95 protein-coding genes, 1 tRNA gene and 3 pseudogenes are annotated in these 115,343 nt (G+C 61.8%); 46 read left to right on the top strand and 53 right to left on the bottom strand.

Annotated elements, in window-relative coordinates; all coding sequences use genetic code 11:
* Positions 1-27 precede the first annotated feature (27 nt).
* The 3 genes from RHEC894_RS18440 to gltB all read right to left on the bottom strand — a co-directional run bounded on the left by RHEC894_RS18440 (position 28) and on the right by gltB (position 7,320).
* Positions 28-654, bottom strand: a complete 627-nt coding sequence (locus RHEC894_RS18440; RefSeq protein ID WP_085738355.1) for a hypothetical protein — start codon at positions 652-654, stop codon at positions 28-30.
* Between the two features lie 265 nt (positions 655-919).
* The gene (locus RHEC894_RS18445) at positions 920-2,374 is read right to left on the bottom strand and encodes a glutamate synthase subunit beta (RefSeq protein WP_085738356.1); all 1,455 of its coding nucleotides are present in this window, start codon (positions 2,372-2,374) and stop codon (positions 920-922) included.
* 224 nt (positions 2,375-2,598) lie between these two features.
* Entirely contained in the window at positions 2,599-7,320 is a 4,722-nt protein-coding gene (gene gltB / locus RHEC894_RS18450) for a glutamate synthase large subunit (RefSeq protein WP_085738357.1), read from the bottom strand.
* Between the two features lie 539 nt (positions 7,321-7,859).
* Here gltB and RHEC894_RS18455 point away from each other — a divergent pair.
* Entirely contained in the window at positions 7,860-8,912 is a 1,053-nt protein-coding gene (locus RHEC894_RS18455; RefSeq protein ID WP_085739046.1) for a low specificity L-threonine aldolase, read from the top strand.
* A 52-nt stretch (positions 8,913-8,964) separates the two neighbouring features.
* Here RHEC894_RS18455 and RHEC894_RS18460 read toward each other — a convergent pair whose 3' ends face one another.
* A complete protein-coding gene (locus RHEC894_RS18460; protein ID WP_010068478.1) occupies positions 8,965-9,819 on the bottom strand; it encodes a LysR family transcriptional regulator in 855 nt (284 codons plus the stop codon).
* Between the two features lie 48 nt (positions 9,820-9,867).
* On the opposite strand from RHEC894_RS18460, the pseudogene RHEC894_RS18465 reads away from it, so the two are divergent.
* Positions 9,868-10,916 (top strand): annotated as a pseudogene (locus RHEC894_RS18465) (bile acid:sodium symporter family protein).
* 58 nt (positions 10,917-10,974) lie between these two features.
* On the opposite strand, the gene RHEC894_RS18470 reads toward RHEC894_RS18465, so the two are convergent.
* The gene (locus tag RHEC894_RS18470) at positions 10,975-11,445 is read right to left on the bottom strand and encodes an Hsp20 family protein (RefSeq protein WP_054185129.1); all 471 of its coding nucleotides are present in this window, start codon (positions 11,443-11,445) and stop codon (positions 10,975-10,977) included.
* Positions 11,446-11,870: 425 nt separating this feature from the next.
* Here RHEC894_RS18470 and RHEC894_RS18475 point away from each other — a divergent pair, with 425 nt between their 5' ends.
* A complete protein-coding gene (locus RHEC894_RS18475) occupies positions 11,871-12,845 on the top strand; it encodes an alpha/beta hydrolase (protein ID WP_085738358.1) in 975 nt (324 codons plus the stop codon).
* Between the two features lie 46 nt (positions 12,846-12,891).
* On the opposite strand, the gene hisN is transcribed toward RHEC894_RS18475, so the two are convergent.
* Together hisN and RHEC894_RS18485 are read right to left on the bottom strand one after the other, a co-directional pair.
* Positions 12,892-13,665, bottom strand: a complete 774-nt coding sequence (gene hisN / locus RHEC894_RS18480; RefSeq protein WP_010067207.1) for a histidinol-phosphatase — start codon at positions 13,663-13,665, stop codon at positions 12,892-12,894.
* A gap of 274 nt (positions 13,666-13,939) precedes the next feature.
* The gene (locus tag RHEC894_RS18485) at positions 13,940-14,821 is read right to left on the bottom strand and encodes an N-formylglutamate amidohydrolase (RefSeq protein ID WP_085738359.1); all 882 of its coding nucleotides are present in this window, start codon (positions 14,819-14,821) and stop codon (positions 13,940-13,942) included.
* 188 nt (positions 14,822-15,009) lie between these two features.
* Here RHEC894_RS18485 and cpdR1 point away from each other — a divergent pair, with 188 nt between their 5' ends.
* The 4 genes from cpdR1 (at position 15,010) to RHEC894_RS18505 (ending at position 17,986) form a co-directional block, all read left to right on the top strand.
* Entirely contained in the window at positions 15,010-15,372 is a 363-nt protein-coding gene (gene cpdR1 / locus RHEC894_RS18490; protein WP_003542883.1) for a response regulator CpdR1, read from the top strand.
* A gap of 84 nt (positions 15,373-15,456) precedes the next feature.
* Positions 15,457-15,531: transfer RNA gene (locus RHEC894_RS18495), tRNA-Val, on the top strand.
* Positions 15,532-16,094: 563 nt separating this feature from the next.
* Entirely contained in the window at positions 16,095-17,138 is a 1,044-nt protein-coding gene (locus RHEC894_RS18500) for a porin (protein ID WP_010067155.1), read from the top strand.
* A 356-nt stretch (positions 17,139-17,494) separates the two neighbouring features.
* Positions 17,495-17,986, top strand: a complete 492-nt coding sequence (locus tag RHEC894_RS18505) for a hypothetical protein (protein WP_245339481.1) — start codon at positions 17,495-17,497, stop codon at positions 17,984-17,986.
* Between the two features lie 10 nt (positions 17,987-17,996).
* Here RHEC894_RS18505 and RHEC894_RS18510 read toward each other — a convergent pair whose 3' ends face one another.
* Entirely contained in the window at positions 17,997-18,716 is a 720-nt protein-coding gene (locus tag RHEC894_RS18510) for a hypothetical protein (protein ID WP_085739047.1), read from the bottom strand.
* Positions 18,717-18,808: 92 nt separating this feature from the next.
* Here RHEC894_RS18510 and RHEC894_RS33060 point away from each other — a divergent pair, with 92 nt between their 5' ends.
* Positions 18,809-19,075, top strand: a complete 267-nt coding sequence (locus RHEC894_RS33060) for a hypothetical protein (protein WP_164517657.1) — start codon at positions 18,809-18,811, stop codon at positions 19,073-19,075.
* A gap of 15 nt (positions 19,076-19,090) precedes the next feature.
* Here the strand turns inward: RHEC894_RS33060 and RHEC894_RS18515 are convergent, their stop codons facing one another.
* Positions 19,091-19,309 carry a hypothetical protein gene (locus RHEC894_RS18515; protein ID WP_010067732.1) on the bottom strand — a complete coding sequence of 73 codons (219 nt, stop codon included), beginning with the start codon at positions 19,307-19,309 and terminating at the stop codon, positions 19,091-19,093.
* Between the two features lie 352 nt (positions 19,310-19,661).
* On the opposite strand from RHEC894_RS18515, the gene RHEC894_RS18520 reads away from it, so the two are divergent.
* Positions 19,662-20,753 (top strand): DUF475 domain-containing protein, encoded by a 1,092-nt coding sequence (locus RHEC894_RS18520; protein ID WP_085738362.1) that lies wholly within the window; start codon positions 19,662-19,664, stop codon positions 20,751-20,753.
* Positions 20,754-20,905: 152 nt separating this feature from the next.
* Here RHEC894_RS18520 and RHEC894_RS33065 read toward each other — a convergent pair whose 3' ends face one another.
* The 4 genes from RHEC894_RS33065 to RHEC894_RS18535 all read right to left on the bottom strand — a co-directional run bounded on the left by RHEC894_RS33065 (position 20,906) and on the right by RHEC894_RS18535 (position 24,321).
* Positions 20,906-21,076, bottom strand: a complete 171-nt coding sequence (locus RHEC894_RS33065) for a hypothetical protein (RefSeq protein ID WP_010066613.1) — start codon at positions 21,074-21,076, stop codon at positions 20,906-20,908.
* Between the two features lie 205 nt (positions 21,077-21,281).
* Positions 21,282-22,799: a tripartite tricarboxylate transporter permease gene (locus RHEC894_RS18525; RefSeq protein WP_085738363.1), complete on the bottom strand. Its 1,518-nt coding sequence runs from the start codon at positions 22,797-22,799 to the stop codon at positions 21,282-21,284.
* Between the two features lie 89 nt (positions 22,800-22,888).
* On the bottom strand, positions 22,889-23,380 hold the full coding sequence (locus RHEC894_RS18530) for a tripartite tricarboxylate transporter TctB family protein (RefSeq protein WP_085738364.1): 492 nt from the start codon (positions 23,378-23,380) through the stop codon (positions 22,889-22,891).
* Positions 23,377-24,321: a tripartite tricarboxylate transporter substrate binding protein gene (locus RHEC894_RS18535; RefSeq protein WP_085738365.1), complete on the bottom strand. Its 945-nt coding sequence runs from the start codon at positions 24,319-24,321 to the stop codon at positions 23,377-23,379. Before RHEC894_RS18535 ends, RHEC894_RS18530 begins: the two co-directional genes overlap by 4 nt.
* Before the next feature lie 437 nt (positions 24,322-24,758).
* On the opposite strand from RHEC894_RS18535, the gene RHEC894_RS18540 reads away from it, so the two are divergent.
* Entirely contained in the window at positions 24,759-26,372 is a 1,614-nt protein-coding gene (locus RHEC894_RS18540; protein ID WP_085738366.1) for a right-handed parallel beta-helix repeat-containing protein, read from the top strand.
* A gap of 6 nt (positions 26,373-26,378) precedes the next feature.
* Here the strand turns inward: RHEC894_RS18540 and RHEC894_RS18545 are convergent, their stop codons facing one another.
* The 4 genes and pseudogenes from RHEC894_RS18545 to RHEC894_RS18555 all read right to left on the bottom strand — a co-directional run bounded on the left by RHEC894_RS18545 (position 26,379) and on the right by RHEC894_RS18555 (position 29,432).
* Entirely contained in the window at positions 26,379-27,425 is a 1,047-nt protein-coding gene (locus RHEC894_RS18545; RefSeq protein ID WP_085738367.1) for an ABC transporter substrate-binding protein, read from the bottom strand.
* Positions 27,426-27,491: 66 nt separating this feature from the next.
* Positions 27,492-27,659, bottom strand: a pseudogene (locus tag RHEC894_RS32535) (ornithine carbamoyltransferase); the annotation flags it as partial.
* Positions 27,660-27,871: 212 nt separating this feature from the next.
* Positions 27,872-28,156 carry a hypothetical protein gene (locus RHEC894_RS33430; protein ID WP_245339482.1) on the bottom strand — a complete coding sequence of 95 codons (285 nt, stop codon included), beginning with the start codon at positions 28,154-28,156 and terminating at the stop codon, positions 27,872-27,874.
* Positions 28,157-28,562: 406 nt separating this feature from the next.
* Positions 28,563-29,432, bottom strand: coding sequence for an ornithine carbamoyltransferase (locus RHEC894_RS18555; RefSeq protein ID WP_085738369.1), 870 nt, complete (start codon positions 29,430-29,432; stop codon positions 28,563-28,565).
* A gap of 387 nt (positions 29,433-29,819) precedes the next feature.
* On the opposite strand from RHEC894_RS18555, the gene RHEC894_RS18560 reads away from it, so the two are divergent.
* The 14 genes from RHEC894_RS18560 to RHEC894_RS18625 all read left to right on the top strand — a co-directional run bounded on the left by RHEC894_RS18560 (position 29,820) and on the right by RHEC894_RS18625 (position 53,800).
* Positions 29,820-31,688 carry an adenylate/guanylate cyclase domain-containing protein gene (locus RHEC894_RS18560; RefSeq protein WP_085738370.1) on the top strand — a complete coding sequence of 623 codons (1,869 nt, stop codon included), beginning with the start codon at positions 29,820-29,822 and terminating at the stop codon, positions 31,686-31,688.
* Positions 31,689-31,764: 76 nt separating this feature from the next.
* Complete coding sequence (locus RHEC894_RS18565) at positions 31,765-32,442, top strand: response regulator transcription factor (RefSeq protein ID WP_085738371.1); 678 nt, start codon at positions 31,765-31,767, stop codon at positions 32,440-32,442.
* On the top strand, positions 32,439-33,821 hold the full coding sequence (locus RHEC894_RS18570; protein WP_085738372.1) for a sensor histidine kinase: 1,383 nt from the start codon (positions 32,439-32,441) through the stop codon (positions 33,819-33,821). Before RHEC894_RS18565 ends, RHEC894_RS18570 begins: the two co-directional genes overlap by 4 nt.
* 98 nt (positions 33,822-33,919) lie before the next feature.
* Positions 33,920-37,246 carry a transglutaminase family protein gene (locus RHEC894_RS18575; RefSeq protein ID WP_085738373.1) on the top strand — a complete coding sequence of 1,109 codons (3,327 nt, stop codon included), beginning with the start codon at positions 33,920-33,922 and terminating at the stop codon, positions 37,244-37,246.
* A gap of 38 nt (positions 37,247-37,284) precedes the next feature.
* On the top strand, positions 37,285-39,702 hold the full coding sequence (locus RHEC894_RS18580; protein WP_085738374.1) for a circularly permuted type 2 ATP-grasp protein: 2,418 nt from the start codon (positions 37,285-37,287) through the stop codon (positions 39,700-39,702).
* Positions 39,703-39,707: 5 nt separating this feature from the next.
* A complete protein-coding gene (locus tag RHEC894_RS18585; RefSeq protein WP_085739048.1) occupies positions 39,708-40,586 on the top strand; it encodes a transglutaminase family protein in 879 nt (292 codons plus the stop codon).
* Between the two features lie 114 nt (positions 40,587-40,700).
* Positions 40,701-41,921: a TadE/TadG family type IV pilus assembly protein gene (locus RHEC894_RS18590; protein ID WP_085738375.1), complete on the top strand. Its 1,221-nt coding sequence runs from the start codon at positions 40,701-40,703 to the stop codon at positions 41,919-41,921.
* Positions 41,922-42,197: 276 nt separating this feature from the next.
* The gene (locus tag RHEC894_RS18595) at positions 42,198-44,660 is read left to right on the top strand and encodes a glycogen/starch/alpha-glucan phosphorylase (protein ID WP_085738376.1); all 2,463 of its coding nucleotides are present in this window, start codon (positions 42,198-42,200) and stop codon (positions 44,658-44,660) included.
* Positions 44,657-46,864 carry a 1,4-alpha-glucan branching protein GlgB gene (gene glgB, locus RHEC894_RS18600; RefSeq protein ID WP_085738377.1) on the top strand — a complete coding sequence of 736 codons (2,208 nt, stop codon included), beginning with the start codon at positions 44,657-44,659 and terminating at the stop codon, positions 46,862-46,864. Before RHEC894_RS18595 ends, glgB begins: the two co-directional genes overlap by 4 nt.
* A gap of 19 nt (positions 46,865-46,883) precedes the next feature.
* Positions 46,884-48,146: a glucose-1-phosphate adenylyltransferase gene (gene glgC / locus RHEC894_RS18605; protein ID WP_085738378.1), complete on the top strand. Its 1,263-nt coding sequence runs from the start codon at positions 46,884-46,886 to the stop codon at positions 48,144-48,146.
* Positions 48,147-48,149: 3 nt separating this feature from the next.
* On the top strand, positions 48,150-49,592 hold the full coding sequence (glgA, locus tag RHEC894_RS18610) for a glycogen synthase GlgA (protein ID WP_085738379.1): 1,443 nt from the start codon (positions 48,150-48,152) through the stop codon (positions 49,590-49,592).
* Between the two features lie 6 nt (positions 49,593-49,598).
* Entirely contained in the window at positions 49,599-51,230 is a 1,632-nt protein-coding gene (locus RHEC894_RS18615; protein WP_085738380.1) for an alpha-D-glucose phosphate-specific phosphoglucomutase, read from the top strand.
* A 12-nt stretch (positions 51,231-51,242) separates the two neighbouring features.
* Positions 51,243-53,222 (top strand): glycogen debranching protein GlgX, encoded by a 1,980-nt coding sequence (gene glgX / locus RHEC894_RS18620; protein WP_085738381.1) that lies wholly within the window; start codon positions 51,243-51,245, stop codon positions 53,220-53,222.
* Between the two features lie 89 nt (positions 53,223-53,311).
* Positions 53,312-53,800, top strand: a complete 489-nt coding sequence (locus tag RHEC894_RS18625; RefSeq protein WP_085739049.1) for a MaoC family dehydratase — start codon at positions 53,312-53,314, stop codon at positions 53,798-53,800.
* A 15-nt stretch (positions 53,801-53,815) separates the two neighbouring features.
* Here RHEC894_RS18625 and RHEC894_RS18630 read toward each other — a convergent pair whose 3' ends face one another.
* The 5 genes from RHEC894_RS18630 to RHEC894_RS18650 all read right to left on the bottom strand — a co-directional run bounded on the left by RHEC894_RS18630 (position 53,816) and on the right by RHEC894_RS18650 (position 59,501).
* Positions 53,816-54,214, bottom strand: coding sequence for a VOC family protein (locus RHEC894_RS18630; RefSeq protein ID WP_085738382.1), 399 nt, complete (start codon positions 54,212-54,214; stop codon positions 53,816-53,818).
* Between the two features lie 54 nt (positions 54,215-54,268).
* On the bottom strand, positions 54,269-54,817 hold the full coding sequence (locus RHEC894_RS18635) for a sarcosine oxidase subunit gamma (RefSeq protein ID WP_085738383.1): 549 nt from the start codon (positions 54,815-54,817) through the stop codon (positions 54,269-54,271).
* Positions 54,810-57,803, bottom strand: coding sequence for a sarcosine oxidase subunit alpha (locus RHEC894_RS18640; RefSeq protein ID WP_085738384.1), 2,994 nt, complete (start codon positions 57,801-57,803; stop codon positions 54,810-54,812). Before RHEC894_RS18640 ends, RHEC894_RS18635 begins: the two co-directional genes overlap by 8 nt.
* A complete protein-coding gene (locus RHEC894_RS18645) occupies positions 57,800-58,141 on the bottom strand; it encodes a sarcosine oxidase subunit delta (RefSeq protein WP_085738385.1) in 342 nt (113 codons plus the stop codon). Before RHEC894_RS18645 ends, RHEC894_RS18640 begins: the two co-directional genes overlap by 4 nt.
* Before the next feature lie 106 nt (positions 58,142-58,247).
* A complete protein-coding gene (locus tag RHEC894_RS18650; protein ID WP_085738386.1) occupies positions 58,248-59,501 on the bottom strand; it encodes a sarcosine oxidase subunit beta family protein in 1,254 nt (417 codons plus the stop codon).
* A 279-nt stretch (positions 59,502-59,780) separates the two neighbouring features.
* On the opposite strand from RHEC894_RS18650, the gene RHEC894_RS18655 reads away from it, so the two are divergent.
* Positions 59,781-60,797, top strand: a complete 1,017-nt coding sequence (locus tag RHEC894_RS18655; protein WP_085738387.1) for a FecR domain-containing protein — start codon at positions 59,781-59,783, stop codon at positions 60,795-60,797.
* A gap of 6 nt (positions 60,798-60,803) precedes the next feature.
* On the opposite strand, the gene RHEC894_RS18660 is transcribed toward RHEC894_RS18655, so the two are convergent.
* Positions 60,804-62,975, bottom strand: a complete 2,172-nt coding sequence (locus RHEC894_RS18660; protein WP_085739050.1) for an adenylate/guanylate cyclase domain-containing protein — start codon at positions 62,973-62,975, stop codon at positions 60,804-60,806.
* A 315-nt stretch (positions 62,976-63,290) separates the two neighbouring features.
* Here RHEC894_RS18660 and RHEC894_RS18665 point away from each other — a divergent pair, with 315 nt between their 5' ends.
* From RHEC894_RS18665 to RHEC894_RS18685, 5 genes are all read left to right on the top strand, one after another.
* A complete protein-coding gene (locus RHEC894_RS18665) occupies positions 63,291-64,820 on the top strand; it encodes an adenylate/guanylate cyclase domain-containing protein (RefSeq protein WP_245339525.1) in 1,530 nt (509 codons plus the stop codon).
* A 174-nt stretch (positions 64,821-64,994) separates the two neighbouring features.
* The gene (gene rpsU, locus RHEC894_RS18670) at positions 64,995-65,210 is read left to right on the top strand and encodes a 30S ribosomal protein S21 (RefSeq protein ID WP_003542939.1); all 216 of its coding nucleotides are present in this window, start codon (positions 64,995-64,997) and stop codon (positions 65,208-65,210) included.
* A 133-nt stretch (positions 65,211-65,343) separates the two neighbouring features.
* Complete coding sequence (locus RHEC894_RS18675; protein WP_085738389.1) at positions 65,344-66,213, top strand: tetratricopeptide repeat protein; 870 nt, start codon at positions 65,344-65,346, stop codon at positions 66,211-66,213.
* Positions 66,214-66,441: 228 nt separating this feature from the next.
* Positions 66,442-68,094 carry a sensor histidine kinase gene (locus tag RHEC894_RS18680; protein ID WP_085738390.1) on the top strand — a complete coding sequence of 551 codons (1,653 nt, stop codon included), beginning with the start codon at positions 66,442-66,444 and terminating at the stop codon, positions 68,092-68,094.
* 60 nt (positions 68,095-68,154) lie between these two features.
* Positions 68,155-68,637, top strand: a complete 483-nt coding sequence (locus RHEC894_RS18685) for a DUF992 domain-containing protein (RefSeq protein WP_010068451.1) — start codon at positions 68,155-68,157, stop codon at positions 68,635-68,637.
* 63 nt (positions 68,638-68,700) lie between these two features.
* Here the strand turns inward: RHEC894_RS18685 and RHEC894_RS18690 are convergent, their stop codons facing one another.
* The 6 genes from RHEC894_RS18690 to RHEC894_RS18715 all read right to left on the bottom strand — a co-directional run bounded on the left by RHEC894_RS18690 (position 68,701) and on the right by RHEC894_RS18715 (position 75,516).
* Positions 68,701-70,095 (bottom strand): NAD(P)(+) transhydrogenase (Re/Si-specific) subunit beta, encoded by a 1,395-nt coding sequence (locus RHEC894_RS18690; protein ID WP_085738391.1) that lies wholly within the window; start codon positions 70,093-70,095, stop codon positions 68,701-68,703.
* A 7-nt stretch (positions 70,096-70,102) separates the two neighbouring features.
* Positions 70,103-70,501: a proton-translocating transhydrogenase family protein gene (locus RHEC894_RS18695; protein ID WP_085738392.1), complete on the bottom strand. Its 399-nt coding sequence runs from the start codon at positions 70,499-70,501 to the stop codon at positions 70,103-70,105.
* Complete coding sequence (locus RHEC894_RS18700) at positions 70,501-71,649, bottom strand: Re/Si-specific NAD(P)(+) transhydrogenase subunit alpha (protein ID WP_085738393.1); 1,149 nt, start codon at positions 71,647-71,649, stop codon at positions 70,501-70,503. Before RHEC894_RS18700 ends, RHEC894_RS18695 begins: the two co-directional genes overlap by 1 nt.
* A 204-nt stretch (positions 71,650-71,853) precedes the next feature.
* On the bottom strand, positions 71,854-72,078 hold the full coding sequence (locus RHEC894_RS18705; RefSeq protein ID WP_010069318.1) for an aa3-type cytochrome c oxidase subunit IV: 225 nt from the start codon (positions 72,076-72,078) through the stop codon (positions 71,854-71,856).
* Positions 72,079-72,314: 236 nt separating this feature from the next.
* Complete coding sequence (locus tag RHEC894_RS18710) at positions 72,315-73,067, bottom strand: hypothetical protein (protein WP_010069317.1); 753 nt, start codon at positions 73,065-73,067, stop codon at positions 72,315-72,317.
* A 145-nt stretch (positions 73,068-73,212) separates the two neighbouring features.
* A complete protein-coding gene (locus RHEC894_RS18715; RefSeq protein WP_085738394.1) occupies positions 73,213-75,516 on the bottom strand; it encodes an EAL domain-containing protein in 2,304 nt (767 codons plus the stop codon).
* A 329-nt stretch (positions 75,517-75,845) separates the two neighbouring features.
* Here RHEC894_RS18715 and RHEC894_RS18720 point away from each other — a divergent pair, with 329 nt between their 5' ends.
* Together RHEC894_RS18720 and RHEC894_RS18725 are read left to right on the top strand one after the other, a co-directional pair.
* Entirely contained in the window at positions 75,846-76,385 is a 540-nt protein-coding gene (locus RHEC894_RS18720; protein ID WP_085738395.1) for a TRAP transporter small permease subunit, read from the top strand.
* Between the two features lie 20 nt (positions 76,386-76,405).
* A complete protein-coding gene (locus RHEC894_RS18725) occupies positions 76,406-77,893 on the top strand; it encodes a TRAP transporter large permease subunit (protein WP_085738396.1) in 1,488 nt (495 codons plus the stop codon).
* Positions 77,894-77,966: 73 nt separating this feature from the next.
* Here RHEC894_RS18725 and RHEC894_RS18730 read toward each other — a convergent pair whose 3' ends face one another.
* Complete coding sequence (locus RHEC894_RS18730) at positions 77,967-79,073, bottom strand: TRAP transporter substrate-binding protein (protein ID WP_085738397.1); 1,107 nt, start codon at positions 79,071-79,073, stop codon at positions 77,967-77,969.
* Positions 79,074-79,366: 293 nt separating this feature from the next.
* On the opposite strand from RHEC894_RS18730, the gene RHEC894_RS18735 reads away from it, so the two are divergent.
* Positions 79,367-80,146, top strand: coding sequence for a gamma-glutamyl-gamma-aminobutyrate hydrolase family protein (locus RHEC894_RS18735; RefSeq protein ID WP_085738398.1), 780 nt, complete (start codon positions 79,367-79,369; stop codon positions 80,144-80,146).
* Between the two features lie 49 nt (positions 80,147-80,195).
* On the opposite strand, the gene RHEC894_RS18740 is transcribed toward RHEC894_RS18735, so the two are convergent.
* The 8 genes from RHEC894_RS18740 to RHEC894_RS18775 all read right to left on the bottom strand — a co-directional run bounded on the left by RHEC894_RS18740 (position 80,196) and on the right by RHEC894_RS18775 (position 86,802).
* Entirely contained in the window at positions 80,196-80,978 is a 783-nt protein-coding gene (locus tag RHEC894_RS18740) for a VWA domain-containing protein (protein ID WP_245339483.1), read from the bottom strand.
* Entirely contained in the window at positions 80,975-81,958 is a 984-nt protein-coding gene (locus RHEC894_RS18745) for a hypothetical protein (RefSeq protein ID WP_245339526.1), read from the bottom strand. The genes RHEC894_RS18740 and RHEC894_RS18745 overlap by 4 nt, the downstream gene beginning before the upstream one ends.
* A gap of 70 nt (positions 81,959-82,028) precedes the next feature.
* Positions 82,029-82,736 (bottom strand): TerD family protein, encoded by a 708-nt coding sequence (locus RHEC894_RS18750; RefSeq protein WP_085738400.1) that lies wholly within the window; start codon positions 82,734-82,736, stop codon positions 82,029-82,031.
* Between the two features lie 22 nt (positions 82,737-82,758).
* Positions 82,759-83,934, bottom strand: a complete 1,176-nt coding sequence (locus RHEC894_RS18755) for a Toxic anion resistance protein (TelA) (RefSeq protein WP_085738401.1) — start codon at positions 83,932-83,934, stop codon at positions 82,759-82,761.
* A 27-nt stretch (positions 83,935-83,961) separates the two neighbouring features.
* Positions 83,962-84,147, bottom strand: a complete 186-nt coding sequence (locus tag RHEC894_RS18760; protein ID WP_010066633.1) for a hypothetical protein — start codon at positions 84,145-84,147, stop codon at positions 83,962-83,964.
* A 9-nt stretch (positions 84,148-84,156) separates the two neighbouring features.
* Complete coding sequence (locus RHEC894_RS18765) at positions 84,157-85,113, bottom strand: 2-hydroxyacid dehydrogenase (RefSeq protein WP_085738402.1); 957 nt, start codon at positions 85,111-85,113, stop codon at positions 84,157-84,159.
* Positions 85,114-85,147: 34 nt separating this feature from the next.
* A complete protein-coding gene (locus RHEC894_RS18770) occupies positions 85,148-86,170 on the bottom strand; it encodes a LacI family DNA-binding transcriptional regulator (RefSeq protein ID WP_085738403.1) in 1,023 nt (340 codons plus the stop codon).
* A 119-nt stretch (positions 86,171-86,289) separates the two neighbouring features.
* Complete coding sequence (locus RHEC894_RS18775; protein WP_085739052.1) at positions 86,290-86,802, bottom strand: MarR family transcriptional regulator; 513 nt, start codon at positions 86,800-86,802, stop codon at positions 86,290-86,292.
* An 85-nt stretch (positions 86,803-86,887) separates the two neighbouring features.
* On the opposite strand from RHEC894_RS18775, the gene RHEC894_RS18780 reads away from it, so the two are divergent.
* The 5 genes from RHEC894_RS18780 to cysE all read left to right on the top strand — a co-directional run bounded on the left by RHEC894_RS18780 (position 86,888) and on the right by cysE (position 91,356).
* Positions 86,888-87,676 carry a creatininase family protein gene (locus tag RHEC894_RS18780; protein ID WP_085738404.1) on the top strand — a complete coding sequence of 263 codons (789 nt, stop codon included), beginning with the start codon at positions 86,888-86,890 and terminating at the stop codon, positions 87,674-87,676.
* Positions 87,677-87,822: 146 nt separating this feature from the next.
* A complete protein-coding gene (locus tag RHEC894_RS18785; RefSeq protein ID WP_085738405.1) occupies positions 87,823-88,926 on the top strand; it encodes a GTP-binding protein in 1,104 nt (367 codons plus the stop codon).
* Positions 88,926-89,915: a WD40 repeat domain-containing protein gene (locus RHEC894_RS18790; protein WP_085738406.1), complete on the top strand. Its 990-nt coding sequence runs from the start codon at positions 88,926-88,928 to the stop codon at positions 89,913-89,915. Before RHEC894_RS18785 ends, RHEC894_RS18790 begins: the two co-directional genes overlap by 1 nt.
* 15 nt (positions 89,916-89,930) lie before the next feature.
* Positions 89,931-90,425, top strand: coding sequence for a GNAT family N-acetyltransferase (locus RHEC894_RS18795; protein WP_085738407.1), 495 nt, complete (start codon positions 89,931-89,933; stop codon positions 90,423-90,425).
* A 112-nt stretch (positions 90,426-90,537) separates the two neighbouring features.
* Positions 90,538-91,356: a serine O-acetyltransferase gene (gene cysE, locus RHEC894_RS18800; RefSeq protein ID WP_085738408.1), complete on the top strand. Its 819-nt coding sequence runs from the start codon at positions 90,538-90,540 to the stop codon at positions 91,354-91,356.
* Between the two features lie 200 nt (positions 91,357-91,556).
* On the opposite strand, the gene RHEC894_RS18805 is transcribed toward cysE, so the two are convergent.
* The 7 genes from RHEC894_RS18805 to odc2 form a co-directional block, all read right to left on the bottom strand.
* Entirely contained in the window at positions 91,557-92,006 is a 450-nt protein-coding gene (locus RHEC894_RS18805; RefSeq protein WP_085738409.1) for a hypothetical protein, read from the bottom strand.
* A gap of 321 nt (positions 92,007-92,327) precedes the next feature.
* Positions 92,328-92,666 (bottom strand): hypothetical protein, encoded by a 339-nt coding sequence (locus RHEC894_RS18810; protein ID WP_010065231.1) that lies wholly within the window; start codon positions 92,664-92,666, stop codon positions 92,328-92,330.
* Complete coding sequence (locus tag RHEC894_RS18815; RefSeq protein ID WP_125460981.1) at positions 92,666-93,256, bottom strand: hypothetical protein; 591 nt, start codon at positions 93,254-93,256, stop codon at positions 92,666-92,668. Before RHEC894_RS18815 ends, RHEC894_RS18810 begins: the two co-directional genes overlap by 1 nt.
* An 84-nt stretch (positions 93,257-93,340) precedes the next feature.
* Positions 93,341-94,786: an HlyD family type I secretion periplasmic adaptor subunit gene (locus RHEC894_RS18820; RefSeq protein WP_085738411.1), complete on the bottom strand. Its 1,446-nt coding sequence runs from the start codon at positions 94,784-94,786 to the stop codon at positions 93,341-93,343.
* Positions 94,783-96,954 (bottom strand): type I secretion system permease/ATPase, encoded by a 2,172-nt coding sequence (locus RHEC894_RS18825; RefSeq protein ID WP_085738412.1) that lies wholly within the window; start codon positions 96,952-96,954, stop codon positions 94,783-94,785. Before RHEC894_RS18825 ends, RHEC894_RS18820 begins: the two co-directional genes overlap by 4 nt.
* Positions 96,955-97,759: 805 nt before the next feature.
* Entirely contained in the window at positions 97,760-98,350 is a 591-nt protein-coding gene (locus tag RHEC894_RS18830) for an N-acetyltransferase (protein WP_085738413.1), read from the bottom strand.
* A 93-nt stretch (positions 98,351-98,443) separates the two neighbouring features.
* Positions 98,444-99,577 (bottom strand): ornithine/lysine decarboxylase, encoded by a 1,134-nt coding sequence (gene odc2 / locus RHEC894_RS18835; RefSeq protein ID WP_016737287.1) that lies wholly within the window; start codon positions 99,575-99,577, stop codon positions 98,444-98,446.
* 529 nt (positions 99,578-100,106) lie between these two features.
* On the opposite strand from odc2, the gene RHEC894_RS18840 reads away from it, so the two are divergent.
* The 3 genes from RHEC894_RS18840 to RHEC894_RS18850 all read left to right on the top strand — a co-directional run bounded on the left by RHEC894_RS18840 (position 100,107) and on the right by RHEC894_RS18850 (position 102,831).
* On the top strand, positions 100,107-101,000 hold the full coding sequence (locus RHEC894_RS18840) for a LysR family transcriptional regulator (RefSeq protein WP_085738414.1): 894 nt from the start codon (positions 100,107-100,109) through the stop codon (positions 100,998-101,000).
* A 119-nt stretch (positions 101,001-101,119) separates the two neighbouring features.
* Complete coding sequence (locus RHEC894_RS18845; protein ID WP_085738415.1) at positions 101,120-101,761, top strand: DUF1007 family protein; 642 nt, start codon at positions 101,120-101,122, stop codon at positions 101,759-101,761.
* Complete coding sequence (locus RHEC894_RS18850; RefSeq protein ID WP_085738416.1) at positions 101,755-102,831, top strand: nickel/cobalt transporter; 1,077 nt, start codon at positions 101,755-101,757, stop codon at positions 102,829-102,831. The genes RHEC894_RS18845 and RHEC894_RS18850 overlap by 7 nt, the downstream gene beginning before the upstream one ends.
* 1 nt (position 102,832) lies before the next feature.
* Here RHEC894_RS18850 and RHEC894_RS18855 read toward each other — a convergent pair whose 3' ends face one another.
* The 4 genes from RHEC894_RS18855 to RHEC894_RS18870 all read right to left on the bottom strand — a co-directional run bounded on the left by RHEC894_RS18855 (position 102,833) and on the right by RHEC894_RS18870 (position 105,259).
* Positions 102,833-103,039: a hypothetical protein gene (locus tag RHEC894_RS18855; protein WP_010069628.1), complete on the bottom strand. Its 207-nt coding sequence runs from the start codon at positions 103,037-103,039 to the stop codon at positions 102,833-102,835.
* Complete coding sequence (locus tag RHEC894_RS18860) at positions 103,036-103,731, bottom strand: GNAT family protein (RefSeq protein ID WP_085738417.1); 696 nt, start codon at positions 103,729-103,731, stop codon at positions 103,036-103,038. Before RHEC894_RS18860 ends, RHEC894_RS18855 begins: the two co-directional genes overlap by 4 nt.
* A 68-nt stretch (positions 103,732-103,799) precedes the next feature.
* Positions 103,800-104,519, bottom strand: a complete 720-nt coding sequence (locus tag RHEC894_RS18865; RefSeq protein WP_010069626.1) for a tellurite resistance TerB family protein — start codon at positions 104,517-104,519, stop codon at positions 103,800-103,802.
* A 101-nt stretch (positions 104,520-104,620) separates the two neighbouring features.
* Positions 104,621-105,259, bottom strand: a complete 639-nt coding sequence (locus RHEC894_RS18870) for a 2-dehydro-3-deoxy-phosphogluconate aldolase (protein WP_010069625.1) — start codon at positions 105,257-105,259, stop codon at positions 104,621-104,623.
* A 154-nt stretch (positions 105,260-105,413) separates the two neighbouring features.
* Here RHEC894_RS18870 and RHEC894_RS18875 point away from each other — a divergent pair, with 154 nt between their 5' ends.
* The 4 genes and pseudogenes from RHEC894_RS18875 to RHEC894_RS18890 all read left to right on the top strand — a co-directional run bounded on the left by RHEC894_RS18875 (position 105,414) and on the right by RHEC894_RS18890 (position 108,411).
* Complete coding sequence (locus tag RHEC894_RS18875; protein ID WP_010069624.1) at positions 105,414-105,902, top strand: CYTH domain-containing protein; 489 nt, start codon at positions 105,414-105,416, stop codon at positions 105,900-105,902.
* Positions 105,880-106,788, top strand: a complete 909-nt coding sequence (locus RHEC894_RS18880) for a CHAD domain-containing protein (RefSeq protein ID WP_085738418.1) — start codon at positions 105,880-105,882, stop codon at positions 106,786-106,788. Before RHEC894_RS18875 ends, RHEC894_RS18880 begins: the two co-directional genes overlap by 23 nt.
* A 151-nt stretch (positions 106,789-106,939) precedes the next feature.
* A pseudogene (locus tag RHEC894_RS18885) lies at positions 106,940-107,410 on the top strand (VOC family protein); the annotation flags it as partial.
* Between the two features lie 71 nt (positions 107,411-107,481).
* The gene (locus RHEC894_RS18890) at positions 107,482-108,411 is read left to right on the top strand and encodes a rhodanese-related sulfurtransferase (RefSeq protein ID WP_085738419.1); all 930 of its coding nucleotides are present in this window, start codon (positions 107,482-107,484) and stop codon (positions 108,409-108,411) included.
* A 47-nt stretch (positions 108,412-108,458) separates the two neighbouring features.
* Here RHEC894_RS18890 and RHEC894_RS18895 read toward each other — a convergent pair whose 3' ends face one another.
* Complete coding sequence (locus RHEC894_RS18895; protein ID WP_085738420.1) at positions 108,459-110,666, bottom strand: EAL domain-containing protein; 2,208 nt, start codon at positions 110,664-110,666, stop codon at positions 108,459-108,461.
* A gap of 93 nt (positions 110,667-110,759) precedes the next feature.
* The gene (locus RHEC894_RS18900; protein ID WP_085738421.1) at positions 110,760-112,133 is read right to left on the bottom strand and encodes a GH1 family beta-glucosidase; all 1,374 of its coding nucleotides are present in this window, start codon (positions 112,131-112,133) and stop codon (positions 110,760-110,762) included.
* A 264-nt stretch (positions 112,134-112,397) separates the two neighbouring features.
* On the opposite strand from RHEC894_RS18900, the gene RHEC894_RS18905 reads away from it, so the two are divergent.
* Positions 112,398-112,799, top strand: a complete 402-nt coding sequence (locus tag RHEC894_RS18905) for a DoxX family protein (protein ID WP_085738422.1) — start codon at positions 112,398-112,400, stop codon at positions 112,797-112,799.
* 74 nt (positions 112,800-112,873) lie between these two features.
* Here RHEC894_RS18905 and RHEC894_RS18910 read toward each other — a convergent pair whose 3' ends face one another.
* Both RHEC894_RS18910 and RHEC894_RS18915 read right to left on the bottom strand, forming a co-directional pair.
* On the bottom strand, positions 112,874-114,061 hold the full coding sequence (locus RHEC894_RS18910) for a Gfo/Idh/MocA family oxidoreductase (RefSeq protein WP_085738423.1): 1,188 nt from the start codon (positions 114,059-114,061) through the stop codon (positions 112,874-112,876).
* A 201-nt stretch (positions 114,062-114,262) separates the two neighbouring features.
* Entirely contained in the window at positions 114,263-115,315 is a 1,053-nt protein-coding gene (locus tag RHEC894_RS18915) for a sugar phosphate isomerase/epimerase (RefSeq protein ID WP_085738424.1), read from the bottom strand.
* Positions 115,316-115,343: the final 28 nt, after the last annotated feature.

Raw genomic sequence — 115,343 nt, forward strand, 5'->3', positions numbered from 1 at the left:
GGCTGCGCGAGACGGCCTTCCCGTCGCTTACGTCGCCTGTGGCCAGCTCAGATAATAGTAATCCGAGCCGATCAAGCCGAAGAAGGCGTTGCTGTCGTTCGTCTGGTCGACATAGCTGCCATTTTCCTTGACGAAGGTGCCGTCGGAGCCGCGCTCCAGATGCGCATCGAGAAAATCGCTCCAACCGCTGACATCGATATCCGTGCCGGTCTTGCTCTCGGTGTCAGCCTCATCGGGATCGTCGACATCCCAGGCGGCAACCGATACGCCCTGCGTCGGATCGGAGATGGTCAGCGTTCCCGCTTCGAGGGCGGCCAGCATGTCGTGGGCCTTGCCGCTCTCGCCTTCGGCCTCAGCCGCATCCTGCAACTGCTGCTTCAGCATCGACATGAAGGAAGCGCTGGTGACGGCGGCGCCGTTGCCGGTCGCTTGTGTCTCATCGGACGTATCGCTTTGCGAGGAAAGCGTGTCGAGCAGCCCGGATAGGGCGTTGTTGGAAAGCAGCGAAGCCGAACTCGAATCGAGCCCGTAGCTGCTCAAGATACTGGCCGCCGACGAATTCTGCGTATCCTGCGAACTGTCGTCGGAGCTGCGAAGGTTTTTCAGGGCATATTGGGCCGAAATCAGCCGGGTGCTGTCAAGTGCGGAAACCATTTGAAAAATCCTGGTGAAATGCCGTGCGGCCGAAACGGCGGGGCACGTCCGCTCCGGTCGCCGCCGGCTCTTCCTGAGCCCGCGTCCGGTGAAAAATCTCGCTTCCCGGCATTGCTCGAGGCTTGCGCCCCATGTCGGCGCGGCAAGCGGTCGCACCAGCCTATGATCTCAAAATTGGCATCGACTTTCGAATGCGCGGCACTGCATAAAAAACTCCGCCCGGAAAGGCGGAGTCTCTATCTTCAAGTCTCCAGACGAGCTGCAATCAGTTCGGCAGAACGCTCGAGCCCATCAACGCCTCATCGATGGCGCGCGCCGCCTGGCGGCCTTCGCGGATCGCCCAGACCACCAGCGACTGGCCGCGGCGCACGTCGCCCGCCGTCCAGAACTTGTCGACCGAGGTCTTGTAGTCGCGGTCGTTGGCAACGACGTTGGTCGAGCCGCGCTTGTCGGTATTGAGCGTCAGCTTACCCTCGAGTTCCTTCAGCACGCTTGTCGTGAACGGGCCGCGGAAACCGATGGCGATGAAGGCGAGATCGGCGCGGATGACAAATTCCGTGCCCGCAACCGGCCGCCGGCGCTCGTCGACTTCACAGCACTTGACGCCGGTCAGCACGCCGTCTTCACCGACGAATTCGAGCGTCGCCACCTGGAACTCGCGTACCGCACCCTCGGCCTGCGAGGAGGAGGTGCGCATCTTCGTCGCCCAGAAGGGCCAGACGGCGAGCTTGTCTTCCTTCTCCGGCGGCTGCGGGCGGATGTCGAGCTGGGTGACCTTGACGGCCCCTTGGCGGAATGCCGTGCCGACACAGTCCGAAGCCGTGTCGCCCCCGCCGACGACGACGATATGTTTGGCGCCCGCCAGGATCGGGTCCGACGGCCAGCCGACGCTGTCGATGTTCTCGCGCCCGACGCGGCGGTTCTGCTGCACCAGGTAGGGCATCGCGTCATGCACGCCGGCAAGGTCCGTGCCCGGAATGCCCGCCTCGCGCGGCGTCTCCGAGCCGCCGCAATAGAGGACGGCGTCGTGATCGGCGAGCAGTTGCTCGACCTTGACGTCGACGCCGACATTGACGCCGCAATGGAAGGTGACGCCCTCACCCTTCATCTGCTCGACGCGGCGGTCGATGAAGTTCTTCTCCATCTTGAAATCGGGGATGCCGTAGCGCAACAGTCCGCCCGGCTTCGTCTCGCGCTCGTAGACATGCACGTCATGACCGGCGCGGCCGAGCTGCTGGGCGGCAGCCATGCCGGCAGGACCGGAGCCGATGACGGCGACCTTCTTGCCGGTGTGGACGGTGGCCGGCTGCGGCCTGATGAACCCGAGCTCGTAGGCCTTGTCGGCGATCGCCTGCTCGACCGTCTTGATCGCAACCGGCGCATCCTCGAGATTCAGCGTGCAGGCTTCTTCGCAAGGCGCGGGGCAAACGCGGCCGGTGAACTCAGGGAAGTTGTTGGTCGAATGCAGGTTCTGGATCGCCACTTCCCAATTGTTGTTGTAGACGAGGTCGTTCCAGTCCGGAATCTGGTTGTGCACCGGGCAGCCGGTCGGTCCGTGACAATAGGGAATGCCACAGTCCATGCAGCGCGCGGCCTGTTTCTGCACTTCCGGGTCCGACATCGGGATCGTGAACTCGCGGAAATGCCGGATGCGATCCGACGCCGGCTGGTACTTCGCCACCTGCCGGTCGATTTCCAGAAATCCTGTAACCTTACCCATTTCTTCGTCCCTTACCCTCATGACCGCCTCACCGCGGCCAGTTGTCTGTCGTCAGTCCCCGGAGTTCCGGGCGGGTTGCTTATCTTGACCGTCATTGGAACAGATCTCCTGTAGGACACCGTACGATCCGGACGGCCCATCGCCGTCGTCATGTTCGTGAGGAGTCATCGAGATGTTTCCGTCATCCGCCATCTGCGATGCGATGGCGGATGCTCCGGTTCAAATCATTCCGCGGCGATGCCCATCCGGCTGCGTTCCATTTCCTCGAGCGCACGTCGGTATTCCACAGGCATGACCTTGCGGAATTTCGGACGGTAGTCGGCCCAGTGATCGAGGATCTGCTTGGCGCGGGCCGAGCCCGTATAGTGCAGATGGTTGGAGATCAGCTGGTAAAGGCGCTCCTCGTCATGGCGCGTCATGTCACCGGAGACGTCGACGCGTCCCTTGTGCATGAGATCGCCGCCGTGATGATGCAGCTTCTCCAGCATGTCGTCCTCTTCCGGCACCGGCTCGAGTTCGACCATCGCCATATTGCAGCGGCTGGCGAAATCGCCGGTTTCGTCGAGCACGTAAGCGACACCGCCGGACATGCCGGCCGCGAAATTGCGGCCCGTGGTGCCGAGCACGACGACGACACCGCCGGTCATATATTCGCAACCGTGGTCGCCGACACCTTCGACAATGGCGATCGCCCCCGAATTACGCACGGCGAACCGTTCGCCCGCCACGCCGCGGAAATAGCACTCGCCCTCGGTCGCGCCGTAAAGCACGGTGTTGCCGACGATGATCGAGTTTTCGGCGACAATCCGCGAATTCTCCGGCGGCCGGATGATGATCTTGCCGCCCGAAAGCCCTTTGCCGACATAGTCGTTGCCGTCACCGATCAGGTTGAAGGTGACGCCGCGCGCCAGGAAGGCGCCGAAGCTCTGGCCCGCCGTGCCGCGAAGCGTCACATTGATCGTGTCTTCCTTCAGCCCGCGATGGCGATAACGCTTGGCGACCTCGCCGGACAGCATCGCGCCGGCCGAACGGTCGACGTTCTTGATGTCGACCTCGAAAGCGACGGGCGTCTTGTCGGTCAGCGCCTGTTGTGCCTGCTCGATCAGCGCGCGGTCGAGAATATCGTCGATCGGATGCTGCTGCCTGCTCGTCCAGAAGGTCGCCTCCTTGGGAGCGTCGACCTTGTGGAAGATGCGGCTGAAGTCGAGACCCTTGGCCTTCCAGTGCGCCAGCATCTCGTCCTTCTCCAGCAGCTCCGAAGCGCCGATGATCTCGTCGAGCCGGGTGAAGCCGAGCGAAGCGAGAATTTCGCGCACTTCATTGGCAACGAAGAAGAAGTAGTTGATGACGTGCTCCGGCGTGCCCTTGAAGCGCTTACGCAGCACCGGATCCTGCGTCGCCACACCGACCGGACAGGTGTTGAGATGGCACTTGCGCATCATGATGCAGCCGGCCGCGATCAGCGGCGCGGTGGCAAAACCGAATTCGTCGGCGCCGAGCAGCGCTCCGATGATGACGTCGCGGCCGGTCTTCAGGCCGCCGTCCACCTGCAGCGCGACGCGCGAACGCAAACCGTTCAGCACCAGCGTCTGCTGGGTTTCGGCAAGGCCGATCTCCCAGGGGCTGCCGGCATGCTTGAGCGAGGTCAGCGGCGAGGCACCCGTGCCGCCGTCGAAGCCGGCGACCGTGATGTGGTCGGCGCGCGCCTTGGCGACGCCGGCAGCAACCGTGCCGACACCGACTTCGGAGACCAGCTTGACCGAGACATCGGACGTCGGGTTGACGTTCTTCAGGTCGTAGATCAGCTGCGCCAGATCTTCGATCGAATAGATGTCGTGGTGCGGCGGCGGCGAGATCAGGCCGACACCCGGCGTCGAGTGACGGGTCTTGGCGACCGTCGCATCGACCTTGTGGCCGGGCAGCTGGCCGCCTTCGCCGGGCTTGGCGCCCTGCGCCACCTTGATCTGCAGCACATCGGCATTGACGAGATATTCGGTGGTGACGCCGAAGCGGCCCGAGGCGATCTGCTTGATCGCCGAGCGTTCCGGGTTCATCGAACCATCGGAGAGCGGCATGTAGCGGTCGGATTCCTCGCCGCCCTCGCCGGTGTTCGACTTGCCGCCGATCCGGTTCATGGCGATCGCCAGCGTCGTGTGCGCCTCTCTGGAAATCGAACCGAAGGACATTGCCCCCGTCGAGAACCGCTTGACGATATCGGCCGCCGGCTCGACCTCGTCGACGGACACCGGCTTGCGGCCGAGCGCCTCGGCGCTCTTGACGTTGAACAATCCGCGGATCGTGTTCATGCGCAGCGCCGAATTGTTCACCATCTCGGCGAATTCGCGGTAGCGGTCCTCGGCATTGCCGCGCACGGCATGCTGAAGGGCTGCGACTGCGTCCGGCGTCCAGGCATGGCTTTCGCCGCGCATGCGGTAGGCATATTCGCCGCCGATATCGAGTGTCGTGGCCAGCAGCGGATCCGTGCCGAAGGCCGCGTTATGGCGGGAAACGGTCTCTTCGGCGATCGCTTCGAGACCGATGCCTTCGATCATCGTCGCGGTTCCGAAGAAATACTTGTCGACCAGTTCGGACGACAGGCCGATCGCATCGAAAATCTGCGCGCCGCAATAGGACTGATAGGTCGAAATGCCCATCTTCGACATGACCTTGAGGATGCCTTTGCCGACCGCCTTGATGTAGCGGTAGACGACTTCCGAGGCATCCACTTCCTTCGGGAATTCGCCCTTGGCATGCATGTCGAGCAGCGTGTCGAAAGCGAGATAGGGGTTGATCGCCTCGGCACCGTAGCCGGCGAGCAGGCAGAAATGATGCACTTCGCGCGGTTCGCCGGTTTCGACGACGAGACCGACCGAGGTGCGAAGTCCCTTGCGAATCAGGTGATGGTGCACGGCGGCCGTCGCCAGCAGCGCCGGAATGGCGATCCTGTCAGGCCCGATCTGGCGGTCGGAAAGCACGATGATGTTGTAGCCGCCCTTGACGGCCGCCTCCGCGCGCTCGCAGAGCCGGTCGAGCATTTCGGGCATGCCTGCGGCGCCGCGCTCGATATCATAGGTGAAATCGAGCGTCTTGGTGTCGAAACGGTCTTCCGTATGACCGATCGAACGGATCTTTTCGAGATCGCCATTGGTAAGGATCGGCTGACGCACCTCGAGCCGCTTGGCGTTCGCGGCACCTTCGTGGTCGAGAATGTTCGGCCGCGGGCCGATGAAGGAAACGAGGCTCATCACCAGTTCCTCGCGGATCGGGTCGATCGGCGGGTTCGTCACCTGCGCGAAGTTCTGCTTGAAATAGGTATAGAGCAGCTTCGGCTTTTCCGACATTGCCGAGATCGGCGTGTCGGTGCCCATCGAGCCGATCGCTTCCTGGCCGGTCGTCGCCATCGGCGACATCAGGATGCGCGTATCTTCGAGCGTGTAGCCGAAGGCCTGCTGACGGTCGAGCAGCGACACGTCGCGGCGCAGCGCCCGCGGCTCCACCGGCTTCAGCTCTTCGAGGATCAGTTGGGTCCGGTCGAGCCAGCTGCGATAGGGATGCGCCGTCGCAAGCTGCGACTTCACCTCGTCATCGGAGATGATGCGGCCTTCCTCCATGTCGATCAGCAGCATCTTGCCCGGCTGCAGACGCCACTTCTGGATGATCCTCTCCTCCGGAACCGGCAGCACGCCGGCTTCGGACGCCATGATGACGCGGTCGTCGTCGGTGACGAGGTAACGTGCCGGCCTGAGGCCGTTGCGGTCGAGCGTCGCGCCGATCTGCTTGCCGTCGGTGAAGGCGACGGCAGCCGGCCCGTCCCACGGCTCCATCAGTGCCGCATGATATTCGTAGAAGGCCTTGCGTTCGGCCGCCATCGACTGGTTGCCGGCCCAGGCTTCCGGGATCAGCATCATCACCGCATGCGCCAGCGAATAACCGCCGCGCACCAGGAATTCGAGTGCGTTGTCGAAGCAGGCCGTATCCGACTGGCCCTCGTAGGAGATCGGCCAGAGCTTGGAGATGTCCTCGCCGAACAGCGGCGAGGAGACCGATGCCTGACGCGCCGCCATCCAGTTGACGTTGCCGCGCAGCGTGTTGATTTCGCCGTTATGGGCGACCATGCGGTAGGGGTGCGCGAGTTTCCACGACGGGAAGGTGTTGGTCGAGAAGCGCTGGTGCACGAGGGCGACCGCGCTTTCGAAACGCGGATCCGCCAGGTCCTTATAATAGGCCCCGACCTGGTAGGCCAGGAACATGCCCTTGTAGACCACCGTCGCCGACGACAGCGACACCGGATAGAAATTGCTCTCCTCGCCGTCGAACTCGTCATAGATACGGTTGGAGATCACCTTGCGCAGCGTGAACAGCCGGCGCTCGAACTCGTCGTTGTTTTCGGCATCCTCGCCGGCGCCGATAAAGACCTGCACATGATGCGGCTCGGTGGCAGCGATGTCGGGCGCCTTGGAGAGCGAAGAATTATCGACCGGCACGTCGCGGAAGCCGATGAAGACCTGGCCCTCTTCGGTGATGACGTCGCTGATCACCTTCTTGAAGTGCTCGATCTGCTTTTCATCGCGCGGCAGGAAGATATGGCCGACGCCATATTCGCCGGCCGGCGGCAGGGTGATGCCCTGGGCGGCCATCTCCTCGCGGAAGAAGCGGTCGGGGATCTGCACCAGGATGCCGGCGCCATCACCCATCAGAGGGTCGGCGCCGACTGCGCCGCGATGTGTCAGGTTCTCGAGAATGAACAGGCCGTCCTTGACGATCTGATGCGACTTCTGGCCCTTCATATGCGCGACGAAGCCGACGCCGCAGGCGTCATGTTCGTTGCGGGGATCGTAGAGGCCCTGCTTCTTCGGCAGGCCGGAGGCGGATTTGGACATATTGGCCGTAGCGCGCACCTCTGCAGCAGCAAACCGGTCAAATTCCATGGATGGCGTCTTCGTCATCGTCTTTCCTCCTGTCGAAACCCGCGGGGCCGCGGGCGGCTTTTCGTCCCGCGCCGCAACCAGAATAGGTTCGGCGCATGACAGCGCTGTTGCATTGTGAAGATCGGCCGCAGACATCTGCTTCTAAAGGAAAGCAAACCGTCGCGTTCCGCGCCTGCCATCTGCCCCCGCGCCGCCCGTCCACGGGGCTTGACGCTCGGAAGAACTATAGCGTGAAAGCCCGTCTGTTCCAGGGTTTTCGGCAGCTCTTCGGCCGCAAGGCCAAGATAGGACAGCAACACTGTCCTAATTCATCTGTTCTATGCCAGAAAGCATTCGGCTCCGCAAGAGCGCGCCGCTAAAAAACGTCGATTTGCGACGGAAGATTACCGAATCGGTCGCGATAGAGAAATAAAATTACGTCATGAGCCATCATTTTGTTTATTGATTGCGTAGTTCAATTTATGTGATGCGTCGGGGGCAACCGCCTTGATCCCGTGAAGCTTTGGCGTAATCTCCGCTTCGGCCCTGCCAAATCCTTCCTTTCCTGCGGTCCCCTCATGTTCTTTGCTTCCGATAACTGGGCCGGCGCCCATAGATCCATTGCCGAACGTCTGCTGGCGGAATCGGCCGGTTTTGCTCCTGCCTATGGCGCCAGCGATCTCGACAAGAAGGTCGAGGCCCGCTTCTGCGAAATCTTCGAGCGTGAGGTTTCGGTTTTCTTCGTCGCCACCGGCACAGCCGCCAACTCCCTGGCGCTGGCGAGCGTCCAGCGCCCCGGCGGCATTACCTTCTGCCATTCGGAAGCCCATGTGATCGAAGATGAATGCGGCGCGCCGGAATTCTTCTCCGGCTCCGCCCGCCTCATGGCCGTCGACGGCGAAGCCGGCAAGATCGATCCAGCCAGGCTTTCGGCAAAGATCGCAAACTTCCCCGAGGACGCCCTTCGTCATGGCCGTGCCAGCGCGGTGACCATCACCCAGACGACGGAGATCGGCACGGTCTATTCGCTGCCGGAGATCGGTGAGATTGCCGCCATATCAAAAAAGCGCAACCTGCCGCTTCATATGGATGGCGCTCGCTTCGTCAACGCGCTGGTCGCGCTCGATGTCACCCCAGCCGAGATGACCTGGAAGCGCGGTGTCGACATGCTGTCCTTCGGCGGCACCAAGAACGGCTGCTGGTGCGCGGAAGCGATCGTCTTCTTCAACCCGGATCAGGCAAGCGAAATGCCCTTCATCCGCAAGCGCGCCGCCCAACTCTTCTCCAAGTCGCGTTTCATCGCCGCCCAGTTCGATGCCTATTTCGAAAACGATCTCTGGCTCGATCTCGCCCGCCATTCGAACGGTATGGCCGACCGGCTGCGGGCCGGCATCGGCGCCAGCAACGCCGCCCGCCTCGCCTGGCCGACCGCTTCCAACGAAGTCTTTGCCGTCGTCAGCAGGCGCGCTGCAAAAACCGCGGAAGAAAAGGGTGCGAAATTTTACGAATGGCCGGTACCGGCGGCAGCGCCCGAACTCGTCTCCAAAAACGAAACGCTGATCCGCCTGGTCACCAGCTTCGCCACGACGGAAGCGGACGTGGATGGCTTCCTCAGGTGCCTGGCGGCCTGATCGCCCACCGACCGGCCTGTCGGTCCGACGGGCCTTTCGTGATGGCAACGGCTTACGCCGACTTCAGCCCCCTCACCTTTTGCAAAATATCGTCCGACAGTGCGGCGACCAGTGCCTGATCCGCCCCTTTGCGCGGTACCAGCACGAATTCCACATCTTCCAGAACCGGAAGCTTTCCCGCCGCGATCTCTTTCAGCCCTGATGGCGCCATGCTGCGCGGCTGCACCAGCACGCCCATCCCGGCCCGCGCCGCTGCCGTCAATCCACTGAGGCTCCCGCAGGTGCAGACGATCCGCCACGCCACGCCGTTTCGTGCCAGCGCTTCCAGCGCGATCACCCGCGTCACGCTCGGCGGTGGAAAGGCGATCAGCGGCAAAGGGCCGGAGGTAAGAACACGCTCGGGATCGCGTGCCAGCCAGACGAGCGGCTCACGATAGACCAGTTTTCCGCGGGCATCGCCGAGCCGGCGCTTGGCGAGCACCAGATCGATCTCGCCATTGTCCTGCATTTCGTAGAGGACGCCGGAGAGTGCCACCGTCAGTTCGAGGTCGACGGAGGGATGCGACCGCACGAAATCCTCCAGCACCGCCGGCAACTGGCTGGTGACGAAATCCTCCGACACTCCGAGCCGCAGACTGCCGCGCAGGCTGTTGCTTCGAAACAGCGACTGTACTTGGCCTTCGATCAAAAGCATGCTGCGTGCATGCGACAGCAGCGCCTCGCCATCGCCGGTCAGGATGACCTTATGCGTATCGCGCGCCAGGAGCTTGCGCCCGAGTGTGGTCTCCAGCCGCTGAATGTGCTGGCTCACCGTCGACTGGCCAAGGCCGAGCCTTTCTGCGGCGAGCGTAAAACTGCCCATCTGCTCGACGGCGACAAAACTGCGCAATTGCGAAAGATCCAGCATGGCAATCCAGTTTCTCGATAACTGTTATTCCTTGCATCCTGGATCGCAATGGACGACAAAACAAGGACTGTTTTATCACGCCGCGAGACCACTATGCGTCGCTTTCTGCCCGATACCTTCACCGTACTGCTCGTCTGCACGGTCATCCTCGCCTCGCTGCTGCCGGCAAGGGGCGCCTTCGCGGGTTATTTCGGCATCGCCACCGATCTTGCCATCGCGCTGTTATTCTTCCTGCATGGCGCCCGCCTCTCGCGCGATGTCGTGATTGCGGGCCTGCTGCACTGGCGCCTGCATCTCGTCATCCTGTTGACCACCTTCGGCATTTTTCCGCTGCTCGGCCTCGGGCTCGGCTTCATTCCCGACACCATCCTGCCGCAGCCGCTTTATCTCGGCATCCTCTTCCTCTGTGTGCTGCCCTCGACGGTCCAGTCGTCGATCGCCTTTACCTCGATGGCGGGCGGCAACGTGCCTGCCGCCATCTGCTCGGCCTCGGCCTCCAACATTTTCGGCATGTTCCTGACGCCGCTGCTCGTCGGCCTGCTGTTTTCCGTCGGCGGCCATGGCGGCTTCTCCTTCGACGCGCTGGAGCAGATCCTGCTGCAGCTGCTGGCCCCTTCATCATCGGCCAGATCCTGCAGCCCTGGATCGGCGACTGGATTCGCGCCAAGAAGAAGATCCTGATGCCCGTCGACCGCGGCTCGATCCTGATGGTCGTCTATCTCGCCTTCTCGACGGCTGTCGTCGAGGGCCTGTGGCATACCTTCTCGATCGCCGATATCGCCGCCGTCGTCGTCGCCGACGTCGTCCTGCTGGCGATCGTCCTTGTCTTGACGATGGTCGGCAGCCGCTGGCTGGGCTTCGACAAGGCCGACGAAATCACCATCACCTTCTGCGGCTCGAAGAAGAGCCTGGCAAGCGGCGTGCCGATGGCCAACGTCATCTTCGCCGGCCAGTCGATCGGTGCGATCGTTCTGCCGCTGATGCTCTTCCACCAGATCCAGCTGATGGTCTGCGCCGTCATCGCCCAGAAATACGCCGCCGCCGCGGCCCGCCGCGCAATGGAAAAAGAGATAGAGGAAGCCGCCAGCCCGGCCTGACTCGCAACAAAAACGGCGCCCCGATGGAGCGCCGTTCGTTTACCCCATAGGGGATAAATCAGCCGTTGATGATCTGCGCCTCGATGGCCTTCGGAGCCTCGACCGGTTCTGCCGCAATCGCAATCTTGCGGGGCTTCATGGCCTCGGGAATGTTGCGCAGAAGGTCGATGTGCAGCAGGCCGTTCTTCAGCGAAGCGGCGGTCACCTCTACATGGTCGGCAAGCTGGAAGCGGCGCTCGAAGGCGCGCTTGGCAATGCCGCGGTAGAGGAATTCGCCGCCTTCGGCAGGTTCCTCGGCCTTTTCACCCTTGACGGACAGGACATGGGCATGGGCTTCGATCGAAAGTTCGGTCTCGTCGAAACCGGCGACCGCCATGGTGATCCGATAGGTGTTTTCGCCGGTGCGCTCGATATTATAGGGCGGATAGGTCTGGGCCTGCTCCGGCTGGGCAAGGCTGTCGAGCATGGTGAAGAGCCGGTCGAAACCGACGGTCGAACGATAAAGGGGAGAGAAGTCTACGTGACGCATGATGTCCTCCTGTGGAAGCGACGTGTTGCGATAAAATGCCCCTGAAACCCCATCTTTGGCGGCCTCGGGACGCTTGCGCAGGCCCTCTTCGGCACCCGCAGGAAGGAGATGGTGATGGGATTTGACGAGTTCAAGACCTTTTTGAAATCGCCTCGGTCGGCCCGTGAACCGCGCATGAACGGCCGGTTCGGAGCGCATTCACACGCATCCGCCTAGAAATCGCAGCGTCGGGTGAATCTGGTCCCGATGGCTGAAGTGCATCGTCCCTTCTTCTTCAGCCTCAAACTCGGCCGGCTGCGAGCACCCTCATGCTCCTGCCGGCCCTTTTCGTTGCTTTACAGCCTCGCAGGGTCGCCGCTTTCCAAGCCGGATGCCATGCGCTATCCCTGATGCGAAGCAGTCAGCAGCGGCGCATTGGCAAAGTCATGGATCAGGTTCTCTATTCGACGCCCGACAATCCCGCCCCGGAAAACCGCACGGAAGGATTCTTCGAAACCCATGACGGCCACCGGCTGCGCTACGCCGTCTTCCGCGCAGGCGCCCAGGTCGCCAAGGGCACGGTGGTCATCCTGCATGGCCGTAACGAATATATCGAGAAATATTTCGAGACGATCCGCGACCTGACGGCCAAAGGCCTCTGGGTCGCCACCTTCGATATGCGCGGCCAAGGCGGCTCGGGGCGGCTCCTGAAGCGCCGTAACCACGGCCACATCCGCCGCTTCGCCGATTACGAACGTGATCTCGACACCTTCCTCGAAAAGGTGGTGCTGCCGGATACCCGCCTGCCCTTCTACCTGCTCGCCCACTCCACGGGCGGGCTGATCGCGCTCTCGGCCGCGCCTTATCTCACCACCCGTATCGATCGCATGGTGCTGTCGGCGCCCTTCATCGGCCTGACCGGCCAGGCCGCCTCGCCCCGCGTTATCCGCACCCTTGCCGGCACGCTGACGGCTCTCGGCCTCGGCTTCCTGCCGCTGACCTCGAAACTGAAGGAGCCGGATTTCCGCGACAATCCGCTGACCTCGGACGAAACCCGCTTCGAGCGCAATGTCGCGATGATGAAGGCCCATCCGGAGCTGACGCTCGGGCCGCCGACGGCCCGCTGGCTCACCGAGGCATTCCGCACGATGGACCGGGTCACCTCGCCCTACCATCTCTTCTCCATCACCATCCCGACCATCGTCATCGCCCCGACGCGTGACGGTGTCGTGCCCTACACGGCGCAGGAGCGGCTTTCGCGTTATTTCCGCGCCGGTCAGCTTGTGCCGATCAACGGCGCTCGCCACGAGATCTTCCAGGAACGGGATACCTATCGCGCCGCCGCTCTTGCCGCCTTCCACGCCTTCATTCCGGGCAGCGATGCCGAGGAAAACCAGGAGGTCGCCGCCCTCGGCACGTGAGCCGGATCAGCAGAGCTGACCGGGGGATTGGCAAGCCAACCCCGGATTAGCGCTGCAGGATGGCGATCGCCTGTTCGTAGACCGCCCGGCTGCCGGCGGCGATGATCGAGCCGCCGTTTTCAGGCCGTCCGCCGTCCCAGGTGCTGATGATGCCGCCCGCCCCTTCGATGACGGGAATGATGCCGCCGACATCATAGGGCTTCAGGCTGTTTTCGATGACGAGATCGATATGGCCGGCGGCAAGCAGCGCATAGGCGTAGCAGTCGCAGCCGTAGCGGAAGAGCCGGACATGGCTCTCGATCTCGCGGTATTTCTCCATCTCCTCGCCGGCGAAGAGATGCGGTGAGGTGGTAAACAGGATGGCGTTCGAAAGAGCGTCGCATTGGCGCGTCGCCAGCCGCCGCTCGCCCTCCGGGCCGCTATAGATCGAGCCGTTCTGGTCGGCAAAATAACGCTCGCCGGTAAAGGGCTGTTCGATCATGCCCATGATCGCCCGCCCTTCTTTCTGCAGGCCGATCAGCGTTCCCCACACCGGCAGGCCGGAGATGAAAGCGCGCGTGCCGTCGATCGGATCGATCACCCAGACATAGTCGCGGTCGAGCCCGACATTGCCGTGCTCCTCGCCGAGAATGCCATGGTTCGGAAAATTCTCCTCGATCAGCGCCCGGATGGCCAGTTCGGCCGCCCGGTCGCCTTCGGTCACCGGATCGAACCCGGAGGAAAGCTTGTTGGTGATATCGAGACCGGAGCGGAAGCGCGGAAGCGTCTCGGCCTTGGCGGCCTCCGCCAGACGATTGAAGAACGAGCGGTCAGGAAGCATGGTCAATCCGTTTGGCTGGCGGGAGTGATGCTTTCATAACGAAAAGCAGCGGGAATGCAAACGCAGCAGGCAATTCCCGCGACGCTGCCCAAAGATTTCGCAGCGCAATATATTGCTTGACATTTGTGCAGCGCAATAGTAGCGTCCTTCGTACAGTCTTCTGACTGTAAATACCCTCCTTGGGTGTTTCCTCCCTAGACTTAGGCCGCCTCACGGCGGTCTTTTTTTGGCCGGGAAGACGACGCCCAGGCGTCAGCGAAATCGAAAAAGAGATTTATTCGGCAGCCAGCGCCCGATCGCCGGCGAATTTCTCGACGTAATCCGCCATCTGCTGCATGAAGGCGGTGACGGCATCGGCCACCGCGGCAAAATCCCCGCGTTTCTCCAGCGTCACTTCATCGACATAGATCGCCCGGTTCACTTCGATCTGCAGCGCATGCAGGCCACGCGAAGGCCGGCCGTAATGTTCGGTGATGAAGCCGCCGGCATAGGGCTTGTTGCGGATCGCCGCGAAGCCCATTTCCTCGAGGATCGCGATGGCCGCCCGCGAGAGTTCGGCCGATGCGCTGGTGCCGTAGCGATCGCCGATGATGAAATCGGGCCGCGCGGTACTGCCGGCAACGCGCACATTGCCGGGCATCGAGTGGCAGTCGATCAGCACACCGAAGCCGAACTGCACATGCGTTCGCGCGATCAGCCGGCGCAGCGCCGCATGATAGGGTTTGTAGACCGCCTCGACCCGATCGAGCCCTTCCTGCACCGGCAGGCGCCGCGCATAGATCTCCATGTTCTCGGCCACGATGCGCGGAATGGTGCCGAGCCCGCCGGCCACCCTCAGCGAATTGACATTGGCATAGGGCGGCAGCAGCCCGTCGAACATGCGCGGATCGAGTTCGTAGGGCTCGCGATTGACGTCGAGATAGGCGCGCGGAAAGTTGGCCGCCAGCAACGGCGCGCCGAGTGCGACCGCCGAGCTGAAGAGTTCATCGACGTAATGATCCTCCGACCGGCGGATGGCGATGCCCTCGAGCCTGGACTGGGCGATAAATTCCGGTGGATAAATGCGGCCGCTATGGGGGGAGTTATAGACGAAAGGAATGGTCTGCGACACGGGCTCATGAACCTCAAAAAGCTCGTATTCGCGTATTTCCGGCACTTTCGGCCCTCTTTACCATGTCATGAACTGACTGCTTTGCCCATGTTGCCAGTTGCCCGGCCTCAAGTCCATACTATGTAGCAGGGATGGCGGTCGCGCACGGGCAATTCACCGGTTGTTTACCGGGCAAAGACTAGTGTAAACGGCGGGCAACCCACCAAAAACCTATTGATCAGCGGTCTGGATTGATGACTCAGAAGATACTTCTCGCCGAAGACGACAACGACATGCGCCGCTTCCTGGTGAAAGCGCTCGAAAAGGCCGGTTACAAGGTCCTTTCCTATGATAACGGCGCAAGCGCCTACGACCGGCTGCGCGAGGAACCGTTTTCTCTGCTCTTGACCGATATCGTCATGCCCGAAATGGACGGCATCGAGCTGGCGCGCCGCGCCACCGAACTCGACCCCGATCTGAAGGTGATGTTCATCACCGGTTTTGCCGCCGTGGCGCTGAACCCTGATTCGAAGGCGCCGAAGGATGCCAAGGTCCTTTCCAAGCCTTTCCACCTGCGCGACCTCGTCGACGAGGTCAACAAAATGCTTGCCGCGTAAGGCTTGCCGGGCGGCATGTCACAAAACTGAAAAAAGCCTATTGACGGCTCCAAAGGTTTTGTGATCTATGCGCCGCCATCGGATGGGCGTGTAGCTCAGCGGGAGAGCACTACGTTGACATCGTAGGGGTCACAGGTTCAATCCCTGTCACGCCCACCATCCGATCCCCCTGACATCGTTGATAGATCCCCGCCCCGGGGATTTTCATTTCCTGAAACGGGCATGCGCCGGCTCGACCAGACCGAGTCGGATTTCAATCGGCTGTGGGATGACCACGTCGCGTCAAACCTGATTCGCATGACCTGCTCAGGTCTCTGTTTTCCGCATGCCGTTGTCCCACTCGTTCAGATCCGTTGCCTTGCTCCAATTCGTGCAAATGGCAGTTATGGCGCGCCCGCATATGAGGACGCGCTCATTCGAGCATCAATTGCATATCGCCGCCGAGCGCTCAGCCCCTCGTTGCTCGCCTGTCCGGAAGCTGCGATTTTGTGACGGATCGATGACGAATTTGTGACAAAACGCGTGTTATTTCAGCAACATAGCTAGGCATGACTGCTGTCATGATCGTTATCGTTATTGCGGCGCACCATGCCCTGTGTAACTTCCGCGGCGAGGCAGGCACCGACCAAAAGGTGCCGCTTCGCTCACACGGGGTGAAGATCCGTAGGGACTGCCGATGGCAACGGTCTTCATCCTCTTGCATCTGAACTGGAGGTTATTCCATGAACATCAAGGGCCTTCTTCTCGGCTCCGCTGCTGCACTTGCAGCAGTATCCGGCGCCCAGGCTGCTGACGCTATCGTTGCTGCCGAGCCGGAACCGGTTGAATATGTTCGCGTCTGCGACGCCTACGGCACCGGCTACTTCTACATCCCGGGCACCGAAACCTGCCTCAAGGTCAACGGTTACATCCGTTTCCAGGTTGACGTTGCTCCGAACGCCAGCTCGATCGGCGCTAGCGGCGGCGGTTCTGTCGCCAACGACTCGGATTGGGACGCACGTACGCGCGGCCAGGTTCAGTTCACCGCCAAGAGCGACACCGAGTACGGCCCGCTGACCGGCGTCATCGTCATGCAGTTCAATGCTGACAACGCTTCTTCCCAGAAGGCTCAGCTGGACTCCGCTTACATCGACATCGCCGGCTTCCGCGCTGGTCTGTTCTATAGCTGGTGGGACGACGGCCTCTCCGGCGAAACCGACGACATCGGCTCGCCGGTCACGCTGCATAACTCTATCCGCTATCAGTACGAAACCGACGCCTTCTACGCCGGCATCAGCGTTGACGAGCTGGAAGACAGCCCGTTCTACGATGGTGAAACCGCCAATAACGTCGGCGTTGCCGTCGGTCTCGGCGGCAAGGCTGGCGCCTTCAGCTACCAGATCACGGCCGGTTACGACACCGACAACGAAGAAGGCGCTGTCCGCGCCATGGGTACGGTTGCTGTCGGTCCGGGCACGCTCGGCCTCGCAGTTGTCTACGCGAGCAACCCGAACGCCTACTACAACAAGGCTGAATGGGCGATCGCTGCTGAGTACGCCATCAAGGCGACTGACAAGCTCAAGATCACCCCTGGTGTTCAGTACTACGACAACTACGGCGTCACATCAGGCGAGTTCAACGACGACGTCAACGCCTGGAAGGCCGGTGTAACGATCGACTACCAGATCGTCGACAACCTCGCGGCAAAGGTTTCGGTTCAGTACCTCGATCCGGACAATGCTAAGGACGTAACCTCGGGCTACTTCCGCCTGCAGCGCGCATTCTGATGAAAGGCTGCCGGCTGCAGCATGCAAGCCGGCAGCTTCAGCTTCCTGATCCGACTGACCTCCGATCGGGAAAGAATGGGTCCGGACTTCCCTGCCTGGGCCCATTCCCCTTGGCCAGAAGTGCATCCAAGACGGCAGGCGCTTGAAAAGCGCCTTGCCACCTGCCGTGCCGTATCGGCTCGCTGTCGATGTGCGGCAGCCCATGTCGATCTGCCGCGATCGCCGAGCCAGCCCAGACCGGTGGGATCTTTATGCTGCAGGAAGAGCGAAGCCAAATTCCGACACAGAACCATGCCAAGGCGAACCGAGGATGAGGGAGTGATTCGCCTCGCCAAGACATGGGGTTTGAAATCGAAATGAAATTATCAGCGCTTGCCGCCGCAATTTTTTCCACCGCGTTCGCCTTGCCGGCCTCGGCAGCCCCGGCTGCTCCTGCGGAGACATTTCCCGGCGCGCCGGGCGTCATTACACTTTCCGGCAAATGCGCCAAGCTCGTCGTCGCCAAGTTCGACGCCACCAAGGGCTGCAAGAACGAGCTTGCCAGCGTCACGCTGGCCAACGGCACGGTGACCTTCATCTTCACCTCGGACGGCAAGGCGCTCGGCTTCCAGGGGGACGGCAGCGGCATCAAGCCCGCTTCCAACGGCAATGCCCGCCTGCCGCTCAGCCTCGTGACGACGGGCGTCGGCAACAAGATGACCGGGGAGGTCAAGGTCGCCGGCTTCTGCACCTTCGGCAACCCCTATTCCGGCAAGCCGATTGCCATCGAATGCACGGCCGAAAGCAAGGATTCCTCGTTTACCGGCAGCTTCCGCACCGGCGGCACGCTGGTGAAGAAAGGCAAGTAGCCCGGTCTCGTCAGGCGGCGCACCAGGCGCCGCCGGCACCACCCGGCTTACGGGCCAGTCCTTCATTGATCAGCTGCGTGCCGAAGGAACGCCCGTCGCGTGAAACGACGCGCGGCGCGCCCGAGGGATCGGCTTTGCCCGCCGCATCCATCGTGAAGGGGCCGGCGTTGAGGAGCGCCAGCAGGCGCGCCTTGCCGGCGAACGCGACCCTGCGCTCGTCATCGCAGCGCGCCCGGTCGACGATCGGGCTCGCCATGTCGGCGATCACAATCTTTTCGCCCTTGTACCAGAAGACGCCGCCGTCGCCGACGCAGTTGATATGGGCGCCCTGCCCGCAATAGCCGAAGGCCGCCGTCCCGGTCTCCGCAGTCGCCGGTGAAGAGGGAGACGGTGTCACCTTGACCGGCTGAACGGCCGGTGTGGGAATGGCTGCCGGCGGCAGCGGACCCGGCAGCGTCGGCGCAGCTTTCGGCACCGGCGCGGCAAGCGCCACCTGCTTCGGCGGCGCGTCCTTCCTGACGGCCGGCTTCTCCTGCGCCATTTCCCGCATGACTTCAGCCGGCTGGCGGCCCAGCATCGGCTTGACGCTTTTCCAGTTGTCATAAGCGGCGATGCCGGCGATCGCGGCAAGGCCGATCACCGTCCAGGGCAGCAGCCCGCCGCCGCTGCGCGCTCTGCTTTTTCCTCTCGCCGGCGCCTTGCGGCGGCTTCGTGTCGCTGTCTTGGCCATCTGTGCGAATCCCGTGAGGCCGGGATTATCGCCGCCCAATCCTTTCCGAAAGGTTGGCGTGGCCTATCATCTTTGACGAGATTTCGGTCGGCATGGAACTCGATGAAAGCAAAGCGCCCGGCCGTCACGCCGAGCGCCCATATCCAGTGACCGCCTTTGGCTCATTCGGAGCGTGCGGCCGGAGCCTCGTTTTTCCCGACGGAAGCCGGACGGCCGATAGACGAAACAAGCGGCTTCGCGTGATTGCCGATATCGATACGCTCACCCGCCTCACGGAGGGCCTTCCATTCATTCTCGTGCTGGATAAAGAGATCGCGGGGCACAAAATTCACAGTCATATGTTCCTCACCCTGTTTTAAATCGAGAGACAACCGCTATTTCTTGCCCTTGATGTCGGGACCGCCCTTGGAAAGATCCGCGCCGGTAACGTGGGCGGGCACATGAATGTCGTGGATGACGCCGGGCGTCAGCGTCAGGTCGACATGATGCGGCGGCAGCACCTGCGCCTTCTGCATGCGGTTCGGCTTTGCCCGCTTCATGCGGTCGGATGCCTCGGTGCGTTTGTCGGGAACATGGGTCGAAGTGTGCATCATCGGCCTCCTTTTTTAGCTCAACCAAGGCTTAACGGCCGGGCAGCCGGATGGTTCCCAAAAAATCAGCCGATCTCCATGTGCGGCCGGCCTTGACTGGCTGCGGAAGTCCATTAACTAGGGCCTATCCCGCAGCCTTCCAGACATCGGCTGACGGGGAACTATGGTGCCGGGCCCCTCTGGCGAGAGTTTTTAACGGCGCTCTCGTGATGTCGGTACCGCCTGCAGCTTAGCCGGCGGATTTTTCATCGATGAACAAACTCACCATGCCTGACCCGCATGCCCATGGTGGCGTGTCGCGTCTTTCCTATATAGCCACCCTCTTCAACACGATTTGCGGCCGCGAGGTGCGGCCATGAATCAGCCCGTGACCCACACATCCTCGCTCAGCTATTTCCGCTGGGCCTTCATCGTCACCGCCCTCGGCCTCGTTCTCGGCGCCGTGCTCGGTTGGCAGACCACAGGCACGATCGGCGGCATGGCGACCGTCTTCTTCATCTGCACCGTGCTTGCGGTGCTGGAGATTTCGCTGTCATTCGACAATGCGATCGTCAATGCCAACAAGCTGAAGGAGATGACGCCGGTCTGGCAGAAACGCTTCCTCACCTGGGGCATCATCATCGCCGTCTTCGGCATGCGCATCGTCTTCCCCCTGGCGATCGTTGCGATTGCGGCACAGATCGGCCCCTGGGATGCCCTGGTGCTCGCCGCCCGCGAGCCGGCCGAATATGCCCGCATCATGAACGACGCGCATCTGCCGATCGCAGCCTTCGGCGGCACCTTCCTGATGATGGTCGGCCTCAACTACTTCTTCGACCATAAGAAGGAAATCCACTGGCTTCCCGGCCTGGAAAGGGTGATGGCGCGGTCTGCCACCATCAAGGGTATCGAGATCGCCTTCGTGCTGGCGCTGATGCTGGTTTTCTCCTGGCTGATCGGCGGCGAGGAAGCCACCGTCTTCGTCCATTGCGCCATCTACGGCCTGCTCACCTTCCTTGCCGTCGAAGTGATCGGCGGGCTGCTCGATGCCTCGCAGCAGACGATGAGCGCCGCTGCCAAGGGCGGTCTTGGCGCCTTCATCTACCTGGAGGTGCTGGACGCCAGCTTTTCCTTCGATGGCGTCATCGGCGCCTTCGCCCTGACGCAGAACCTCTTCGTCATCGCGATCGGCCTCGGTATCGGCGCCATGTATGTGCGCTCGATGACGATCATGCTGGTGGAAAAGGGAACGCTGGCCGAATACCGCTATCTCGAGCACGGCGCCTTCTACGCCATCCTGATCCTCTCGGTGATCATGTATGCGCAGACCCTGGTGCATATCCCCGAGGTGATCACCGGTCTCGGCGGCGCCGCACTGATCGGCCTGTCGCTCTGGTCTTCCATCCGCCACAACAAGCGTGAGCAGGCGGACGATCGCGCCGCCGGGCAGGAAGAGCTTCACGCCTGATGGCAAAGGCCGCGGTGCTCAGCATCGCGGCGCCCCTGAGAAAAAATAAAGCCCGCGACCACTAGTGAACTACCCCCGAAAGTTGGACGACAACCTTCGGGGGCAGTTCACGGGGGTTGCGGGCTCATTCATTCATGCATGACTTGAAGCTATTAGCGGGAGACCTGACCGAAGGAGGCCGGGTCGATGCCGAGTTCTCTAAGGTCGCCGGCACGCGGACGGCGGCCGGCTTCGACAGCGGCGCTGACGGCATTTGCGGCGCCAAGCACGGCGAATGCGCGGCCAAAGAAACCCGTGCGGACTGAATTGCGGATGGCGGACATTGTCCATTTCCTCTTGTTTTGATCGACTGCTGATAGGTGGCGTCGCGCATGCACCTCTACAATGCTCGGAAAATCACCGCAGCCATGCAAAAACGGGAAGCCGGCACATGTCGCCATGGCCGGCCTCGAGGGAGGGGTAGGTTGGTCTTTTTCTTTGTTCCAATGCATGTCGCCCGGAAGTGCGCCGCGGTTCCGGGATAATGCTTTAGTCTTCGTTGGCCGCCAACTGCGACAGCACCTGGCCGCGGCCGCGAAGCCGCAGGATCAGCGGGATCAGAAAGGCGGCTGCCGCAACGATCAGCAGGCCTGCCGCGATCGGCGACATCACCAATGTCGTGACGTCGCCCTGGCTGATCGCCAGCGCCCGGCGCAGCTGCTGCTCGGCCAGTGGGCCGAGGATCAGGCCGACGACAACAGGCGCGATCGGATAGCCGAAGAGCCGCATCACATAGCCGAGCAGGCCGAAGGTGAGCAGCATGCCGAGCTCGAACACGGATGGATTGGCACCGATCGTTCCAAGCGTCGCAAACAGCAGGATGCCCGCATAGAGCCACGGCTTCGGAATGGTCAAGAGCCGCACCCAGAGCCCGATCATCGGCAGGTTCAGCACCAGCAGCATCGCATTGGCGATGAGCAGGCTGGCAATCAGCCCCCAGACCAGCTGCGGATTGGTGGCAAACAGCAGCGGCCCCGGCTGCAAGCCGTATTGCTGGAAACCGGCAAGCATGATCGCCGCCGTCGCCGTCGTCGGCAGGCCGAGTGTCAGAAGCGGCACCAAGGTGCCGGCGGCCGACGCATTGTTCGCCGCTTCCGGTCCGGCCACGCCTTCGATCGCGCCTTGGCCGAACTCCTCCGGATTCTTCGCCAGCCGCTTTTCGGTCGCATAGGAGAGAAAAGTTCCGATTTCGGCGCCGCCCGCCGGCATCGCGCCGATCGGGAAACCGATCACCGTGCCGCGCAGCCAAGGCTTCCATGAACGCGCCCAGTCCTCAGCGGTCATCCAGAGCGAACCCTTGACCGCTTCGACCCTCTCCGCGATCCGGTTGCCCTGCGCGGCGATATAAAGCGTCTCGCCGATCGCAAACATCGCCACGGCAAGCGTCGTCACTTCGACACCGTCGAGCAGGTCGGGAATGCCGAAGGAAAGCCGCGCCTGCCCCGTCTGCTGGTCGATGCCGACCATGGCGAGGGCGAAGCCGATGAACAGCGAGGTCAGACCCCTGAGGGCTGAATCGCCGAAGGCCGAGGAGACGGTGACGAAGGCCAGCACCATCAGCGCGAAATATTCGCGCGGCCCGAAGACCAGCGCCAGCTTGACGATATAGGGAGCGATGAAGGCAAGCCCGAGCGTGGCGATCAGTCCGGCGACGAAGGAGCCGATCGCCGCCGTCGCCAGCGCCGGTCCACCGCGTCCGGCGCGCGCCATCTTGTTGCCCTCGAGCGCGGTGACGATCGAGGCGCTTTCACCCGGCGTGTTGAGCAGGATCGACGTCGTCGAACCGCCATACATGCCGCCGTAATAGATGCCGGCAAACATGATCAGCGAGCCGCCGGGATCGAGTTTGTAGGTCACGGGCAGCAGCAGCGCCACGGTAAGGGCCGGGCCGATGCCGGGAAGCACGCCGACGGCGGTGCCGAGCGTCACGCCGACCAGCGCATAAACCAGGTTCATCGGCTGCATCGCAACCAGGATACCCTGCCATAGAAATTCGAATGTGCTCATCTTGGTGTCCCAAGCGACGTTCCCGACAATCCGATCTCGGAGAGAGGCGCCGCGCAAAATCAAAAGAGCTGACAGCGCGTTCCGCGCGGTCAGAAGAACAAATGTTCGAGCGGGCCGGCAGGCAGCGTCAGCTGCAGGAGCTGCGAGAAGATCGTCCAGACGACGAAGCTGAGGACGATGCCGAGCGGCAGCGAGATCCAGAGCTTGCGTTTGCCGAAGCCGCGCGCCGTCAGCGCGAAGAGAATGCCGGTCGCGATCGAGAAGCCGGCGACGCGCAGAAGCAGCATCTGGCCGGCAAGACCGGCGACGATCCAGATGACGGGCGCCACTTCCTGCCGATCGCGTTCCGGAAAATCGCCACGCCAGGCTTCGAAGGCGGTCCAGATCCCGAGACAGAAGAGGCCGAACGCCACCACTTGCGGCACTGTCGCCGGGCCGATCCGGTCGTATTGCGCGATTGTTTTCAGATGCAGGGCATCCCAGGCCATCACGCCGGCGACGACGAAGAGGAAAACGGCAATGATGAACGCCGCCCAATCAGGGCGGCGTGTCGTTGCCGAGGAGGTGTTATCCCCGCTCATTGAACAAGTCCGATATCTCTAAGAATGCCTTCAGTGGCGGAGACATCCTTCTCGAGCTGCGCCTTGAAGGCGTCGCCGGACAGATAGGTGTCGGCCCAGCCCTTGGTCTTCAAAGTTTCCTGCCAGGTGGCAGAGCTGTGCAGCTTCTCGAAATCGGCGGTGACGCTTGCCACCTGTTCTGCCGACAGGCCGGGAGCGGCGGCAACCATGCGCCAGTTCTGAATGGTGACGTCGGTGCCGGCTTCCTTCAGCGTCGGCGCATCGACGCCGTCGATCCGCTTGTCGCTGGAGACGGCGAGAAGACGGAGCGTGCCGGATTTCACCTGCGATTCGAACTCGCTATAGCTTGAGACGCCGGCAGTGACCTGGCCGCCGAGAATGGCAGCAAGCGCTTCGCCGCCACCGGAGAAGGCGACATAGTTGATCTTGGTCGGATCGACGCCGGAGGCCTTGGCGATCAGGCCGACCGTAATGTGGTCGGTGCCGCCGGCCGAACCGCCGCCCCAGGAAACCGAGCCCGGATCCTTCTTCAGTGCCGCAACCAGGTCGGCCATGGTCTTGATCTCGGAGGAAGCCGGAACGACCACGGCTTCATACTCGCCGGTCAGACGGGCGATCGGCGTAACGTCCTTGAGCGTCACCGGCGACTTGTTGGTGAGGATCGCGCCGACCATGACGTAGCCGCCGACGATCAGCGAATTCGGATTGCCCGCAGCCTGGCTGCTGAACTGCGCAAGGCCGATGGTGCCACCCGCGCCGGGGACGTTCTGGACCTGGACGTTGCCGGAGATCTTCTCCTGCTGCAATGCGGTCTGCAGTGAACGGGCCGTCTGGTCCCAGCCGCCGCCGGGCGCGGCGGGCGCGATGATGGTGTAGTCGGCCGCATAGGCCGGCAGCGCGATGGTCGCGGCGAGAAGGGTTGCGATGAACGTATGCTTCACGATGTGTCCTCCGTCGGCGGCTGAGCAAACCGCCTGTTATTCTCCAGGGAATCGGGAGGAATGGCCGGTCAGCGGACGCAAGTCCTGAATGACGAGCAGAATACCTCCCAAGGCTTCAGCTCTCCGCCTCCACGGAGAAGAAGTAGCCAAAGCCACCACAACAAGCTGTCATTTAGCTGACACCGGCGAGATATCCAGAAGGAAAGGCCACTTTTTTGCCGCAATTGGCAGTCGCGGATCTAGTAAATCCCGCTTCTCGCCGCCTCATGCAGACAGGTCATCCGCCGAAGCTCGCCATCTCTGTATTATGCGCAGTATCTGCGGCTTAACACTTGCATGCGCAACCTTGAGTCAATTACACCTAGCACAATTCAAGGTTTTGTTTCCGCATTCCGATTTCTGCAGATCTCTATTCACCGTCACGAGTGGGAAACGATATGTCGCGCTGCCTGCATACAAATCCCGACCGGATTTATGACGACTTGCGAGCGCTGCGTCCCGGCGCGACGCTGACATTGAAGAGCGCACGATACGCAACGCCGCTCGTCCTCTCCTCGATCAGCGGCTCCCAACAGCAGCCGGTCGTGATTGGGGGCACCGGTGCCGTCATCGATGGCGGCAGAAGCTATGAAGACTATCGCGACGTCGCCAACCGGCTCTCCGCCGTGCAGGAAGCCAATGGCCGCTTCCCCGGCATCTACTATCTTGCCGACGATGCCGCGCTCGTGCTGCGGAATTGCCAATGGGTCGTGATTGAGGATCTCAAGTTCGAAGGCTGCTGGCCGACCGCGATCTATCTCGACAACTGCCAGCACATCACGCTCCGCCGCCTGCATATTCGCGGCAGCACCATCGCCATCGGCGCGGCCGGAGCCTATACGCGCCATCTGCTGATCGAAGACTGCGATTGGATACAGGATCTGCAGTCGCACGGCGAGGCGGACCTCGCCGCAATCCGCCAAGCCCATGCGGTCGATGCCACGCTCGATCCCAAGGATTGCAGGCTCTGGCGAAAAACCTCCTGGGGCCAGGTCCACGGCAATATCGAAGACACCCAAAGCCGCGTGAACGTCGAAAAGGACGAGCGCGGTTTTGACGGCGACTTCTTCCGGGCATGGACGATCGCCGGTTATGTCGTCCTGCGCGACAATGTCATTCTCGACGCCTTCAACGGCATCCACTTCTTCAACGATGCGTCCGATTCCACCGTCGAGGATTTCTGCCGCAATATCATCATCGAAAACAACTGGTTCGTCCGCATCCGTGACAACGCCGTCGAGACGGAAGACTATGCCTGGAACTGGACGGTCAGCGGCAACAAGTTTGTCGATTGCTACATGCCCTTTTCGCTGGAGATGAAACGATCCGGCTATTTCTACATCTACGGCAATCTCGGCTGGAACCAACACCGGCCTGGTCCCGATGACGACGACCGCAATTTCGGCCAGCTTTTCAAATTTCCCAAAGAGCACGAAGCGGTCGGCCCGCATTATGTGTTCAACAATTCATGGATGCTGAGAGGGCCGATCAGCAAGCGCTACCGCTTCCGCCAGTTCCACCACTTGAACAATGCGATCGGCTACTACGGCGCGGCAGGCCTTTCGACGCCGGAGGATTCCGTGCCCTTTGGCGCGGGCTGGCAGACCGTGCCGAAAGAGGGACAGGATGAAGCTTCGCTCGAAGGCAAGCATTTCACCAGGCTTTGGCAGGAACTCGACATACGCTTCGACGGCGATCTGATCGATCACAAATATTTCCCCAATCTGCTGCGCGAGGCGGGATATGCGATCGGCGTCGACGCCCATCCCGGGCCGGTTCCTTTCCGCTCGCCCGTCCTCGGCCTGCCTGAGGGGCTGAAGCTGACCACGAAGGTTCCGGCAATCGCCTTCCTGATGCAGCTTCCCGACGGGCGAACGCAGGCCGTCGGCTGCGCGGACTACACCGTCGGCGCCTGGCAGGGGGAAGATCCCTTCACGGTCGATCGACCGATGTTCTACGAATATTGGCTTTACGCCGATCCTTGCGGAAAGGGCGAAGCGGCCGAAAGCTGAGGCTCTTCACTGCGCCCGCAGGACCTCGTTCCAATGCGCGATCAGCCGCGCCCGCTTCACCTGGTCGAGATAGACCATCAGCCCGGGACTGACCGGCACCGGCCGAAGTTGGGAGCCGAGCAGTTCCTGCAGCGTATTGGCGGTATTTTCCCCCGCCACCTCCGGGCTGACCGCCGGGATCTGCAGCTCGCGCGCCATGATCGTCTGCCCTTCCTTCGACATGAAGAAGGCCAGGTAGCGCCGCCCGAGTTCCGGCTCGGCGGCGGCCTGCGGCACCAGGCCGATCCGTGACATCACCACGGTATAATCCTTCGGCAGCACGATGCCGACATCGGGATGCCGCGAGGCCCAGTCGGCTGCATAGGAGCCGAGAATATTGTAACCGAGCACGAAGCGCCCGTCGGCGACGCGTTCGAGGATCGCCGAACTCGTCGAATAGAGTTTGACGCCCGCCGCCCCCATCGCTCCGATCACCGACCAGATGTCGCCGAATTGTTCCTGATCGCGCGCCATGAACAGAAAGCCGACGCCGGAGCGCTCGATATCGTAGGTGCTGATCCGGCCGTAAACAGCACTGCCCTTGCGCTTGAGATAATCCACGAGTTCCGCTCGCGAGCTTGGCACCGGCTCATGCGCGAAGCTTGGCTTGTGATAGACGAATACCGCCGGTTCGAAGGTCAGCGCGTAGGCGGTGTTGCGCCAGTTTGCCCATTTCGGCCATGCAGCACTCATCGGCAGGTTGCTGACCTGCGCATATCCGTCGTTGGAGAGCTTCACCTGCAGGTCCATCGCCGAGGAAAAGGCGAAATCCGCCGTCTTCTTGCCGGCATCCGTCTCCCTGACGATCCGGTCGTAGATATCACCGGTCAGCATGTCCTCATATTTGACCGCGACGTCGGGATTGGCGTCCTGGAAACCCCGGATCATCGGCTGCGCCAACGGTTCGTCGAGCGAGGAATAAACCGTCAACACCGGCGCATGTGCATTGCCCGATTTCGCCGCATAGAAGGCCTGATCGGCCAGCGCAAAGCCCGGCCAGAACGCCAGCAGCAAAAAGGTGAAAACACTCCTCATGCAGTAACAATGCCTGAGCGCGCCGGGAGGAGCAAGGGCGCGGAACTAGGCAATGCCCCCTTCCATCGGCGCATTTTGCGCATGCAGCAGGAAGGCCTTGGCGGCGCGACTTTGGCAAAGCGAATGCTCCATCGCCTCGGCCGCCACCTCCTGGCCGCGCGTCACCGGCGGACACGGCAGGAAGATCGCATCTTCTGGCAAACGGTCGAGCAGATACCCTGATCGGCAAACTCACTGCATTGGCCGACAAGGCGTCCATCGCCATCCGGGAGCTCAAGGAGCGGGATGGGCCGACGGAGAGAGCCATTCTCTGGGCGAACGCAGGCGGGCTGAGTGGCATTTGGGGTCGGGGAGCTACTAGGTGACCCAACTTCGCGGCCTAGGCGTCCCCTATGCATCCAAACCACATTTGAGCTGGTTTGCTCCTATTCAGTGTTGATGCCTGTGTTTAGCGTCACAAAATAACGCGCAACAGCAACATCCATCTCTGCAATTACCAGTTGATAAACCAATCGGGCACTCTTAGCACCCCCGTCTGCAGCTCTCAACGTAAGATCAATTATTTCCTGGGGTGAGTTGGCCATTCGAAAAGTTGGAGCCACAAGTAGATCATATCCATCCTTGTTCCATTCAGTGTCACCTTGATCGTCAGATTTTGCTATTTCATCTTCCATTTCGCTATCAATTCGCCGCATTGCATCGGACAGCATTCGTAGGACTTCCTCAAGGTCTCCTTGCTCGATTGGTCTCTTGTGATCCCTCATCCGAGACTTTGCCCGTCTCGCGATCTCCTGTAACTCCTGATTGGCCGCCATAGCAGCACCCACTGCGGCGTTGAACTTTTTCGACGGAATCCGCAGGATTTTGGGTGATGGGTCCGGTTCTGCTTTGCGTCGTAGGAAACCAAGCATTGTGTGTTCTCTCGTTCAAGGGGAACCGCCCCGGGTTTGCCGGAGACTGTTTGGTTTAAGTTATGCGGCCATGACTGGCGCGTCCAGCATGACGTAGTATCGTTCTTCAGCTTCGGCTGGTGGAGTGTTGCCGACGGGCTCCAAAGACGGCGGTATCGCCATGCGCGACCTCCTGCGCTTCCCTTAAAGCTGAACCGCTCTAGATCTAGACAGCGACCCACTCCATCAGCGCATTCTGCGCATGCAACAGAAAGGCCTTGGCGGCGCGACTTTGGCAAAGCGAATGCTCCATCGCCTCTGCCGTCACCTCCTGGCCGCGCATCACCGGCGGGCACGGCAGGAAGATTGCATCTTCTGGCAAACGATCGAGAATTTCGGTCCCGATCCGGTAGCCGGCAAGCGCCTCCGAGGCGACGTCGCCCGGCCATGAATCGGTGATGACGACGTCGGCATCCAATAGCTCGCCCATATCGGTGCTCGCGCGAAAGCGCTCGTTGAGCAGTGCGGCGTCACTTATATGCCAGCGTCCGGGAAAGACCTGCACCACCTCGATCGGCAATGCGATCGAGGCTTCGGCCCAGGAGCGCAGGATATTCGCATCCGCCGCCACGCCGACGACCTTCAACCCGTCGATCGCGCCGCGCCGGCTCTTGATATAGGCAAGGTCGCCGAGCGTCTCGCAAGGATGGTTGGAGCGTGTGCGTGCATTGATGACAGGCACCGGCGCGGCTGCCGCCACCGCCTTCAACGTCGCAACCTCTTTCGTGCGGATCACCAGCATGTCGAACCAGTTGCTGAGATACCCCGCAAGATCGCCGGTCTCCTCCCTGACATTGAACCCGATCGGCACATGCACGCAGATACCGCCCATCGCCTGGACGCCGAGATCGAAGGCACTCGTATTGCGCCAGCCGCCATCATCGGCAATCAGCGCGATGCGTTTGCCCGCAAGGCTCTGCGGCATGGTGCGCTTGTCCCAGGCTCTGGCAAGCTCCCCGGCGCGAGCAACGATCGATCGGAGCCCGGCCTCCGGAACATCGTGAAACTCCAGAAAATTCCGGGCCGAACCTGTCATCCCAATCCCCATCGCATATGAAACCGCACTTACAATAACGTGAGCCGGCCTCGCGGCAACCGTCGAAGGAAGATGCCACTGCCTCGCTATCCCCAGCAAGCGTAGTCTTGCTATCCGCAGCAAGCGTAGTCGCCATGGCGATCTCGGAAGCATCGGGAAAGCAGAACGCTCCTCTTTGTCGCTTAAACTCCATTTTCGCCATAAAGGATTAGCGACAAGACTTATCCTTCACCCGTTTAGAGTATTGATGCAGATCGGTGACGATATATTGTCGCGCTGCCGTGTCAAACCGTCGAAGCCGCCCGAATTTCCTGTCCGGGAAACGACCTCACACGACAAAAAATCTATAAAATGCCAAACTGAACTGGGAAGATCCTGGGAGGGGTCATGGAACGACGGCTGAGCGCTATTCTCGCTGCGGATGTCGTTGGCTACAGCCGACTGATGGGCATCGATGAGTCCGGCACGCTGCAGGCGCTGAACCGCCATCGCTGCGAGCTGGTCGACATTCGCATCTCGGACTACAAGGGCCGGATCTTCAAACTCACCGGCGATGGCATTCTTGCCGAATTCCAGAGCGTGGTGAATGCGGTTGCCTGCGCCGCCGAAATCCAGCGCAGCATGGCGGCTCGCAACGAGAGCGTGCCCAAGGACGAGCGCGTCGAATTCCGCATCGGCATCAATCTCGGCGACGTCGTGGTCGAAAACGGCGATATCTTCGGAGATGGCGTCAATCTTGCCGCCAGACTCGAGCGCATCGCCTCGCCGGGCGGCATCGCCGTGTCGGCCTCGGTACGCGATCAGGTCGGCTCGCGTCTCAATCTCGGCTTCGATTTTATCGGCGAACATACGCTGAAGAACATCAGGCAGCCCGTACAGGTCTATACCGTCACCCTGACGCCGCCCTCCTCGGTGAAATTGGTCGCCCAGAACCGCAATACCTGCTTCATCGCGGTGCTGCCCTTCACCAATATGAGCGGCGATGCCGATCAGGACTATTTCTCCGACGGGATCACCGAAGACATCATCACCGATCTCTCGAAGATCTCCAGCCTGCACGTCGTGCCGCGCAATACGATCTTCACCTACAAGGGCATATCGGTGAAGGTGAAGCGGCTCGCCCAGGAACTCGGCGTGCGCTACGTGCTCGAGGGAAGCGTGCGCATCTTCGGCAATCGCGTGCGCATTTCCGGCCAGCTGATCGACACCGCCAATGGCGATCATCTCTGGGCCGAGCGTTACGATCGCGACCTCACCGACATCTTCGCTATCCAGGACGAGATCACTCATGCGATCGTCGGCCAGCTGAAGGTGCGCCTGCTGCCGGAAGAAAAGAAGGCGATCGCCAGTGAGCCGACCGCCAATGTCGAGGCCTATACCTATTATCTACGCGGCCGCCAGCTCTCCCACACCTGGACCAAATCCTATCTCCAGCTCGCAAGGCGCATGTTCTGCAAGGCGGTCGAACTCGACCCCGACTATGCCCGCGCCTATGCCGGTATTGCCGATTGCGACGCAGCGATCCGCGACTGGGCGCCTGACGACGTACCGCTGCGGCGCATCCTCGACATGAGCGCCCGCGCACTCGCGCTTGATCCCGACCTTCCCGAGGCCCACGCCTCCCATGGTCTCGCCCTGCATCAGAGTGGTTATGACGACAGGGCGGCGGCGGCCTTCGAACGGGCCTTGGCGCTCGACCCGAACCTCTTCGAGGCGAATTTCCATTATGCCCGCTTCTTCTTCATGCACGGCAACTTTGCCGAATCGGTTCAATACTTCACCCGCGCCGCGGAGATCCGCCCCGACGATTATGTCTCGCCGATCCATTTGATGGCCGCCTACCATTCGCTCGGCCGGGCGGTGGACAGGGAAAACTGGGCCCGCCTCGGCCTGCTGCGCGCCGAGCGCGCGCTGAATCTCAATCCGGAGAATTCAGGCCCGGCCCATCGCGGCGCTTTGGCGCTTGCCCATCTCGGTGATGTCAAAAGGGCCAGAGACTGGGCGGCGCGAGCGATCGCCATCGATCCCAACGACATCGTCGCGCAGTATAATCTCGCCTGCGTCTATTCGGTCCTCGGCGACGTCGACCAGGCGATCGACCTGCTGCAGAAGCTGCTGCCGCACAGCTCCGTCTACCATATCAAATGGTTCGACAATGATTCCGATCTCGATAACATCCGCGGCGATCGCCGCTTCCAGCAGCTGCTCGCCGCCGCGATGACGCAGCGCGAACGGATCGAGAGGACCGCCAGCTGAAAGCGCCTTTTCGTGGGCGCCGTTGACCGGCGTATCGGCACCTCTGTAATCTCGCTGAAAAACAGGGGAACCATCCGTGCGCATTCTGCTCACCGAAGACAATATCGCGCTGGCCGACGGCCTGTCGGCGATCTTGCGCGGCACGGGCCATGCCGTCGACGTCGTCCATGACGGCGCCTCTGCCAATGCGGTCATCGCCGCTGAAAATTTCGATCTTGTCATTCTCGACCTCAATCTGCCCGAGATGGACGGACTCGATGTGCTGCGCGCCATGCGTGCCCGACAGAACCAGGCCGCCGTCCTCATCCTGACAGCACGCGGCACGCCGGAAGAGCGGGTGAAGGGTCTCGATCTCGGCGCCGACGATTATCTGATCAAACCCTTCGACATATCAGAATTCGAGGCCCGCGTGCGCGTGCTGCTGCGCCGCCAGGCCGGATTGCGTTCGGCGACAGTCGGTTTCGGCGGCATCTCCTTCGACCTCAACTCCCGCACCTTTTCGGCGGGCGCCACGCCCCTCGACATTCCCGCCCGCGAGCTTGGCCTGCTCGAAATTCTTTTCATGCGGGCCGGCAAGGTCGTCGCCAAGGAGGCGATCATACAGTCGCTGACGGCCTTCGACGACGACATTTCGGCAAATGCCATCGAGCAATATGTCAGCCGCCTGAGGAAACGCCTCTCGCCGCACGGCCTGACGGTCAAGACTGCCCGCGGTATCGGCTATTATCTCGACAAGCTGCCCGAGGCCTCATGACATCGGCCTATTCTCTCAGGCGCCGGCTGCTCTTCTGGCTGCTCGTCTCCACCGCCGTCATCGGCACGCTGGCGCTTGCCGATACCTATCGCGAGGCGGTTCAGACCTCGAACATCGTCTCCGACCGTGTGCTCGCCGGATCGGCACTGGCAATCGCCGAACGCGTCGTCGTCGCCGAAGACGGCACGCTGCAAGTCGATATCCCCTATGTCGCGCTCGAAATGCTGACCTCGGCCGCCCAGGACCGCGTCTTCTACCGCGTCGACGGCCCGCCGGGTCAATTCATCACCGGCTACCAGGCTCTACCGGTCCTCAAGAAGACGCCGAGCGGTGCGGCCGCCTTCGCCGACGACACCTTTCGCGGCGAGCCGATCCGCATCGCCACGCTCGAACGCTCGGCCTCGACCGGCATCCGCTCGGTGCCTTTCGTGGTGACGGTCGCCGAAACCACGATTGCCCGCCGGCAGTTGACCCAGGCGATCCTCGTCCGCTCGGCATTGCGTCTTGCCGTCATGATTGCCGGCGCCGCCGTCATTGTCTGGATCTCGGTCACGGTGGCTCTGCGTCCGCTCTATAAACTCGGCGACGCCATCGGCGAGCGCAGCCCCGATGATCTGCATCCGATCGAAGAGATTGTGCCGAGTGAGGTCGAGCCGCTGGTCGATACGGTGAATAGCTTCATGGTTCGCCTGCAATCGGCGCTCGATGCGCTACGCCATTTCACCGGCAATGCCAGCCATCAGCTGCGCACGCCGCTGGCGATCATCCGCACCCAGCTTGCGCTTTCCGCCCGTGCCGGGTCGCTTGACGAGGCGCAGGCAGCCGCGCTGAAGGGCGACCAGGCCGTGGCGCATGCCGAGCGCATCCTCGCCCAGCTTCTGCTGATGGCAAAGATCGACGCCGCCACCGCCAAGGAGGCGCTGACCGCCTCTGCCATCGATCTTGCGGCAATCGCCCAGGAAATCACCGGCGAGCAGATCCCGACGGCTGCCGTCGCCGGCATCGATCTCGGTTTCGAGGGCGAGAGCCCGGCGATGATCCGCGCCGAGCCGCTGCTGATCGGCGAAATGCTGCGCAACCTTGCCGGAAATGCCATCGCCTATGCCGGCAAGGGAGCCGAGGTCACCGTCCGTATCATCGCAGCAGCCGAGACGATCCGCCTCGAAGTCGAGGACAACGGCCCCGGGATTCCGCACAACAAACTGGAGGCGGTGCGCGGGCGTTTTTCGCGCGGCAACGAAACGGGTGCGCCGGGCGCCGGCCTCGGCCTGCCGATCGTCGAGGAAATCGCCAATCTTTTCAACGCCGACCTGACGCTGGAGCCGGGCCAGAACGGCAAAGGTCTGAAGGCGGCCGTCACCTTCGCCAAGGCGGCGTAAAAGGCTTTGACCCTCCTTGCTTTCTCTCGCTGCATTGCACACACTGATTTCGGGAACAGCAAGCCGCACAACGATGCGCGCCGGATAAAAAGAGCAATATGTCGATCAAAGCCAGCATCTATCATCTGACCCATTACACCTATGACAAGCCGGTCCGCCTCGGCCCCCAGATCATCCGGCTGAAACCTGCCTCGCATTCGAAGACGCGAGTGCTCAGCCACTCGCTGAAGGTCACGCCTTCAAACCATTTCGTCAATCTGCAGCAGGACCCTTACGGCAATTATCTCGCCCGCTACGTCTTCCCGGACCCGGTGACGGAATTCAAGATCGAGGTCGATCTCGTCGCCGACATGACGGTCTACAATCCCTTCGATTTCTTCGTCGAGGAAGAGGCAACCAAGTGGCCCTTCGGATATCCGGAAACGATCCAGGAAGATCTGTCGATCTACATGACGCCCGAGCCGGCCGGCCCGCGCCTGAAGGCGCTGCTGCCGACGCTCGACTGGTCGCCCGGCCAACCGACCATCGATATGGTCGTCGGCCTCAATGCCCGCCTGCAGCGGCAGATCGGCTACGTCATCCGGTTGGAAACCGGCGTGCAGACACCGGAAGAGACGCTGGAAAGCGCCAAGGGCTCCTGCCGTGACACCAGCTGGCTGCTCGTCCAGATCCTTCGTCATCTCGGCCTCGCCGCCCGCTTCGTCTCCGGCTATCTCATCCAGCTGACGCCGGATCTGAAGGCGCTCGACGGTCCCTCCGGCACCGAAGTCGATTTCACCGACCTGCATGCCTGGGCGGAGGTCTATCTGCCCGGCGCCGGCTGGGTCGGCCTCGACCCCACCTCCGGCTTGCTGACCGGCGAAAGCCATATTCCGCTTGCCGCCACGCCGCATTACCGCAATGCCGCGCCGATCTCCGGCGGTTATTTCGGCGAGGCCGAAACCGAATTCGCCTTCGACATGAAGGTCTCGCGCGTCGCCGAACATCCGCGCATCACCAAGCCCTTCTCCGACGAAAGCTGGGATGAACTCAACGAGCTCGGCGAGAAAGTCGACCGTGTCCTCGAAGCCGAGGATGTGCACCTGACGATGGGCGGCGAGCCGACCTTCGTCTCGATCGACGATTTCCAGTCCGAGGAATGGAACACCGCTGCCGTCGGCCCGACCAAGCGCGAAAAGGCCGACGGCCTGATCCGCAGGCTGCAGGAACGCTTCGCCCCCGGCGGCTTCCTGCATTACGGCCAGGGCAAATGGTATCCGGGTGAAAGCCTGCCGCGCTGGACCTTCTCGCTCTACTGGCGCCGCGACGGCAAACCGGTCTGGCAGAACCTCGATCTGGTCGCCGCCGAGGGCAAGGATACCGGCGTCACCGCCGAGGATGCCGAGAAGTTTCTGACGGCCATCGCAAAGGAATTGGCGATCAAGCCAGATATGGTGCAGCCGGCCTATGAGGATCCGGCCGACTGGATCATCAAGGAGGGCAATCTTCCCGAAAACGTCGATCCGGCGAATTCGAAGCTGAAGGATCCCGAGGAGCGCAACCGTATCGCCCGGGTGTTTGCCCGCGGCCTGACCGTCCCCACAGGTTACGTCCTTCCTGTGCAGGCATGGAACGCCAGGGCGGCTGAAAGCCGTGTCTGGGTCAGCGAGAAATGGAACACCCGCCGCGGCAGGATCTTCCTCGTTCCGGGCGACAGCCCGATTGGCTATCGCCTGCCGCTCGGCACCCTGCCCTATGTCCCCCCGGCGCGTTATCCCTATATCCATCCCGCCGATCCCACGACGCCGCGCCAACCGCTGCCTGACGTCTTCGTACCGGCCGGCCGCGCCATGCCGGAAGCCTCCTTTCATGCCGGCGACAGCAATCGCAGCCGGATCGAACAGACGCTCGGTGACATCGGCGGCGCCGTGCGCACCGCCATGTCGGTCGAGCCGCGCGACGGCAGGCTCTGCGTCTTCATGCCGCCGGTCGAACGTATCGAAGACTATCTCGAGCTGATTGCCGCGGCCGAAAACGCCGCCGCCGAACTCAAGCTTCCCGTCCACATCGAAGGTTATCCGCCGCCGCAGGATGAGCGCATCAACGTCATCCGCGTCGCCCCGGATCCCGGCGTTATCGAGGTCAATATCCATCCGGCCTCCAACTGGAAGGAATGCGTGGACATCACCACGGCGATCTACGAGGAGGCGCGCGCCACCCGGCTCGGCGCCGACAAGTTCATGATCGACGGCCGCCATACCGGCACCGGCGGCGGCAACCATGTCGTCGTCGGCAGCGCCAATCCGAACAACAGCCCCTTCCTGCGCCGTCCCGATCTCTTGAAGAGCGTCGTCCTCCACTGGCAGCGCCACCCCTCGCTCTCCTACCTCTTCTCCGGCCTGTTCATCGGCCCGACCAGCCAGGCGCCGCGCATCGACGAGGCGCGTCACGACGGCCTCTACGAACTGGAAATCGCCATGGCGCAGATCGCAGCCCCCGGCCGCGGCCAGCCGCCGCTGCCCTGGCTCGTCGACCGCCTGTTCCGCAACCTCTTGACCGACGTGACCGGCAACACCCACCGTGCCGAAATCTGCATCGACAAGCTGTTTTCGCCCGACGGCCCGACCGGACGGTTAGGTCTCATCGAGTTCCGCGGCTTCGAAATGCCGCCGAACGCGCGCATGTCGCTTGCCCAGCAATTGCTGGTACGCGCGCTGATCGCCCGTTTCTGGATCAATCCGGTCGACGGTAAATTCGTCCGCTGGGGCACCACCCTGCACGACCGTTTCATGCTGCCGCATTTCGTCTGGGCCGATTTCCTCGACGTGCTTGCCGACCTCAGCCAAAACGGTTTCGACCTCAGCCCGGAATGGTTCAAGGCCCAGCTCGAATTCCGCTTCCCCTTCTGCGGCGAAGTCGAATACGAGGGCTCGAAGCTGGAACTGCGCCAGGCGCTGGAGCCCTGGCATGTCATGGGCGAAGAGGGCGCCATCGGGGGCACGGTGCGGTATGTCGACAGCTCGGTCGAGCGCCTGCAGGTGCGGTTCGAAACCGGCAATACCGGACGCTACACCGTCACCTGCAACGGCCGTATGCTGCCGCTGACGCCGACCGGCACGTCAGGCGTGTCGGTCGCCGGCGTCCGTTACAAGGCGTGGCAGCCGGCCTCCGGCCTGCATCCCGTGCTGCCCGTCAACACGCCTTTGACTTTTGACATTTATGATACATGGTCGAAGCGTTCGATCGGCGGCTGCATCTATCATGTTGCCCATCCGGGCGGCCGGACCTATGACACCTTCCCGGTCAACGGCAACGAGGCGGAAGCAAGGCGGCTCGCCCGCTTCGAGCCCTGGGGACATACGGCGGGCGGATATATCCCGCGTGCCGAGACGGGTTCGCTTGAATTCCCGCTGACGCTGGACCTGAGGCGGCCGGCCGGGATTTGACCCCGGGGGGTAAGGCCGAAGGTTGAAGTTGGAGTTTGATGGGTAAGAGACCGGCAGTGGAGCGCAAGGGCGAGGCAGAGGACCGCATCGGCAAGGATGCGGCCTTCGACTATGCGCCGCTTCCCGGCATCGCCGACGAGATGGTCGACAACAAAGGCGTCGTCCGACCTGTCTGGCAGCGTTTTCTCTCGCATCTCGGCGCAATGCCGGAAAAAGACCTCGCGGAGCGTTTCGCCCGCGCCGACCGTTATCTCAGGGATGCCGGCGTCTTCTATCGCGCCTACGGCAGCAAGGGCACCGGCGAACGCGCCTGGCCGATTTCTCATATCCCGGTGTTGATCGACGAGCGCGAATGGCAGGCGCTGTCGGCGGGCCTCGTCCAGCGCGCCGACCTGCTGGAGGCGATCGTCGCCGATATCTACGGCGATAACCGGCTGGTGGAAGAAGGGGTGCTGCCGCCGGCGCTGATCGCCGCCAATCCCGAATTCCAGCGCCCGCTCACCGGCATCCGGCCGGCCTCCGGCCACTATCTGCATTTCTGTGCCTTCGAAATCGGCCGCGGCCCCGACGGCAACTGGTGGGTGCTGGCCGACCGGACGCAGGCCCCCTCAGGCGCTGGTTTTGCACTGGAAAGCCGCGTCGCCACGACCCGGGCCTTCTCGGATATCTATGCCGAAACCCCCGTCCATCGCCTCGCCTCCTTCTTCGGCGCCTTCCGCGACGCGCTGCAGGGCATGAAACATTCGGGTGACGATCGTATCGCCGTGCTGACGCCGGGGCCGGCCAACGAGACCTATTACGAGCACGCCTACATCGCCCGTTATCTCGGTTTCATGCTGCTCGAGGGCGAAGACCTCACCGTCGTCAAGGGCCGCGTCATGGTGCGCACCGTCGCCGGCCTGAAGCCGATCGGCGTGCTCTGGCGCCGCCTCGACTCGGCTTTTGCCGACCCGCTGGAACTGAACCAGAATTCGCATATCGGTACGCCCGGTCTCGTCGAAGCGCTGCGCGCCGAAAGCGTCACCATCGTCAATGCGCTCGGCACCGGCGTTCTCGAAACCCGGGCGCTTCTGGCCTTCATGCCGACCATCTGTCGCCGTCTCCTGGGCCAGGATCTGCAACTGCCCTCGATTGCCACCTGGTGGTGCGGCCAGAAGGAAGAGCGCGAGCACGTCGCAAAGAATATCGAGAAGATGGTGATCGGCCCGGCCTATTCCCGCGCCCCCTTCTTCGACGACAACGGCGAATCCGTGCTTGGCGCGTCGCTGCGCGCGACCGCCAAGGATTCCATTACCGATTGGCTGAGTTCCGACGGCCCGAAACTGGTGGGACAAGAGGTCGTGACGCTGTCGACGACGCCCGCCTGGGTGGACGGCAAGCTGGTGCCGCGGCCGATGTCGCTGCGCGTCTTTGCCGCCCGCACGGCGAACGGCTGGCAGATCATGCCCGGCGGTTTTGCCCGCATCGGCTCCGGTGCCGATGTTGCGGCGATCGCCATGCAGTCGGGCGGAGCGGCCGCCGACGTCTGGATCGTCAGCGACAAGCCGGTCGAGCGCCACACGCTGCTGCCGGCCGAGGGCAGCTTCACCCGCAACATGCCGGGCAGCCTGCCGAGCCGGGCGGCCGACAACCTGTTCTGGCTCGGCCGCTATATCGAGCGTGCCGAAGGGGCGTTGCGCATCTTGCGTGCCTGGCATGCGCGTTATGCCGAAGCCGCCGATCCGAGCCAGCCGCTGCTCGCCGACGTCTCCGAATATCTGGCGGCCGTCGATATCGATACTGCCGAACCCGTGCCGGAAAGGCTGCTGCGCAACATCGACAGCGCCGTTTATTCGGCGAGCAATATTCGCGACCGTTTCTCGCCGGACGGCTGGCTCGCGCTCAACGATCTCGCCAAGACCGCCCGCCGCTTCCGCGTCAGCGTCACTGCCGGTGATGATGCCAGCCATGCGATGACGATCCTGCTGCGCAAGCTCGCGGGCTTTGCCGGCCTGGTGCACGAAAACATGTACCGCTTCATGGGCTGGCGCTTCCTCTCGCTCGGCCGCTACATCGAGCGCGGCCTGCACATGACCCGGCTGCTCGGCCACATGTCCGGCCCGGAAGCGCCCGACGGGGCGCTCGACATGCTGCTGGAGATCGGCGACAGCGTCATGACCCACCGCCGCCGCTACAACGTCAACACGGCGCGGCTGACCGTCACCGACCTGCTGGCGCTCGACCCGCTCAATCCTCGCTCGGTTCTCTTCCAGGTGAACGAGATCCATCACGAGGTCGAGCAATTGCCGAATGCGCTGATCAACGGCCAGATGTCGCCCTTCTACCGCGAGGCGATGCGGCTCCATTCCGGCCTGGCGGTGATGACGCCGGAGGGCATGGGGGTCGAAGTCTATCAACGGCTCGAACGCGAATTGGAACAGCTTTCCGATCTGCTCGCCCAGACCTATCTCGGGTGACGTCGATGCTCTACGACCTTTCTCTCCGCATGGGTTACAGCTACGACGTGCCGGCCTCCGGCGCCCGTCACATCATGCGCCTCATGCCGCTGTCGTTGACCAATCGGCAGCGCCTGGTCGCCGGCTCGATCACCATCTCGCCGACGCCGGACGAGCAATCGCATTTCGTCGATTTCTTCGATCATCCAGCCACCTCCTTCATGGTGCGCGCGCCGCACGAGACGCTCGACATTCGCATGCAGGCCCGCGTGCAGGTGGAAAGCCAGCCGATCGCCGCCGATTTCTCGCCGCTGCTTGCCGATCTGCCGGAAGAGATAGCAGGCATCTGGTCGCTGGCGCCGGATTCGCCGCACCATTTCCTCGGCGACAGCCCGCGCCTGACGCAGGCGCGTGAGATCAGCGACTATGCGCGAAGCTGCGCCATGCCTGGCCTGACGGCGATGCGGATCGCCCATGCACTCTGCGCCCGCATCAACAAGGATTTCACCTACGACCCCGAAGCGACGACGGTCGACACGACGCCGCTCGAAGCGTTCAGGCTGAAGCGCGGCGTCTGTCAGGATTTCACCCACATCATGATCCTGGCGCTCAGAAGCCTCGGCATTCCGGCCGGCTACGTCTCCGGTTTCCTGCGCACCATCCCGCCGCCCGGCAAGGAGCGGCTGGAAGGGGCAGATGCCATGCACGCCTGGGTCAGGATCTGGTGCGGCGAGACAATCGGCTGGATCGAACTCGACCCGACCAACGACATATCAGCCGGCATGGACCACATCGTCGTCGCCTATGGCCGGGACTATTCCGACGTCGTTCCCGTGATCGGCGTATTGAAAAGCTATGGCGGCCAGCGCGCTGTCCAAGCGGTCGATGTGATCCCGCTGAAATAATCCCAAAACTGGAAAAATCCGCCGATTCGTTAGAATTGAATGGACGCCGTAAGGACGGCGTAAAGAAGTAGCGATGCCTAATGTAACCCACAGGGTCCATTTCGGGTGAACATGATGCGCACCTCCTTCTTGCATCCCTGCCTGCGTCGCATGTTGAGCGACCGTGGCGGCAATTTCGGCATCATGACGGCGATCATGATGCCCGTCCTCCTCGGTGTCGCCGGCATGGCGGTCCAGGTGGGCGACATGTTGCTCTCCAAACAGCAACTCCAGGAAGCGGCCGATTCGGCCGCGCTCGCAACCGCGACCGCCCTGGCAAACGGCACGCTCCAAACGTCACAGGCCGAAGCCTTCGCGCGGAATTACGTGGCCGGGCAGATGGCGAACTATCTTCAGAGCGGCGTCGACATCAAGAACGCGACAGGCGTTAACGTGCAGACGACGACGTCGGGCAAATCGACATCCTACCAGGTAACGGTTTCGCCGGGTTACAACCTCTCGGTCAATCCGCTCATGCAGGCGATCGGCTTTACGACGCAGCACCTTTCGACCTCCAGCACGTCGGTCGGCGGTCACTCACAGGCCCAAGGTTCGATCTCCATGTTCCTCGCACTCGATAAGTCGGGGTCGATGGGAGATCCTACCACCACCCTCACGACGGAACCGTTTACCTATGACTGCAACCCTCACCCCAACAAAAAGGGCAAGACAATCTACGACACGTGCACCGGCACGCGTACGCGTTATTACACAAAGATAGAAGCACTGAAGCTCGCCGCTGGCAAACTCTTCGGTCAGCTCGACAGCGTGGATCCCAGTGCCGAATATGTGCGCACAGGCGCGGTATCCTACGATATCGTTGAATACCCGGCCAGCAGTCTCGCCTGGGGAACTGCAGCTGTCACGAGCTACGTCAACGCGCTCCAGTCGGGAGGCGGCACGAATTCAAGCGGCGCCGTGAACACGGCTTATACGTCCCTCACCGCCAAGAACGCCGCGGGCAATGACGCCGAGGACGCTGCTCATAAGCTCAAGACCGGGCAAATACCCAAGAAGTACATCGTCTTCATGACGGACGGCGACAACAACAATGATAGCAGCGGCGGCCGTTCCTATGACACAGCGACGAAGAAGACATGCGACGACGCGAAATCGAAGGGCATCGAAATCTATACGATTGCCTTTATGGCACCCGCAGGCGGACAGGCGCTGCTGCATTATTGCGCCTCCGACGACTCCCATTATTTCCAGGCGGAAAAAATGGAAGACCTCCTTGCCGCCTTTGAGGCGATCGGAGCAAAGAGCGCCGCACAGGTGACGCGCCTGACGAACTGACGATACATCAGGCGAAAAGCCCAACGAAAAAGCCGCGCCGGAACAAACCGGCGCGGCTTTTCGTTATCGCTGTCCCACCCATCTGATCGGGAAAAGCGATTGAAATCAATCCCCTCGAACCCACGGAATATGAAGGTTTCGCAAATTTTTCGTTTGTCCAAATCCCTTGTTGCAAGTGCTTCCTAACGATGCATAAACTGTCGCTGAGACAAGCGACAAATCGATTAGATCAGGCTTAATAGCCTGAAACCAAATTAAAATTGGCGAGATCTGACCATGAATACCGTTTCCAAGCCAGTTATTCCCTCCCCCGCCCCGCGCAGCTCAAAGCCGGAAATTCTCGCCGAAGAAATCATCGAACGTCTGACCTACCGCATCGGCAAGGATGCCAAGGTGGCAAAACCGCATGACTGGCTGACGGCGACGATCCTGGTGGTCCGCGACCGCATCATCGATCGGTGGATGGCCTCCACCCGCGAAGTTTATGCAACCGGCGCCAAGCGAGTTTATTATCTTTCCCTCGAATTCCTGATCGGCCGCCTGATGCGCGATGCCGTCTCGAACCTCGGGCTGATGGAAGAGGTGCGGGATGCGCTTGCCTCGCTCGGCGTCGACGTCAACGTCATCGCCGGCCTGGAGCCGGACGCCGCGCTCGGCAACGGCGGTCTCGGTCGGCTGGCCGCCTGTTTCATGGAAAGCATGGCCACGGTCGACGTTCCGGCCTATGGCTACGGCATCCGCTACGTCCACGGCCTCTTCCGCCAGCAGATGGCCGACGGCTGGCAGGTGGAACTGCCCGAGAACTGGCTCGCTCACGGCAATCCCTGGGAATTCGAGCGCCGCGAGAGTTCCTATGAAATCGGCTTCGGCGGTGCCGTCGAATTCATCACCACCCACGACGATCAGCCGCGCTACGTCTGGAAGCCGGCCGAACGCGTCATTGCCGCCGCCTTCGATACGCCGGCCGTCGGCTGGCGCGGCAAGCGCGTCAACACGCTGCGCCTCTGGTCGGCGCAACCGATCGATCCGATCCTGCTCGATGCTTTCAATGCCGGCGACCATATCGGCGCGCTGCGCGAAAGCAACAAGGCCGAAAGCCTGACTCGGGTTCTCTATCCTGCCGACGCGACGCCTGCCGGTCAGGAACTGCGTCTGCGCCAGGAATTCTTCTTCTCGTCGGCCTCGCTGCAGGACATCCTGCGCCGCCATCTGCAGCAATATGACGATTTCACTTCGCTGCCGGATAAGGTGGCGATCCAGCTCAACGATACCCATCCCGCGGTTTCGGTCGCCGAACTCGTGCGCTTGCTCTGCGACGTGCACGGCATGGATTTCGATCAGGCCTGGGATATCACCCGCCGCACCTTCTCCTACACCAACCATACGCTTCTGCCCGAAGCGCTGGAAAGCTGGCCGGTTCCGCTGTTCGAGCGGCTGCTGCCGCGCCACATGCAGATCGTCTACGCGATCAACGCCAAGATCCTGCTCGAAGCCCGCAAGGGCAAAAACTTCTCCGACAGCGAAATCCGCTCGATCTCGCTGATCGAGGAAAGCGGCGACCGCCGCGTGCGCATGGGCAACCTCGCCTTCATCGGTTCGCATTCGATCAACGGCGTCTCGGCGCTGCACACCGAACTGATGAAGGTCACGGTCTTCGCCGACCTGCACAAGCTCTATCCCGACCGCATCAACAACAAGACCAACGGCATCACGCCGCGCCGCTGGCTGCAGCAGTGCAATCCCGGTCTCACCGGCCTGATCCGCGAGGCGATCGGCGACGAATTCCTTGACGATGCCGAGAAGCTGACGCCGCTCGACAAGTTCGCCTCCGACCCGACCTTCCAGCAGAAGTTTGCGGCGGTGAAGCGCGCCAACAAGGTGGCGCTCTCCAATCTCGTCGCCAGCCGCATGGGCGTGAAGCTCGATCCGTCGGCAATGTTCGACATCCAGATCAAGCGCATCCACGAATACAAGCGCCAGCTTCTGAACATCATCGAAGCCGTCGCGCTCTACGACCAGATCCGCTCGCATCCGGAGCTCGACTGGGTGCCGCGCGTGAAACTCTTCGCCGGCAAGGCGGCACCGAGCTACTACAACGCCAAGCTGATCATCAAGCTGATCAACGACGTCGCCCGCACGATCAACAACGACCCGTCGGTGCGCGGCCTGCTGAAGGTCGTCTTCGTGCCGAATTACAATGTCTCGCTCGCCGAAGTCATGGTTCCGGCCGCCGACCTCTCCGAGCAGATCTCTACCGCCGGCATGGAAGCATCCGGCACCGGTAACATGAAGTTCGGCCTTAACGGCGCCTTGACGATCGGCACACTCGACGGCGCCAATGTCGAGATGCGCGACAATGTCGGCGAGGACAATATCGTCATCTTCGGCCTCAGAGCCGACGAGGTCGCGAAGGTCCGCAGCGACGGCCACAATCCCCGCGCCATCATCGAGGGATCGCGCGAACTCGCCCAGGCGCTTTCGGCCATCGGTTCCGGCGTTTTCTCCCCCGATGACCGCAACCGCTACACGGCGCTGATCGACGGCATCTACTCCCACGACTGGTTCATGGTCGCTGCCGATTTCGACGCCTATGCCCAGGCGCAGCGCGAAGTCGATCAGATCTGGACCAACCAGTCCGCCTGGTACACCAAGACGATCAACAACACGGCGCGGATGGGCTGGTTCTCTTCCGACCGGACGATCAGGCAATATGCAGACGAAATCTGGAGAGCCGGATGAAAACGCCGAAAACCGTCCCTGAAGTAAAGCTTTCCTGGGAAATTTCGGCAGATGAAATCGCAGCGATCCTTGCCGGATCGCATTCCAATCCCTTTGCCGTGCTGGGTGTGCACCAGACAGGCGACACCTTCGTCGCCCGGTGTTTCATTCCGGGCGCGGAGGAAGTGACCGCCATGACGCTCGACGGCGGCGTCATCGGCGAACTCAAGCCACTTCACACCGATGGCTTTTTCGCCGGCCCGGTTTCCCTGACCAAGCTCCAGCCGGTGCGTTACCGCGCCCGGCGCGGCGATGCCGAATGGGCCGTCACCGATCCGTACAGCTTCGGTCCGGTGCTCGGGCCGATGGATGATTATTTTGCCCGGCAGGGCTCGCATCTGCGCCTGTTCGACAAGATGGGCGCCCACCTCATCAAGCATGACGGCGCCCAGGGCATCCATTTCGCCGTCTGGGCCCCGAATGCGCAACGCGTCTCCGTCGTCGGCGATTTCAACAATTGGGACGGTCGCCGCCACGTCATGCGCTTCCGCGCCGATAGCGGCATCTGGGAGATCTTTGCTCCCGATGTCCCGATCGGCGTTGCCTACAAGTTCGAAATCCGCGGCCAGGACGGCGTGCTGCTGCCGCTGAAGGCCGACCCCTTCGCCCGCCGCAGCGAACTGCGGCCGAAAACCGCCTCCATTACCGCCGCCGAGCTGGAGCAGGAGTGGGAAGACGAAGCCCATCTGAAGCACTGGCGCGAGGCCGACAAGCGCCGCCAGCCGATCTCGATCTACGAGGTGCATGCCGCCTCATGGCAGCGACGGCAGGACGGCACGATGCTTTCCTGGGACGAGCTTGCCTCCAGCCTCATCCCCTATTGCGCCGACATGGGTTTTACCCATATCGAATTCCTGCCGATCACAGAGCACCCCTATGATCCTTCCTGGGGTTACCAGACGACCGGCCTTTACGCGCCGACCGCCCGTTTCGGCGAGCCGGAAGGTTTCGCCCGTTTCGTCAACGGCTGCCACAAGGTCGGCATCGGCGTCATCCTCGACTGGGTGCCGGCGCATTTCCCGACCGACGAGCACGGCCTCGGCTGGTTCGACGGCACGGCACTCTACGAGCACGAAGACCCGCGCAAAGGCTTCCACCCCGACTGGAGTACGGCGATCTACAATTTCGGCCGCACCGAGGTCGTTTCCTATCTCGTCAACAACGCACTCTACTGGGCCGAGAAATTCCATCTCGACGGTCTGCGCGTCGATGCCGTCGCCTCGATGCTCTATCTCGATTATTCCCGCAAGCACGGCGAGTGGATCCCGAACGAATATGGCGGCAACGAAAACCTCGAAGCGGTCCGCTTTCTGCAGGATCTCAACATCCGCATCTACGGCCAGCATTCCAACGTCATGACCATCGCCGAGGAATCGACGTCCTGGCCGAAGGTCTCGCAACCCGTGCATGAAGGCGGCCTCGGCTTCGGCTTCAAGTGGAACATGGGCTTCATGCACGACACGCTGAGCTACATGAGCCGCGATCCCATATATCGCGGGCACCATCACAACGAACTTACCTTCGGCCTGCTCTACGCCTATTCGGAAAATTTCGTGCTGCCGCTCTCGCATGACGAGGTTGTCCATGGCAAAGGCTCGCTGATCGCCAAGATGCCGGGCGACGACTGGCAGAAATTCGCCAATCTGCGCGCCTACTACGCTTATATGTGGGGCTATCCCGGCAAGAAGCTGCTGTTCATGGGCCAGGAATTCGCTCAGTGGAGCGAGTGGAGCGAGGCAAAGTCGCTCGATTGGAACCTGCTTCAATACCGCATGCACGAGGGCATGCGCCGCCTGGTGCGCGATCTCAATTTCACCTATCGCAGCAAGCCGGCACTGCATGAGCGGGACTGCGAGGGCGAAGGTTTCGAATGGCTCGTCGCCGACGACCACCAGAACTCCGTCTTTGCCTGGCTGCGCAAGGCGCCGGGCCAGAAGCCGATCGCCGTCATCACCAATTTCACCCCCGTCTACCGCGAGAACTACATGATCCGCCTGCCCTTCGCAGGCCGCTGGCGGGAAATACTGAACACCGATGCCGACATCTACGGCGGCAGCGGTAAGGGCAATGGCGGGCGCGTGCAGGCCGTCGATGCCGGCGGCAACATCACCTGCTCGATTACCCTGCCGCCCTTGGCGACAATCATGCTTGAACCTGAAAATTAATGACTGGTGGGAGGAGAAAATGGTAGAAAAGCGCGTTCAGCCACTTGCCCGCGATGCAATGGCATATGTTCTGGCGGGCGGCAGGGGGAGCCGTCTCAAGGAACTCACCGACCGGCGTGCAAAGCCCGCCGTCTATTTCGGCGGCAAGGCCCGCATCATCGATTTCGCCCTGTCGAACGCCCTGAACTCCGGCATTCGCCGCATCGGCGTTGCCACGCAATACAAGGCGCATTCGCTGATCCGCCACATGCAGCGCGGCTGGAACTTCTTCCGCCCCGAGCGCAACGAGAGCTTCGACATCCTGCCGGCCAGCCAACGTGTCTCCGAGACGCAATGGTATGAAGGCACCGCCGACGCCGTCTATCAGAACATCGACATCATCGAGGATTACGGTGTCGAATACATGGTCATTCTCGCCGGCGACCACGTCTACAAGATGGACTATGAATGGATGCTGCAGCAGCACGTCGATTCCGGCGCCGACGTCACTATCGGCTGCCTGGAAGTGCCGCGCATGGAGGCGACAGGCTTCGGCGTCATGCATGTCAACGACAAGGACGAGATCATCGCCTTCGTCGAGAAGCCGGCCGATCCGCCGCCCATTCCCGACAAGCCGGATTTTGCCCTCGCCTCGATGGGCATCTACGTCTTCCACACCAAATTCCTGCTCGACGCGCTGCGCCGCGACGCCGCCGACCCGAGCTCGAGCCGCGACTTCGGCAAGGACATCATCCCCTATATCGTCCAGCACGGTAAGGCGGTCGCCCACCGCTTCGCCAAGTCCTGCGTCCGTTCCGATTTCGAGCACGAACCCTACTGGCGCGACGTCGGCACGATCGACGCCTATTGGCAGGCCAATATCGACCTGACGGCAATCGTGCCGGAGCTCGACATCTACGACAAATCCTGGCCGATCTGGACCTATGCAGAGATCACCCCACCGGCGAAATTCGTCCATGACGACGAGGATCGCCGCGGCTCGGCCACCTCCTCCGTCGTGTCGGGCGACTGCATCATCTCGGGCGCCAGCCTCAACAACAGCCTGCTCTTTACCGGTGTCAGGGCCAACTCTTTCTCCAAATTGGAAGGCGCGGTCATCCTGCCGAACGTGAAGATCGGGCGGCGTGCGCAGCTCAAGAATGTGGTGATCGACCATGGCGTCGTCATTCCGGAAGGCCTTGTTGTCGGCGAGGATGCCGAACTCGACGCCAAACGCTTCCGGCGGACGGAAAGCGGCATCTGCCTGATCACCCAACCGATGATCGACAAGCTGGATATCTGACTTATGAAAGTTCTTTCGGTTTCGTCCGAAGTCTTCCCTTTGATCAAGACAGGGGGCCTGGCCGATGTGTCAGGCGCCCTGCCGATTGCTCTGAAAGCCTTCGGGGTCGAAACCAAGACCCTCCTGCCCGGCTATCCCGCCGTCATGAAGGTCATTCGCGACCCCGTCGTCAGGCTGGAATTCCCCGACCTGCTCGGCGAGAAGGCAACCGTGCTGGAGGTTGAGCACGAGGGCCTCGATCTGCTCGTCCTCGATGCGCCGGCCTATTACGACAGGCCGGGCGGCCCCTATCTCGATCCGCTCGGCAAGGATTATCCCGACAACTGGCGGCGTTTCGCCGCTCTGTCGCTCGCCGCCTCCGAGATCGCTGCCGGGCTGCTGCCCGGCTGGCGGCCGGATCTCGTCCACACCCACGACTGGCAGGCGGCGCTGACCTCGGTCTATATGCGTTACTATCCGACGCCGGAACTGCCGAGCGTGCTGACCATCCACAACATCGCTTTCCAGGGCCAGTTCGGTTCGGAGATCTTTCCCGGCCTGCGGCTGCCCGCTCATGCCTTCGCCACCGAAAGCATCGAATATTACGGCACTGTCGGCTTCCTCAAGGGCGGCCTGAAGACCGCCCACGCAATCACCACGGTGAGCCCCACCTATGCCGACGAGATCCTGACGCCGGAGTTCGGCATGGGGCTCGACGGTGTCATCGCCAGCCGCATCGATGATCTTCACGGCATCGTCAACGGCATCGACACCGATATCTGGAACCCGGCGACCGATCCTGTCGTCCACACCCATTATGGCCCGACGACGCTGAAGAACCGTGAGGAGAACCGGCGCTCGATTGCCGAATTCTTCCGTCTCGACAATGACGACGCCCCGATCTTCTGCGTCATCAGCCGTCTCACCTGGCAGAAGGGCATGGATATCGTCGCCAACGTCGCCGACGAAATCGTCGCCATGGGCGGCAAACTCGTCGTGCTCGGCTCCGGCGAAGCGGCGCTCGAAGGCGCCCTGCTTGCCTCCGCCAGCCGCCATCCCGGCCGTATCGGCGTCTCGATCGGCTATAACGAACCGATGTCGCATCTGATGCAGGCCGGCTGCGACGCGATTATCATCCCCTCGCGCTTCGAACCCTGCGGCCTGACCCAGCTTTACGGCCTGCGTTACGGCTGTGTGCCGATCGTCGCCCGCACCGGCGGGCTGAACGACACGGTGATCGACGCCAATCATGCCGCACTTGCGGCGAAAGTGGCAACCGGCATACAATTCTCACCCGTGACGGAAACCGGCATGCTACAGGCAATCCGCCGTGCGATGCATTTTTACGCGGACCGAAAACTCTGGACCCAATTGCAAAAGCAAGGCATGAAATCGGATGTCTCCTGGGAGAAGAGCGCCGAACGCTACGCTGCCCTCTATTCAAGCCTCGTCTCGAAAGGCATGTGAACTAAAATGAACAAGTCCGTACCCACCACGCCCTATCTGGACCAGAAACCCGGCACGTCGGGACTGCGCAAGAAGGTTCCGGTCTTCCAGCAGCCGAATTATGCGGAGAATTTCATCCAGTCGATCTTCGATTCGCTGGAAGGTTATCAGGGCAAGTGCCTCGTCATCGGCGGCGACGGACGCTACTACAATCGCGAGGTTATCCAGAAGGCGATCAAGATGGCCGCCGCCAACGGCTTCGGCAAGGTCATGGTCGGCAAGGGCGGTATCCTGTCGACGCCGGCCGCCTCGCACATCATCCGCAAATACAAGGCTTTCGGCGGCATCATTCTATCGGCCAGCCATAATCCCGGCGGCCCCACCGAAGATTTCGGCATCAAATACAACATCAACAATGGCGGCCCGGCCCCGGAGAAGATCACCGACGCGATCTATGCGCGCTCGAAGACGATCGACAGCTATAAGATCGCCGATTTCGCCGACGTCAATCTCGACCGCATCGGCAAGGACGAGCTTCCCGGCGGCATGATCCTCTCGGTCATCGACCCGGTCGAGGACTATGCCGCACTGATGGAGGAACTGTTCGATTTCGGCGCCATCCGCAATCTGATCAGCCTCGGCTTCCGCATCGCTTTCGACGGGATGAGCGCCGTCACCGGTCCCTATGCCAAGGAAATCTTCGAAAATCGTCTCGGCGCTCCCTTGGGCTCGGTGCGCAACTTCATGCCGCTGCCCGATTTCGGCGGGCATCATCCCGATCCGAACCCGGTTCACTGCAAGGAACTCTTCGATGAGATGATGGGCGATGACGCGCCCGATTTCGGCGCCGCTTCCGACGGCGACGGCGACCGCAACCTGATCATCGGCCGCGACATTTTCGTCACCCCCTCCGACAGTCTGGCGATCCTCGCCGCCAACGCCAATCTCGCCCCCGGCTATTCCGGTGGTCTCGCCGGCATTGCCCGTTCGATGCCGACATCGGGGGCAGCCGACCGCGTCGCCGAAAAGCGCGGCATCGGCATGTACGAGACGCCGACCGGCTGGAAATTCTTCGGCAACCTGCTCGACGCCGGCATGGCGACGATCTGCGGCGAAGAAAGCTCCGGCACCGGCTCCAGTCACGTCCGCGAAAAGGACGGCCTCTGGGCGGTGCTGCTGTGGCTCAACATTCTTGCCGTGCGCGGCGAGAGCGTCGTCGATATCGTCACCCAGCACTGGCAGACCTATGGCCGCAACTATTATTCGCGCCACGATTACGAAGGCCTCGACACCGATGCGGCGAACGGCCTGGTGGACAATCTTCGCAGCCAGCTTTCCAGCCTGCCCGGCAAGAGCTTCGGCAGCCTGAAGGTCGAAAAGGCCGACGACTTCGCTTATCACGATCCGATCGACAAATCGGTGAGCGAGCATCAGGGCATCCGCATCCTCTTCGAAGGCGGCTCCCGCGTCGTCTTCCGCCTGTCCGGTACCGGCACGTCTGGCGCAACCTTGCGCGTCTATATCGAACGCTACGAGCCGGACTCGACTCGCCACAACATCGAAACGCAGGAAGCGCTCGCGGATTTGATCGCGGCCGCCGAAAGCATTGCCAGCATTCGGGAACGCACGGGACGCGATACGCCAACCGTGATCACCTGATCCGGGGGGACTATGCGGGGAAAGAGTTCGGCGCAAGGCGGCGCGATCGTCTTCGAGACCGGCGTCGAATTTGCGGTGTGGTCGCATGATGCCGCACAGATTGAGCTCTGCCTCTTCGATGATCACGGCAACAGGGAATTCGCGCGCCTGCCGATGGCGCGCGACAGCAACCACACCCATCGTCTCTTCGTCGACGGACTGAAACAGGGGGCTCGCTACGGCTATCGCGCCGACGGGATTTACGCGCCTGACAACGGCCTCTGGTTCGATCCCTCCAAGCTGCTGATCGACCCCTACGCCAAGGAGATCGACCGGCCGTTCCGCTACGATCCCCGCCTCGGCATCTATGGCGAGGATAGCCAGGATCTGATGCCGAAGGCGATCGTCACCACCGATAGCCCAGCCGCAATCGGCAAGCCGCTCTTCAAACCCGGCTGCTTTATTTATGAAGTGGCGGTGCGGCCCTTCACCATGCTCCATCCCGATGTGCCGGAGGCTGAGCGCGGCACGGTCGCAGCCCTTGCCCATCCCTCCGTCATCGCGCATCTGAAGCGGATCGGTGTCGATGCCGTCGAACTGATGCCGATCACCGCCTGGATCGACGAACGCCATCTGCCGCCGCTCGGCCTCACCAACGGCTGGGGCTACAATCCCGTCGCCTTCATGGCGCTCGATCCCCGGATCGTCCCCGGCGGCATTAGGGAATTGCGCGAGACGGTCGCAGCCCTCCATGCCGAAGGCATCGCCGTCATCCTCGACCTGGTCTTCAACCATACCGGCGAGAGCGACCGTTACGGGACGACACTGTCGCTGCGCGGCCTCGACAACCTGCATTATTACCGCCACGCTCAGAATGGGCCGGGCGAACTGGTCAACGACACCGGCACCGGCAACACGCTCGCCTGCGATCATCCTCAGGTCCGACGTCTCGTCATCGACAGCCTGCGCCATTTCGTGCTGAACGCCGGCGTCGACGGTTTTCGCTTCGATCTTGCCCCCGTGCTCGGCCGCACCGCGACAGGCTTCGAGCGCGACGGCGGGACGCTTGCCGCGATCCTTTCCGACGATATGCTTGCCGACCGGATCATGATCGCCGAACCCTGGGATATCGGTCCGGGCGGTTATCAGCTCGGCAATTTCCCCAGCCCCTTCCTGGAATGGAACGACCGGGTTCGCGACGATCTCCGTTGCTACTGGCGCGGCGACGACTGGAAGACCGGTTCGCTCGCAACCGCACTTGCGGGCTCCTCCGACATCTTCTCCCGCAGCGGGGGCACAGAGACGCGCAGCGTCAATTTCCTTGCCGCCCATGACGGCTTCACGCTGACCGATCTCGTCTCCTACGCCGGCAAGCACAATGACGCCAATGGCGAGCACAATCGTGACGGCCACAACGAGAACCATTCCTGGAACAATGGCGTCGAGGGGGAAACCGTCTATCCCTCGATCCGCAAGCGCCGCCGGGACGATGTGATGGCGCTGATATCGACGCTCTTTGCCACCCGCGGCAGCATCATGCTGACGGCAGGCGACGAGGGCGGCCGCAGCCAGCACGGCAACAACAACGCCTATTGCCAGGACAACGAGATCACCTGGCTGGATTGGAAGGCATTGGACGAGGATCTTGTCGCCCATACCGCCTTCGTCGCAGGACTGCGCCGCCGCTTCACGGTCTTTTCCGAAACGGGTTTCCTGTCCGGCAACGGCGATGTCGAATGGATCTCGCTTTCGGGCGAACCGATGACTGTTGCCGAATGGGAGACGCCGTCGCTCTCCACCCTCGGCATGCTGCTTGCGACTGGTGACAGCTCGCTGCGCGGCAGGCAGACCCGGCTTGCCGTGCTCTTCAATCGCTCGGAGAGCCGTCAGCTCTTTACGCTGCCTTGCGAGGGCGAACCGGGCTGGCGCCAACTGACGCCGGAGGGGGCGAAAAAAGCCGGCGCCCGCGTAACCGTCGAGCCACGCTCCGTCGCCTTTTTTGCAGAAAAATGACCGCCTCCCCCTCCTCCCGCAAATCCTTGTCGCAATCGTCATAAATGCACGATAAGGCTTTGGCCGGCGGCCTATTTCACGAGGAATTCATGGTCACGGAAATTTCACTCTCCGACGTGCGGGGACTGATTGGTATGGAAACAGGCCTTTCGGACTGGATCACCGTCGACCAGACGATGATCGACGCTTTCGCGTCGGCGACCGGCGACCATCAGTTCATTCATGTCGATCCCGAGCGCGCCGCGGTCGAGAGCCCCTTCGGCGGCACCATCGCCCATGGCTTCCTGACGCTGTCTCTGCTGTCGGCGATGAACTACAACTGCCTGCCCAGAGTGCGTGAGCAGACCATGGGCATCAATTACGGCTTCGATCGCGTCCGCTTCATGACGCCGGTCAAGAGCGGCGCCCGCGTCCGCGGCCGCTTCCTGCTCGCCGACGCCCGCTTTCGCGGCGGCGGCATGCTGATGACCACCTATGACGCTTCGATCGAGATCGAAAACGAGAAGAAGCCGGCGCTGACGGCAAGATGGATCACCATCATCCAATTCGACCCGAAGGATCGTCCCGAGGACGTTTGAGCAAAACGCCGCTTGCTACTCGACCGACTTGCAGACGGCTTCGAGTGCGTGCCCGTCCGGATCCATCACGAACGCCGCATAATAGTGTTCGCCGTAGTGAGGGCGTAAGCCTGGACCACCATTGTCATCGCCGCCATGTGCGATTGCCGCGGCATGGAACTGATCGACCGCCTGTCGGCTCGGCGCGGCAAAGGCCAGATGAAAACCCGGGCCGGCCGGGCGCTGGCCATCCGGCCGATGTTTGATCGCCAGCTTGTCTCCGCCGCCGGCAAGGCCGTAGCCGACCGCCTGTTCCGTCTGCCCCGGCCTGATGTCATCCCAGACCCTGACATAACCGAGCGCGCCAAGGGCGGCATCGTAAAATGCCGCCGACCGCTCGATATCGGAAACGCCGAGAGAAGCATGGTGCAGCATTTGGAGCCTTTCCGGGTTAGCTATCCCTCAACAACCGCTCAGGATGACCCAGCCTCAATGCCCGGCGTCGTGAGCCGCCTCGTTCAGCAGCCCGAAGACGAAATCCGAAAACGACCGCCAGCACTCCACCCGGAACGTCTCTTCATCCGTGCGGAGAATCACGATCTCCGCCTTGCCGAAGATCGTGCGCGATGCAGCCCCGACCGGGAACGAAGAAAGCGACAGATCCTGCGGGCAGCCGGCGGAAATTGTCGTTTCCGCGCCCGGTCCCGAGACGATGATCGCGACATTGCGGTGAGAAACGTCGGTCGCCGAGTGCACGGCGCCGACGCCGGAAAGAACGGCCATCAGATCCGCGCCGGCCTCGTCGATGACAAGCCATTCGTCCGGTCCGATCCAGAGCACCGATCGCGCACCGGCCCGGCTGGATGTCTTCGGGGTGGTCGGCACGGACAGACCGAGAGCGGCGGACAGCGCTGCCAGCGATTCCGCCGGCGCGCGCAACGCTACCCTGCTTGCGACCGGTGCGATCGTCAGGCGTACCGTTGCGGAGCCGCCGAGACGGCCGGCAAGCACCGGCTTGCGAATTGCGACGTCAGCCATGGATGCGGCCCCCTTCCTTGTCAAAGAATACCAGATCCGTCACCTCAACGGCGATCGTCCGGTCCGGCATCGGCACATAAAGTGTATCGCCCATCCGCGCCCGGCCGCCGGCGACCAGCGCGAAGGCGATCGACCTGCCGCAGTTTTCCGACCAATAGGCCGATGTGACGTGGCCGAGCATGGTCATCGGCTTCGGCTCGTTCGGGTTCGCAACGATCTGCGCGCCTTCTTCGAGCACCTGTTTCGGATCCTTGGTGGCGAGACCGACAAGCTGCTTGCGCCCGTCCTTGACGAGATCAGGCCGCCTCAGGCCGCGGATGCCGACGAAATCCTTCTTCTTCTTCGAAACCGCCCAGGAAAGCCCGGCGTCATCAGGGGTCACGGTCCCATCGGTATCCTGTCCGACGATGATGTAACCCTTCTCGGCGCGAAGGACGTGCATCGTCTCCGTGCCGTAAACGCAGGCGCCGAGCGGCTCGGCATTGGCCCAGATCGCTTCGAGCACCGACTGGCCGTAATCGGCCGGTACATTGATTTCGAAGCCAATTTCGCCGGTGAAGGAGACGCGGAAGAGCCGCGCCGGCACGCCGCAGACCGTGCACTCGGCAACGCTCATATGCGGGAAGGCCTCGTTCGAAAGGTCCAGCCCCTCGACGAGAGGCTCGACGATCTCGCGCGCCTTCGGCCCCTGCACCGCGATCACTGCCCATTGTTCGGTGACGGAGGTCAGCCACACCTTCATGTGCGGGAATTCGGTCTGCAGGTAATCTTCCATATGGTGCAGCACGCGCGGCGCGCCACCCGTCGTCGTCGTCACATGGAAACGGTCGTCCGCCAGTCGCCCGACGACGCCGTCGTCGTAAACGAAACCGTCTTCGCGGGTCATGATGCCGTAGCGGGCCTTGCCGGGCTTCAGCGTGTCCCAGGCATTGGTGTAGATCAGGTTGAGGAATTCGGCCGCATCCGGCCCCACCACCTCGATCTTGCCGAGTGTCGAGGCGTCGAAGATGCCTGCCGACTCGCGTGCTGTCCGGCATTCGCGGGCAACGGCCTGATGCATGTTCTCGCCGGCGCGCGGATAGAACCAGGCGCGCTTCCAGTTGCCCACATCCTCGAAGACCGCACCATGTGCTTCTTCCCAGGCGTGCAGCGGCGTCTTGCGCGTCGGATCGAACAGCTCGCCGCGCGAATGGCCGATCAGCGTGCCGTAGGTAACAGGCGTATAGGGCGCACGGAAGGTGGTGAGCCCGACCTGCGGGATTTCCTTGCCGAGCATTTCGGCGGCAATCGCCAGGCCATGCATATTGGAGAGCTTGCCCTGGTCCGAGGCCATGCCGTTGGTCGTGAAGCGCTTGATGTGCTCGATCGAATGCATGCCTTCGCGCACGGCAAGGCGGATATCCTTGGCGCAGACATCGTGCTGAAAGTCGATGAAGGCCTTGGCGTTGGTCTTCGGACCCGCACCTTCGGCAGCGCCTATCATGCCACCCGTCCACTCATAGGCCTGCTCAGCCGAAATCGCGATCTTCTCGCCGCCGCTATTGCCGGTGGCCTGCGCCATCAGTTCGCCGGCGGCAAGCGATTCCTCGATCGTCCGCTGCAGGTCGTCGGTGCCGTTGCAGGCGCCGACGGAAAGGCAGTCCTGCGCATAGTTGCCGGGCAGGAAACGTTGGCTTTCTGCATCGAAGGCCACTTTGCCGCGCGACTGCGAGAACAGATGCACGGACGGCGTCCAGCCGGCCGAAACCAGCAGCGCGTCGACCGCAATCTTGCGCGGCGAACCGCCGCCGTTGCGCGCCACCGTGATCGACGAGATGCGCAGCCGCCCCGCCGTGTTGACGACGGACTGCCCTGTGAGAACATCGATGCCGAGCGCGCGTGCCTCTTCCAGCACCGCTGCTCCCGGCGCCTGCCTGCAATCGACGATGGCAGCGATCGAAACACCTGCCCGCTTCAGATCGAACGCCGCCTCATAGGCGGAATCGTGCGCCGTGTAGACGCCGACATTGCTTCCGACGGCAACGCCATAATGATTGAGATACATCCGCCCCGCCGAAGCCAGCATGATGCCGGGCCGGTCGTTGTTCGGAAATACCATATGCCGCTCGATCGCGCCGTTGGCGAGGATCACCCGCTTGGCCCGGACCTGCCACAGCCGCTCGCGCGGCAGATCGCTCGACGGTTTGGCGATATGATCGGTGACGCGCTCGGCGAGACCGATGAAATTGTGGTTGTAGTAGCCGAAGGCGGTGGTGCGGGTGAGCACCTCGACATTGTCCATTGCCTTGAGCTGCGCCACAGTCTTCTGCGCCCAGGCATAACCGTTCTGGCCATCGATCGTGACGCCGGCATCGTAGCGCAGCGCACCGCCGGCTTCCGCCTGCTCGTCGCAGAGGATCACTTTCGCGCCGGTCTGGGCTGCGGCCAGGGCCGCTGACAGCCCGGCAACACCGGCGCCGACCACCAGCACGTCGCAATGGGCGTAGCGGCTGGCATAATGATCCGGATCCTCCTCCGTCGGCGCGACACCGAGACCGGCGGCACGACGGATGAGCGGTTCGTAGATGGTTTTCCAGGCGGCGCGCGGCCACATGAAGGTCTTGTAGTAGAAGCCGGCAGCGAAGAAGGGCGACATCAGATTGTTGACCGCGCCGACATCGTAGGCCAGTGACGGCCAGCGATTCTGCGAGCTGACGATCATGCCGTCGAAAACTTCCTGCACCGTAGCGCGCACGTTCGGCTGCTTGCGCGCCGTATCACGGGCGACGTCGATCAGCGCGTTCGGTTCCTCGGCGCCTGCCGACAGAATGCCGCGGGCCCGGTGATATTTGAACGAACGGCCGACAAGGTGCACGCCGTTGGCGATCAGCGCCGAAGCGACGGTGTCGCCTTCGAGCGCCGTATAGGTCTGGCCGTCGAAGCTGAAGCGCGCGGTCCTGGCCGGTGTCAGGCGCCCCTTGCCGACGATACGGTTCACGCCGCTCATTGCGCCTCTCCTTCCACGGCTTCATATGTCTCGACAGGCCCGTGCTGCTCGGCTTCCGCACCGATCCGCGGCTTCGGCTCACCCGCCTTGTAGGTCATGATGAACTTGTCGCTCACCGTGTCGCGCGCCGCGTTGAAGAAACGCCCGCAGCCGTGAATATGCCGCCAGCGCTCGAAGATCAGACCCTTCGGATTGTCGCGCAGAAAGAAATACTCTTCGAATTCCTCGTCCGAGACCGAGGCGATATCGGCGGGCCGCACGATATGCGCGTCACCGGCGCCACGGAATTCGAGCTCGGAGCGCTCTTCCTGGCAGTAAGGGCAATGGATCAGCAGCATGTAGGATTTCCTTCTCCTCCCCTTCTCCCCAACCGGGAGAAGGTGCCTGCAAGGCGGATGAGGGGGTGAGCGACGAAAGGAGCGAGCGTCCGGACAGCGTTCATCATCAATGCGCCACCGCCGCCGCCGCCGCCTCGTCGATCAACCGGCCGCTGCGGAAACGCTCCAGCGTCAGGCCGGCATTGAATTTGTGCGGCTCGTCGCGGGCAATCAGATGCGCGAAGAGATTGGCCGAGCCCGGCGTTGCCTTGAAGCCGCCGGTGCCCCAGCCGCAATTGACGTAGAGTCCGGGAACCGGCGTCTTCGACTGGATCGCCGAACGGTCCGGCGTATTGTCGACGATGCCGCCCCATTGCCGCATCATCTTGACGCGCCGGAACATCGGGAAGAGTTCGCAGATGGCGTCGAGCGTATGCGTGATGATCTGCAGCCCGCCGGTCTGGGAATAGGAATTATACTGGTCGGTGCCGGCGCCGATGACGAGCTCTCCCTTGTCGGACTGGGAGATATAGGCATGCACGGTGTTCGACATGACGACGCACGGAAAGATCGGCTTCAGCGGCTCGGAGACAAGCGCCTGCAGCGGGCTCGATTGCAGCGGCACGCGCACGTCGGCCATCTTCATGATGGTCGTCGTATGGCCTGCCGCGGACACGGCGACCTTTTTGGCGCCGATGAAACCACGCGAGGTCTCGACCCCGGTTACCCGTCCATCCGGGCCGCGGCGGATGCCGGTCACTTCGCAATTCTGGATGATGTGGACGCCGCGGTCCGAGGCTGCACGCGCATAACCCCAGGCGACCGCGTCATGGCGCGCCGTGCCGCCGCGGCGCTGCAGTGCTGCACCGTTGATCGGATAGCGGGCGCTGGCCGAGATGTCGAGCGGCGGGCAATAGGCCTTCGCCTGCTCCGGCGTCAACCATTCATTGTCGATGCCGTAGAGCCGGTTGGCGTGGATGTGCCGCTTGAAGGACTGCTGGTCGTGGATGTTGTGCGAGAGCATCATCACGCCGCGCGGCGAATACATCACATTGTAGTTGAGCTCCTGAGAAAGCCCTTCCCAGAGCTTCATCGAATGCTCGTAGATGTGCATGCTCTCTTCGTAGAGATAATTCGAACGAATGATGGTGGTATTGCGGCCGGTATTGCCGCCGCCGAGCCAGCCTTTCTCGATCACCGCCACATTGGTGATGCCATGCTCCTTGGCGAGATAATAGGCGGCACCCAGCCCGTGGCCGCCGCCACCGATGATGACCACATCATATTCGGCGCGCGGCTCCGGCGAAGTCCACTGCTTCTCCCAGCCCCTATGGCCCCGAAGGGCCTCCCTCGCCACGGCAAAAACCGAATATTTCCGCATCCGCCTTCTTCTCCTTCGGGAAAGGGCTGTTCTCCGTGCCCATACAAATCGCAAATCCAATTGCGGCACAACGGCTCTTTTGCGACAGCCGAGCGCTTTGCTTTTGACACTAAGCGACATGACGCCGAAAAAACGGCCTTTCCGCGTGAACTGCCCCCCGAAGGTTGATGTCCAACTTTCGGGGGGCAGTTCACGCCGTCAGGCCTTAATCCAAGAGGGCGAGCAGACAAGCAGTTACTAAAATGTTAATTCTCGCGGCGTTGCCGGGGTTCGTGTATCATGTGGGGTCGGCGTTCATTACTGCAGGCGCTCGCCATTGCGTTTTGCATCGCCGGGCCGGCGCCCGCCGCCGAGCCGGTCGGCCAGGCTGTCGTTGTCAAGACAGAAGTGAGCGGACAAGACGGTCCAATCGAAGTCAACACCAGCGTGCACCGCGACGAGCGCATCCGGACATCGCAATCCGGGCTCGGCCAGTTCCTGTTCCGCGACGGCACCAAACTCGCGGTCGGCTGGGGCTCCTCGGTCGTCATCGACAAATATGTCTTCGATGATTCACAATCGGTCAAGAAACTCACCATCAGAGCGGCGAAGGGAACTTTCCGCTGGGTGAGCGGCAATTCCAACTCCTCGGCCTACCAGATCCTGACGCCCGCCGGCACGATCGGCGTGCGCGGCACCGCTTTCGATTTCTATGTCGGCCCGGATGGCACGACCGCCGTTGTCCTGTTGAACGGCGCGGCCCGGTTTTGCGGTCCGGGCGGCTGCCGCCAGTTGCAGCAGCGCTGCGATTGCGTGGTGGCCAAGCCGAACGGCAATATGTCGGCAGCACGCCGGGTCGATCCCAGCGTTCTCGATACGCTCGGAAATCGCCGCGCGCTCCCCTTCCTCTCCGGCAACCAGCGGCTTGCAGGCGGCATCGGCATGCTCGGCGGCTGCAATATGGCCTCCGTTGCGCCGGACCGAAAAGACAGAACGCGGCCTCCGCCGGCGGTTGCGCCTGCCCCGCAAAGACAGGATCCGCCACAGAGACAGGTCGAGCCGCAAAAGGAGCGACCGAACAAGCCCGAAAAGCCACACCATGACAGGCCACACCATGACGGGCCGCATCATGACAAACCGGATAGGCCTGACAAGCACGAGGGCCATGGCCGGCATGACGATGACGGCAAGCCGGGAAATCACGGCGAGGATCATCGTGACCACGACCGCGACCATCATGGACACCGCGATCACGATCGTGATCATGACAACGATCGCAACCACGACAGAGGCCGGAACTTCCATCACGGCCGCTGAAGCCCGTCAGTCTGCGGCGCTCTTTTCGGCCCTTTCGGGCACGTCGCGGAAATGATCCGTCCTGCCGGATATGCGCTTATAGAATTCCGCCAGGCCGACGGTCACCTGCACTGCCCTCAGCTTGGCCGTACCCATGAGCTTCCGGCTGTTCCTGGAATGCGATTGCAGGGCCTGCATCAACTGCCTGTGAACGGCCTCGAGCGCGGCGAATTCCTGCGATGCCGCGACCCGTTCATCGCCGACGACGGCAAGGATCTGTGTCCGGTTGCTCTTGCCCTTCAGAGGGAGGGCGCCGGCCTCGATCAGCGCCATTCCCTGCACTGACCGCGCCGTGCTGTCGGAAATGAGGATATCGAAGCCGACCTCCTTGCAGGACGATTCGATGCGGGCCGCGACGTTGACCGCGTCTCCGACGGCCGAATAATTGAAGCGGGTCTTGGCGCCCATATTGCCGACGCAGGCAAGGCCGGTATGGATGCCGATGCCGATCCCGACTTCCTGATCGGGCCCGAAGCCGAAGGCGTCGCCGGCGTTCAGTTCGGCAAGCGTCTCACGCATGGCAAGTGCCGTGCGAACCGCCTTTGTTTGGTGATCCGCCACATCGACGGGCGCATTCCAGAACGCCATGATCGAATCGCCGATGAACTTGTCGAGCGTGCCTTCATTGGCCACGACATGACGGCTCAGCGCATCGAGCAGCGTATTCAGGAAGGCCACGACATCCGTCGGCGCCAGCCTCTCGCTCATCTCGGTGAAGTTCCTGACATCGACGAACATGACCGTCAGCTCGCGGTCGTCTCCACCTAGACGCAATGCATCGCGGTTATGTTCGATGCGGTGGAGCAGCGACGGTGAAAGATAATGCCCGAAGGCGCGCCGCACTTCGCGCCGCTCTCGGTCGATCACCAGGATCTTGAACGAGGTCGCGGCGAAGTGGATGATCGATCCGCTGATGATCGGCGCCAGCGGATCGAGAAGAAGCCCGGCATAAAGAAAGGAAAGCCATGACGCCACCAGCGCCATTGCCGTGATCAACAGGCCGCAAACCAGCGCGACGGCGGGGCTGACGAAGGTCGTCACCACGACGAGCAGGCATCCGAGCACCGCGATGACAAGGATTTCGAGGCCATCCGCCCAGTCGGGCCGGGACAGGAACTGGCCGGAAAGAATTTGTTCGACGGCTTGCGCATGCAGCGAAACGCCGGGAACGTTCTCGCCAAGCGCGGTGACGCGGATGTCCTGCAAGCCGGCCGCCGACGTGCCGACGAAGACGATACTGCCCTCGATAGCGGCTGCCGTCTCGGCGGAGGCGCCGTCCGGCGCTAGCACCTGCCGGGCGGAAATATACCGATCGGCACGATCGGGAGTGACATAGAGCCAGAGTTCGCCCGCCGCCGTCAGCGGCACGACGAAATCCCCGATTTTTGCCGATGTCATGATTCCGGCGCGGTCGGGTGCGCCCGATAGCACATAGGTCGAGGCTCCCTGTGCGACACGCAACGCCTCGACGGCGAGATTGGGGTAGAGCTGTTCCCCGTCGGTCAGGAACAGCGGGACCGCCCGCACCACCGGCGAAGGATTTCCGGGGTTAAGGCTGATGTGGCCGAGCCCCGCCGCATTTGCCTCCAGTTGCGGTCGCAGCGGCGTCGAGGCGCCGATATAGGGCGGAGCCGAAACGGGGCTTTCACCCGTGAACGCAAAGCCCGCCTTGACGGGCGGCCGGTAATTGCCCTCGTTGGAAAGGCCGAAGCCGAGCACGACGGGCTTTTCGGCGATCGAGCGGGCGAATATCTCGTCATTGTCGGGCAGTTTTTCGGCCAACGAAGGGTCGATCCCGGCCGCCTCGCGCACGACATTGCGCGGCGACAACCGGTCCGGCTCGGAGAAGAGAACGTCGAAGGCGATGGCCGCGGCACCCATTTGCGAAAGCCGGTCCACCAGGAGAGCCAGCCTGTCCCGCGGCCAAGGCCATTGGCCGAATTCGCGCAATGAGGCCTCATCGATGTCGATGACACGGACCGGCATCGGCTTGAACGTCCGCGGAACCAGCCGCTGATACTGATCGAACGTCACGCCGCGGATCAGCTTGAAAAGCCCGGGATCGCCTGCCCGCAGGATCGTGAGCAGAGCCACGATCGCCAGGCCGATAACGACACCGATTTGCTGCACGCGCGTCATGATCTCACCGGTGTCCCCTGCCGGCAGACAGGCTACGCCGCTTTCGCGCCAAACGCCATTCGCCCCATCAGTCGCGGCCTGTCTTTTCGGCTTCTCCCGTTCCGCCTTCCGCCAGGCGCCCGGCAGCGCCTTCGATGCAGCCACGCCTCCAGTTCCGGGCGGATGGCAGGGCTTCGATCTTGCCGGGCAGGCGGCGAAATGTTCTTGTAGCGATCGAAAATCGAATGCCTTTCCAGAGAAGAATGAGGGTCGCCCGTGATTTCCGAAACCGCCGCGCGTCGGAGCGGCTACTGGCTGATTGTCGTGGTGCTGGCAATGCTCGCGGGGCTGCCGCTTGCCGTCTGGCTCGATATCAGCGATCTCTCGGGCAACACCCTGCGGCATCAGGCCCGCGACATGAGCTCGCTGATCTCAAGCATCCGCTCCTATTATTCCGCCAATGTCGTGGGCCGCGTTCTGGCTGCCCATGGCGGCGGCGCGACCGAAGGCACCGTCGTCTCTCACAACTACGCCAATATATCGGGCGCCATCCCGCTGCCGGCAACACTTTCCCTGGAGCTCGGCGACGTCATCAAGGAGCAGCAGGCTAATATCACCTACCGTTTCGTCTCCGACCTGCCGTTCAAGAGCCGCGCATCCCACGACCTCGACCAATTCGAGACGAAAGCGCTTGCCGCCTTGCGCGCCGATCCGCAGCAGACGCTGACCGACCTCACCCGTGTCGGATTGACCGATACTTTGCGCTTCATCACCCCCGTGGTCATGGGCCAAGCCTGCGTTGCCTGCCACAACAGCCATCCCGAAAGCCCGAAGACCGATTGGAAGGTGGGCGACGTGCGCGGCATTCAGGAGGTCATCATCCGGCAGCCCTACGCCGGCAACGTCTTCGCCTTCAAATACCTGCTCTGCTATTTTCTGTTCGTCGCCGTTATCGGCATCAGCTTCATTCTGCTCCAGCGCCAGCAGGCGCGCGCCATCCACAGCGCCAACCACGAGCTGGAAACGGCGAACGAGTTCCTCGCCAGCGTTTCCCTGAAGATTTCGCGTTATCTCTCGCCGCAGATCTATAAAAGCATCTTCTCCGGGCAGAAGGACGTCGTCGTCCATACCGAACGCAAGCGCCTGACGATCTTCTTCTCCGACATCAAGGATTTCACCGCGACGACCGAGCGCCTGCAGCCGGAAGCCCTCACGGAGATGCTCAACGAATATCTGACGGAGATGTCGAACATCGCTCTGGACCATGGCGGCACGGTGGACAAGTTCATCGGCGACGCGATGCTGGTCTTTTTCGGCGACCCGGAAACCAGGGGTCCGGAAGAGGACGCGAAAGCCTGCCTTCGCATGGCCGTCGACATGCAGCGCCGTCTCGGCGAACTCAAGGACAGATGGCGCAGAAACGGCACCGAAGAGCCTTTCGTCGTCCGCATGGGCATCAACAGCGGCTATTGCAACGTCGGCAATTTCGGCAGCAACGACCGCATGGACTATACGATCATCGGGGCGGAGGCCAATCTTGCGGCCCGGCTGCAATCGATCGCCCAGGGCGGTGAAATCGTCATCAGCTACGAAACCTACGCGCTGGTGAATGAAATCGTCGATGCCCATTCCCTGCCGCCGATCACGATGAAGGGCATACAGCGCGAGATCGTGCCCTATGCGGTGGATGGGCTGACGCTCGGTGCCGATCATAAGAGCCGCGTCCTCAGCGAGCACCTCGCGGGTCTCGACCTGCATCTGGATATGAGCCGGCTGGAGCCTGCCGATCGCCTCCGGGTCAGGAGCGCCCTCAAGGAGGCGATTGCCGCGCTTGACGAAGCCGCGCCCGAGGTCGCCGGATCGTGATCGGAAAGGGCAAGCGTGATTTTTCCGCCCGCTTCCCACATCCGTCTGGACTTCCCATACCCGATCTGCTATCTGGCATCACCAATCGCAAGGCTGCGGCCGCGCGAACGTTATATTTTTGCCCCTGGCGCCGCGCCGCCGCAGGCATCAACCAACCGAAGGAACGTGATTCTCGTGCAGGTACTTGTCCGCGATAACAATGTCGATCAGGCTCTCCGCGCTCTCAAGAAGAAGATGCAGCGCGAAGGCATTTTCCGCGAAATGAAGATGCGCGACTACTACGAGAAGCCGTCGCAGAAGCGTGCTCGCGAAAAGGCTGAAGCTGTTCGCCGCGTTCGCAAGCTGGCCCGCAAGCGCGCCCAGCGCGAAGGTCTGGTCGCAGCACGCTAAGCGTTGCTGTCGTTTTTTTGACGTTTTCAGATGCATTGTGGCGGGGGCGATAGGTTCGCCGCCGCCTTTTTAGTTTGCCGCTGAAATCGCATATCCGCATACCGGATGTGCCGCATGGGGAAAGCGAGCCCGAATGGCAGTCATCACCTTCAATCCGTCCCGCCCTTGGCGCTTGCAGAAAACCACATTCCTGCCCGCTTTGGCGCTAGCGGCAATGTTCGGCCTTGCAGGCTGTGAGACGACCCCCACCACCGATGCCGTTATCCGCATCGACAAGGCGCAGGGCTCGGAAGAGAATATCGCGTCGCTGACGGCTGTTATCAATGCCAACCCCAAGGACCCCGAGGGCTACAATGTCCGCGGTTCCGCCTATGGCCGCGCCGGCGAATTCCGCAAGGCGCTGAACGATTTCAACACGGCGCTGCAGATCAATCCGCGCTTCTTCCAGGCTTACGCCAACCGCGCCCTCGTCTACCGCAACATGGGCCAGCAGGCCCAGGCGATCGGCGACTACAATGCCGCCCTGCAGATCAATCCGAGCTATGACGTCGCCTATATCGGCCGCGGCAATGTCTATCGCATGGCCGGCCAGGACGATCAGGCCTTCAACGACTTCGACAAGGCGATCCAGCTCGGCACCACCGATGGCCGCGCCTATCACAATCGTGGCCTGATTTATCAGAAGCGCAATCAGCAGGACAAGGCGATCGACGATTTCTCGAAAGCGATCTCGCTCGCGCCGAATTCCGCAGAGCCCTATAACGGCCGCGGCATATCCTATATCGCGCTGAACGACGACGACAATGCGTTTGCCGATTTCAACCATGCGATCGAGCTCAACGGCAACATCGCCGAATCCTGGGCCAATCAGGCGCTCGTCTACGAACGCCGCGGCGACAAGGCGAAGGCCGCTCGGTCCTATCGCCACGCCGTCAGCCTCGATCCCAAATACCAGCCGGCTCGCGACGGCCTTGCCCGCGTCGGCGGCGCCTCAGCCGGCTAGGACTTGGTCGGGCGGCCGAAATATCGGCCGCCGCACAGCTCGTCGTCTTCGATGACATAGCAGGTTGCAACCTGCTCCCGCTCCCCCTAACATGGCGCTGCTTCGATAGCCTGCTATCGGGCGTTCGAACCACGTTGAGGGCGGCTTGCGAGAGATGCGGATCTTTGCTTTCCTGACCGCTCGCGAAAACCGCTGCCGGCCGCCATCGCATGGAACGTGGCGCAATAGATGAAGATTGTCGCGCTGTTCTTTCCCAAGGCCTCGATCGGCACCTATCTCGTCGCCATGGCGGTGGCGATCGCCCTGCCGATCTTCGCCTTTGTGACGCTGCTTCTGCTGCAGCTGGAAGACAACCAGCGTTCGACCCTGCGGCGCGAGACGGCCCAGGATGCGCTCGCCCTTTCACGCATCATCGACCGCCAGCTTCAGGATATGGCAACGACCCTGCGGCTGCTGTCGAGCTCACCGGAGCTTGAAAACGGCAATCTCGCCGCCTTCCATGAGCGTACAGAAACGGCTCTCAGAGACAATACGCTGTTCGTCATCGCCGTCGACCGCACAGGCCAGCAGTTGCTGAACACGCGCCGAGCCTTCGGCACACCGCTTGGCAAGACGGCGAACATGCCCGCCCTTGAAGCAGTCATGGCCTCCGGTCGCATCGAGGCTTCGGACGTCTTTCGCGGCCGCACCAGTGGCGACTGGGTCTATAACGTCACCCTGCCGCGGGCGGGCGATCCCGTCGCAGCCCTCATCATCACCCAGGACGCCAAGGATCTGGCCAAGCTCGTGACGACAGAGGGCCTTGCACCTGGCTGGTCGGCCGCCGTCATCGATCAGAGCGGCCACGTGGTTGCCGCCACGGGCCCGGCCAATCTCGAGCCCGGCACGCCCTTCGATCCGCGCATCCTGCCGGCGTTCACAGCGTCCCGCGGCGTCTTCCAGGACGAGACGATCCTGCCCCACATGCTGCTCGGTTACGCCCGGATTCCCGGCTGGTCGTGGAAAACGGTGATCTGGGGACCGATCGCCCAGGCATCGATCCTCAGCACCTGGCGCTTCCTGATCATTGGCGGCGTGGCACTCGTGCTCGTCGCCGTGCTGGCCGCCTATGCCGTCGCACGGCAGGTGCGCACCACCATCCGCGATATCGCCGAAATGGCGAACCGCATGGGCGAAGGCCATATCGTCTCGCCGGTCGAAACCAGCGTCATCGAGGCGAACCAGGTGGCGATCGCCCTGTCGAACGCCTCCTTCGATCGCAGCCAGACCGAGGACCGGCTGCGTTTCGTCATGCATGAGCTCGTCCACCGCACCAAGAATCTTCTGACGCTCGCCCAAGCCATGATGCGCCAGCTCGCCAAGCAGTCCGACAGCGTCGAGACCTTCCAGGCCACCGTCGCCGATCGTCTCGACGGGCTGGTACGTTCGATCGAGCTCCTGACCAGCGAGCAATGGGGAGGCGTATCGCTGCGGCGGGTGGTGGACATTCATCTGCAGGCCTTCCCCCAATCGCGCGAACAGATCGACATCACAGGCGAAGATTTCGTGCTGAAGCCGGATGCGGTGCAGAATCTCGGCCTCGCCTTGCACGAACTCGCCACCAATTCCGTGAAATATGGCGCGCTCTCCGTGCCGCAGGGCCGTGTCCGCTTCGAATGGCGCGACGTGAGGGAGGAAGACAGGCCGGACGCCTTGCTCCGCTTCACCTGGGAGGAGCGCGGCGGCCCGCCGGTCGTCGAGCCATCGCGCTCGGGCTTCGGCTCCACCGTCATCAAGGCTCATGCTGCCTCGGCTTTCCGCGGTACGGTGCAGGTCGATTTCCTGCCCGAAGGCCTGCGCTGGGTGCTGACGGCGCAGCGCACCATGCTGGAACGGGAATAACCCAGGAACAATCGTCATCTCCACCCGTTTGGGACAGGTCGTTCCAAAAGGAGAAAGGCCATGTTCCAACGAATGATCATCGCAGCCGCGGCACTGACGGCCGCTGCCTGGGCAGTCCCGGCAGGCGCGGAAAGCTATGTCACGCTTGGCCGCCTGGTCTGCGGATCGGATGGCGGCCAGGGCCTGATCGTCACCTCGCAGAAGAACCTTATCTGCACCTATACGCCGGCATCCGGCGGCGCCAAGGCGGTCTATGCCGGCAAGATCGAGAAATTCGGCATTGATCTCGGCCAGACCGGCAAGAGCGTGATGATCTGGCAGGTGCTCGCCAAGACCGGCACGGATGTGCCGCAATTCGCCCTTGCCGGCGAATATTACGGCATCGGTGCCGATGCGAGCGTCGGTGCGGGCGCCGGCGCCAAGGTGATCGCCGGCGGCACCAACAAGGCCTTCATGCTACAGCCGTTGAATGTCCAGGCTCAGGAGGGGCTTAATCTGGCGATCGGCGTCGAGAAGATGACGCTGGTGCCGGGCGAAACCTGAGGATAGCCGCCGCGCCGGCCTCAAATCAAACAGCCGCCCGAAGGGCGGCTGCATCTGCCTCGATCAATGCGCGATAGCTTTGTTGATATCCTCGGTCATCTTCTTGGCGTCGCCGAGCAGCATCATCGTGCCGTCCTTGTAGAACAGCGTATTGTCGATGCCGGCATAACCCGAGCCAAGCGAGCGCTTGACGAAAAGGCAGGTCTTTGCCCGGTCGACATCGAGGATCGGCATGCCGTAGATCGGGGAGGTCTTGTCGTCGCGCGCTGCCGGATTGGTGACGTCGTTGGCGCCGATGACATAGGCGACGTCGGCTTGGGCGAACTCCGAATTGATGTCCTCGAGCTCGAAGACCTCGTCATAGGGAACATTGGCCTCGGCAAGCAGCACGTTCATGTGGCCGGGCATGCGGCCTGCGACCGGGTGGATCGCATATTTCACTTCGACGCCGTTCTTCTTCAGATTGTCGGCGAGCTCGCGCAGCGCATGCTGGGCCTGGGCAACCGCCATGCCGTATCCCGGCACGATGATCACCTTGGAGGCATTGGCCATCAGATAGGCCGCATCCTCGGCCGAGCCGAGCTTGACCGTCTTGTCTGAGGTATCAGGCCCGCCGGATGCCATCTCACCACCGAAACCGCCGAGGATGACGGAGACGAAGGAACGGTTCATGCCCTTGCACATGATGTAGGACAGGATCGCACCGGAGGAGCCGACCAGCGCGCCGGTGATGATCAGCGCCAGATTGCCGAGGGTAAAGCCGATACCGGCGGCAGCCCATCCGGAATAGGAATTCAGCATCGAAACGACGACGGGCATATCGGCGCCGCCGATCGGCACGATCAGCAGCACACCCAGCGCCAGCGACAGCGCCACGACGGCCCAGAAGTCGAAATGGCTTTCGGTGGCGGCAAGCCCGATAATGAAGAGCACGATCAGCACCAGCAGGCTGGCATTGATGAGATGCCGGTAGGGCAGCAGGATCGGCTTGCCGGACATGCGCCCGTCGAGCTTGAGGAAGGCGATGATCGAGCCGGTGAAGGTCAGCGCCCCGATCGCCACGCCGAGCGCCATTTCGATGCGTGCCTCGGTGTGGATCTGGCCGATCTCGCCGATGCCAAAGGAGCCGGGCGTATAGAGTGCCGAGGCCGCCACCAGCACGGCGGCAAGACCGACCAGCGAATGGAAGCCGGCGACGAGCTGCGGCATCGAGGTCATTGGGATGGTGCGGGCGACATAAGCGCCGACGCTGCCGCCGATGGCAAGGCCGAGGACGATCAGCACGAAGCCACCGAAGTTGGGCGTTGCCAGCACCAGTGTCGTCAGGATCGCGATCCCCATGCCGACCATGCCGTAAAGATTGCCCTTGCGGCTGGTGGCCGGATGAGAGAGGCCGCGCAGCGCCAGTATGAAGAGAACGCCGGAGACGAGGTAAAGGAAGGCTGCAATATTGGTCATCGATCCCTCACCTGTCCTTCTTGCGGTACATCGCCAGCATGCGCTGCGTGACCAGGAAGCCGCCGAAGATGTTCACCGAAACCAGCACGAGAGCGACGAAGCCGAAGCCGGTCGCAAGCCCGCTCGTGGAGATGCCGACCGCCAGAAGCGCGCCGACGACGATGACGGAGGAGATCGCATTGGTAACGGCCATCAGCGGCGTATGCAGCGCCGGCGTCACCGACCAGACGACGTAATAGCCGACGAAGATCGACAGGACGAAGATCGCCAGCTGGAAGACGAAGGGATCGATCGCCCCGCCGGTCGCAGCACTTGCCGCTTCGGGGGCATGCGCGGCTGCGGTGGCGACGGCCGTCACCGCGTCGTTCAGCTGCTGCAGCGCCCTGTCCATTGCTTCACTGGCCATCACATGTCTCCCTTCTTCGCGCCGCCGAAGGCGGGATGAACCACATCGCCGGCATAGGTCAGCATCGTCGCCTTGACGAGCTCGTCGTCGAGATTGACGACGACCGTCTTCGTTTCCTTGTTGACCATGGTCTCGAGGAAGGTGACGAGGTTCTTGGCGTAGAGCGCCGAAGCGCTGGCCGCGACCCGGCCCGGCATGTTGGCAAAACCGATCACCCTGACACCCTCGACATCGGCGATCTCGCCGGCAACGACGCCTTCGATATTGCCGCCGCGTTCGACCGCAAGGTCGACGGCAACAGCACCCGGCTTCATCGAAGAAAGCATGGCCCGCGACACGAGCCGCGGCGCCGGCCGGCCGGGAATGAGAGCCGTGGTGATGACGATATCCTGCTTGGCGATATGTTCGGCGACAAGGGCTGCCTGTTTCGCCTGATAATCGGCCGACATCTCCTTGGCGTAACCGCCTGCCGTTTCCGCCGCCTTGAACTCCTCGTCCTCAACGGCGATGAATTTGGCGCCGAGAGAGGCGACCTGCTCCTTGGCGGCCGGGCGCACGTCTGTGGCCGAGACCGCAGCACCGAGACGCCGTGCGGTGGCAATCGCCTGCAGGCCGGCAACACCGGCGCCCATGACGAAGACCTTGGCGGCCGGCACGGTGCCGGCTGCCGTCATCATCATCGGCATGGCGCGGTCATAGACCGCAGCCGCCTCGATAACGGCCTGATAGCCGGCGAGATTGGCCTGAGAGGAGAGAACGTCCATCGACTGGGCACGGGTGATGCGCGGCATCAGTTCCATGGCGAAAGCCGAAACCCCGGCGCTCGCCAGGGCCGCGATCGCCTCGTCGTTGCCGTAGGGATCCATGATGGCGATGACGACAGCGCCGCTCTTGTAACCCGATATCTCCGATGGGCTCGGGCGGCGCACCTTCAGCACCACGTCGGCGGCAGCGGCATCGGCGAAACTGCCGATCCTGGCGCCCGCGGCCTCGAACTCGGCGTCCGGAATGCGCGAAGCCGCCCCGGCGCCGGCTTCGACGACGACGTCGAAGCCGAAACTCTTCATTTTCTTCACGGTTTCAGCGGAGGCCGCAACACGCGTCTCCTCGCCCGCAATTTCCCTTGCCACGAAAACGATATTGCCCAACTGCCCCCTCCTCCGGGTCAGCCAGACCGCCGCAGGCTCCCCCGCGCAGGCCAAGCACCTAAATCACAAAGCTTCGGAGAAGCTCCCTCCCCTCAGAGCGCCGCACATCCTTTCGGACGCACAAAGGACGCTCTGACTGCTTGCATCGACAGATCGCGCTTTCCGAAAATCGATTCCGATTTTCGGGCCACGCACTAGTCGAGATCAGCGGAACAGGAAGGTGCCGATGGCCAGAAGAATGATGAAGACGAAGATGCCGCCGAGAAGGCCGGCGCCGCCGAAGAAACCGGCCGTCATCGCAAGCAGGAGGACAATGAGAAGCATCGAGCCGTATTTCGCGCCGGCGATGAACATGTCGTAAGTCTTTTCATGTTCCTTGTAATCCATCGGCGCGCCGGTCTCGACCGGTCCGGTATGATGTTCGGCCATAAATATCGTCTCCCTGAATGCCTTTGCGCTGCCTTGATTCCCCCGCCTGGCGAGGGACATCCCTGCCTGCAGGAATTACACAATGACAGGCGAAAGCGCAATGCATGAGAATGCCGCAGCCAGGCTTCAAAACCACCTATTCCCAAACGAAAAAACATGAGAGGCGCCGACTGCGGATCTTGTCGTCGCCCCTCGTTGCTCTCACGCGGATCCTCTCCCCGGGAGGGCAGAAAAAATCAGAGCGGCAGGTCGGTGCCGAGTTCGCCCTGCGGCACGAAGCGCGCCGTTGGAATGATGGTAAGCGGCGGCAATGTGTCGTTGGGATTGCGCGAAAACATCATGCGTTGCTCGCTGGCGCTGGAGATGAAGAAGGGGTAGCGCGTCAACAGCTTTCGCCCGACCTCGATCACATTCGTCGACATCAGCGTCACGTCAACCCCGTAACTCTCCGCCAGTCGGCCGGGTACGATGGTATCGGCATAGAAGACCCGCTTGTAGAAGGCGGCATGCGGGGGCCGAACGGACTGAATAACGCGGTCCGCCCGGAAATAGGCTGCCGCAACGATGGCGGGTCTCAGTGTCAGATAGGGAACCCATGGCATGTTGGCGGTGAGTTCCGGATCGGCCGCGAAACGCGCCGGGTCGATCAAGGTCAGGCCGGCGTCCAAAAGCTCATCCATCGCCTCGGGAAAGGCTTCTCCGGATCGGCTGACACGATGCTCCGGCGTCACATAGTGAATTCTAATCGTACTGATCAGTTCACCATAATAGTACAGGCCGAAAATATAGGCATGACTGTCGAAATCGACATCGTCCAACAGACCTTCCGGGGCAAGCGACAACGCGCCGTGGGCCTTGTATGCCTTGTAGCGCAGCCGCTCCACCTCCTCCATGTCTTCGCTGCTCTCAACACGGCGATATTCGACATGGTCCAAAATTTCCAGGATTTTCCTGCTGAAATCATTCCGCGTGAAAAGTGTTTCTGACATTCTCTCGATCCGCTCGTTAACGGATCATTAATCATATGCGGGCGACATTTTCGCAAGGAAATCGGATAATTTCCGCTGTTTTTAAATCATTAAGGTTAACGCGGCCCGGTATGTTCAGCGCAAAAAACGGCCCGTGGCAGGGCGCTCAGGCGACCTTGTTGCGACGGCGTTGCACGACGCGGCGGCCGATGCCCTGCTGTAACAGCGTGATGTTCTTGGAAGGCACTGGCTGCGAGAAAACATAGCCTTGCACAAGATCGGTGCTGCGGTGCTTGTTGAGCAGTGCAAGCTGCTCTTCGGTCTCGACGCCCTCGATGACGATCTTCAATCCCAGCTCGCGGGCGAGGTGGACCGTGCCGCGCAACAGCTTGAGGCGGCGGGTATCCTCGACGATATTGCGCACGAAGGAGCGGTCGATCTTGACGATATCGAGCGGCAGCGTATCGAGATAGCTGAGGCTGGAGAAGCCGGTGCCGAAATCATCGATGGCGATGGTGATGCCGCGGGCCCTGAGCTCCGCCAGGATGGCGCGCACCGCCGCCGGCTCGTCGATCAGGCAGCTTTCCGTCACTTCGAGGTGCAGCCGCGCTGCATCGAGGCCGGAATGGGCAAGCGCGTCGGAGACCACCTGGAGGATGTCGGCATCGCGCAGATCGCGCGCCGAAAGGTTGACCGAGACGGCGATATGATCCGGCCAGTTCATGCATTCGCTACAGGCCTTGAACAGCACGAAGCGGGTGATGTCTGAGATGATGCCCATATCCTCGGCGAGCCGGATGAAGACATCGGGCGGGATCGAGCCTTTCTCCGGGTGCACCCAGCGCGCTAAGGCCTCGGCACATTCGATCCGGGAACCGTCGGCCCGGAACATCGGCTGGAAGACGAGATGCAGCGCCTGCGCCGAAACCGCATCGCGCAGATCCGCCTTCAGCTTCTGCTGCTCGATATAGCGTCCATCCATCTCCCGCTCGAAGCCTGAAATACCGCCCTTGAAGCGCGACTTGCTTTCGAACAAGGCAAGATCCGCCTTGACGCTCCATTCGTCCATTGCGAAGGCAGTACTTTCGAGGATCGCGTAGCCGGCGCTCAGCGAAACGAGGAAGGTCAGCTGATCGACCTCGTAGTTGCCCTGGATCGCGGCGTGTACGCGGCGGATCTCGATATCGAGCGAAGCCGGCTCCTTCGCGTGCGGGAAGAACAGGATGAACTGGTCGCCCATCAGCCGCCCGAGAACGGCGTTGCCGCAGGCCTGCTTGATGCGGGCGGCGATGGCGCAGAGCAGATGATCGCCGATGACGTGACCGCGCATGTCGTTGACATGTTTGAATTCGTCGATATCGAGAACCATGAAGCCGAGTGGTCCGGATTTGCGCTGATGCTTGGTGAGATACTCCTGCACCAGCTGCCCGAAATATTCCCGGTTCGGCAGGCCGGTCAGCGCATCGAAGCGGACCATGTGCATGATCTTCTGTTCTGCCTTCACCCGGCTCGACACATCTTCGAAGATCAGCACGGCGCCGCCATCGGCCCTTCGGCTGGCGGAGAATTCGAGCGACAGGCCTTCGGGAAAATGAATGAGTGTGCGCGACAGGTTGCCTTCGGCGACCTGGGTCAGCTGGCGCAGGATGAGTTCCGGCTGCGAGGCGTCCATGAAGCTGTAGCGCGCGCCATAGCGCAGCACGGCGCCGAGGTCGCGCTCCTTCAGTCGCTCCGGCGCACCGATCTTCAGAAGCTCGCAGGCCTTGCGGTTGACGACCTGGATGCGGTTTTCGGCATCGACCATGACGAGGCCATGCGGCATGTTGTTGAGTGCCGTGTCGAAGCGGTCGGCGATGATGGTGATTTCCCGGCGCGCGATGACATTCTCGTAGAGAAACTCGCGCACGCCATTCGCCATGGCCCGGGTCGTCAGCCAGAAGGGAATGAGGAAGATCGACAGCAGGCCACGATAAAAATCCATTGCCAGCAGGCTGCCGACGATCATCGGCAGGCAGCAGAAGAACGTCTGGAGGTCGACTGCGAAGCGCGAGCCGTAGTTGCGGCCGACGACGGAAACCATGGTCGCCATGGTGACGGAAATGCAGGCAAGCTCGGCAAAGGAATCATGCACGACGAAGATGGCATAGCCGCTGGCGATGCCGAGCAGCGCGGTGGTGCAGGCTCCGCTGGCAACGAGAATCCACTCCCAGCGCTCGATTCCGGCGCGCGACAGGCTCTGCTTGTCGACACGATCGAACTGCCGGAAGATGGCCATGCGAGCGCCGAAGACCAGAAGGAAGGCGGCCGAGAGCAGGATGTAGATGGAGTATTGCGTCTTGGCAGCCACCGCAAGGCACGTTGCAACATGCACGATGACGCCGACAAGAAGCGTCATGCGGTTCCCGGAGAGGGAACTCACAAACGACAGATACACATCTAAAGGGACCCTGTTCGGGTTATCTGGCTTCATCCACACTTTCCCTGTGCGCGGGGATTCTAAGCCCAACCCTTTAAAAATTGATTTCAATGGAATCAAACATTTGGTCAAATTTTCTAAAACCATAGGATGAACTGCACAGCCTACACGCGGCACTGCAGCCTGTCGGCGAGATTATGGAAATATTTTATCCACGCCTGGGTTGCTGAAACATTCGACGCTCATCCGGGCCGGCCTGCGTGCCTAAGACTATGCGCCAATGCCAGGCATTTATCCTTCCAATTTCAAAGGCCGTGGTCTACATCGAGTGCAAGAGGGAAAACTGCCGGAAAACCGGCAGGACAAGAACAAAGGGGAGGCGAATGTCGGTGTTCCTGGCCGCCAGTCGGCTGATCGACGCGATCAGCCAGTTCATGGGCAAAATTGCCGAATATATGGTGCTGTTCTGCTGTCTGATCAGCGCCGGAAACGCCATTGTTCGCTATGCCATGAACTACAGTTCGAATGGCTGGCTGGAGATCCAGTGGTATCTCTTCGCCTTCGTCGTCATGCTCGGCGCCTCGCATGCGCTTCGCAACAACGAGCATGTCCGCGTCGATCTGATCTATGGTTCGGTTTCCGACAAGGCGAAGATCTGGATCGACATCGTCGGCCTCCTAATCTTCCTCATCCCCGTCTGCGTCTTCCTTACCTGGCTATGCTGGCCTTTCTTCACCCTCTCCTACCAGCAGGGTGAAATATCGGGCAATGCCGGCGGGCTGATCCGCTGGCCCGTCAAACTGATCCTTGTTGCCGGTTTCGCGCTGCTTTCCCTTCAGGGTGTCTCGGAACTGATCAAGCGGATCGCTGCCCTCACCGGCCAAATCAGCATCGACACCAAATACGAAAAGCCGCTGCAGTAGCGCGCCCGGGAGGAACGGTTTTGTTTGATTTCGGCATCATTCCGCCGGCCATGTTCCTGGGCATGGTCATTTTCATGCTCTACGGCTTTCCGGTCGCTTTTTCGCTCGCCGCCGTCGGCATGTTCTTCGGCATCATCGGCATCATCACCGGCCATTTCAGCGAAGCGTTTCTGCAAGCGCTGCCGCTGCGCTTTTTCGGCATCGTCTCCAACGACCTCTTGCTCGCCATTCCCTTCTTCACCTTCATGGGAGCGATATTGGAACGCTGCGGCCTTGCCGAGGATCTGCTCGAAGGCACCGGCAAACTCTTCGGCAGCATACCCGGCGGCCTCGCCTATGCCGTCATCCTCGTCGGCGCTGTCCTCGGCGCGATCACCGGCACGGTGGCCGCCTCGGTCATCACCATGGGGGTGATCTCGCTGCCGATCATGCTGCGTTACGGCTACAGTCCGCGCCTTGCCACCGGCGTCATTGCCGCCTCCGGCACGATCACCCAGGTGATCCCACCCTCGCTCGTGCTCGTCGTCCTCGCCGACCAGCTCGGCAGATCGGTCGGCGACATGTATCTCGGCGCCATCGGCCCCTCGATCCTGCAGGTGACGATCTTCGTGCTCTTCATCCTGGTGATGTCGATCATCCGGCCGAAATTGATGCCGCCGCTGCCGAAGGAGGTGCGCGGCGAATTCGACTGGGCGCTCCTCGCGAAGGTGCTGATGGGCATGGTGCCCTCGATCGTGCTGATCTTCCTCGTGCTCGGCACCATCTTCATGGGCCTTGCGACGCCGACCGAAGCAGGCGCGCTCGGCGTCGTCGGCGCCATGGCGCTCGCGGCCCTCAATCGCCGCCTCACCTGGCCGCTGATTCGCGAAGCGATGACGTCGACCACCCACATCACATCGATGGTGGTGATGATCCTGATCGGCTCCACCTGTTTCAGCCTGGTGTTCCAGGGCATGGACGGCTCGCGCTGGATCGAGCACATGCTGTCGGGCATTCCCGGCGGCCCGGTCGGTTTTCTGATCTTCGTCAACATCTTCATCTTCGTGCTCGCCTTCTTCCTCGATTTCTTCGAGATCGCCTTCATCGTCATCCCGATGCTCGCCCCCGTCGCCTCCAGCCTCGGCATCGACCTGATCTGGTTCGGCGTCTTGATCTGCGTCAACATGCAGACGAGCTTCATGCACCCGCCCTTCGGCTTCGCGCTGTTCTATCTGCGCTCGATCGCCGGCAAGGAGGTCAAAACCTCGGATATCTATATGGGCGCGCTTCCCTGGGTCGGCATGCAGCTGATCCTGGTGGCGATCGTGATCTTCTGGCCGCAATCGGTAACCTATTGGCTGGACCATGGCCCGAAGGTCGATCCGAACTCGATCAAGATCGAAGTCCCGGGCTTTGGCAGCCCGCTTGGCCTGCCGCCGATAGGCGGCGGCAGCGGCTCGCCGCAGATCCCCGGCCTCACCCTGCCGCCGCTCGGCCTGCCGGGAGCGCCGCCGGCGCCCGCCAAATAGCGTCACAAAGAAAACCCCCGGACCGAAGATCCGGGGGTTTTGTTATCCGTGGAAATCAAGCGTCAGCGAAAGCTTAAAGCTTCCCGGCCCGCTGCTGAATCATCATGAACGTATCGAAGGTATATTCCGAAAGCTGCATCCAGAGATAGGCGTCCCGCTTGAAGGCGGTCTGGTCGTCGTAGATCTTCTTGAAATACTGGTTGGTGCCCGAGATTTCGCTGTAGATGCCGGTCGCCGCCTGGAAGCACGCTTCCATGATCTCCTGGCTGAACGGGCGCAGCGTCGCACCTTCCGCAACGAGCTGTTTCAGCGCGGTCGGGTTCTTCGTGTCGTACTTCGCCAGCATGTTGGTGTTGGCGTAGGCACAGGCATCGCTCAGTGCCGCCTGATAATGCTTCGGCAGGCCGCTCCATTTTTCGAGATTGAAGAATGCATGCACCGTCGGGCCACCTTCCCACCAGCCCGGATAATAGTAATACTTCGCCACCTTGTGGAAGCCGAGCTTCAGGTCGTCATAGGGGCCGACGAATTCCGCCGCATCGATGGTGCCCTTTTCCAGCGCCGGATAAATGTCGCCGCCGGCGATCTGCTGCGGGATGACGCCGACCTTCTCCATGACGCGGCCTGCCAGGCCGGCAATGCGCATCTTCACGCCCTTGAGATCGTCCAGCGTGTTGATTTCCTTGCGGAACCAGCCGCCCATCTGCGCGCCGGTATTGCCGGCAGGCAGCGCGTACATGCCCTGTGTGGCATAAAACTCGTTCATCAGCGTATTGCCGTTGCCCTCGTAGAACCAGGCATTGGTCAGGCGGCTGTTGAGGCCAAACGGAATGGCCGTGCCGATGGCGTAGGTCGGATCCTTGCCGACGAAATAATAGGAGGTGGTGTGCGCTGCCTCGACCGTGCCGGCGGCGACCGCATCGACGGCCTGCAGGCCGGGCACGATTTCACCGGCCGCGAAAGGCTGGATCGTGAAATTGCCGTCGGTCGCGGCGGCGACATGCTTGGCGATATCCTCGGCACCGCCATAGATCGTGTCCAGGCTCTTCGGAAACGACGACGTCATGCGCCATGCGATCTTCGGATTCTCTTGCGCGATCGCAGGCGCTGCCAATGCCGTTGCGGCGACCGCACCGGCGCTGGCAGTCCCCGCCTTCTTGAAAAACGAACGACGATCCATCAAAAACCTCCCATATAGATGGCACTGCGCGGCCGATCTTCACCCCTACCCGCAGCAAGGGCAAACCTAAGCATGGCGAAGGCCGCGATTCAAGCTTTAGTCTATTAGCCTTTGGCATCAAGACGACAATAAGACAATGCGAACGCGCCCATCAAATCAGCAGCTTAGCGACAAGCGCCGGAGCCCCGGCGCCATTTCCGCCGCAATTTGGCCGCCTGATACAGCCAAGCGTTGACTTGACGACCGTTCTGGCGGCAGAAACGACAAACATAAAGATTTTGACCGGGGCTGATATGACGAAACCGATCGTTGCCATTCCTGCCGATATCCGCAGCTTCGACGGCGCGACCTGGCATGCCGTGCAGCATCAATATGTGAGTGCCGCGTTGAATGCAGCCGGCGTCATGGCCTTCATCGTCCCGGCCTTCGAGGCAGGCTACGACACCGACGCCATCCTCGACCGCGTCGACGGCCTCCTGGTTTCCGGCTCGGCCAGCAATGTGCATCCCTCCCTCTACGGCGCCGAGGCCAATGACAAGGACGGCCCCTTCGACCCCGCCCGCGACGCCACCAGCCTGCCGCTCATCCGCCGCGCCATCGACCGCGCCATCCCATTGCTTGCCATCTGCCGCGGCATCCAGGAGCTGAACGTCGCGCTAGGCGGTTCGCTCGCAAGCGAGATCCAGGAGCAGCCTGGCATCTGGGACCATCGCCGGCCGGAAGGCGTCGACCGCGACGGCATGTACGCCATTCGCCAAAGCGTCCACATCAAGGAGGGATCCTGCATCGCGGGCATTCTCGGTTCGGGCGAAGTCCGCGTGAACTCCCTGCATCGCCAGGCGATCGCCCGCACCGCGCCCCGTCTGCAGGTGGAAGCGATCGCCGAGGACGGCACGGTGGAGGCCGTCTCCGTCATCGACGCCAAGGCCTTTGCCGTCGGCGTGCAATGGCATCCGGAATACTGGGCCGAAACCGACAAGCCGTCGAATAAGCTGTTTGCCGCTTTCGGCGACGCCGTCCGCAGCCATGCCGCCTGCGAGCTGCCGGTCATCCCGGCGCAGGCGATCGCCTGACGGCGCGACGCCGGCGCGCCATCAGGCTCGCTGAGCGTAGTTGGAACGATCAATGATGATCGTCGTCCTCGTCGTCATGCTCATGCTTGAGCCAGGTGCAAAGCTCGGCCGGCAGCAGTTTTTCATAGGCGTCGTCGCTGCCGACGAATTTCCCGAGATCCTTGACGCTGACGAAGCCGACATTCGGAAATTCCTTCGCTGCGCTGCGCAGGAAATCGAAGCGCTCGTCACCAATGCCGACCATGACGTAGTAGATCTGCGATTCGGCACGCTCGGCCTTTTGCAGCAGTTCCCAGGCCGCGTCCCGGTCGGCATTTTCGCCATCCGTGAGGAAATAGTTGATCGCCGGAATCCCCGAACGCGTCTCCTCGCCGAATGTGTCGCGGCTCATGCCGAAGATCATGCCGAGCAGGCCGCCGGCCGCCTCCTCTTCCATCAAACCGTATGTCATCAGGTTCGAGCGGATGACCGGGCCGTAATCGGTGCCACCCCAGAGTACGGTTTTCAGCGCATTGTTGCCGATGATCTCGCGCTCGACGTAACCTTCGTAATTTTTCGCTGTGGCCGGCGCGATCGAAGCCATCTTCTCCTGGTTGGAAAACACCCAGGTATCAATGCGCCCGTCGTCATCGAAATAAAGAGCGACGGGAAGAATACGCTCGAGCGCCGCCTGGACCGCCCCGGACTTGAAAAGGTCGCTCATCGAGCCCGAGACATCGATATTGAGGCCGACCTGCGCCGGAATGCGCTCATGAATGCCTTGTTTCTGAAGGACGAAGCCGACACGGCGAACTTCTTCCTCGGGTTTGTGCAGCTTGAATGTCGTCATCATCGTCCCTCCGGTCTGAGTTTTCCAAGAATGCGCGCATGGATGTCGCGAAGCAGCGATCCGGTGCCGGCCTGCGCCGCTGATTGCGGGCTTCGGGCCGCCGTCAGTGCAGCGGAATAGGCCGCATGCCAGGCAGGCAGTTCCTCGTGCAACAAGCCGTCCCCAGCATGCCCGAGTGCATCCACGTGCCGTGCAAGCGCGGCAACGGTGTGCATGCTCATCTCGATCGTTGCCTTCGTGGCGGAAAGGCTGGCAATTCTCGTCTCGATCGCTTCGGCCTGCGAGGCGTAGTGTGCCTGCCGCTCGCGATCGGAAAGCTGAACTCCGCCGGCGTATTCGACCAGGAAACGCGCCGCCAGGATATGCGCGGCGAGATCGCGATCGAGTGCCGCATAGGCCTTGCCGACGGCGCGAAGCCTCTTTGCGACGGCGGCGATTTCCGGCGCAAGCACGTCGAGTTCTTGCGCCAGCGTCTGCACGCCGGGATAAAGCTGCAAGAAGAGGCTGTCGGGATCGCGCGGCGCCGCCAGCGCCTTGATTGCCTTCAAGACGCGGCCGCGAACGGCAAATACACGGTCCGGATCGAGATCGCCGAGACGCTGGAGCAGCTCGGCGCCAAGACGCCTTCCCCTTGCCAGCGCTTCACTGTCGGCAAGCGCGAGTTCGCTTTCGGCAAGCCTGCCATGCTCTGTCTGCAGGCGCGCGCCGAAACGCACGACATCGTCGAAATAGTGATCGTCGAGATTGGTGCCGTCGACGATGCGCAGCGCCGCCGCCGCGACCGATACGGCAGCGCCGGCATCGATCTTCAGCAGCGTCTCCACGCTGCAGGGAATACGCCGACGAACTTCCCCGGCGCCGAGAACCCGCGGCTTGTCGCCCTTGGGCGTCGGCGGGCGCGGCGAACCGAACAGGACTTTCGGCTGGGTGAACTGCCGGGAAGGCTCGGCAGCGTCAGGCGAGGCGCCTTCAGGAAAAAGCACCTTGGGCAAGCGCCCTGGCTCCTTGTCAGGCGGTCCATCTGCCTTGCCGTTCATCGAACGAGGCTCCGGTTCAGCCGAAATAGGCTTGGATGACGTCACCAAGCCCGGCATTCGAGCCTGCACCGACCGCATGGAACCGCCAGGATCCATCCGGCTGTTTCAGGAAGGAAGCCACCTGGATCGTCGTCTTGCCGGCAAATTCGGCGGTGAGCTGATAGCGGCAAAGCTCGTCGTCCATCGCGTCGCAAACCTCGATATAGGCGTTCTTGACCTTGCCGAAGTCCTGTTTCTTGCGCTCGGCGTCATGGATCGTCGCCCACACGGCAAGCTCGCAAACCTCGTCCGGCAGCTTCGCCAGCACGATCTTGAACTCCTCGCGAAAACCCTCGTCATGGTGACCGCCTCCATGATCGTCGTCGTCGCCGTCCTCGTCGGCTTCCGGCCTTTTCACCAGGCCGCCGCGCCCGGTCCGGTCGTCGCGTTCGTGCCACATCGAGCCGTCGTCGGTCTGGAAGGAACCGTCGGCATTCTTGGTGAGGGACCCTTCCGGATTGCCGGAACTGCGCACGAAAGCATAGCAGAGCGCATGCGAGCCTTCATTGTAGAGCCGCGCGCGGTTCGCATCGCCACCGGGATGAACCAGCGCAAAACAATGCACGTCGAGATCGAAGGCCGGTCCCGAGCCTTCGGGCGGATCCCAGACAAGTCCCGAATGGACGAGCTGGATCTCCTTCTGGATCTGGAATGACTGCCCCTTGTTGAGCTTGAAGGTTGCCATGCGCTGTCTTTCTCCTGAAGTCTCAGATCGGGCGATCGGTCACAATTTGTCGGGCTTGTTCGAGCTTGGTGCGGGCAGCGGCATAACGTTCCTTGTTTCGCTCGCCTTCGGCAACCACCTTGTCGGCGATATCGCGCAGCCGCTGCGCGGTGCCGAGCACCAGATCGGCATCGGCAAGGCGGGTCTCGCCAGCTGCCTTGACCGAGTTGACCGAAACATCCTCCAACACCTGAGACCCATATTGCTGCAGCGACGCGCGCAGTTCACGCCGCATGGCGTTCATCTGCTGGATCGACTGCATCTGGAAGAGCGCGTGCAACCGGATCAGGATCGATTTGATGTCGTTGAATTCCGCATTGGCCGAAGTGACCGTATCCGCAAGGGTCGCAAGCGCTGCACCCCGGGCAATACCGATCGAATCGAGATCGGCCGGCGCCTTGGCATAGGCGGTCTCGAGAACGAGAACCCGGTTCTGGAAGATGTCGAGCTTCTGCGAGAAGTCACGGGCTTCCTGGACTTTGAGCGGATCGCCGGAGGCAGCCTCTTGCGTCAACCGGTCGAGCTCGCGGCCGGCATCGGCAAGGATGCGTCTTCCGGCTTCGACGAAAACACCAAGAGACACGATCGTATCGCGGTATCCCTCCGCCAGCGTGCTCATGCGCGACACTTCAAGGATGAGCTTGCCGCTCTCCTCCGCGATCTCAGCCTCCATCGGCCTGACGAGGTCGCCGAGCGATTTGGCCTTGCTCTGCAGCATGCCGCGAACCTCGTCGGTCACCGTCTTGAGACGCTTGGCGGGGTCGCCGAGGCCGACGGCCATCAACAGGCGTTCGAGGAAATTGCCCTTCAGCTTCTCACGGATGCTTGCTTCGAGCCCTTTGAGATCGGCGTCATTGATGCCGTCCCGGATCGTCCGGAACAATTCGAACAGCACCGGCGACTGCGCATTGGTGATCTGAGAAAGGATGGCGTCGAGCTTGGCGCCGAAACCGCCGATGGCTTCCTGGCCGAAGGTGATCAGATTTTGCGGCTCGATCGTTGCCAGTCTGTACCGTTCTGCGAGATCGACGACCTCGCCGGCTTTGGCAGGCGGAAGAACGACCGTCACGACGGCCGGCAAGCCACCGGTGGAAAGCGTGGGCATCAGACCCTGGCTCGTTTCGAGGGTCTTCGTGTCCGACGCATTTGACTCCGACATGCCGTCAATCCCCCTTTGTTCGGCCCTTTATTCCGCTGCCTGCCGGCGCAATCCCAAAGCGCACGGAAAGGTTGAGAATCTTGGTTGCAAAATCGGCGAGAATGTAACCGAAGGCATCGCGCTGGGCAACATATCGTCCAGGAACAACAGTCGATTGACGGCGCCGGTATAGAGGCCGGGGACCTGGCGCATCTCGCAAAAATCAACGTCCATGCGGCGCGCCTAGCTCTTTTGCGGTGTCTCCGGCACCGGCGTCAGCGCGGTCCCCTTTTCGAACCAGGCAATGAGATTGTCGGCGACGAGATCGGCCATGGCGTTGCGGGTCGGCACCGACGCGGAGGCAACGTGCGGCAGGAGCACCGCATTGGCAGGTTCCAGCAGGCCGGCCGGCACGGTCGGCTCGTCATAGAAAACGTCGAGGCCGGCTGCTCCGAGCGCGCCGGAGGCAAGGGCGGCACCGAGCGCCTCCTCATCCACCGTCCAGCCGCGACCGACATTGATGAGAATGCCGTCCGGGCCGAGTGCTGCCAGAATATCGGCATCGATCGTCTTATGCGTCTGCGGCGTCTTCGGAACGATGGCAATCAGCGTATCCACCGCTTCCGCCAGCCCCTTCAGCGTCGGATGATAATCATAGGGTGCATCGGCATGGCGCGACCGCGTGTGATAGCTGATCTTCACCTTGAAAGGCTCCAGCCGCTTGGCGATTTCAAGGCCGATGCGGCCGAGGCCGTAGAGCCCGATATGGCGGCCCTTGAGCGAGTAGCGCGACAGCGGATAGGCCGTGCCCGGCTTCCAGTTGCCGGCACGCAGCCAGGCCTCGGCCCGCGGCAATTCGCGGATCGTGTTCAGGAGCAGGCCGATCGCCGTATCGGCAACCTCGTCGTTCAACACGTCGGGCGTATTGGTGACGACGATACCTTTTTCGGCGGCGCGCTTCACATCCATACCGTCATAACCGACGCCGAAGCTGGCGATCACCTCGACGTCAGGCAGCTGATTCATCCAGGCGCCGGGAAAGGCACCGGAGACGGCGACGCCGCGGATGCGGCCGGCGGTCTCACCGTCGAGCGCAAGCCTCTCCGCGCGCGGGACGGCGATAATCTCGAAGCGATCCTTCAGCCTTTCGAGAACACGCTCGTGTATCTTCCCGGGAACGAGAATGGCGATGCGGGACATGGCTTTTCCTCTTGGGGCGCGGCGGCGCCTGGGTTCAGGCGCGGGGCCGATGGGGGCTGGTGGACTGGCGAATGCGCATTTCGGGTTTGATCAGATGCATACCGTCGGGCTCGTGGCTGCCGGCAAGGCGATCGAGCAGCGCCCGGGCGGCAAGGCGCCCGACCTCGGCCTGGCCGTTCCAGACGGTCGTCAGTGCCGGCGTGGCGATCGATGCCTCCTCGAGATCGTCATAACCGGTGACGGAAATGTCGCGTCCCGGCATCAGGCCGGCGCGCGAAATGCCGTTCATCAGCCCGATCGCCACGAGATCGTTCCAGCAAACGGCGGCCGTCGGCTTCTGCGGCAGCGACAGGAAATGCACGGCGGCCTCAAAGCCGCCCTGTTTCGAGCGCGGGCCGGGAATGCGCAGGTTCGGATCGACCTCGATGCCGGCCTTGCGCAACGCGTTGACATAACCCTGGTAGCGGTCGCGGCCGGTCGAGGTCTGGTCGGTGCCGCCGATCATCGCAATCGAGCGGTGGCCGAGGCCGATCAAGTGGTTGGTGGCAAGCGAGATGCCATAGCTGTCGTCGCCGCGATAGGTCGGCAGATCCTGCCCTTCCATCGAGCGGGCGACGAGGATCGCCGGCATGCCATTCTCTTCCGCCAGTTGCACGTCCTCCGGCGGCGTGCCGATCGCCGGCGACATGATGACGCCGTCGCCGCCGAGCTGCAGCAGCGTCTCGATGAAGGTGCGCTGTTTCTCGACATTGTCGTAGTGATTGGAAAGGATGAAGGTGTGGCGGCTGCGATCGAGCTCGCTTTCGATCGCCTTCAGGATCTCGCCGTAGAAGGGGTTCATGATGTCGTGCACGACGACGCCGATAATGCCGGAGCGCGAAGTGCGAAGGCTGGCGGCGCGGCGATTGTAGATATAGCCGAGCGCGCGCGCCTGTTCCTTGATCTTTTCCCTTGTATTGCCGGCGACGAGCGGGCTGTCGCGTAAGGCAAGCGATACGGTCGCCGTTGAAATGCCGAGCGTTTCGGCGATCGTCGAAAGCTTGATCTTCTGGACCACGTGTCCTCCTCCAGGCAGCACGCAAGACAGCAAGACCGCACCGGCAAACCGGCGCGGCCCCTTAAAATGTTTAATTAAAAGATTTAACCGGCGGAAGCAATTCGTCTTTCAGGGAAATTTCAGTCTTCATCCGGTTCCTCGATATGAAGGGCCTCGGCCTGCAGATTGCCGTCGATCGCCTTCAGCAGCCGGACGAGATTGCGGATTTCCTTGTCGGAGAATTCCAGCGTCGCCAGCCTGTCGCAGGCCGAGGCCGCCATTTCGATTGCCTGCACGCTGCCGCGGCCAAGTTCGGTGAGATAGACCTTGGTGAGGCGCGCATCCTCGGCATCGGGCTTGCGCTCGAGGAAACCCTGCGCCTCCATGCGGCCGATCGTGCGCGTCATCGTCGGCGCCTTGACGCCGAGCTTCTGGGCAAGGCCGCCGGCCGTCATGCCGTCGCTTTCGGCGAGCGAAAGAATGACGCCGTCCTGGCCGGCATAGAGGCCGCTTTCGAGCAGGTTGCGCGAAAGCACCGTACGCATGGAACGAGCCGCCTGGGTCAGCGCCGGAGAGAGGTCGACGAGCGTATACTCGGTCTGGTCCTTCTTCTTGGACTTGTTCTTTTTGCCGTCCTTGTGCTTCTTTCCCATAGCCATCCCTTTGATCTTTAAGCCCTGGCGCCGCTGCGATATGACATTGCCCAGGATCTCGTCATAAACAAGAGGCAACGACCGGATGATGACGCCTTCGCCCCGCTTCGAAGACAGCGACCCGGCCTCTGCTCCCGGCGCGCACCGCCCGATCGCCGTGCTGCCGCTCGGCGCCCATGAACAGCACGGCCCTCACCTGCCCTTCGAAACCGACACTCTCATTGTCGAAGGCATCGCCGGACGATTGAAGACGGCCTTATCAGCCGGCCTGCCGGTCACCTTTCTGCCCGCCGAATCCGTCGGCTATTCCATAGAGCACATGGATGTTGAAGGAACGAAGACGCTCGCTTTCGACGAAGCGGTCAGCCGCTGGCTCGGCATCGCCGAGCGGCTGGCGAGGCAAGATGTCCGTAAATTGGTGATGCTGAACGCCCATGGCGGCAATTCGCCCCTGATGACGATCGTCGCCACCGAGGCGCGGATCCGCTTTGCCATGCTGGCGGTGGCGACGAGCTGGACCCGCTTCGGCCTGCCCGATGGCTTGATCCCGCCGGAGGAAAAGGCGATCGGCATTCACGGCGGCGATATCGAGACCTCGGTGATGCTGGCGCTTCATCCGGATAAAGTCGATATGGCGAAGGCGGCGGATTTCCCGTCGCGACAAACGGAATTCACCACCCGCTTCAAGCACCTGCGCGCCTACGGGCCGCATGCCTTCGGCTGGAAGATGGCTGATCTCAATCCGCAAGGCGCGGCGGGCAACGCCGCGGCTGCGACGGCTGAAAAGGGCGAGGCGCTGATTGCGCATGCGGTGAATGGGCTGGTGGAACTGCTGAAGGATGTCGATGCCTTCGACGTCACGCAACTGCGATAAAAGGGTGATCTGCATCGGCCGGATGATGTGATCTTATAACATTATAAAACCCTTTGAACTGCCGCGCCCATGCCATTATATGAGACCAACCGTTTGAAGCAGCCGACTGAAGCCGCTCGGCTGCACGCCTAATCCTAGAGGTTCTCATGACCGACGCGATCTCCACCCAGAAGCCCATTCCCGTCACCGTGCTCACCGGTTATCTCGGCGCCGGCAAGACGACATTGCTCAACCGCATCCTTTCCGAAAATCACGGCAAGAAATATGCGGTCATCGTCAATGAGTTCGGCGAAATCGGCATCGACAACGACCTGATCGTCGAGTCGGACGAAGAAATCTACGAGATGAACAATGGCTGCGTCTGTTGCACGGTGCGCGGCGACCTGATCCGCGTCGTCGAAGGCCTGATGCGCCGTCCCGGCCGCTTCGACGGCATCATCGTCGAAACCACCGGCCTTGCCGATCCGGTGCCGGTCGCCCAGACCTTCTTCATGGACGACGACGTGCGCGCCAAGACCGAGCTCGACGCCGTCATCGCCTTGGTCGACGCAAAACACTTGCCGCTGCGCCTGAAGGACAGCCGCGAGGCCGAGGACCAGATCGCCTTCGCCGACGTCGTCGTCATCAACAAGAGCGACCTCGTCACCCCGGAAGAACTCGATGTCATCGACGACATCGTCCGCGCCATCAATCCGGCTGCGCGTGTCTACAAGACCAGCCGCTCCGGCGTCGACCTCGCCCGCGTGCTCGATCAGGGCGCCTTCAACCTGGAACGCGCACTGGAAAACGATCCGCATTTCCTCGAACACGGCCATGACGATCACGTCTGCGGCCCGGACTGCGATCACGACCACCACCATCATGATCACGATCATCACCATGATCACCACGGGCACGACCATCATCACCATGGCGCCCATCAACAGGGTGCGATGTCGGCGATCCACGATGTCACGGTGCAGTCTGTGTCGCTGCGCGGCGGCCAGATGAACCCGGAGCGTTTTTTCCCCTGGATCCAGAAGGTCACCCAGACACAGGGGCCGAATATTCTGCGTCTCAAAGGCATCATCGCCTTCAAGGACGATCCCGAGCGTTATGTCGTTCAAGGCGTCCACATGATCATTGAGGGCGATCACCAGCGGCCGTGGAAGGAAGGCGAAAAGCACGAAAGCCGTCTCGTCTTCATCGGTCGCGATCTCGACCGCGAGAAGCTCGAAGCCTCCTTCAAGGCCTGCGAGGCTGCTGCCTGATGCCGACAGTTGCACCGCTTGATCTCGACGGCCACGTTCTGGCCGTCGAATTTTTAGGTGATGTCCCCTTCTTCGCAAACGCAAACGGCACGTTTCATCGGCTGGATGGCGGCGAGAGGGTTTCAGAAGCCCATCAGGGCATGCTCACCGCCATCCGCGATCCCTACAGCGAGAGCCTGATCTCGGGCGGCGAGGACGGCAAGGTGCTGCGCATTTCCGCCGACGGCAGCGTCAGCGAGATCGCCACCACGCCGCGCAAATGGATCTCGCAGGTCGCAGCCGGCCCGCAGGGCGCTATCGCCTATTCCTATGGCAAGAGTTCGCTCGTGCGCCTTGCCGACGGCACCACCAAGGAATTTCCCGAGGAGCGCACCGTCGAAGGCCTTGCCTTCGCGCCGAAGGGGCTGCGCATCGCCGCTGCCCGTTACAACGGCGTGTCGCTGCACTGGGTCGGCATGAGCGCCAAGCCGGTCGATCTCGAATGGAAGGGAGCCCATACCGGCGTCACCTTCTCGCCCGATGGCAATTTCCTCGTCACCTCGATGCAGGAAAATGCGCTGCACGGCTGGAAACTCGACAGCAAGCCGGGCGCCGAAGCCCGCCATATGCGCATGACCGGCTATCCCGCCAAGGTGAAATCGCTCTCCTGGTCGGTCAAGGGCAAGTGGCTCGCCTCTTCGGGCGCGCCGGCGGCCATCGTCTGGCCGTTCCAGGGCAAGGACGGCCCGATGGGCAAGGCGCCGCTGGAACTCGGCACTCGCGCCAATATCATGGCGACGGCGGTGAAATTCCATCCGCTCGAGGACATCCTCGCCATCGGCTTCATCGACGGCATGATTCTGGCCGTGCGCATCGCCGACAGCAAGGAGGCGCTGCTGCGCCGCCCTGGCAAGGGCGCCGTCACGGCGATGAGCTGGAGCAAGGACGGCAAGCTGCTCGCCTTCGCTTCGGAAGCCGGCGATTGCGGCGTCATCGATATTTCCGCTTGAGCTGTAGTGTCGGCAATGGACGACGCTCCGACGGAAGCTGAGATCGTGACGCTTGCCGCCGCCCATATGCAGGCGGCGGCAAGAATCAGGCGTGTTGCGCTCTGGCAGCGGCTGCCCTGGCTGCCGGATCTGCATACGCCTGAAGAAGAAGAGCAGTACTGGCGCATGCATCTGCTGCCGAACCGCACCATGCTTGGCGCCGCCATGGGCAACCAGCTTGTCGGCGTCATCGCCTATGGCGACGACTGGATAGAGCAGCTCTATATTCTCCCCGACTTTCAAGGCCTGGGCATCGGCTCCCTGCTTCTCGGCTGCGCGATGGAGGAGATGGGCGAGATCAGGCTCTGGACATTCCAGCGCAATGCCGGCGCACGTGCTTTCTACGAGCGGCATGGCTTTACCGCCGGGGAAGAGACCGACGGCGCCGACAACGAGGAAAAGGAGCCTGACGTGCTCTATCATTGGCGCCGTCTTCCGGAACCGACGCTTGGCCCGCAACCGCCTGGCTAGACGATCAGGCCGCAAGACCCGGGAATATCGGGCTTGCCAAATGCCTTGGCCGGGCGAAACATGAAAATCCGCGCAGCGACTGCCTGGGCCGCGACTGACAGAGGAAACGTCAATGCCGAAATCGACCGGCCTCGGTTTGGCCGAGCAGCAGCCGCCGCCTTTGAGCGACACATCCGTCTGGGCGATGATCCGTGCCGAGGCGGCCGAACTTGCCGTGCGCGAACCGATATTGCAGCGGCTGCTGGCCGCAGAGGTAACGGACGCCACCGGCAATAAAGAAATCATCGCCCGTGTTCTGGCCGCGCGGCTTTCGGTGACGCAGGTCGAGGCGGGCAATCTGTTCGATCTCATCCTCTCCACGCTTGATGACGACATCATGCGCAAGGTCGAGGCCGATCTCGCCGCCGTGCGCGAGCGCGATCCGGCCTGCACGACGTTTCTGCACGCGCTTTTGAACCTCAAGGGCTTTCATGCGCTGCAGACGCATCGCATCGCCCATGCGCTCTGGAACGCCGGCCGTCCGGAGATCGCCAGCTGGCTCGCCAATCTCGCCTCGCTGGTCTTCGGCCCGGATATCCACCCCGCCGCCCGGATCGGCGCTTCCATCATGCTCGACCACGGCTCGGGCATCGTCATCGGCGAAACCGCTGTCATCGAGGATGAAGTCTCGATCCTGCAGAACGTCACGCTCGGCGGCACCGGCAAGGAAACCGGCGACCGCCACCCGAAGATCCGCCATGGCGTCATGATCGGCGCCGGCGCCAAGATCCTCGGCAATATCGAAATCGGCGCCTTCAGCAAAATCGCCGCCGGCAGCGTCGTGCTGAAGCCGGTTCCCGAGCACTGCACGGTCGCCGGCGTGCCGGCAACGCTCGTGCGCGTCCACCGCACCGAAGAAATCCCTGCAGAGACGATGGATCAGAATATCTAGCTAGATGTGAGCTTCTGATAGGTTGTTCATTACGTCGCCGATGCCGCCGGTCAGGTGATCGGCACATAGGGGACCTCCATTATTCGGTTGGACTGGTTATTTTCCGACGTCATCTTCTTTAGTTGAAGAATATGGCCCATTTCTTCGTTCTGTTTTTAAATTGGTAATTCTACTGAGCAGAGGCCGCGACGCTTAGGCGATTAAGGGCTTCCCTCAAATTCAACTTTCATATTCATGCCAGAATTGGGCGTCCTGAGTTGAATTGAGGACATCGGTCCGGCCGACGTGGAAAATTCCACGAGCAGTAATCTTTCCGACTTCCAAGATACTTTTGGCGATGATTCCACGATGCCGCCCTGCAAAGAGAAAGAAGCGCACCCTGCCGAAAAGATTGCGCGGTCCTCGTAGTCCACCTTGTCCAATTGCTCTTCGATCGGAAGAACCACGAGCGCAGCGTGGCAATACGGAGAAATCGCTCCGCCGCCGTACCAAGTTGCAAGGATGGCTTTGAATTCTCGGTCGGGAGATTGATATACCTTTACCGACTCGGGATCTTGGAGCTTGCCGTGGAACGTCCACGCAAGCCAAGTTGACGTGAGCAATCCGACAAATGCGAAAGCACAAAAAGTAACTCGAATTAACGCCCGCATTGACACTCTCTACAGCTTCCTCATCGCCTCGCTTGCCACTTCGACCAGCAGGAAAAAACATAACCACGGATCCGCCTCGAACCGGTCCTGACCTCCGCCGTTGCCGACATTCCGGGTCAGAGCGGAACATCTGCGTCATCCGCTCTCACGGCATTTCGTTCAAGCTTTAACGTCACGGCGAAGACGAAATTCTGAGTGCGCTCGGCACCAGTAAACAGCGACGTCTCTGGATGTTCTGCGGCTGATGCTTCCGCCGCCCCACCGCGAGGCGGCCAGCGGAGAGCGCTATGCTGTCGTCGACGTAAATTCCCACAGACCGATTCAGAGCCGATTGCTTGTCAGGATATCCAAGATTGTGTCCACCGGCAGAAGACTTTTGGTCAGCACATCGGAACGTGCCGCCATGCGCGCGTAAGAACTGATCGATGAGTCCGCCGAGACAGCCGTCGCGATGTGGTCGAACTCACCGTTGGCGAGATCCGAAGCTATGTCGTTTATTCTCAGTTGCTTGGTAGCGCGCGTACTTTCCGCGTAAGTTGCGGAGATTGTGTAGGCCATGAATGACTGAACGGCAAATGCCGCTCTGCCAACCTCTTTATTGAATTGATCGAACTCATTCTTGAGGTCATCGAAACTGAATGTGACATTGAGAGTATTCATCAGGAATTCTCGCGATCTTTCATTGTCTTGCGACAGATGTTGTATAGATGTACGAAAAACAAAACAAAGAACAGAGACGTTATGACATTGGCCATATAAAGATTAAAGAAGCCACTCTCTCTAGATCCTATAAGAAAGTCTATTGCGTAGCACTTCGAATTGTCGCATGGCGTCGTCAATCTATAATCTGAGACGTATATGACAACACAAGCCGCTATTAATACTACCGCCGCCACCGATGCGCTTTTTATATTCTTTTCAACTGGTACTTTGCTGAGTCTGTAAAAAATTCCCTCATCAGTCACCCTGGCGCGACGGGCCATCCACCAGGCGATTGGGAAGAAAAACAAAGCGATTACACTCTGCGCAACTAAGAAGATCAGCAGATAGTCAGGGGCTCGAAATCGGCGAAATAAGGCAACAGATGAAATAGTCGCCGCGACCATCAGAATCGCGAAAACGCTATCTAAGCTAATAATGCTTCGTCGAAGTAGAATTCGTCCTATCAAGAACAGGAAGATCAGAAAAAGGAGGATGGGGACGGGCCCGATCGGGGAAAGCGGGCTTGCAGGTACAAAATCACCGTTCACGCTCGGATCCTCCACCAATATGACGAAACGACGGAAAATACCAACCATCTCGATTTGATGCGGTGGCGCATTGCTTGTATCAAATTACCGCTCCTTCAGCGCTTCGCTCGCCACCTCGACGAGTGGCGAAAACACATAGGCCAGTATCCGCCTCGAACCGGTTCTGACCTCGGCCGTTGCCGACATTCCCGGCGAAAGCGAAACATCCGCGCCATCCGCCTGCACCGCATTTCGTTCAAGCTTTAGCGTCACCGCAAAGACCAGGTTCTGCGTCCGCTCGGCACCCGCAAACAGCGCAGTTTGCGGTGCGGCAGCCGTGTCTTCCTCACGGCGCTCAGCATCCGGCTCCGGGATGGCGTCGGTGGCAATCTTGACGATCGTCGCAGGAACCGTGCCGTACTGGGTGAACGGGAATGCATCCAGTTTCACCACCGCCGGCTGGCCGACATGGATGAAGCCGATATCGCGGTTGGGAACGTAGACCTCGAGCTCTAGCGTGGCTCCTGCCGGAACGACCCTCAGGACCTCCTCCCCGGCTGTCACCACCTGGCCATCGGTCGAGATCACGGAAGCCTGGACGACGCCGTCGATCGGGCTGCGCACGGTCATCTGCGCCAGCTCGGCGCGGCTCTTCGCAAGGCGCTGCTCAAGGTCTTCCGCCTGCCTTTCAGCATCACCGAGCTTTTCGGTCTGATCGCTGATGAATGCGCTGCGGGTCTTCTCTATCTCGGCGCCGAGGACGTCGATCCCCGCCACCGCGTCGGCAAATTCGCCCTTCTGGATCGCAAGCTGTGTCCGCTGCGTCTTCAACGTTTCGGTCGCGTCTATCACGCCGGCCATCGGTCCTGCATTCTCGCCGACGAGCGTGTTGCGCATTGCGACCCGCTGCTGGAGCGTGTCCACCAGCGACGCCTGCTCGTCGAGTGTATCCTGGAGGTGATCGCGTTCCCCTTCCTTCTGTCGCATCTGTGACCGCAGGGACGTCAGCGACGCGTCGAGCTGACCAAGTTCGCTCGAAAGGATGGCATCTTCTCGCCGCCGAAGCTTTTCCGGGACATCGGCCGCCCAGTCAATCCGGCCGCTGTGGCTCGTCTCCACCGTGGCGGCGGCGGCCAGAGCAGCGCGCCGGCGCGTGGCTTCCGCCCGAACCGACGAAAGCGCCGAATCCGCATCCTTTTCGTCAGCGACGGCTTCGGCGGAATCCAGCTGGAACAGCACATCGCCGCGATGCACTTCCGTACCGTTGGCTGGCGGGAGACCGACCACCTTGCCGCCGTAGAGCGGCTGGACGATCTTGACCCGGCCGACCGGTTGAATCTTGCCCTGCGCAGTCGCGATAATGTCGATCCGCCCGATATAGGCCCATGCGAGTGCGACCGCCGCGAGCAGACAGATGATCAGCAGCAGCACCATCCCGACCGGAGACGGAGGTGTTTCAAGCACCTCGAGCGCGGGCGCCAGGAAATCATTGTCGGATCTCGACCGCGATGTTGGGGGCGAAGCAGTGAAAGTGCGAACGGCCACAGTCATGCAGGAACCCTCGCATCATGTTGCAGCGCCCAAAGCCGCGCGAAAAGCCCATCCTTCTTCTGCAGAAGCTCGTCGTGCGTTCCCATCTCGATAATGCGGCCGTCTGCCATGCCGACAATCCGCTGACAGTTTCTGACGGCGGCAAGGCGGTGCGCGATGATGATGACGGTCCGGCCCTGGACGATGTGGCGCATATTTTCCTGGACGACGCGCTCGCTTTCGTAATCGAGCGCACTCGTCGCCTCATCGAAGATGAGAAGTGGCGGGTTGGTCGCAAGCGCCCTGGCAATCGCCATGCGCTGGCGCTGCCCACCCGACAGGTTCGCCCCCCGTTCCTCGATGACGGTGTCGTAGCCCTGCGGCAGTTTCGATATGAATTCGTCCGCGCCGGAAAGCCGCGCAACCGCCAGGACCTGGGCTCGCGGCAATGCAGGATTGGCCAGCGCTATGTTCTCGTGGATCGTCCGGTTGAACAGCAGGTTTTCCTGCAGAACAACGCCGATATGCCCGCGCAGCCACGCCGGGTCCATCTGCGAGATATCCATCCCGTCGAGCAGGACCTGGCCCTCACTGGCAAGATAGAGCCTCTGAATGAGCTTTGTCAGCGTCGATTTGCCGGAGCCCGAAGCACCGACGATGCCGACAACCTCGCCAGGGCGGATCTGCAGATTGATTCCCTTCAGGATATCCTGGCCGCCAGGGCGGTAACGGAAGCTGACATTCCTGAACTCGATCAGCCCCCTTGGAGCGGGAAGTGCCAGCCGTGTCGCCGGCGTCCGCTCCATCGGCGTATTCAAGATATCGCCGAGGCGGTCGATCGAAATCTGAACCTGCTGAAAATCCTGCCAGAGCTGCGAGAGCCGCAGCACAGGCGCCGTCGCCTGGCCGGCGATCATATTGAAGGCAACGAGCGAACCTACTGACAGCTCACCGTTGATAACGGCGCGCGCACCGAACAGCAACAGCAGCGCAGTCGTAAGCTTGCTGACGTATTGGATGACGTTCTGCCCGCCGGCGCCGAGAAGCGTCGTGTGGAACGCGGTTTTCACATAGGCCGCGAGCTTTTCTTCCCACTGCGCCTGCATGACCGGTTCCACCGCCGCCGACTTGACGGTCTGAATTCCTATGATCGCCTCGACGAGCAGTTGCTGGCTGACAGCGCCCCGATTGAACTTCTCCTTGACCATGTCGCGAAGCGGAGGGCGAACGAGAAGTCCCACCAGGACGTAGAGCGGGATCGATCCGAGGACGATCAGTGTCAGGCTCCACGAGTAGAACCAGAGAATGCAGAGGAAGACGACCGCGAATACCAGGTCGATCGCGGCAAAGAGCCCCTGGCCCGTCAAAAAATTTCGGATCGTTTCCAGTTCCCGGACACGGGCGACCGTCTGGCCTGCCGAGCGTGTTTCGAAATAGTCGAGCGGCAGGCGAAGCAGATGACGGAAAAGCCGCTGTCCGAGCTCGACGTCGATACGATTCGTCGTGTGCGACAACGCATAGGTTCGCAGATACTGCAAGACGACATCGAAGAGGCCGATGATGGCAATGCCGGCGACCAGTACGAACAAGGTGGAGTAGCCCTTGTGCGTGAGAACCTTGTCGACGACCACCTGAAAGAAGAGCGGCGTGACCAGGGCAAAAATCTGAACGAAGAGCAAGGCGACGAGGACATGGGCAAGTGGCTTGCGGTAGCGCCAGAGGGACGGCAGAAACCATTTCAGTCCGAAGGTCCTGGGATCTGTCCCTGCCCCGCCTAATTTCCGAGCCACGAGAAGCGCACGGGCACCCGTCTCGACAAGCAGCTCGACTGCCGACAATTCACGATCGGCGCGTGTGACGGGATCAATCACCCTATACCGGCCGGCCGGGGTCGGCCCGCCGAGAATGGCGAATGTGCCTCCCGGCATATGAACGATCGCCGGAACAGGCAGATTTCTGAGGCGCGCTTCGGTCAAACCGCAGACGGCCCTTGCCTTCAACCCGACTGCCGATGCCGCCCGCAGAAGATCCAGCTCGGAAGCAACGCCGCTGCCAATTGCAAGCTCATGATGAAGCTGGTTCGGATCGGCCGCAATCCGGTAGAAGGCTGCAATTCCGCACAAAGCACGCAGCCCGGAATCCACCGGTTGCGCTGCCGCATTTGCGATGCCAGGGTCGAGGCTACCCATAGAAAGTCCCATTGTATTGAATGTATAAATATTGCAATCCGGGTCGAACAAGACGCTTCAAAGTCCACAACCCAGGTTATATTTCATTGAGTTGCTTGATTATTAGAAGATATAGCTTCTGCGATCCTGTATATTTCACTCTGGCGGTAACGTGAAATTCTAGCATCAAACGGCGCTCGGGCCTCCGGCAGGTTCCACGCTCTAAACATGCGACGCAGTTTTCCAAAGAACGGAGACACACCTACGCACCGAGCGTCCTGCATAGGACCCACGCCATCGTTCAACGCCAGCAAGCAGGGCGCACGCCAAAAGCGCGCGCTAGCTCGCACAAGAATCTTGACTTAATTTGAGATTTTTTGAGGGGCTTTAATCACTGGCGGGGCTCGCTTCTTCTTGTAAAGGGCAGTTACCTTCGGCTTTAGCAAAGGCTCCTAAAACAACCGGCTTTGACTAATCCTGCCGTGCCCTACGCACGGAAGAACTGGTTACTCCGAGCCCCCGCTCGTCAACGCCAGTTGGTTATTTCATAACTTAGAGGTGGATAGCCAATTCTTGTGAGAAGGACTACCTATGATTTTGTTTTGGTTGCCCCACGCTTAATCGGAGAGAACTATCGGTCAAATCACGGCTCTGTGATATCGTGTGCATTTGGGCCCTGAGGCCATTTTGTCGCATCCCGCTCCCTACGCGCTGCGGCACCCGAAATAATCCGCGCCGCAACTATGAGAGGCCCGCCTGCCTCCATATCAAGCGGCGCGGATATTGCCGTCCGGGAGCAAGGATGTTCACGCCGGCGAGCCGATCGCTAAGCGCCGCGGCGAACCGGCGCGCTGGCCAGCATGCGTCCCGAAGGGACGATCATGCCGGCCGCGCCGTCAAGCCAGCCTTCCGTCAGTTCGAGCGCAAGAAAGCGCGAGCGTTCGAACGGGCCTGGCATGACAAGATGGCGAGCCTTCTCGGCAAAAAAGCCGAAACGCTCATAATAGGCGGCATCGCCGACCAGCAGGACGGCGCCATGCCCGCGCTTCTTCGCTTCGAGGATCGCCGCGCGCATCAGCGCCGAACCGATGCCCTTGCCACCGCAATGCGGCGCAACGGCGAGCGGCCCGAGCAGCAACGCATTGATCGGCGTGCCTTCGTCATTGACGCCGGCCTCGATGTTCCAGAGCCGCACCGAGCCGATGACGTGGCCGTCGCGATCGCGCGCGACCAGCGCAAGGCCCTCGGCCGGAACGCGGTTGCGGCGGATCTTCTCCGACGACTTCTTGCGGCGGCCCGGACCCATGACGCGGTCGAGCAGGTTTTCGCGGGCAACGACGTCCGAAGGATTTTCGGCGTCGATGGTGAAGGTGGTGGGCGCAAAGAATGCGCGGACAGAATCAAGAACAGCGGCCATCTTGGCCTCCCGTACCCAATACCGTTATCAGCGGCGATGAAGGAAATTGTGAAATTGCCGCCCCGGCTGGTTACGGGGCCGGCGGAAACGACCTTAGATGACGTAGGCCTTCAGCGGCTCGAAACCGTTGAACGCGACCGCCGAATAGGTCGTCGTATAGGCGCCGGTGCCTTCGATCAGGACCTCGTCGCCGATCGAAAGGGAGATCGGCAGCGGATAGAGGTTCTTCTCATAGAGCACGTCGGCCGAATCGCAGGTCGGGCCGGCGATCACGCAGGGCTCCATCTCGTCGCCGTCGTGCTCCGTGCGGATCGGATAGCGGATGGCTTCGTCCATCGTTTCGGCGAGACCGCCGAACTTGCCGATGTCGAGGAAGACCCAGCGCGCGTCGTCATTGTCCGACTTCTTCGAGATCAGCACGACCTCAGCCTTGATGACGCCGGCATTGCCGACCATGCCGCGGCCCGGCTCGATGATCGTCTGCGGGATCTGGTTGCCGAAATGCGTGCGCAGCGCCTGGTAGATCGACTTTCCGTAAGCTTCTGCGGACGGAACGTCGCGCAGGTACTTGGTCGGGAAGCCGCCGCCCATGTTGACCATCTGCAGGTGGATGCCCTGCTTGGCAAGCGATACGAAGACGCGCTTGGCATCGGCAAGAGCCGAATCCCAGGCATCGACCTTGGTCATCTGCGAACCGACGTGGAACGAGACGCCGTAGGACTGCAGACCGAGCTGATGAGCGTAGACGAGAACGTCGACGGCCATCTGCGGGACGCAGCCGAACTTGCGCGACAGCGGCCATTCGGCGCCTTCGCCATCGGTCAGCACCCTGCAGAAGACACGGGCGCCGGGAGCGGCACGCGAGATCTTCTCGACTTCCTCATGGCTGTCGACCGCAAAGAGGCTGACGCCGAGCGCATGCGCGCGGGCGACATCGCGTTCCTTCTTGATCGTGTTGCCGTAGGAGATGCGGGCGGCGGTCGCGCCGGCTTCGAGCGCCATTTCGATTTCGGCAACGGATGCGCAATCGAAATTGGAGCCGAGGCCTGCGAGCAGCTTCAGCACCTCAGGAGCCGGATTGGCCTTGACGGCATAGTAGATGGCGCTGTCCGGCATGGCGTGACGGAAGGCGTGGAAATTGTCGCGAACGACATCGAGGTCAACCACGAGGCAGGGACCGTCGGGACGTCGGGTTGCGAGAAAGTCGCGGATGCGCTGGGTGGTCATATCGTTCCCTCTTCCAATTCCAGAGCTCCGGCATGAACCGGAGGACAAAGGGCATACGAGAACTCGCATTGGAACCAGCCGGTGGAGACCCCGGAACCATAGCAAGCGCTCGATGCGCGGATAGTGAACCAACGCCGCGGACGCGGTGTAAGTTCGGCTTTGTCTGCCATGGATTGGAGGGAGAATCCCAACCGCACTTCCGGCAATGATGGTGTGCCTCTTCAGTAACCCCCGCTGATGGAAAGCAGGGAGAGAACAAAAAGGCCCGCACCGTCGTTGCTTCAGGCGTCCTCGCATTTTCCGGTTGGCCGGAATAGCGACTGGAGGGGTTAATTCCAGGTACCTTACCGATTTCCTCACCAATTCGAGGGTTCGGCGGACACCCATGGGCACGTGCGACTTTGGGCTGAGGTGGAAATAAGAATATTCGCCTTCACAATCAAGCGTTTTTTTGATCTTGGGGTCAAAAAAATAATTGAACAAAACAGGCCGATTTGTTCAACATTCACAAACAGCTTCGGGAAAAGTCATGGACACTTTGACACGCATACGCGCCTTCATCGATGTCGTCGAGGCCGAGGGCTTTTCCGCCGCGGCGCGGCGCACCGGCCGTTCGAAGGCGCTACTCTCCAAATATGTGCGCGAATTGGAGGATGAGCTCGGCGCCCTGCTGCTCAACCGCACGACCCGGCAGTTCTCGATGACCGAGGCCGGCCACACCTATTACCGCAGCGCCTCCGACATTCTCAAGGAAATCGACAACCTTGCCGACCTCGTGCGCGAGAACAATGCGCAGTTGAAGGGGCGGCTGCGCATTTCCGTGCCCCGCACCTTCGTCGACGCGGATGTCGGCCAGTCGCTGATCGATTTCGCCCGGGAGAACCCGGATCTTTCGCTGGAGATCGCCGCCGACGACCGCTTCGTCGACCTGATCGAGGAAGGCTTCGACGTGGCGATCCGCATTTCCAAGCTCGAAGATTCCGGCATGATCGCCCGCAAGATCTCCGATTTCCGCGTCCATCTCTGCGCCACCCCGGATTTTATCGAGCGCCATCCGGATCTTGCGCATCCGAGCGACATTTCCAATGTTCCCTTTATCGTCGACACCAATTCGCGCACCCAGGGCAGCATTCGCTTCTACAATCCTGATAACACCACCTTCGCCGTCGCCGTCTCCGGGCCGATAGAGGTCAACAGCCCGCATGCGACATTGCGCGCTGCCCTTGCCGGCATCGGCATCGCCCTCATCCCCGATTTTATCGCCCGTAAGCCGATCGAGAGCGGCGAATTGCTGACGCTGTTTAACGATTACATCCCGACCGACCGCGGTATCTACGCCGTCTACCCGCACCGGCGCTACCTGCCGGCCAAGGTGAGGATCTTCGTCGACTACCTGCACAACTGGTTCAAAAAACACCCCTGATAGCAGCCTTGTGCCGAGATGCGACATCCCGTCCCACGCCTGTCACCACGAAACACGGTCCCAATTCCGTCCCAATTTCTGGCAAGAAGTCGGGGTCACCGAACAGGGCAGCGGAATAAATGAGATATTCGACGATACTGATGGCCGCGCTCCTTTCGCTGGCGCCGGCCGCCGCCTTTGCCCATCCGCACATCTTCGTGGAGGCGCGTCTCGAGGTCGTGGCCGACAAGGACGGTAACGTCGAGGAATTGCGCAATGTCTGGCGCTTCGACGAGGTCTTCTCCTCCTCGGTCGTCATGGATTTCGACAAGAACACCGATCTCAAGCTGGAGCCGAACGAGCTCGCAGAAGTCGGGAAAACCGTGAAGCAATCGCTTGCCGAATACGATTACTACATGAACCTGACGATCAACGGGAAGAACATCACCGTCCAGAAGCCCGACATCATCCATGTCGACTACAAGGACGGCCAGTTGCTGATGTTCTTCGCGGTCAAACCGGCGGAGAAGATGCCGCTGAAAGGCAGGCTCACCTTCGGCGTCTACGACCCGTCGCTCTATACTTCGATCGATTTCCCGACAGACAACGAGTTGGCGACGGTCGGCGACGGCTTCAAGTCCTGCAAACATCAGGTGGTGCGGCCGGATGCGGACGAGGTGATCTCGCAGAACAAGCAGTCGCTGACGGACGCCTTCTTCAATGATCCCACCGGCACCAACATGTCCAAACTCTTCGCCACCCGGCTGGAGGTAACATGCTGACAAAAAGCCTGTCCCTCACCTTTTCCGCTGCGATCCTTGCGCTCCTGGCGGCGGCAAGCCTTGCCCATGCGCAATCGCCGCTCGGTATCGGCACGGCGGAGCCGAGCTTCCAGCCGACCGGCGGGCCGCTCGCACCGCTCTTGCTCTATGTGAACTATGAGCAGCAGGCTTTCTACCGGGCGCTGACAGGCGCGTTGAAGGCGATGCGTGAGGACCCGTGGCAACTGGCATCGCTGACCGGCCTCTCCTTCGCCTACGGCGTCTTCCATGCCGCAGGCCCCGGCCACGGCAAGGCGGTCATCTCCTCCTATATGATCGCCAACGAGATCGAGCTGAAGCGCGGTGTGGTGATTTCCTTCATCTCGGCCTTCGTCCAGGGCGTGGTGGCGGTGGCGCTGGTAGGCGGCGCCTGGCTGGTGCTGCGCGGCACCGGCATCACGCTGACGGCTGCGACCCATGCGATGGAGATCGCAAGCTTCGTCATGGTCATCCTCTTCGGTGGCTGGCTGCTGTTTCGCAAACTGCGCTCGATGGTGGGCAGCATCCCGCGCCGCCGGATGATGGCCACATCTGCCGGTCCGGTCAGCATGATGCTCGACTGGAAGGACAATGCCGCCGAACGCCAGACCTATGTTTTCAACGGCAAGGCACAGGCCGTCGAAGCCGGCCATACCTTCGTTCCCGGCATGGCCTGCGAAACCTGCGGCAATGCTCATGTGGCGGACCCCGCCCTGCTCGCCGGCGACAAGTTCAGCGCCCGCGAGGCCTGGTCGGCGATCGTTGCCGTCGGCCTTCGCCCCTGCTCCGGCGCTTTGCTTGTTATGACCTTCTCGCTGCTGAACGGGCTCTATCTCGGCGGCGTACTTTCGGTCGCCGCCATGTCGCTCGGCACGGCGATCACCGTTTCTCTGCTTGCCACCCTTGCCGTCACCGCCAAGAGTGCCGCCGTCCGCCTCTCCGGGCGCGGCTCGACCGCCTCGGTCTGGATCGGCAACGCCATCGAAATCCTCGGCGCTTTGCTCGTCATCCTGATGGGCGCCCTGCTGCTCGGGGCCTCGCTGCAAGGATAACTTATTTCCCCCTGCCGCGCTGGTAACGCGCCCGCAGCCAGAAAACCGCGAAAAATGCCATGATCAGGCAGACGCCGACGACGATCGCCAGCGTCGGCGAGAAATTGCCGATCCACAGCACGATGGTCGGCAGAAAATAAAGGACGAGGCCGGCGCCGAGCAGGATGATGGCGGCGGCGGTGGCCTGCGAGCGACTTTCGGGGCTCATGCGAGCCTTTCCTTTTCGAGATCGGCGCGGATATCCTGCAGGCGGCGGATCTGATTGCCGGCGGCGTCGAAATTCTCCGGTAAAAGCCAGGCCTCGAAGGCCTCGTTGATCAGCGGCCATTCACTATCGATCATCGAGAACCAGGCGGTATCGCGGTTGCGGTGCTTGGAAATCATGTGCTGGCGGAAGACGCCTTCGAAGCTGAAGCCGTAACGGGCGGCCGTCGTCTTGCTCGCCTCGTTCTTATTGTCGCATTTCCATTCGTAGCGGCGGTAGCCGAGATCCTCAAAAACGTGCTTGGCCATCAGATAATGCGCCTCGGTGGAAAGCGGCGAACGCTTCATCTCGGGCCCGTGCGCCACCCCGCCGATCTCGACCACGCCGTTTGCCGGATCGGCACGCATATAGTTCGCCATGCCGACAATCTTGCCGGTGGCATTGTCGCGGAAGAGATGGGTGAGCCAGCCGGACTTGGTGTAGACGGTTTCGAGCCAGTTGGCGAAATCCTCGATACCGGAAAAATCGTCCTGCGCGAAATAGAGAAGCAGCGGGTTGATGCCCATGCCGCCAAGTCCGTCCCACAGGGCCTCGAGATGCTCGGCGCGCCGATAGGGTTCGACGGTGACGAAACGGCCCTTCAGCGTGACCGGCTTCGGCGCCGGGCAGCCTTTGAAATTTGCAAGATCGCGCATGTTCACTCCCCTGATCCAGGAGTGGAGTGGATAGGCCAGCCGCCCGACAAAGGCAACCGGCCTGGATGTCACTGTGACAAGGTAACCTTGGCGGAGGATACCGTCGCCTCGATATGGTCGACCAGCTGGTCGGCAAGACCGAGCCTGCCGGCAAGCAGATCGAGATAACCGCGCTCGGCGCGCGAATCCGGCTCGATGGTCAGCCGCGAGGCAGTGTAGAGCTCGACGCGCTGTTCTTCGGTCGTGGCCGCAGCAACGAGTGCGTCGATGTCGGTCGGCGAAGCGAGCTCGCGCTCGATGAAGGCGGCAGCCTCGCCGCTGACATCGGCCGCCTTGATCTTGTCCATGATGAGGGCGCGTTCGGCATCGTCGATATGGCCATCGGCCTTGGCGGCGGCGAACATCGCGCGGATCAGCACCAGCACGAATTCATTGCTGCCGGCAGGCGACGCCGGCCCGAAACCGGATTCGGCAGGCGGCGGCAGGAGAACCGGATTGTTGGCCGAGGGTGCATCCGAAGGCGCTGCGGGCGCCTGCCCTGCCTGGTAATTCTTGTAGGCCTGGTAACCAAGGCCGGCAATAGCGGCAAGACCGCCGATCGCCAGTGCATTGCCGGCAATGCCGCGGCCTGTCTTGGTGCCGAGAAGCGCGGCTGCGATCGCACCTGTCGCCAGCGGGTTGTTTTTTGCCGTCTGAACGGCCTCGCCCGCCCTGTCGCGGACCGAACCGCCGAGACCCGGTACTTGCGAACCCAAGAACTGGTCGAGAAGCTTCTTTGCGTCGAACATTCCTCGTCATCTCCCTGTTTGAAGCTGGAGAGGTACATAGGTTTGCGACTGGTGAAATACAAATAGGGGGCTCGCCGAGAAGCAAGCCCCGAAAGACGAACTCAGGCCTTCAGCGCGGCGGCCTCAGCCGCAAGCCTGGTGATACCAGCCCAGTCGCCGGCTGCGACCAGTTCCTTCGGCGCCACCCAGGAGCCGCCGACGCAGATGACGTTCGGCAGCGAGAGATAATCATTGGCGTTCTTCAGCGAAATGCCGCCGGTCGGGCAAAACAGCGTGCCGGCGAGCGGCGAAGAGAGCGCCTTCAGCAGGGCCGCACCACCGGCCTGTTCCGCCGGGAAGAATTTCAGCACCTGATAGCCTTCTTCGCGCAACGCCATGACTTCGCTGGCGGTCGCAGCGCCGGGAAGCAGCGGCACGTCGGAGTCGGCGGCGGCATCGAGCAGTTCCTGTGTCGTGCCCGGGCTGACGATAAATTTCGAGCCGGCCTCGACGGCGGCTTCCCAATGGGCGGCGTTCAGGATCGTGCCGGCGCCGACTTCGGCGCCCTCGACCTCGGCGGCCACCGCACGCACGGCATCGAGTGCCGCAGGCGTGCGCATGGTGATCTCGATCGCCTTCAGGCCGCCGGCAACGAGCGCGCGCGCCAGCGAGACGGCCGACTTCGCATCGTCGACGATCAAGACCGGAACGACAGGCTGGAGTTTCAGGATGGAAAGGAGCTTCTCTGTTTTCTCGCCCATGGTCTCACGACTTCCTTGAAACGATTGAATTCGCATCCCGAATAGCGCCCCGGCGGGACCTTGTCGAGATAAAACCGGGTCGCATGACAAGATGGGTAGGCAATGCTTGGTAATTGGGCTACCGTGCCAGGATCGTCACAAAAGGTTCACCGATATGGCGAAAGAGATCGAGCGAAAGTTTCTTGTACGCAGCGATGGATGGCGCTCCGCCGTCGAGACGAAGTCTGTCTTGAGGCAGGGTTACATCGCCTCGATGGACGATCGTTCCGCCCGCGTGCGCATCCTCGACGACAGGAAAGCGAAGCTGACGATCAAGATCGGCCGCAGCGCGATCACCCGCGATGAATTCGAATACGACATCCCGATCGCCGATGCCAAGGAGCTGTTGCAGAACGCGATCGGTATCGTCATCGAGAAGACGCGCTACCGCGTTCCGCATGAAGGCTTCGTCTGGGAGGTCGACGTCTTTACCGGCGAGCATCGCGGACTTGTTATCGCCGAGGTGGAGATGACGGCGGAAACGGACAACCCGCCCCTGCCCGCCTGGCTCGGCCGCGAAGTGACCGGCGATGTCCGCTATTCCAACCAGGCCCTTGCCACAGAATACGGGCACGACAGGCATGGCCTATCGCATTCGGCCTGATGCCGGCTTCACCAAAGAGTTCCGCAACGTCGCCGCCGAACAGTTGAACCGGGCCATCGCGATTCTTGAAGAGCGGCCGGACGGTGCGCATGAGGCGATCCATTCCTTCCGCAAGAACCTGAAGCGATTGCGTTCGCTTTACCGCCTCGTGGCCCGCGCGGTACCGGATTTCCAGAGCCGCGAAAACGCCAGGCTGCGCGATGCCGCCCAGTCGCTGTCGGCGATCCGCGATGCGGCCGCCCTCATCGGCACCGCGCAATATCTGCAGCACTCGGCCCGTGGGCCGGAGGAGAGCGAGGCGCTCGGCCGCATCGTCACCATCCTCGAAGGACGCCGTGACTGGATGGCGGATGCCGAAAGCGACCTGGAACAGCGGTTGACGGAAACCTCCGGCGTTCTGCAGCAGGCGATCGCCGCCCTGGACACGGTTTCCTTTGACGGCGGCCACCGTAAGAGTGCCAGCATGCTGGGCAAGAGCTGGCGCCGCACCGCGCGGAAGGCAAAAGCCGCGCTTGCGGCTTGCCGCGGCGAGGCATCCGCCGGCGATTTTCACGATCTGCGCAAACGCACCTACGACTATCGGCTCTACCATGATCTTTTGCGCGATGCCTGGCCCGGCGCAATGAAGGCGAAGAGCGATGCGGCCAAGGAACTGGTCGAGGATCTCGGCCACATCCACGATCTTGCCGTGCTCTCCGAACTGGTCGAGGCCGAGCCGCAACTGTTTACCCGCAATGACGATCTCGCCCACCTGCTCGACGCCATCATCTTCCGCCAGCAGGAAGACCGGCGGCAAGCACTTGTCAAAGCCGAAACCGTCTTTACCGATGATCCCGACGAGGACGCTGAGCGCATCGAGCTTCTCTGGCTGACCGCCGGACGTTGAGGGACGTAAAATCGGGCCGCTTGTGCGCTGTCGGGTTTGCCACTGCGCCGGCGCCAGTGAAATTTCATAAAAAAAACCATTGACCTCAAGTAATCTTGAGGTTCTACCCTCCGACGGTCGAACAAAAAGAGACCGGACCTGCGAGGAAGAAATGATCGCCGAAAATGCCGCCATGCCAAAGCTGCTCGGGCTTTACGAGACGCATCTGACCGTTGCCGATCTCAAGACCTCCACGGATTTTTATCGCGATGTCGTCGGGCTCGAACCGGCGGCTTCATTCGAGGAACGCAAGGTCGCTTTCCTTTGGGTGGACAACAGGAAGACCGGCATGCTCGGCCTTTGGGAAACCGGAACCGGGCCGCTGAAGATGCGGCTGCACATCGCCTTCCGGATGACCGCCGATAATCTGTTGCAGGCGCCCGCCATTCTCAGAGCAAAGGGCGTGGAACCTCTCGGCTTTACCGGTGAGCCGGCGGCGGAGCCAGTGGTTCTCGGCTGGATGCCGGCGCTGTCGATCTATTTCAGGGACCCTGATGGGCATTCGATCGAGTTCATCAGCATTCTCGACGATATCCCCGACCGGAGTTTCGGCGTGCGGGCGTTTTCCGAATGGCAGGCGCGGACCGTCGGCCACCTGAAGGCCACGCCGGCGAGGACATTGCGCAATCCGCCGATTTTCTGTATTTCCGCCCCATGACCGACAGCCTGACACACACCAGCCCGTTCCTCGTGGCCGCGCTCTACCATTTCGTTTCCGTGCCGCGCTTTGCCAGCCTGCAGAGCCCGCTGCAGACGCTTTGCGAGGAGAACGGCGTCAAAGGAACGCTGCTTCTGGCCCATGAAGGCATCAACGGCACGATTGCCGGACCCGATGCCGGCATTGGCGCCGTGCTCTCCTTCCTGCGCGCCCAGCCGGAATTTTCCGGCCTGGAGCATAAGGAAAGCCGCGCCTCGAAAATGCCCTTCCTGCGCATGAAGGTGAAGCTGAAGAAGGAAATCGTCACCATGGGTGTCGAGGATATCGACCCCAACAAGGTAGTCGGCACCTATGTGGCGGCCAAGGACTGGAACACGCTGATTTCCGATCCCGATACGATCGTCATCGACACCCGCAACGATTACGAGACGGCGATCGGCACCTTCCGCGGCGCGCTCGACCCGAAGACGAAGACGTTCCGCGAATTTCCCGATTGGGTGCGCCAGAATACCGGCCTGCACAACAAGCCGAAGATCGCCATGTACTGCACCGGCGGCATACGCTGCGAGAAGGCCACCGCCTTCATGAAGGCTGAGGGCTTCGACGAGGTTTATCATCTGAAGGGCGGCATCCTGAAATACCTGGAGGACGTGTCGCAGGAGGAAAGCCTCTGGGACGGCGCCTGCTTCGTCTTCGACGAGCGGGTATCGGTCGAGCACGGGCTGAAGGAAGGCGAACACAAGCTGTGCCATGCCTGCCGCAACCCGATCACATCAGAGGAAGTCACCTCGCCGCTCTATGAAGAAGGCGTTTCCTGCAGCCACTGCTATTCCAAGCGCACGGAGGAAGACCGGCTGCGTTACCGTCAGCGGCAACACCAGATCGCTCTCGCGAAAAAGCGCGGCCAGCGGCATATCGGCAGCTGAGCCGGGATTTCGCGCATCAGCCTGGCTGTCTGAGGATCACGCCGCGGTCAGGCAGCGCTGATGCGGCGCGCCGGCTCCGCCGCACGTCGCTCGTTCAGCATCGCGGTGATGAGATCTGCTGTAACGGGCTTTCCGAACAAATAGCCCTGCAGACAATCGCAGCCGAAGAGGCGCATGGCTATTGCCTGCTCCTCGGTCTCGATGCCTTCGGCCGTCACCGGAATATCAAGCGAGCGGGCGAGCGCCACCGTCGCCTGCAGCATCTCGCGCTGGCGCTTGTCCTCGTTGACACCCATGACCAGAGAGCGGTCGATCTTGATCCGGTCGAAGCCGAACTGCCTGAGATAACCGATCGAGGAGAAGCCGGAGCCGAAATCGTCGAGCGCCACCTTGACCCCCAGCGCCTTCAGCCGTTCGATCGACTGGCGCGTGCGCTGCGGATTCTGGATCATGTAGCCTTCGGTGATCTCGAGCGTGATGCGCCCGGCCTCGATATCCGTCTGCTTCAGCACGTAGCGTACATAGTCGGCAAAAGCGGGATTGCGGAACTGCCCGGGCGAGACATTGACCGAAACGTTGAGCTCCGGCCATTGTTTGGCCGTCTCGCAGGCCTTGCGCAGCACGAACAGCCCGAGCGATTCGATGAGGCCGCTGGTCTCGGCGATCGGGATGAATATCTCGGGTGAAACAGGGCCGTGACCCGGACGGTTCCAGCGCACCAGCGCCTCGACACCGGTCGGCGCATGCGTCACCGCATCGATGAGCGGCTGGTAGGCGAGCGTCAGGTCGCCGCTTTCGATGGCGATCCTGAGATCGAGTTCCAGCGCATTGCGCTGCTCTCGGTCCGCATCCATCGACGGATCGTAAAGCATCATGCGCGCGCGGCCGGCTTCCTTCGCCTTGTACATGGCAAGGTCGGAGCGACGTACCAGTTCTTCGCGCCCGATCGTGCCGGACGGCGACATGGCGATGCCGATGCTGGCCCCGACGACAACGACACGGCGACCGATCTCCAGCGGATCGACAAGAAAATCGAGGATCTGCTCGGCAAGCTGCAAGGCGGCGGCATTCTCGCTGTCGGAGAGAAAGGCGATCGCAAATTCATCGCCGCCGATGCGGGCAAGGACCGCGCCTTGCGGAATGAGCACGTCGAGCCCGGCCGCAACGGCGCGGATCAACTGGTCGCCGGTGCCGTGGCCATAACTGTCATTGACCTCCTTGAAGCCATCGAGATCGAGATAGAGGAGCAGCACATTGCGCTTGGCTTGGCGCGCCTCGACGACGAAACGGTCGACGGCAAGCCCGAGACCATCGCGATTGGAAAGGCCGCTCAGCCGGTCGCGGAGCGCCTCTTCGCGGGCATTGTTTTCCTCGGCTTTCAGCCTGCGGCCGGCAAACCAGCCGATGACCAGCAGAACCACGAAGAACAGCCCGACGAGGCCGAGCGCCTGGATGACCATCGGCCGCACCTGTGCATAGCCGACATCACCCGGCGAACGCGAGGTCCAGACGAGCTTCTTGAGCGTCGCCCCCGCCGGATCGGCGATCGGCACGAAATAGTCCGCCTCGAAGTTCGCAGGCGCCAGCCTCAGCCCGCCGATGACATAGGTCTGCCCAAGTGCCGCCACCCTGTCGTTGTCCAGATGGCGGGCAAAAACCAGATAGCGGTGCTGGCCGGCGGGCACGTCAAGCGCCCCGGATTTTTTCCGCACCAACGCCACGCCGACAGCGGCTATTCCCCGTTCTGTCGTGACGAAACCAACCGCCTGCGGCGTACCGGTCGGGCCGGCGGCCTTGACCGTCTCGAACAGGGTCCAGAGCGACGGCGCGAAGAAATCCGCAAGCGGCTCCTCCATCGGCTTGCCGTCGCGATAGGCCATGATCGGCTTCTTCTCGTCATCGATGACGATCGCCATGTCGAACAGCGCGCTGTTGACCGACATCTCGCCGTAATTGCTGACCGTCCAGGCCATGCCGTCGGGCGCGTAGACGTTGACGGCGGCGTCGTCCCAGGCAGCGTAATCGTCGAGTGTCGCGCTCAGCTGATCCTCGAAAGTCTTCAACGCCCCGATCGTCGTTTCACGTGAGCGTTCGTCATCGAGAAGATTGGCATTTTCGGCCACGCGCTCGAGCGCCGTCAGCACCATGATGGTCGCAACCGCGACGATGACGGCAAAGGAGAAAAGCACGCCCGTAACGGTAAGGTGACGGCCTACTCCCAATCCCTTGCTCTGCGACTTCCCGACTGTCTGCATCACGGCTCCCTGACCGTCCGACATTGCCAGTCAAGGGTTCAAAAACGTTTAAGCAAACGCTGTAGATCTTTGTGCCCGCACGTGGGGTAACGATCAACCCGGCTTATGATTGCCTTTCGGGAAGTGTGCTGCGAGTTCGCGATACCACCTGCCGCTTTTCTTCACCGTACGGACCTGCGTTTCATAATCGACATGGACGAGGCCGAAGCGCATGCGATAGCCTTCCGCCCATTCGAAATTGTCCATCAGGCTCCAGGCGAAATAGCCACGCATGGGATAACCGTCTTTGATGAGACCGGCCACGACATCGAGATGGTCGCCGAGATAATCGAGACGCGTCGTATCGTCGACCTCGCCGTCGACGACGCCGGTGTTGTCACAGGCGCCGTTCTCGGTGATGTAGCATTCCGGCAGATCGTAGCGGCGATAGAGGTCCTCGACCAGGAGCTTCAATGCCGGCGCATAGATTTCCCAGCCGATATCGGTCTTGACGTCGCTTGCCGGCGGCGCTTTCACAGTCCAGGGGAAATCGCCCTTGCGTTCGGCATCGTCGGTGACACGCTCGGGCGTGTAGTAATTCAGACCCCACCAGTCGAGCTTCTGGTTGATCAGCTTCAGGTCGCCATCCTCGACAACAGGCATGCGGTCGCCGAGCGCCTCGACGAATTCCTTCGGATATTCGCCCTTGAAGACGGGATCGAAGAAGGCGCCGTTGTGGAACTGATGCGCGCGCTCGCCCGCGGCAAGATCGGCCGGGCTTTCGGAGCCGGGGATGATCGAGGCAGCGTTGAGCACGAGCCCGACCGGTACATCAGGGGCTTCCGAGCGGATCGCCTCGACGCCGAGGCCATGGGCAAGGTTCATATAATGCATGGCGTGAAGGGCAGCCTGCATGTTGCGCTCGCCGGGAGCATGAATGCCATAGAGATGGCTCAGCCAGACGATGCACCAGGGCTCGTTGAAGGTCGCGACAGCGTCGAGACGGTCGCCGAGGCGGCTCATCACCGTCTTGGCGTAGCGCTGATAGGCATAGGCGGTCGAACGCGCCGTCCAGCCGCCATCGCCGGCAAGCATCAGGGGCAGATCCCAGTGGTAGAGCGTAGCGAAGGTCTTGATCCCGCGCGCCTTGCAGCCATCGACCAGCCGGTCGTAGAAATCGAGGCCCGGCTCGTTCACCGGACCCGTGCCGTCGGGGATAATGCGCGGCCAGGCGATGGAGAAGCGATAGGCTTCGACCCCCATCTCCTTGATGAGATCGAGGTCCTGCTCCAGGCGGTTATAGTGGTCGCAGGCAACGTCGCCGTTGTCGCGGTTATGGACACGGCCGGGCATATTGCAGAAAGCATCCCAGATGGACGGCTTGCGGCCATCGGCCTTGCCGGCGCCCTCGATCTGGAAGGCGGCGGTGGCGACGCCGAAGGTGAAATCACCGGGAAAGCGGCCTGCAAGCGTCTTCGCATCGATCATCTGTAATCCCCGTCTCTCAGCATGTGGACTGACCGTTGGCCGGGATTTAGCCAAGCCGGCAGGCAAAGTACAGGTCCGCAGGAAGAAAAACTGCAACGTTGCAGTAAGAACGGCAAAGCAGCCGGGAAGGCATCCTTTCATCACCGGGGGTTGCCACGCTTTCCGCCCCGTCCGCTCTCATAACGCGAATGTCAGCAGTCGTGACTTGCTGCCGAGCCCATGATCACTACACAGCGAAGGCATCGCAAACATGAAAGGAATCCCATGCTGTCTTCGATCCATCTGCTGCAGCCGCATCTGCTGAGCCTGCTGCGCATCGTCTCGTCGCTCGTGCTTTTCAGCTATGGAACGCAGAAGATCCTGCACTTTCCGGCAGCGGCAAACGTACCGCCGATGGGCTCGCTCTCCTGGACCGCCGGACTGATCGAACTGATCCTCGGCTTCCTCGTGCTGGTGGGATTCCAGACCCGCATCGCAGCCTTCGTGCTCTCGGGCCTGATGGCTTTCGCCTATTTCATCGGTCATGCGGGAAAGAGCTTTTATCCCGCGCAGAACGGCGGCGTTGCCGCGATCCTGTTCTGCTTCGTGTTTCTTTATCTGGTGGCGGCAGGCGCCGGCCCGCTCAGCGTCGACAACCTGCTGAAGCGTGGCCGCGCTGCTGCCTGATCACCATAAGCAAAACGCCGAGACGACCTGGGTCCGCCTCGGCGTTTTTCATTGGGCCACGCGAATCGGCAAACTCAAACCTTGACCCATGCGCCGTTTTTCTTCGAAGAGGCAACGCAAGCCTCGACGAAGGCCACGCCCTTCACGCCGTCATCGACTGTGGGGTAGACCACAGCCTTGTCGACGGCCTTGCCCTTCTTGCGGGCGTTGATCGCATGCGCGGCTTCCGTATAGATTGTCGCAAAAGCCTCGAGATACCCTTCAGGATGCCCTGACGGCACGCGGGAAACGCGGCCCGCAGCCGCGCCTGACCCGGCGCCGCCCCGGGTGATCAGCCGCTTCGGTTCGCCGAACGGCGTATACCAGAGGTAGTTCGGGTCCTTCTGGGTCCATTCCAGCCCGCCTTTGGTTCCGTAGACGCGAACCATCAGGCCGTTTTCATGGCCGGGCGCCACCTGGCTGCACCAGAGCATGCCTTTGGCCGGCTTCTCCGATCCCTTCGCCTTGAAACGCAGCATGACGTGGGCATTGTCATCCAGCCGGCGGCCGGGAACGAAGCTGTCGAGATCGGCAGCCAGGCTGTCGAGTTCCAGCCCGGTAATGAAGGAAGCAAGATTATAGGCATGCGTGCCGATATCGCCTGTGGACCCGCCGACGCCGGACTGCGCCGGATCGGTTCGCCAGGCCGCCTGCTTCTGGCCGGTCTGCTCGACCGCTTCCGTCAGCCAGTCCTGCGGATATTCGGCCTGGACCACTCTTATATCGCCGAGTTCGCCGTTGGCGATCATCTCACGCGCCTGACGCACCATCGGATAACCGGTGTAATTATGCGTCAGCACGAAGAGCGCGCCGCTCTCGTCGGCAATTTTCTTCAGTTTTTTCGCATCGGCAAGGTTCGATGTCAGCGGCTTGTCGCAGATGACATGGATGCCGCGCTTCAGGAATTCCTTGGCCGCATCGTAGTGCACATGGTTCGGGGTGACGATCGCCACCGCCTCGATACCGTTCTTCAGCTTCGCCTCGCGGATCGCCATCTCGCGGTAGCTGGAATAGGTCCGCGACGGATCGAGGCCGAGGTCGCGGCCGGACTGCACGGCCTTCTCGGGCGTCGACGACAGGGCGCCGGCGATGAGATCATATTGATCGTCGATGCGCGCCGCGATGCGGTGCACCGCGCCGATGAACGCGCCCGCGCCGCCGCCCACCATGCCGAGCCGGATGCGCGGCTCGCGGGTCTGTTCGGATGATGCTTCGATTACCATTCTTGTCCTCCTGGAATTTAACTTGGTGCGGATGCGGCCCCTCATCCGGCTGCCGCCACCTTCTCCCCGTTCTGACGGGGAGAAGGGATATGCCGTGACCTCTCCGTCCCTCGCTAACGTCTCACAAGGCACGTCCCCTCTCCCCGTCAGAACGGGGAGAGGGTTAGGGTGAGGGGCAGTTTCGCGGCAAGAACCTATGCCTTAAAGCCCCAGCATCCGCCGATTGGCGGCCTGATCCGTGCCGCTGCCGGCAAAATCGTCGAAGGCTTTTTCGGTGACGCGAATAATGTGGGCGGCGACGAACTCGGCCCCTTCGCGGGCACCGTCCTCAGGATGTTTCAACGCGCATTCCCATTCGACCACGGCCCAGCCGTCGAAATTATTGGCCGTCATCTTCGAGAACACGGCACCGAAATCCACCTGGCCGTCGCCGAGCGAGCGGAAGCGGCCGGCGCGCTCCACCCAGCCCTGATAGCCCCCATAGACGCCCTGGCGCCCGCTCGGATTGAACTCCGCATCCTTGACGTGGAACATCTTGATGCGGTCCTTGTAGATGTCGATATTGTCGAGATAATCGAGGCACTGCAGGACGTAGTGCGATGGGTCGTAGAGCATGTTGGCGCGGGGATGGTTCTTCACCCGCTCCAGGAACATCTCGAAGGTGATGCCGTCATGCAGGTCCTCGCCCGGATGGATCTCGTAGCAGACGTCGATGCCGTTTTCATCCGCATGGTTGAGGATCGGCGTCCAGCGGCGGGCAAGTTCGTCGAAGGCGGTCTCGACCAGACCGGCGGGACGTTGCGGCCAGGGATAGACGAAGGGCCAGGCAAGCGCGCCGGAGAAGGTCGCATGCGCCTTGAGGCCGAGGTTTTTCGATGCCGTCAGCGCCATCTTGACCTGCTCGACCGCCCATTCCTGGCGCGCCTTTGGATTGCCGCGCACTTCGGGGGCCGCGAAGCCGTCGAAGGCTTCGTCATAGGCCGGGTGAACGGCGACGAGCTGGCCCTGCAGATGGGTGGAGAGTTCCGTGATCTCGATGCCGTTTTCGCGCGCCTTGCCGGCGAATTCGTCACAATAATCCTTGGAGGTCGCGGCCTTCTTCAGGTCGATCAGCTGGCTTGCCCAGCTCGGCACCTGGACGCCCTTATAGCCGATGTCGGCCGCCCATTTGGTGATTGCGTCCCAGGAATTGAAAGGCGCAGTATCGCCCGCGAACTGGCCAAGGAAAAGGCCGGGGCCCTTGATCGTCTTCATGTCAGATTCCTCCCTGAATATCGACCGT

It is taken from the genome of Rhizobium sp. CIAT894 (assembly GCF_000172795.2).
In the GTDB taxonomy this organism is placed as follows: Bacteria; Pseudomonadota; Alphaproteobacteria; order Rhizobiales; family Rhizobiaceae; genus Rhizobium.

Coding starts and splice junctions, on each gene's coding strand:
- RHEC894_RS18440 (WP_085738355.1), bottom strand. CDS start 654: ATGGTTTCCGCACTTGACAGCACCCGGCTGATTTCGGCCCAATATGCC.
- RHEC894_RS18445 (WP_085738356.1), bottom strand. CDS start 2,374: ATGGGTAAGGTTACAGGATTTCTGGAAATCGACCGGCAGGTGGCGAAG.
- gltB (WP_085738357.1), bottom strand. CDS start 7,320: ATGACGAAGACGCCATCCATGGAATTTGACCGGTTTGCTGCTGCAGAG.
- RHEC894_RS18455 (WP_085739046.1), top strand. CDS start 7,860: ATGTTCTTTGCTTCCGATAACTGGGCCGGCGCCCATAGATCCATTGCC.
- RHEC894_RS18460 (WP_010068478.1), bottom strand. CDS start 9,819: ATGCTGGATCTTTCGCAATTGCGCAGTTTTGTCGCCGTCGAGCAGATG.
- RHEC894_RS18470 (WP_054185129.1), bottom strand. CDS start 11,445: ATGCGTCACGTAGACTTCTCTCCCCTTTATCGTTCGACCGTCGGTTTC.
- RHEC894_RS18475 (WP_085738358.1), top strand. CDS start 11,871: ATGGATCAGGTTCTCTATTCGACGCCCGACAATCCCGCCCCGGAAAAC.
- hisN (WP_010067207.1), bottom strand. CDS start 13,665: ATGCTTCCTGACCGCTCGTTCTTCAATCGTCTGGCGGAGGCCGCCAAG.
- cpdR1 (WP_003542883.1), top strand. CDS start 15,010: ATGACTCAGAAGATACTTCTCGCCGAAGACGACAACGACATGCGCCGC.
- RHEC894_RS18500 (WP_010067155.1), top strand. CDS start 16,095: ATGAACATCAAGGGCCTTCTTCTCGGCTCCGCTGCTGCACTTGCAGCA.
- RHEC894_RS18505 (WP_245339481.1), top strand. CDS start 17,495: ATGAAATTATCAGCGCTTGCCGCCGCAATTTTTTCCACCGCGTTCGCC.
- RHEC894_RS18510 (WP_085739047.1), bottom strand. CDS start 18,716: ATGGCCAAGACAGCGACACGAAGCCGCCGCAAGGCGCCGGCGAGAGGA.
- RHEC894_RS33060 (WP_164517657.1), top strand. CDS start 18,809: ATGGAACTCGATGAAAGCAAAGCGCCCGGCCGTCACGCCGAGCGCCCA.
- RHEC894_RS18515 (WP_010067732.1), bottom strand. CDS start 19,309: ATGATGCACACTTCGACCCATGTTCCCGACAAACGCACCGAGGCATCC.
- RHEC894_RS18520 (WP_085738362.1), top strand. CDS start 19,662: ATGAATCAGCCCGTGACCCACACATCCTCGCTCAGCTATTTCCGCTGG.
- RHEC894_RS33065 (WP_010066613.1), bottom strand. CDS start 21,076: ATGTCCGCCATCCGCAATTCAGTCCGCACGGGTTTCTTTGGCCGCGCA.
- RHEC894_RS18525 (WP_085738363.1), bottom strand. CDS start 22,799: ATGAGCACATTCGAATTTCTATGGCAGGGTATCCTGGTTGCGATGCAG.
- RHEC894_RS18530 (WP_085738364.1), bottom strand. CDS start 23,380: ATGAGCGGGGATAACACCTCCTCGGCAACGACACGCCGCCCTGATTGG.
- RHEC894_RS18540 (WP_085738366.1), top strand. CDS start 24,759: ATGTCGCGCTGCCTGCATACAAATCCCGACCGGATTTATGACGACTTG.
- RHEC894_RS33430 (WP_245339482.1), bottom strand. CDS start 28,156: ATGCTGTCCGATGCAATGCGGCGAATTGATAGCGAAATGGAAGATGAA.
- RHEC894_RS18555 (WP_085738369.1), bottom strand. CDS start 29,432: ATGACAGGTTCGGCCCGGAATTTTCTGGAGTTTCACGATGTTCCGGAG.
- RHEC894_RS18560 (WP_085738370.1), top strand. CDS start 29,820: ATGGAACGACGGCTGAGCGCTATTCTCGCTGCGGATGTCGTTGGCTAC.
- RHEC894_RS18570 (WP_085738372.1), top strand. CDS start 32,439: ATGACATCGGCCTATTCTCTCAGGCGCCGGCTGCTCTTCTGGCTGCTC.
- RHEC894_RS18575 (WP_085738373.1), top strand. CDS start 33,920: ATGTCGATCAAAGCCAGCATCTATCATCTGACCCATTACACCTATGAC.
- RHEC894_RS18580 (WP_085738374.1), top strand. CDS start 37,285: ATGGGTAAGAGACCGGCAGTGGAGCGCAAGGGCGAGGCAGAGGACCGC.
- RHEC894_RS18585 (WP_085739048.1), top strand. CDS start 39,708: ATGCTCTACGACCTTTCTCTCCGCATGGGTTACAGCTACGACGTGCCG.
- RHEC894_RS18590 (WP_085738375.1), top strand. CDS start 40,701: ATGCGCACCTCCTTCTTGCATCCCTGCCTGCGTCGCATGTTGAGCGAC.
- RHEC894_RS18595 (WP_085738376.1), top strand. CDS start 42,198: ATGAATACCGTTTCCAAGCCAGTTATTCCCTCCCCCGCCCCGCGCAGC.
- glgB (WP_085738377.1), top strand. CDS start 44,657: ATGAAAACGCCGAAAACCGTCCCTGAAGTAAAGCTTTCCTGGGAAATT.
- glgC (WP_085738378.1), top strand. CDS start 46,884: ATGGTAGAAAAGCGCGTTCAGCCACTTGCCCGCGATGCAATGGCATAT.
- glgA (WP_085738379.1), top strand. CDS start 48,150: ATGAAAGTTCTTTCGGTTTCGTCCGAAGTCTTCCCTTTGATCAAGACA.
- RHEC894_RS18615 (WP_085738380.1), top strand. CDS start 49,599: ATGAACAAGTCCGTACCCACCACGCCCTATCTGGACCAGAAACCCGGC.
- glgX (WP_085738381.1), top strand. CDS start 51,243: ATGCGGGGAAAGAGTTCGGCGCAAGGCGGCGCGATCGTCTTCGAGACC.
- RHEC894_RS18625 (WP_085739049.1), top strand. CDS start 53,312: ATGGTCACGGAAATTTCACTCTCCGACGTGCGGGGACTGATTGGTATG.
- RHEC894_RS18630 (WP_085738382.1), bottom strand. CDS start 54,214: ATGCTGCACCATGCTTCTCTCGGCGTTTCCGATATCGAGCGGTCGGCG.
- RHEC894_RS18635 (WP_085738383.1), bottom strand. CDS start 54,817: ATGGCTGACGTCGCAATTCGCAAGCCGGTGCTTGCCGGCCGTCTCGGC.
- RHEC894_RS18640 (WP_085738384.1), bottom strand. CDS start 57,803: ATGAGCGGCGTGAACCGTATCGTCGGCAAGGGGCGCCTGACACCGGCC.
- RHEC894_RS18645 (WP_085738385.1), bottom strand. CDS start 58,141: ATGCTGCTGATCCATTGCCCTTACTGCCAGGAAGAGCGCTCCGAGCTC.
- RHEC894_RS18650 (WP_085738386.1), bottom strand. CDS start 59,501: ATGCGGAAATATTCGGTTTTTGCCGTGGCGAGGGAGGCCCTTCGGGGC.
- RHEC894_RS18655 (WP_085738387.1), top strand. CDS start 59,781: ATGTGGGGTCGGCGTTCATTACTGCAGGCGCTCGCCATTGCGTTTTGC.
- RHEC894_RS18660 (WP_085739050.1), bottom strand. CDS start 62,975: ATGACGCGCGTGCAGCAAATCGGTGTCGTTATCGGCCTGGCGATCGTG.
- RHEC894_RS18665 (WP_245339525.1), top strand. CDS start 63,291: ATGCTCGCGGGGCTGCCGCTTGCCGTCTGGCTCGATATCAGCGATCTC.
- RHEC894_RS18675 (WP_085738389.1), top strand. CDS start 65,344: ATGGCAGTCATCACCTTCAATCCGTCCCGCCCTTGGCGCTTGCAGAAA.
- RHEC894_RS18680 (WP_085738390.1), top strand. CDS start 66,442: ATGAAGATTGTCGCGCTGTTCTTTCCCAAGGCCTCGATCGGCACCTAT.
- RHEC894_RS18685 (WP_010068451.1), top strand. CDS start 68,155: ATGTTCCAACGAATGATCATCGCAGCCGCGGCACTGACGGCCGCTGCC.
- RHEC894_RS18690 (WP_085738391.1), bottom strand. CDS start 70,095: ATGACCAATATTGCAGCCTTCCTTTACCTCGTCTCCGGCGTTCTCTTC.
- RHEC894_RS18695 (WP_085738392.1), bottom strand. CDS start 70,501: ATGGCCAGTGAAGCAATGGACAGGGCGCTGCAGCAGCTGAACGACGCG.
- RHEC894_RS18705 (WP_010069318.1), bottom strand. CDS start 72,078: ATGGCCGAACATCATACCGGACCGGTCGAGACCGGCGCGCCGATGGAT.
- RHEC894_RS18710 (WP_010069317.1), bottom strand. CDS start 73,067: ATGTCAGAAACACTTTTCACGCGGAATGATTTCAGCAGGAAAATCCTG.
- RHEC894_RS18715 (WP_085738394.1), bottom strand. CDS start 75,516: ATGAAGCCAGATAACCCGAACAGGGTCCCTTTAGATGTGTATCTGTCG.
- RHEC894_RS18720 (WP_085738395.1), top strand. CDS start 75,846: ATGTCGGTGTTCCTGGCCGCCAGTCGGCTGATCGACGCGATCAGCCAG.
- RHEC894_RS18730 (WP_085738397.1), bottom strand. CDS start 79,073: ATGGATCGTCGTTCGTTTTTCAAGAAGGCGGGGACTGCCAGCGCCGGT.
- RHEC894_RS18735 (WP_085738398.1), top strand. CDS start 79,367: ATGACGAAACCGATCGTTGCCATTCCTGCCGATATCCGCAGCTTCGAC.
- RHEC894_RS18740 (WP_245339483.1), bottom strand. CDS start 80,978: ATGATGACGACATTCAAGCTGCACAAACCCGAGGAAGAAGTTCGCCGT.
- RHEC894_RS18750 (WP_085738400.1), bottom strand. CDS start 82,736: ATGGCAACCTTCAAGCTCAACAAGGGGCAGTCATTCCAGATCCAGAAG.
- RHEC894_RS18755 (WP_085738401.1), bottom strand. CDS start 83,934: ATGTCGGAGTCAAATGCGTCGGACACGAAGACCCTCGAAACGAGCCAG.
- RHEC894_RS18760 (WP_010066633.1), bottom strand. CDS start 84,147: ATGGACGTTGATTTTTGCGAGATGCGCCAGGTCCCCGGCCTCTATACC.
- RHEC894_RS18765 (WP_085738402.1), bottom strand. CDS start 85,113: ATGTCCCGCATCGCCATTCTCGTTCCCGGGAAGATACACGAGCGTGTT.
- RHEC894_RS18775 (WP_085739052.1), bottom strand. CDS start 86,802: ATGGGAAAGAAGCACAAGGACGGCAAAAAGAACAAGTCCAAGAAGAAG.
- RHEC894_RS18780 (WP_085738404.1), top strand. CDS start 86,888: ATGATGACGCCTTCGCCCCGCTTCGAAGACAGCGACCCGGCCTCTGCT.
- RHEC894_RS18785 (WP_085738405.1), top strand. CDS start 87,823: ATGACCGACGCGATCTCCACCCAGAAGCCCATTCCCGTCACCGTGCTC.
- RHEC894_RS18790 (WP_085738406.1), top strand. CDS start 88,926: ATGCCGACAGTTGCACCGCTTGATCTCGACGGCCACGTTCTGGCCGTC.
- RHEC894_RS18795 (WP_085738407.1), top strand. CDS start 89,931: ATGGACGACGCTCCGACGGAAGCTGAGATCGTGACGCTTGCCGCCGCC.
- cysE (WP_085738408.1), top strand. CDS start 90,538: ATGCCGAAATCGACCGGCCTCGGTTTGGCCGAGCAGCAGCCGCCGCCT.
- RHEC894_RS18805 (WP_085738409.1), bottom strand. CDS start 92,006: ATGCGGGCGTTAATTCGAGTTACTTTTTGTGCTTTCGCATTTGTCGGA.
- RHEC894_RS18810 (WP_010065231.1), bottom strand. CDS start 92,666: ATGAATACTCTCAATGTCACATTCAGTTTCGATGACCTCAAGAATGAG.
- RHEC894_RS18820 (WP_085738411.1), bottom strand. CDS start 94,786: ATGACTGTGGCCGTTCGCACTTTCACTGCTTCGCCCCCAACATCGCGG.
- RHEC894_RS18825 (WP_085738412.1), bottom strand. CDS start 96,954: ATGGGTAGCCTCGACCCTGGCATCGCAAATGCGGCAGCGCAACCGGTG.
- RHEC894_RS18830 (WP_085738413.1), bottom strand. CDS start 98,350: ATGGCCGCTGTTCTTGATTCTGTCCGCGCATTCTTTGCGCCCACCACC.
- odc2 (WP_016737287.1), bottom strand. CDS start 99,577: ATGACCACCCAGCGCATCCGCGACTTTCTCGCAACCCGACGTCCCGAC.
- RHEC894_RS18840 (WP_085738414.1), top strand. CDS start 100,107: ATGGACACTTTGACACGCATACGCGCCTTCATCGATGTCGTCGAGGCC.
- RHEC894_RS18845 (WP_085738415.1), top strand. CDS start 101,120: ATGAGATATTCGACGATACTGATGGCCGCGCTCCTTTCGCTGGCGCCG.
- RHEC894_RS18850 (WP_085738416.1), top strand. CDS start 101,755: ATGCTGACAAAAAGCCTGTCCCTCACCTTTTCCGCTGCGATCCTTGCG.
- RHEC894_RS18855 (WP_010069628.1), bottom strand. CDS start 103,039: ATGAGCCCCGAAAGTCGCTCGCAGGCCACCGCCGCCGCCATCATCCTG.
- RHEC894_RS18860 (WP_085738417.1), bottom strand. CDS start 103,731: ATGCGCGATCTTGCAAATTTCAAAGGCTGCCCGGCGCCGAAGCCGGTC.
- RHEC894_RS18865 (WP_010069626.1), bottom strand. CDS start 104,519: ATGTTCGACGCAAAGAAGCTTCTCGACCAGTTCTTGGGTTCGCAAGTA.
- RHEC894_RS18870 (WP_010069625.1), bottom strand. CDS start 105,259: ATGGGCGAGAAAACAGAGAAGCTCCTTTCCATCCTGAAACTCCAGCCT.
- RHEC894_RS18875 (WP_010069624.1), top strand. CDS start 105,414: ATGGCGAAAGAGATCGAGCGAAAGTTTCTTGTACGCAGCGATGGATGG.
- RHEC894_RS18880 (WP_085738418.1), top strand. CDS start 105,880: ATGGCCTATCGCATTCGGCCTGATGCCGGCTTCACCAAAGAGTTCCGC.
- RHEC894_RS18890 (WP_085738419.1), top strand. CDS start 107,482: ATGACCGACAGCCTGACACACACCAGCCCGTTCCTCGTGGCCGCGCTC.
- RHEC894_RS18895 (WP_085738420.1), bottom strand. CDS start 110,666: ATGCAGACAGTCGGGAAGTCGCAGAGCAAGGGATTGGGAGTAGGCCGT.
- RHEC894_RS18900 (WP_085738421.1), bottom strand. CDS start 112,133: ATGATCGATGCGAAGACGCTTGCAGGCCGCTTTCCCGGTGATTTCACC.
- RHEC894_RS18905 (WP_085738422.1), top strand. CDS start 112,398: ATGCTGTCTTCGATCCATCTGCTGCAGCCGCATCTGCTGAGCCTGCTG.
- RHEC894_RS18910 (WP_085738423.1), bottom strand. CDS start 114,061: ATGGTAATCGAAGCATCATCCGAACAGACCCGCGAGCCGCGCATCCGG.
- RHEC894_RS18915 (WP_085738424.1), bottom strand. CDS start 115,315: ATGAAGACGATCAAGGGCCCCGGCCTTTTCCTTGGCCAGTTCGCGGGC.